Genomic DNA, 114,439 nt, shown 5'->3' on the forward strand with positions numbered 1-114,439 from the left:
CTTTGCCACGTCTCGTTCCCTCCGGACTCTCCGTCAATTCTACTTGGGGACGTGTCCGGAAAACTCGGGGCACCTCATACGCCGAGTTGGCCAAACTCGTACGCCCGGTTGGCCAAACTGGTACGCCAAGTTGGGCCAAGCGGGCCCGGATCGGCCAACGAGCCGTCCGGATCGGCCAACACGGCGTCCACAACGGCCAACACGGCGTGAGTGTTCAGGGGCCTAGCAGGGCCTCCACGCCGCGTGGGAACACCGCGTCGCGCACGTACTCCAGGACCGTGTCCCGGAAGGCCGCGGCCGCGTTGGTCAGCGCCACATCGGTCCGGTGTGCCAGCGCGATGGTGCGCGGGATCCCCGGCGGCGCCAGTGGGGTGGCCCGCAGGCCGGGCCGGTTGACCAGCACCAGACTCGGCACCAGCGCCAGGCCGAGCCCGGTTTCCACGAACCGCAGCACCGCGTCCATCTCGCCGCCCTCCACCGCGAACCGCGGTTCGATCCCGGCCCGGCGGCAGGCGGCCAGGGTGGCCTCGCGCAGGTCGTAGCCGGGGCGGAACATCACCAGTTCCCGCGCGGCCAGCTCCTCGATCTTGAGGTGGGTCCACCGGGTCAGCGGCTTCGCGCTGGCCGGGCTGGCCACCACCAGGGGTTCGCGCAGGATCGGCGTGGTGGTCAGCGCGGGTTCGGCGCCGCTGCCGGGCACGATGATCAGCGCCAGGTCCAGTTCGCCGCGGGTCAGGTCCCGGACCAGGTCCTGCGAGCCGCTCTCCTGCACCACCAGGCGGATCCCGGGATACCGGTCGCGGAAGCGGCGCAGCACCTCGGCGACCAGGCTCACGCACATGCTCGGCGTCGCGCCCAGCCGGACCCGGCCGCGGCGCAGGCCGACGAGTTCCTGGACCTCCAGCCGCGCGGTGTCCACATCGGCCAGGATGCGCCGGGCCAGTGGCAGCAGCGCCTCGCCCGCCGGGGTGAGCGCGATGTTGCCGCGGGCGCGGCTGAACAGCGGGGCGCCCAGCTCCTCCTCCAGGACCTTGATCTGCTTGGAGAGTGAGGGCTGCGCCACATTCTGCAGGTCGGCGGCCTGGGTGAAGTGCCGGGTCTGCGCGACCGCCAGGAAGTACCCGAGCTGCTGCAAGTTCATTTCGATAGCGTAGGGCTATCGAGTCCAGCCATTCCATATATTGGACGACTCGTCGCAGCGCTCCTACCGTCGCTCCATGGCTGTTCCCAGCTTGACCACCGCCGTCCCACCACGGACGCCGACCGGCCGTGTCCGCCGGTCGCCCCGGATCTCCTCGGTGATCCTCAAGGCCGTCATGGCCGTGACCGGACTGGCCCTGTTCGGCTTCGTCGTGGCGCACATGGTCGGCAACCTCAAGATCTTCTTCGGCGCCGAGTCCTTCGACAGCTACGCGCGCTTCCTGCGCACCGTCGGCGAACCGCTCATCCCGGAGCGCGGACTGCTCTGGATCATGCGGATCGGGCTGCTGGTCGCGGTCTTCGCGCACATCATCGCCGCCACCATGCTGGCCCGCCGCGCCCGCAGGGCCCGGCCGGTGCGCTACCACCACCGGAGCAAGGTGCAGGGCAGCTACGCGGCCCGGACCATGCGCTGGGGCGGGGTGATCATCGCGCTGTTCGTGCTCTACCACCTGATGGACCTGACCCTGCTGTGGCTCAACCCGCACGGGGTGCACGGCGAGGCGTACAACAACGTCACCTCGGATTTCCAGCGCTGGCCGGTGGTGCTGGTCTACACCCTGGCGGTGCTGACCCTGGGCTTCCACCTGCGGCACGGGGTGTGGAGCGCGCTGCGCAGCCTCGGCCGCGGCCGGGCCCGCACCGAGGCGCGGCTGCGGCTGATCGCGCTGACCGTGGCGGTGCTGATCTGCGCCGGTTACCTGTCCGTCCCCTTCGCTGTGCTGACCGGGTTGGTGAGCTGACATGAGCTATTTCGTCGAGGGCGACCCGATCGCCGACACCCGGGCGCCGGACGGCCCGATCGAGAGCCGCTGGGAACGCCGCCGCTTCGGCGCGCGGCTGGTCAACCCGGCCAACAAGCGCAAGCTGAGCGTGATCGTGGTCGGCACCGGCCTGGCCGGCGGTTCGGCCGCGGCCACCCTGGCCGAACTGGGCTACCAGGTCAGCTCCTTCTGCTACCAGGACAGCCCGCGCCGGGCGCACAGCATCGCCGCGCAAGGCGGGATCAACGCGGCCAAGAACTACCGCAACGACGGCGACAGCGTGCACCGCCTGTTCTACGACACGGTCAAGGGCGGCGACTTCCGGGCGCGGGAGTCCAACGTGCACCGGCTGGCCGAGATCAGCACCCAGATCATCGACCAGTGCGTGGCCCAGGGCGTGCCCTTCGCCCGCGAGTACGGCGGCCTGCTGGACACCCGCTCCTTCGGCGGCGCGCAGGTGGCCCGCACCTTCTACGCCCGCGGCCAGACCGGACAGCAGCTGCTGCTCGGCGCGTACCAGGCGCTGTCCCGGCAGATCCACGCCGGCCGGGTCACCATGCACCCGCGCACCGAGATGCTGGACCTGATCGTGGCCGACGGCCGGGCCCGCGGCATCGTGGTCCGCGACCTGGTCTCCGGCGAGGTCTCCACCCACTTCGCCGACGCGGTGGTGCTGGCCACCGGCGGCTACGGCAACGCCTTCTACCTCTCCACCAACGCCAAGGGCTGCAACACCACCGCGATCTGGCGGGCGCACCGGCGCGGCGCGCTGTTCGCCAACCCCTGCTACACCCAGATCCACCCGACCTGCATCCCGGTCAGCGGCGACCACCAGTCCAAGCTGACCCTGATGAGCGAGTCGCTGCGCAACGACGGCCGGGTGTGGGTGCCACAGCAGGCCGGGGACACCAGGCCGCCCAATGAGATCCCCGAGGACGAGCGCGACTACTACCTGGAGCGGATCTACCCCAGCTTCGGCAACCTGGTGCCGCGCGACATCGCCTCCAGGGCGGCGAAGAACGTCTGCGACGCCGGCCGCGGGGTCGGGCCGGGCGGGCTGGGCGTGTACCTGGACTTCGCCGACGCGATCCGCCGCCTCGGCCGGGACGCGGTCTCGGCCAGCTACGGCAACCTGTTCGAGATGTACCAGCGCATCACCGGCGAGGACCCGTACTCGGTGCCGATGCGCATCTACCCCGCGGTGCACTACACCATGGGCGGGCTGTGGGTGGACTACGACCTGCGCAGCACCATTCCAGGGCTGTTCGTCATCGGCGAGGCCAACTTCTCCGACCACGGCGCCAACCGGCTCGGCGCGAGCGCGCTGATGCAGGGCCTGGCCGACGGGTACTTCGTGCTGCCCAACACCATCGGCGACTACCTCGCCGACGGCCCGTTCGAGGCGGTGGGCGCGGAGCACCCGGCCGCGGTGGACGCGGTCGCCGGGGTGAAGTCCACTGTGGACAAGCTGCTGTCGGTGAACGGAACGAGAACAGTGGATGACTTCCACCGCGAACTCGGTCGCCTGATGTGGGACCACTGCGGCATGGAACGCAGCGAGGAGGGCCTGCGCAAGGCCCTGGAACGCATTCCCGAGCTGCGCGCGGAGTTCTGGCGCGAGGTCAAGGTGCCCGGCACCGGCGAGGGCCTCAACCAGGCACTGGAGAAGGCGGGCCGGGTGGCCGACTTCTTCGAGCTGGCCGAGCTGATGTGCGTGGACGCCCTGCACCGCACCGAATCCTGCGGCGGCCACTTCCGCGCCGAGAGCCAGACCCCCGACGGCGAGGCCCGCCGCGACGACGAGCAGTTCAGCTACGTCGCCGCCTGGGAGTTCGCCGGCGCGGGCCAGTCACCGGTGCTGCACAAGGAAAACCTCGCCTTCGACCACGTCACCCCCAGCCAGCGGAGCTACAAGTGAGACTGACCCTCAACATCTGGCGCCAGACCGGGCCCGAGGACAAGGGCAGGATGGTGCGCTACCAGCTCGAAGAGGTCTCCGAGGACATGTCCTTCCTGGAGATGCTCGACGTGCTCAACGAGAAGCTCACCCTGGCCGGCGACGAGCCGGTGGCCTTCGACCACGACTGCCGCGAGGGCATCTGCGGCATGTGCGGCATGATGATCAACGGCATCGCGCACGGCCCGGAAAAGGCCACCACCGCCTGCCAGCTGCACATGCGCCACTTCGACGACGGCGACTCCATCACCATCGAGCCGTGGCGGGCCGCGCCGTTCCCGGTGGTCAAGGACCTGGTCGTGGACCGCAGCGCCTTCGACGAGATCATCCAGGCCGGCGGCTACGTCAGCGCCCCCACCGGCAGCGCCCCCGACGCGCACGCCACCCCCGTGCCCAAACCCGACGCCGACACCGCCTTCGAGGCCGCCGCCTGCATCGGCTGCGGCGCCTGCGTGGCGGCCTGCCCCAACGGCTCCGGCCTGCTGTTCACCGCCGCCAAGGTCACCCACCTCGGCCTGCTGCCGCAAGGCCAGCCGGAACGCGACACCCGGGTGATCAACATGCTCACCACCCATGACGCCCTGGGCTTCGGCGGCTGCACCAACGCGGGCGAATGCACCACGGTCTGCCCCAAGGGAATCCCCCTGGAATCGATTGCCCGCCTCAACGCCGACTACCTCAACGCCAAACTCCGCTAACCCCTCCCAGCGTGTTGGCCGTTCTCGTACGCCGAGTTGGCCCAAGTGGTACGGGTCGTTGGCCCAACTGGGACGCCGAGTTGGCCCAACTCGGCGGGTGCCCGTCCACAACGGCCAACGTGGCGTACGAGTTCGGCCAACACGCTGGATCAGTTAATTCGAAGCTTGGAACAAGGTGACCGGTCGGTTGGTTTTCCTGGTTATGCTGCGTTGTGGAGGACGGCCGGATGCCTGGCTGGGGGCTCCAGGAGCGCCAGAAGAACGAGGAAAGACCGATGATGGTTGCGTGTCCGGGGGGTAAGGGCTTTCCGATCAAGGCTGGGTCGCCGGACCTGCCGCCGCCGTGGTTCCAGGGGGCCACGCGGTGACCGAGGTGCTGGCGGCCACGTCCCACGGTCGGGTCCGGGGACAGAGTGCCGACGGAATCGTCCGTTTTCTGGGTATTCCCTACGCTTCCGCCCCGCGGGGGATCGGACGGTTCGCCGCGCCGGAGCCGGTGCGGCCGTGGGACGGGGTGCGGGCGGCCACCGAGTTCGGTGCCACCGCGCCCGCGGCGAGCCTGCACGGGCCGGGACTGGAGTTTCTGGTCGAACCGGCCATTCCGGGCGCGGAATACCTCAACCTCAACGTGTGGACGCCGGGCGTGGACGACGCGCGGCGGCCGGTGCTGGTGTGGATCCACGGTGGCGCGCACGTCACCGGGTCCGCCGCCCAGCCGATCTTCGACGGGCGGGCGTTCGCGGCCAACGGGATCGTGTTCGTCTCGGTCAGCTACCGGCTCGGCGCGGAAGGCTACGCCTATCTGCCCGACGCCCCGGCCAACCGGGCGCTGCTGGACCAGCGGGCCGCCCTGGAGTGGGTCCAGCGCGAGATCGGTGCCTTCGGCGGTGATCCGGACCGGGTCACGGTGAGCGGCAGCTCGGCAGGCGCCAGCGCGGTGCTGTCCTTGCTGTCACTGGACACCGGGCTGCTGCACCGCGCCGTGCTGCAGAGCGCGGCCGCCCGCTCCGCACTGTCCACTGTGGACGCGGAGCGGATCGCCAAGGAACTCGCGGACCAGGCCGGGGTGCCGGCCACCGCGGCCGGACTGGCCACGGTGGCGCCGGAGCGGCTGGCCGAGCTGTCCAGCGGACTGGCCCTGGCCGTCATGGCGGATCCGGATCCGGTGCGCTGGGGCGAATCCGTGGCCAACTCCTCGATGGCTTTCGGCCCGGTGCTCGACGGGCAGGTCCTGCCGCACCACCCCTACCAGGCAGTCCTGGACGGTGCGGGCCGGGACACCGAACTGCTGATCGGTACCAACTCCGACGAACTCCTGTTGCTGGCCAAGGACGAGGCGGCCGCGGCCGCGCTGACCGAGCTGGTCTTCCGGGAACCGGTGTACGCGCTGGCGGAGTCCAGGGCCGGCGCCGCGGCCACCTACGTCTACGAGTTCGGCTGGCGTTCGCCGGTGCCCGGCGCGGGGGCCGCGCACGGACTGGAACTCGGCTTCGTCTTCGACAACCTGGGTCACTCGACCCTGGAAGGCGAAGCGCCGCCGCGGGACCTGGCTCGCGCGGTCAACCTGAGCTGGACCTCCTTCGCGGCCAACGGGGATCCGGGCTGGCCGCCGTTCACCGACGACACCCCGTTCGTCCGCTGGCTGGGCGGCTGAACCCGCGGCGCGGGGTCAGCCCTTGGCGAAGACCCTGAGCCGGTCCAGGGTGCCGTTGAACTCGTTCTGGTCGCCGGGGAACGTGCCCTTGTCGTTGAACTGCCAGAAGGTGTGGAAGTTCCACCCCGCGGGCCGTTCCCCCGGCGCCTCGGCGTACCTGGCCAGCCACAGCGGATGGTCCTGGCCGAAGGACGGATCGTTGCCGGTGCACTGCTTCCACCAGTTGGTGGTGGTGTAGATGGTGGGATGCCGCTTGGCGCGCTTGACGTACTGGTCGCTGAACTCCCGGATCCAGGCCACCATCGCGGCCGGGCTCTTGCCGTAACACGTTGGGCCGTAAGGGTTGTACTCGATGTCCAGCGCGCCGGGCAGGGTGCGTCCGTCGCCGGACCAGCCGCCGCCGTTGTCCACGAAGTAGTCCGCCTGGGCCGCGCCGCCGGAGCGGTCGGGCAGCGCGAAGTGGTAGGAGCCGCGGATCAGCCCGACCCCGGAGGAACCGTTGTACTGGCCTTTGAACTGCGGGTTCTTGAACCCGGTGCCCTCGGTCGCCTTGACGTAGGCGAAGGTGGCGCCCTTGCTCTTGACCTCGGCCCAGTTCACCGCGCCCTGATGGCCGCTGACGTCGAGCCCAAGCGGCTTGCCGCTGGGCTGGTACACCGTGCCGTCCCTGGTCTCGGCCGCGCCCGCGCCGGCGAAGGCGCGTTCGGCGCCGGATTCCGCGGCCTGGGCAGGGGCAGCCGCGGCGAACAGCAGCAGTGCGATGGTCGCCAGCTTGCACGACCTTGCACCCGGGGTAGAGAAGGTCATGTCGCGGACGGTAAGCGGTGCTGTCCGATTCCGCCGGGCGGCACCACGGCGAATCACCCGATCTTGGTGCCGCCTTGTCCCCCCTTCCGGGGACCCGGTGTCAGAACGTCGACCGAATCGAGACTCGCAGCGCCGGGGTGGAGTAGCGACTGGTCCTCGTCTGCTCCAACAGCTGCACGATCTGTGCCGCTACGCTCCGGTGATGGCTGTCGTGCAGCACGTCGTGCCTGCTCTCGGCCACGGTGACGAAGCGTGACTGGCGCAGCCGCAGGGCCAGCGTCCGGGCGGTGAGCGGCGGGCACAGCACATCCGCGTCGCCGTGCAGCACCAGCACCGGCAGGTCCGGCCCACCGGCCAGGGCCGCCTCGGCCAGCGCGGGCGGCACCGGGGTGCGCAGCAGCTCGCCGCGCCGCAGCCGCTCGTCGGCGGCCAGTTCGGTCCGCGCCTCGGTGTTGTGCAGCCGCAGCTTCAGCTCGTCGTCGAAGTCCAGGGTCTCGCCGTCGGCGGGCAGCGCGCCGCCGGGCACCCCCGCGGCGATCACCGCGCGCACCGCCGGCTCGAACCGCGCCACGTGCAGCGCGAGCAGCGCGCCGGTGTCCGCGCCGAGCAGGTACAGCGGGCCTTCGGCCGTCTTGGCCAGCGTGTGCACGCGGGCCAGCGCGAGTGCTGGTTCTGGCTCGGGCAGGTCCGCGACCCGCACCTGGTAGCCGTCGACCGCCAACCGCGCGGTCAACCTCGAATAGCGGTCGGCGTGCTCGCCACGGCCGGGCAGGACGACCAGGGTTCCCCGGTTCATGATTCGCACGCTAGGAATTGGCCGGGGGCCGGTCAATCACGTCCCAGGGAACGGGAACCGCCGGGACGCGCCGTTGACAGTGCCACCCGGACCTGTTGCCATCAATGGCGTGTCCCCTTCGACGCCTCTCGTCCGGCGCCGGCACGTCGACCTCGTCCGTGTCGCCGCCCAAGGCTGTCCGAATTCTCTCAGCTAGTCCAGGAAACTCGCCGTGCTCGCGGAGGGCAACGGTTTCGAGTACGCGCTGAGCCAGGTGCGCTGCATCGTCGGCTGGGGCGCGGCCTACCGGCACGAACTCAGCTAGGGAGCAGCGTATGCCGACGATTCTGGTGATCTCCGGAAGTCCTTCCGCCAGCTCGAAAACCGCGGCCCTGGCCGAACAGCTCGCGGACCGGCTGGGCGAACAGGACCATCGGGTGCGCGCCGTCGCGGTGCGCACCCTGCCCGCCGAGGCACTGCTCGCCGCCGACCCGCACCATCCGCGGATCGCCGAGGTGGTGCGGGCCATCGCCGAGGCCGACGGCCTGGTGGTCGCCTCCCCGGTGTACAAGGCCGCCTACACCGGGGTGCTCAAGGCACTGCTGGACCTGTTGCCGCAGTTCGCCTTTGCCGGCAAGGTGGTGCTGCCGCTGCTCACCGGCGGCAGCCCGGCACACGTGCTGGCACTGGACTACGCGCTGCGGCCGGTGCTCAACTCCCTGGGCGCGCACCACATCGTGCAAGGCTATTTCGTGCTGGACAAGCACATCGAGCGCACCGACACCGGGATCGCGCTCGCCGAGGACGCCGAACGCACTCTTCTGTCCATTGTGGACACCTTCTCCGCCGCGGTGCACCGGCGCCGCGGCGAACTGCTCGCGGCCAGCTGATCGGACTCCGATGACCCTCACCTGCCACTGGTTCCTGCCCACCTACGGCGACAGCCGCTACCTGGTCGGCGGTGGTCACGGCGTGCACACCAGCACCGCGGGCGGCGCCCGCCCGGCCACCCTGGCCTACCTCGGCCAGATCGCCCGCAGCGCCGAGCAACTCGGCTTCGCCGGCGCGCTCACCCCGACCGGGGCCTGGTGCGAGGACGCCTGGCTGTCCACCGCGATGCTCACCGAGGTCACCGAACGCCTCAAGTTCCTGGTCGCCTTCCGGCCAGGGCTGCTCTCACCCACACTCGCCGCGCAGATGGCGGCCACCTACCAGCGGCATTCCGGCGGACGGTTGCTGCTCAACGTGGTCACCGGCGGGGAAAGCCAGGAACAGCGCGCGCACGGCGACTTCCTGAGCAAGGACGAGCGCTACGCCCGCACCGGGGAGTTCCTGGACATCGTCGGCCGGCTGTGGCGCGGCGAACGGGTCAACCACACCGGCGCGCACCTGGCCGTGGAGGGCGCCGAGCTGACCAGGGTGCCGGATCCGGTGCCGCCCATCTACTTCGGCGGCTCCAGCCCGGCCGCCGGCGCGGTTGCCGCCCGGCACGCCGACGTCTACCTCACCTGGGGCGAACCACCCGCGCAGGTCGCGGAGAAGGTCGCCTGGATCCGGAAACTGGCCGCCGAAGCGGGCCGGGTGGTGCGGTTCGGCATCCGGCTGCACGTGATCGCCAGGGACACCGCGCAACACGCCTGGGCCGAGGCGCAGCGGCTCCTGGACGCCCTGGATCCGGCCACAATCGAGGCAGTGCAACAGGGTCTGGCCCGCAGCGAGTCCGAGGGACAGCGGCGGATGATCGCGTTGCACGGCGGATCAACGGACGGCCTGGAGATCTCGCCGAACCTGTGGGCCGGGGTCGGCCTGGTGCGTGGGGGAGCGGGCACCGCGCTGGTCGGCAGCCACGAGGAGGTCGCGGACCGGATCGCGGAGTATCACGCCCTGGGCATCGAGGAGTTCGTGCTGTCCGGGCATCCGCACCTGGAGGAGGCCTACTGGTTCGGCGAGGGCGTGCTCCCGGTGCTCGCCCGCAGAGGCTTGTGGCGCAACCCGTTCGACCAAACGGCGCAACCCGCCGCCGCCATCCCGTTCGCTCAACCCGCAGCCCACCGGTAGGCCGGTTCTGTTCACACTCTTGACACAGCAGAGTGGTCTAGTCCATTTTGGGTTCACGCCAGTCTCGGTGTGAGCCGCACTACAACACGGCTCCACGCCGAGAGCAACACACCGCCGCCAAACGGTTGTCCGTTGCTCGCGAGGTGTGGAGGTTGTCGTGACGCGCAGACGTCAGCAACTGCTGGTGGGACTTCTGGCCGTGGCCACGGCCGCGTTGGGACTGGGGGTCCCGGCGATCGCGGCCGAACCGAACCTGGCGGCCAATCCCGGGTTCGAGCAGAGCACCGCGGGCTGGACCTGCACCGCGGGCGGCAGCACGGTGGCCAGCCCGGTGCGCTCCGGCTCGGCGGCGCTGACCACCACCCCGGCCGGGCAGGACAACGCGCGCTGCTCCCAGTCGGTGCCGGTGAAGGCGAGTTCCAGCTACACGCTGACCGCGTGGGTGCAGGGCAGTTACACCTACCTGGGCGCCAGCGGCACCGGCGGCACCGACGTGAGCACCTGGAGTCCGGGCAGCAGTGCCTGGACCCAGCTGTCCACCAGCTTCACCACCGGCGCGAACACCAGCCGGGTCACCATCTACACGCACGGCTGGTACGGCCAGGGCGCCTACTTCGTCGACGACGTCGCGCTGACCGGCCCGCCCGGCACCGGCGACCCCGACCCGCAGGCCCCCGCCACCCCCGGCGGGCTGAGCGCGGGTTCGCCCACCAGCTCCTCGATCTCGCTGTCCTGGTCGGCGGTCTCCGGCGCGGCCGGCTACCACGTCTACCGCGGCGGCAGCCGGGTCGCCAGCGTCACCGGGACCTCCCACACCGACACCGGCCTGAGCCCGTCGACCAGCTACTCCTACCAGGTCAGCGCGTACAACACGGTCGGTGAGTCCACCCGCTCGGGCGCGGTGTCGGCCAGCACCACCGGCGGCACCGGCAACCCGGGTGGGCCGCTGCCCAAGCGGATCCTGACCGGGTACTGGCAGAACTTCGTCAACGGCGCGGCGAACCTGCGCATCCGGGACATCGACCCGCAGTACGACCTGATCGCGATCGCCTTCGCCGACGCGCTCACCACCCGGCCCGGCGCGGTCGGCTTCAGCGTCGACTCCGGACTGTCCAGCGCGCTGGGCGGGTACAGCGACGCGGACATGATCGCCGACATCGCGGCGAAAAAGGCCCAGGGCAAGCGATTCGTCTTCTCCATCGGCGGCGAGAAGGGCAACGTGGACTTCAGCAACGCGGCCAACATCGGCGCGTTCGTGGAGACGATGACCGCGCTGATCCGCAAGTTCGGCGTGGACGGGGTCGACATCGACCTGGAGCACGGGCTGCACGCCGCGAACGTGGCCAACGCGGTCCGCCAGCTGCGCAACACCTTCGGCGCGAACTTCATCTACACCATGGCCCCGCAGACCCTGGACGTGCAGCCCAGCGGCCGGTACATGCCGCTGATCGAGGCCACCAAGGACATCCTGACCGTGGTGCACACCCAGTACTACAACTCCGGGTCGATGAACGACTGCAACGGCGGCGTGGTGCACCAGGGCAACATCGACTTCATCACCGGCCAGGCCTGCATCCTGCTCAAGACGTTGCGGCCGGACCAGGTGGCGCTCGGCGTGCCCGCCTCCACCAGCGGCGCGGGCAGCGGGTACGTCTCGCCCTCGGTGGTGAACAACGCGGCCAGCTGCCTGGTCAAGCTGCAGAGCTGCGGCGCCTTCAAGCCCGGCGCGGCGGCGGCCGATCTGCGTGGCGTGATGACCTGGTCGATCAACTGGGATCACAGCAACGGCAAGCAGTTCGCCAACACGGTCAAGCCGCACCTGAACTCGCTCGGCTGAGCCGTTCCCGACCGGCGGTCCGCGCAGCCGCACTCCCATCCGGGTGCGCGGGCCGCCCCATCACCCACGCCACCTGGGGGATTCCATGCGACTTCGTGCGCTGCTACTCGTGTTCGCCTTGCTGCTCAACGTGTTGCTCGCCGTCCCGGCCACCGCGGCGGAGAGCGGGGCGCGGATCGTCCGCTCCACCACCCTGTCCGAGCGGCTGGTCGAACTGGCGGTGCGCTCGGATGCGTTGGGCGGCAAGGAGGTCGGCGTCCGGGTGCTGCTGCCGGCCGGGTACCGGGAGCAGCCGGGGTGGCGCTGGCCGACGTTGTTCCTGCTGCACGGGTGCTGCGAGGGCGAGACCGGGTACCGATCCTGGACGGTCAACATGGACGGCGCGGCGGCCACCGCGGGCGCGCAGGCGCTGATCGTGATGCCCGAGGGCGGCGCGGCCGGGTTCTACTCGAACTGGCTGGGCGACGGCCCGGCCTGGGAGAGGTTCCATCTGGGTGAGCTGAAACGGTTGCTGGAGAAGGAGTTCCGGGCGAACCAGCGGCGTGCGGTGGCCGGACTGTCGATGGGCGGGTTCGGCGCACTGTCTTACGCTGCAAGGCATCCGGGCTTGTTCAGCTACGCGGCCGCGTACAGCGGGGTGGTGCACACCCGGTACCAGGGTTCCCGCGGCACCGACCTGGTGCAGCGGATCCTGACCGAACGCGGCTTCGACAAGAACGCGCTGTGGGGCGATCCCGTTGCCCAGGAACGGATCTGGCGCGCGCACAACCCGTTCGACCTGGCCGCCCGGCTGCGCCACACCCCGGTGTACCTGGCCAGTGGCGACGGACGGCCCGGACCGCTCGACCCGCCGGGGTCGACCCACGACTGGGTGGAGGAACTGCTCGGCGAGCAGACCGGGTCGCTGGCAAAGGAGTTGCGGCGCAACGGGGTTGCGCTGAGCACTGATCTGTACGGGGCCGGTCGCCACAACTGGCCCTACTGGGAGCGCGCCCTGAAGCACTCCCTGCCGATGCTGCTCCGCTCCATCGGCGCATGACGCTGATCCCTGTGCAGAGCACTGAAGGAGCCACCATGAAACGCTTCATCGGACTGGCGCTGGCGGCACTCGTCGCGGGCGCACTCGCCCTGTTCGTCCCCACTCCGCAGGCCGAGGCCGCCGCCTGCGCGGCGGGCTGGAACGCGAGTCAGCAGTACACCGGCGGGGCCCAGGTCTCGCACAACGGCCGCAACTACTCGGCGAAGTGGTGGACCCAGAACGAAACCCCCGGCGGCGCGGCGGTGTGGGCCGACCAGGGCGCCTGCGGCGGCGGGGGCGGCACGCCGACCTGCAGCCACCCGAACTGGGTGGCCGGACAGCTGTACCCGGCAGGTTCGATCGTGCGCTACACCGACGGCAAGTACTACCGCGCCAAGCACGAGAACCCGGGCTACGACCCGGTGATCAGCACCTGGTATTGGGAGCCGTACTCCTGTGACGGCGGCGGCGACCCTGGCGACCCGGGCGCGTTCGTGGTGAGCGAGGCCCAGTTCAACCAGATGTTCCCCAGCCGGAACCCCTTCTACACCTACCAGGGTCTACTCAACGCGGTCGCGGCGTTCCCGGCCTTCGCCAAGACCGGCACCGATGTGGTGCGCAAGCAGGAGGCGGCCGCGTTCCTGGCCAACGCCAACCACGAGACCGGCGGCCTGGTGCACATCGTGGAGCAGAACACCGCCAACTACCCGCACTACTGCGACCGCAGCCAGCCCTACGGCTGCCCCGCCGGTCAGGCCGCCTACTACGGCCGCGGCCCGATCCAGCTGAGCTGGAACTTCAACTACAAGGCCGCCGGTGACGCGCTGGGCATCGACCTGCTGGGCAACCCCTGGCTGGTGCAGAACGACCCGGCGATCGCCTGGAAGACGGCGCTCTGGTACTGGAACACGCAGAACGGGCCGGGCTCGATGACCCCGCACAACGCGATGGTCGGCGGCCACGGGTTCGGGCAGACGATCCGGAGCATCAACGGGTCGCTGGAGTGCGATGGCAAGAACCCGGCGCAGGTGCAGAGCCGGGTCACCGCCTACCAGAACTTCAGCAACATCATCGGTGTCACCCCGGGCGGGGGCCTGTACTGCTGACCCCCCCCGGCGACACACGCCGAGTTGGCCCAACTCGTACTCCAGGTTTGCCCAACTGGACGTACGAGTTGGGCCAACTCGTACGTCAGGCGGTTCTCGTGCGCAGGGCGACCGCCTTGCGCGCCAACGGTTCCACCACGCGGGCCGCGACCGGGCCGAAGACCGCCATCAGCAGCACGTAGGCGGTGGCGAGCGGGGCGAGTTGGGAGTCCACCGCGCCGGAGGCGACCGCCAGGCCCGCGATCACGATGGAGAACTCGCCTCTGGCCACCAGAGCCGCGCCGGTTCTCAGCCTGCCGAGCCGGGCGATGCCCTGCTGGCCCGCGGCGAACCAGCCGGTGAGCATCTTGGTCGCGGTGGTCACGATGACCAGGGCCACCGCGACGCCGAGCACCGGCGGCACGTCGCGCGGGTCGGTGTTGAGGCCGAAGACCACGAAGAAGACCGCGGCGAACAGGTCCCGCAACGGTTCGAGGAGCTTGGTGGCGTTCTCCGCGGTGGAGCCGGAGATCGCGATGCCCAGCAGGAAGGCGCCGACCGCGGCGGAGACCTGGAGCTGGGAGGCCAGTCCGGCCACCAGCAGTGCCAGACCCAGGACCCGGAGCAGGAAGACCTCGGGATCGGGGCTGTCGACCAGGGTGGAGACGTAGCGGCCGAACTTGATCGCGATGATCAACACGACCGAGACGGCGAGCAGGGCGATGCCCACAGTGGACAGTCCGCCCCAGAAGCTCACGCCGGCCAGCAGGGCGGTGAGCACCGGGAGGTAGACCGCCATCGCCAGGTCCTCGAAGACCAGGATGGACAGCACCACTGGGGTTTCCCGGTTGCCCAGGCGGCCCAGATCGCCCAGCACCTTGGCCACGATGCCGGAGCTGGAGATGTAGGTGACCCCGCCCATGGCCAGCGCGCCGATCGGGCCCCAGCCCAGGATGAGCGCGGCGGCCACGCCAGGGGTGGCGTTGAGGACCAGGTCGACGACCCCGGCCACCCAGGACCGCTTGAGCCCGGTGACCAGTTCGTTCGCCGAGTACTCCAGCCCGAGCAGTAACAGCAGCAGCACCACGCCGATCTCGGCGGCGATGCCGGTGAACTCCTCGATGCCGGTCAGCGGGACGATGCCGCCCTTGCCGAAGGCGACGCCGCCGATCAGGTACAGCGGGATCGGCGAGACGCCGATCTTCCAGGCCAGCCGGCCCAGCAGACCGAGGCCGAAGAACACCGCGCCGAGTTCGATCAGAGCCAAAGCCGTGTGGTGCACCAGGATCAGCCCTTGTCGAGGATGTCCGCCGCGGCCTTGAGGCCCGGACCGGTGCCCACGACCACCAGCAGGTCGCCGCCGCCGAGGATGTAGTCCGGCTTGGGGGAGGGGTGCACGCTGCCCGCGCGCACCACCGCGACGATGGACGCGCCGGTGCGCGAGCGCAGCTCGGTGTCACCCATCGGCCGCCCGTCGAACGGCGAGCCGGGGGAGAGCGGCAGCTGCTTGGTGGTGACCCCGGCGAGTTCGTTCTGCTCGGCCCGGAGCTGAGCCACCAGCTGCGGCGCGCCCAGCAGACTGGCCAGCGCGCCTGCCTCCTCGGTGGAGAGCGGGATCGAGGCCACGCACGCGTCCGGATCGTCCGATTTGGACGCGATCAGCTCGAAGTGGCCGTCCCGATGGGTGATCACCCCGATCCGGCGGCCGGTCTTGGTCAGGAAGTCCTGACGGGTGCCGATTCCAGGCAGTGGCGTGACCTCGACATGCACGTTTCCACCCTAACTCGTCCTGCGGCTTGCGGAATCCATAGCCGACTATGTAACCTTACCATCGTCAGGGTGAGCCTCCGACGGCACGATTCCTACCAACTGCTCGCCGCCTTCAAGCGGTGGCGACGGCCACTGGACTCGGCGCTGGGCGAGGCCGGTCTGTCCGCCGGGCAGGACTTCCTGCTCGACGAGCTGTGGCGGGAGGACGGTCTGTGTCAGGCCGAACTCGTGCAGCGGCTGGGGGTCGAGCAGCCCACGGTGGCCAAGGCGGTCAAACGCCTGGAAGCCGCGGGGTTCCTGCGCCGGGGCGCGCATGAGCGGGACGCGCGCAAGGTGCGGATCTGGTTGACGGAGCGGGGACGGGCGGCTCGGCCGGCGGTGGAGGAGGCTTGGCGGGAGGCGGAAGTCCGGCTGGGCGCTGGGCTCGCCGAGGGGGAGCGGGCGGAGCTGGTGCGACTGTTGCGCCGTAGCTTCGGCGGCGAATCGCCGGCTTGATCCGCGCCCACGTGCCACTTGGGCCAACTCGTACGCCCGCTTTGGCCAACTCGGCGTACCGGTTGGGCCAACTCGACGGGATGTGGCTGGGCTTGCAGGTTTTTGACCAAATACATAGCCGACTATCTATCTGGGGAGATCATCATGTCTGAACATGGGGCAACCGCGCTGGTCACCGGGGGTTCTGGGCTGCTGGGCACGGCGATCAGCCGGGTGCTGGCGGCGGCGGGGCATCCGGTGGTGCTGACCTATCAGCGGGCCGCCGAGCGGGCGGAAACCCTGGCCGCGGAGCTGCGCGAGGCCGGGACGCCCGCGCTGGCGCTGCCGTTCGAGTTGGGTGATCCGGACGGGGCGGCGGCTCTGCTCGGGGCGATCGAGGCGGCCGGGTTCGGGCCGGTGGGCGTGCTGGTGAACAACGCGTTGCCGCAGCCGGACACCCGGCGGCCGGACTTCTCCCCCTTCGTCGAGGCGGCGGACGCGAGTTGGCGGAATCTGGTGCGGCACAACGTGGAGGGCACGCTCTCGCTGATCCGTGCGGTGCTGCCGGGCATGCTCGCGGCGGGGCACGGGCGGATCGTGTCGATCTCCTCCACGCTGGTGCACTCGGGGCTGCCGGGGGCGGTCGCGTACGGGGCGGCCAAGGCCGCGTTGCACGGGGCCTCGCGCAGCCTGGCCTGGGAGGTGGGGCGGGCCGGGATCACGGTCAACCTGGTCACGCCGGGGCTGATCGCCTCCAAGCGGGCCGAACTGGAGATCGGGGACGCCATCGCCGGGGTGACGGCGGGCACGCCGATCGGCAGACTGGTGACCGCGGACGAGGTCGCCGCGGCGGTCGGGTTCCTGGCCTCGGCGGGGGCCGCGGGCATCACCGGGAGTGAGATCGTGGTGGACGGCGGCAAGGACTAGGCCCGCTGCCAGGCCGATTTGATGTGACCGCTGCCACCTTGGTCCCGGCCGGACATCAGTGCTGGTGAGCTGATTTCCGTGCCGGGGCAACGGCATCCGGGACTGCCGGATCGGCAGTTGTGTTCCGGCTGGTGCGGGCGGGTCCCGGCCGAGGCGGCACAATATCCGGCGGACGCTTGTTGGGGTAGGCGAGGAGGCTCACGGTGACACAGGGCGTGCGTGGTGTGGTGGCGGTGGACGGTCCGGCTGGTACCGGCAAGTCCACGGTCACCCGGCGGCTCGCGACCGCACTCGGCGCCCGGTACCTGGACACCGGCGCGATGTACCGCGCCGCCACCCTCGCCGTGCTGCGGGCCGGAGTCGACCCGAACGACGCGGGCAAGGTGCTCGCCGTGGTCGAGGGCACCCGGATGCTGGTCGGCACCGACCCGCTGGGCCCGACCATCGAGCTGGCCGATCCGGACCCGGCCGACCTGGAGCGCACCGAGGACGTGGCCGCCGAGATCCGCGGGCCCGAGGTCACCCTCGCGGTGTCCCCGGTCTCCGCGGTGCCCGCGGTGCGCGAGCTGATCGTGGCCCAGCAGCAGCAGATCATCGCCGACGTGGTGGCCGCGGGCGGGCGGATCGTGGCCGAGGGCCGCGATATCGGCACCACGGTCGCCCCGGCCGCCGATCTCAAGATCTACCTCACCGCCTCGGCCGAGGCCCGCGCCCAGCGCCGGGTCGACCAGGACGTGCGCGCCGGGCGGGCCGCCTCGGTCGAGGCGGTGCTGGCCGACGTGCAGCGCCGGGACACCTACGACTCGACCCGCAAGACCTCGCCGCTGCGCAAGGCCGAGGACGCGATCGAGGTCGACACCACCGAACTGGACATCGACGGCGTGGTCGCCCGCCTGGTCGAACTGGCGGAGCAGGCTGGCCTGAGCGCGGTGCCGGAGCGGACCGGGCCGTGACCGAACGCCCCAGCGGCCTGCCCGAAGGCGCCTGGCCCTGGTTCAACGACTTCTGCCGCGGCCTCGGCACCGTGGTCGCGCGCACCCCGTACCGCCTGCACCTGCACCGCAAGGAGCGGATCCCGCGCACCGGAGCGGTGGTCATGGTGGCCAACCACACCGCCTTCCTGGACGGTCCCGTACTCTTCTGTGTGCTCGGTCGCCGATCGGTGTTCCTGGTCAAGCACGAACAGTTCCAGGGCCCGCTCGGCAAGTTCCTGCGGCGGCTCGGCCAGCTCCCGGTGCGCCGCGGCGCCCCGGACCGGACGCCGCTGCTGACCGCGGTGCGGCTGCTGCGCGACGGCGGGCTGGTCGGGGTGTTCCCGGAAGGCACCAGGGGCACCGGCGAGGTGGTCAAGGCCGCCAACGGCGCGGCCTGGCTCGCCCGATCGGGTGGCGCTCTGGTGTTGCCCGTGGCGTGCCGTGGCTTCCGCCGTCCGGAAGGATCAGGGCGCCGGTTCCGGCCGCGCGTGGACGTGCTCTTCGGCACGCCGTTCGCGCTGCCTGCCGGCAAGGGCAAGGCCGCCCTGACCGAGGCGACCGAGGTGATCCGCGGGCACCTGGCCGAACTGGTCGCGGAGTTGGACGTGATGCGTGCCGGGTACCCGGGCAACGCCGAGCAGCAAGAAGGAGACAGCGCGTGAGCCTGGACGGCACATGGACTGATGAGGCCGACTGGGCCGCGGTGGAGAACGCGATCGAGGACGGCGGTATCGAGGACGGCGCCAAGCCGTTGCCGGTGCTGGCCGTGGTCGGCCGCCCCAACGTGGGCAAGTCGACCCTGGTCAACCGCATTCTGGGCCGCCGTGAGGCGGTCGTGCAGGACGTGCCAGGGGTGACCCGCGACCGGGTGACCTACGAGGCGATGTGGAACGGCCGCCGCTTCAACGTGGTCGACACCGGCGGCTGGGAGCCCGACGCCAGCGGTCTGCAGGCCGCGGTGGCCGCGCAGGCCGAGTACGCCATGCGCACCGCGGACGCGATCATGGTCGTGGTGGACGCCACCGTCGGCGCCACCACCACCGAGGAGACCGTGGCCCGGCTGCTCCGCCGCGCCGACCGCCCGGTGATCCTGGTGGCCACCAAGGTCGACGACGACCGGCTCAACGCCGACGTGGCCAGCCTGTGGTCGCTCGGTCTCGGCGAGCCCTTCCCGGTCAGCGGTCTGCACGGCCGGGGCAGCGGCGACCTGCTGGACAAGGTCCTGGAGGTGCTGCCGGAGAGCCCGCGGGACGACTTCCGCGCGCCGGTGGGCGGCCCGCGGCGGGTGGCCCTGGTCGGTCGGCCGAACGTGGGCAAGTCGAGCCTGCTGAACAAGCTGGCCGGCGAACAGCGCTCGGTCGTGCACGATGTCGCGGGCACCACGGTCGACCCGGTCGACTCGCTGATCGAGCTGGACGACGAGGTCTGGCGCTTCGTGGACACCGCGGGCCTGCGCAAACGAGTGAACTTCGCCCAGGGCGCCGAGTACTACGCGTCGCTGCGCACCCACTCCGCGATCGAGACCGCCGAGGTCGCCATCGTGCTGCTGGACGCCAGCACCCCGATCAGCGAGCAGGACCAGCGGGTGATCACCATGGTGGTCGAGGCAGGCCGCGGCCTGGTGCTGGCCTTCAACAAGTGGGACCTGGTCGACGAGGACCGCCGGCTGGCCATGACCAGGGAACTGGAGCGGGACCTCAAGCGGGTGCCGTGGGCCGAGCGGGTCAACATCTCCGCGCTCACCGGCCGCGCCGTGGCCAAGCTCGCCCCGGCGCTGCGCACCTCGCTGAACTCCTGGGAACGCCGCGTCCCGACCGGCCAGCTCAACTCCTGGCTGTCCGACCTGATCGCGGCCACCCCGCCGCCGGTCCGCAGCGGCAAGCAGCCGAAGGTCCTGTTCGCGACTCAGGCCGCGGTGCGCCCGCCGACCCTGGTGCTGTTCGCCTCCGGGTTCCTGGAGGCGAGCTACCGGCGGTTCATCGAGCGCAAGTTCCGCGAGGAGTTCGGGTTCGCGGGCACGCCGGTGCAGGTGTCGGTGCGGGTGCGGGAGAAGCGGAAGAAGTAGGTCTTGGCGGGTCTCCGGCGGCGGTCAGTCGCCGGAGATCACGGCCAGTTCCTGCTCGATGGTGTCGATGGCGCTGGGCAGGACGCGGACCAGCTCGCCGACTGCGTTGTCCAGGTTGTGCAGCTGGATCGCCCGCGCGATCAGTCGCACTGCGCGCTCGGGTGTGTGAGCGGCGATCTCGATCAGCATCCCGGCCTGGAAGTCGCGGCTGCCGACTCTGATGGCCATTTCCGCCTCGTCGAGCAGTTCCGCGCGCCGGGCGGGGTCGGCCTGTGCCACTGCCAGCAGCGCCCGCATCCGGGAATCAGACCTGACGATCGTCCTGGCGAGCCGCCTGGCGCGGTCGAGGTCACCGCGGGCCGCCAGGTGCCGGACGCATTCGCGCAGCGACTCGCCGCGTTGGAGCCTGGGGAGAGCGCTGATCAGCTCCTCCGCGCGGTCGAAGTCGCCAATCCGGGCCAGACCGGCGACGATCCCGGGCATCACCTCGGGTTTCTCCTCGAGGTCCAGTTGTGCCAGCGAGGCCATGCGTTCCACCTCGGCCAGCAGTGCCGCCGATTCCTGGTCCTGGCCGAGCCTGGCGTGTCCCAACGCGGCCGCGCCCAGCGCCGCGAACCGGAGGTCGACCAAGGTCAGCGATCGTGCGGTGGCGACCGCCCGGTCCACCAGTTCGGCCGCTCGCGGTCCGTCATGGCTGGCCATGCTCTCGGCCATGCGCGCGAGCAGTTCCTCCCGCAAGCGCGGGTCGTCTTCTTCGTCAGCGTGCGCCTCGACCTCGTCGATCAGCTCGGCCTTACCGGCGTCCGCGACCGACAGCAAGGCCCAGTATTTGGCCCGGTGGGCGGGGATCGTCCGGGCGATCGCCTCCGCACGCGGGAGGTCGCCGCTGGTGGCCAGGCGCTCGGTGAGGTAGGTGGCGGCCACCGCCCGCCAGTCTTCGGGAACCGTGTCGGCCAGGGTCTTGGCCTGGTCGAACGCGCCCGCGTCAAGCAGGGCCTCGGCCAGCAGGCACAGCAGATTCCCCCGCCCGGCGCCGTTGTCACTGCCCCGGGCCCACGGCTCGGCCTTGCCGAGCAGGCGGACGGCCCGTGGGTGGTCCCCGGCTCGGTTGCACGCCTGCGCGGTGGAGAGCAGCGTCTTCGCCAGGCGAACCCGGTCACCGTGTGCTCTGACGTAGGCGTAGGCGTCACTGACCAGGGCGAAGGCTTGATCCACTGCTCCCGCTCGCGCGTGTGCCGTGGCCACGGCGATCAACGAGGTCGCGTGTGTGCTGGGAGCCCCGATGGCCCGCGAGTTGGCCTCGGCGCGGTCCAGGTCACCGAGCCGTACCAGCGCCGTGGTGATGTCGGCCTGGGCTAGGGCCCGGTCGTAGGTGTCCTCGATGGCCTCGGCGAGCCAGACCAGGGCCTGCTGCCGGTCGAGGTCCGCGGCGACCAGCGCCATCGCCTCGACCTTCGAGGTCTCGTATTCCATGCTCAGGATGATCGCCGCGCTCCGGCTCAGGTCGCCGCCGCGGGCGAAGGCGATCGCGACCTCCCGCAGCGCGTTGTCCCGGGCGTTGGCGGGGATGCCGCGGGTGACCGTCTCGGCGCGGTCGGCGTCTCCGCATCGCGCCAGCACCCTGGCCAGATTGTCCAGCAGCCAGGGCTCATCGTGGTCCGAAACCGAGGGCAGCAGCCGCTCAGCCTCAGCGGCCAGCCTGCACGCGCTTGTCACCTCGCCCAGGTGAGCGCGGGCCATGGCGATCTCGGTCAGTTGCGCGACCCGGTCCACCGGGTCGGGGTGGGCGGGCGCCGACTCGACCGCGGTGATGATCTCGATGGCTGATTCGGTCTCGCCGCAATCGAAACACGTCAGCGCGAGGTCGAGCAGGATCCCGGATCGGTCCTCGGGGGCAGCGGCGGCGGCCTGGTCTTCGACCTGGCGCACCAGTGCGGCCGCTCGGTCATGGTCGCCGATGCGGGCGTGCGCCGCTGCGAGCCGGAGTAGGTCCTTGTGGCCCCTGGCCAGCGGCGTGGCCTCCACGAGCAAGGTGGTCGCCCGGACGGGATCGGCGAGTGTCTCCGCGAGTGCCAGCAGCCCGTCAAAGCGGGTGGGGGCCGAGGTGAGGAACTGGAGCAGGGCCTCGGCGCGGCTGACCTGGCCCACCATCGCCCAGGCCGCGGGAAGCCCGGCGGGGATGTCGCTGTGTCGGTCGTTGAGGTGGTCGCGGTGGATGGCCAGGCGGGTGATCGCGGTCAGGTCCGGCTGCTCCCGCTCGACATGTCCCGCCAGCACCGACACGATCTCGGCGAGGGCGTTGCTGTCGCTGCCCGAGTACTCGTGCATCCGCTCCTGCCACCGCGGATCGGTCACCAGCGCGGTCAACCGCTCCAGATCCCCCAGCGCCGTCAGCATCGTGTGATAGCCACGAACCAGGTACTCCGGCGTGCCAGCGGGCCACCCGCGATCGCGGTAGCCGTCCGCCCAGGCGTGCAGCCGGTCGCGATAGGCGTCCAGGCGAGCTGGGCCGAGCATGTCCTGGGCGGTGAGCTGGATGTCTTCGTGGCCCAGCAGGAAGACCTCGGGGGAGTTTTCGGGGAAGTAGTGGCTGTCGCGGCGGGCGAAGCTGCGGCCGGTCACCGTGTTGAGGTGGCTGGCGACCTCCCACGGTGAGCAGGTGGTCAGTTCGGCCAGATCGAATTTGGTCAGGCCGCCGCCTGCCGCGGTGAGCAGGCCCAGGAGGTCCTGTTCGAGCGGGGTGCCGCCGAGCAGGCCGTGCAGGTCCCGTTCCATCTCCCGGCGGATGGCTTTGGCGGCGGGGGAGGGGGCCAGGGGGCGGACGATGTCCTTGGCGTGCAACGGGTGGTGCGGGGGGACGTCGGCGGGGACGGGTGGGTTGGGGCGGCCTGCGACCAGGACGCGCATGCCCGCCGGTGGCGTGTCCGGGAGTAGGGCGGCGATGCTGTGGGCGTCGGGGCCGGTGGTGACGCCTCGATCCTCGTCCAGGCCGTCTACCAGCAGGATCAGGTGTTCGCCGCGGTCCTGGCAGAGCTGGGCGGCGTGGTCCAGGCGGGCCAGCAGGTGGGGTTCGCGGGTGGACTCGGTGAGGAACGGGGGGACGGTTTCGCCGAGTAGGGCGAGGAGTTGTTCCAGGAGGTTGTCCAGGAAGGCTGATCGGTTGTTCTGGCCGGCCAGGCGGGCGGTGATGAAGAAGGAGATCACCCGCACCCCGGGCGGCGGGTTCAGCACGAACCAGGACAGCAGGGCGGTTTTGCCGGACCAGGCGCTGGCCTGCCACCAGCGGTAGTGGCCCGCGGTGTCGGGGGAGGTGCAGAACTCGGCCAGCTCGGCGAGTTCGCGCTCGCGGTCCAGGAGTTGTGGGGGTGCGATCCGTCTTACCTGGTGGCGGTAGTTGGTGCGGACGGGGACGCCGGTGAGCAGGTTGACGTCACCGATGTGCACGCCGGTGTTGGCGTAGCCGCCGGAGCTGGTGGTGGCTGGGCCGGTGTCCCGCACCTTGATGTGGCGAGGTTGGTCAGTCAAGCCGGATCCCGGTGTTGGCGTCACCGCCGCCGGAGTTGGCATCGCCGGTGTTCTTCGCCTCGGCGGTGCCGTTGGGCTTGCCGCGGATGCCGGTGTTCGCGCTGCCGGAGCCGGTCGCGGTGGCCTTGCCGGTGCCAGAGACCCGGATCGTGCCGCCGGGTTTGGTTGTACGCAGGGCCGCCCAGACCGCGATGCCGACCGAGGCCACCGCGCCCAGGGCGGAGGCGGTGGTGGCGATCTTGTTGGCGTCGTCCCAGCGGCTCAGCGCGAGCCAGATCAGCAGGCCCGCGACCACGAGCAGGGTGAGGATCAGGACGAGTCGACCGGGCTTCATCCGCCTACCCTCGCACGTCCGACCCGGGGCGTGACACTCGGTGACGAGCGTTCCGCCTCCGGGGGGCGCTGGCCGGCCAGGGGGGATGGGCAGACCAGCGCCCGGTGTGGGCCCGCCAAAGGGGGGAGGGACAGGCCCACGATGCGACAGCGTATCGGGAGTTGGGCTCGACTTCTGGCGAGTTCGAACAGCTCGCTCGAACGAGTTTTGCCGACCGGGTTCGCGTAGCGCGGTTACGGCAGCGGTTCGAAGGCGATGCCGCGGCTGGCCGCCCGGTCCACACCCCAGGCGTGCAGGGCGGTCAGGGCCGGGCCGAGTGCGGCGCCCTCGGCGGTGAGCCGGTACTCCACGTGCGGCACCTTGCCGTCCAGGCTTTCCCGTCGTACCAGGCCAGCGGCCTCCAGCTCGCGGAGTTGCTGGGTCAGCATCTTCTCGCTGACCCCCGGCATCCGGCGGCGCAGTTCGCCGTAGCGGTGCACCCCTTCCTTGAGGTGGGCCAGGATCACCGGTTTCCACCGGCCGCCGATGATCTCCACCGCCAACTCGACCGCGCAGTGATAGCGCCTCGGGCGTGTCGCCATGCTCGTTCTCCCCAGGTACGTACCGAAAAGTGCGTGGTTGCCCGGTCCGGCCACCGCTGGTTGCCTGACCGGGTGATCGTCGAATACCTGCGTTACACGATTCCACCCGCCGCCGCCGCGGACTTCGAGGCGGCCTACGCACGGGCCGCCACCGCACTGGCCGGTGCGCCGGAATGCGTGGACTACGACCTCAGCCGCTGCGTGGAGGATCCGTCGAAGTATGTGCTGCGGATCCGCTGGACCTCGGCTCAGGCGCACCTGGGCGGGTTCCGGCAGGGGCCGTACTTCCCGCCGTTTTTCGCCGAGATCCGCGGCTACGTCGGCGACATCGAGGAGATGCGGCACTACGAGCCGACGCCGGTGGCCGGCCAGGGTGGGGCGCGGCCGCCGACGCTGTACGACTGGGCGGGCGGGCACTCGGCCCTGCTGCGGCTGACCGAGGTCTTCTACCGCCAGGTGGCGCAGGACCCGGTGCTGGCGCCGGTGTTCCGGGAGATGGATCCGCGGCACGCCCAGCACGTGGCGACCTGGCTCGGCGAGGTGCTCGGCGGCCCCGCCGACTACAGCGCCGGGCACGGCGGGCACCCGCACATGATCGCCGGAGACCTGCTTGGTCAGGGTCGACCATGTTTCCGTCACCTCGGCCGCGGCATCACCGAGGCGCAGCGCCGCCGCTGGGTCACACTGCTGCAGGACGCCGCCGACGAGGCCGGACTGCCCGCCGACCCGGAGTTCCGCGCCGCCTTCGCCGGGTATCTGGAATGGGGCAGCCGCCTGGCCGTGCTGTTCTCCGCACCCGGCGCCACCCCCAACGCGCACGAGCCGGTGCCACACTGGGACTGGATCAAGCCGCCCTGGCAACCCAGCGCTTGACCTTCACATCAGTGTGAAGGTTCGAGCATGGCGGCATGGACAACCCGCCCTTCGCGTACAGCCCGATCGTCGACCGCCCGCCGCTGCACTGGCCCGGCGGCGCCCGGGTCGCCTTCTACCTCGGCGTCAACGTCGAGCACTACCTGGTGGACCAGCCCTCCACCAGCATCTTCGCCGGCACCACGCACCTGTCGCCGGACCCGCTCAACTACGGCTGGCGCGACTACGGCCCCCGGGTCGGCATCTGGCGGCTGATCAAGACCCTGGACCGCCTCGGCCTGCGGGCCAGCGTGCTGCTCAATTCCGATGTGGCGCAACGGTATCCGCAGATCATCGAGGCAGGGCGGGAGCGGGACTGGACCTGGCTGGCGCACGGCAAGAACAACTCCACCCTGCAGGCCGACATGACCGTGGAGGAGGAACGCGCCTACCTCACCGAGGTGGTGGACACCATCGAGGCGCACACCGGCCGCCGGCCGCGCGGCTGGATGGGGCCCGCGCTCACCGAGACCTTCCAGACGCCGCGGCTGCTGGCCGAGCTGGGGCTGGGGTACCTGCTGGACTGGACCAACGACGACCAGCCGTACCCGCTGACCGTGCCCGGCCTGCTGAGCGTGCCGTACTCGGTGGAACTCAACGACATCGGCCTGTTCCTCGGCAAGAGCCTGAGCGGGCCCGAGTTCGTCCGGGTGGTCAAGGACCAGTTCGACCAGCTCTACGCCGATTCCGCGGACAGCGGCCGGGTGATGGCCCTGGCCCTGCACCCGTTCGTGATCAACCAGCCGTTCCGGCACCGGTATCTGGAAGAGGCACTGGAGTACGTGGTCAACCACCCCGGGGTCTGGCTGACCACGAGCGACGAGATCGCCGAGCACTACCGCTCCGTGTCGTGAGCCCGCGCCCCGGCGGCTACGGTGGGCGCGATCCGCTGACGGCGAGAAAATGAAGGGATCCGACGCATGACGAAGCCGGAAATCGACTTCCAGGGTGGCCCGCCGCCTACCGAACTCGTGGTGGCCGACCTGACGGTGGGGGAGGGCGCGGAAGCGACCCCTGGCGGCACGGTCGAGGTGCACTACGTCGGCGTGGAGTTCGAGACGGGCGAGGAGTTCGACTCCTCCTGGAACCGCGGCCAGACCATCGAGTTCCCGCTGGGCAATCTGATCGCGGGCTGGCAGCGCGGGATCCCCGGCATGAAGGTCGGCGGACGGCGGCAGCTCACCGTCCCGCCGGAACTCGCCTACGGCCCCGCGGGCGCCGGGCACCGGCTCTCCGGCAAGACCCTGGTGTTCGTGATCGACCTGGTCGGCACGCGCTGACCCTGGCGTGACCACGCCCGCACCCCGCGATCACTCGCGGGTGCGGGCGTTCTGCTGTCCGCCGCCGCCCCGCTGGGCAATACGGCCGGGACGTGAGACTGTGGGGGCAGGCTCGCGAGTATCGATCGGCCCGTCACCGGAAGCCGACTCGCCAGGGCCGGATTCGTCGTCACCCGTACGGCCCAAGTCGCGTTACGCCCGTGCCGGGGCGTCGCCGTCGCCACCCCGCTACCTCATGAGGTTCCCCATCAGTCTGACCACCGTCCTGTCGCCGTCGCTCGGCGCCCCCCGTGCTCTCATCGATGTCTATGGTCCCGGCGTCGCCGTCTGCGCTCGTCCCGCGGTGGAGGCCACCGGGGCGGTCAGCGGCTCCCGGCACACCCGCGATGTGCTTTCCGCCCGGCCGATCGGCATCGCCGGGGACACCGCGGTGATCTGCAGCGCGGGTGGCACCGACCCGATACTGCTGGCGATGCTGCGCGACGGCGGGCTACCGGTCGGCGCGGACCTGCGGGCCTTCCGCGGTGAGGTGGAGTTCGCGGCCAGGGTGCGGGAGGCGGTCGGGGACGGGCTGCGGATCTCGATGGAATACCCGCAGCCGGCCGCGTTGTGCGCGGAGGAGCACTCGGTCAAGAGCGCGGCGCTGGTCGGGCACCTGAACAACAAGGCGAGCATCAACACCTTCGTCGACCCGCGGTTCCGGGCCCGGCGCACCGTGGTCTCCCGCGCGGAACTGGCCGAAGCCACCCCGGTGCAGAAGTCCTGGGTGCTCAAGGCCGCCACCGACGACGCGCACGGCGGCAGCCTGGACGTGTGCCTGCACCTGGCCGACGAGCCGGTCACGCTGCCCGCCTTCACCGAGGTGCTCGGCGAGTTCGTGGTCGAGGAGTACCTGGACATCCGGCGCAACTGGGGCATCCAGCTCTACGTCGCCGCCGATGCCACCGCCCGCCTGCTCGCCGTCACCGAACAGCACGTCGACGCGGCCGGGATCTACACCGGCGGCCGCTTCGGCCTGGTCACCCCGCTGCCCGCGGAGCTGCGCGCGGAATGCGTTGCCATCGCCCAGCGTGCCGCCGACGCCGGCTACCGCGGCCTGTGCAGCCTGGACTGCGCGCAGACCGCCGACGGCAGACTGATCATGCTGGACCTGAACTTCCGCATCACCAGCGGCTCGATCCCGTTGCTGGCACTGCAATCCGTCCGGCCCGAGGCCCTCGATCGCCCGGCCGAGTCGGTGAAGCTGACGGTGGCCGCGCCACTGGCCGAGCTGCTCACCGGGTTGCGCCCGGCACTGGCCGCGGGCGGCCTGCTGGTGCTGGCCGGGCACGACACCGCGCGCACCGACAACCCGATCCGCCAGGCCACCCTGCAACTGCTCGTCTTCGGCGACGACCCGGCCGAGGTGACCGCCCGGCGCATCGCCCTGGAAGCCGCGTACTGAGTCCGGCTCGCGTCACCGGTGCCGCTCACGTCACGGCACCGGTGACCGCGTCCCGGCACACCCGCACCGGATCCCACACCCCGTCCAGATCGGCCGCCCGCAACGCCGCGGCCGCGAACCCCGGCTCGCCCAGCACCCGGGAAACCGCCGCCCGCAACGCTTCTGCCCGCGGCGGCCGCACGATCACCGCACTGCCCTGCCGTGCGGCCCGGTTGGCCAGCTCCCACTGATCCCCGCCACCCGGCACCACCACCATCGGCACTCCCGCCAGCAGCGCCTTGGCCAGCACCCCGTGCCCGCCGCCACCGACCAGCACGGAAGCCTGCCGCAGCAACACATCCTGCCGCCCCAGCCCCGCCCGCGCCCAGTCCGGCAGCCCGGCGGGTGGCGCCCCGAACGTGCACACCACCGCCCGAACCCCCATACCCGCCAACGCTTCCACGGTCGCCTCGGCCACCCCCGCCGCCCCGGCCACCGCGGTCGAAGCCGAGATCAGCACCAGCGGCGCGTCCCCCGGCGGCGGTTCCAGCACGGCACCGGTCGGCTCCCACAGTAACGGCCCCACCACCCGCGCGTTCCCCGGCCAGTCCGGCCGCGCCACCTCCAACGCCGGCAACGTCGCGATCAACCGCGCCGCTGGTCCGGGTTCCCGCGCTGCCAACCCGAGTCCCAGCCGAGCCCGCGCCCGCTGCCGCTCACCCAACCGGATCGCCCGCCCGGTGGCCGCCCGCAACACCGAATCCCGCACCCGCCCGGCGATCCCGGTCCCCACCGCGAGCCCACTGCCCAGCGGCGGCAACCCCCGCGAGGGCTCGTACAGCGGATGCGGCGACAACTTCACCCACGGCACCCCCAGCAGTTCCGCGGCCAACCCACCTCCCGGCGCGAGCACATCGCACACCACCAGCTCCGGCCGCACCGCCGCGATCCACGGCGCCAGCGCGGTGGCCATCGCCGCCGCCCGCTCGTGCTGCCACCGCCCCAGATCCTCCCGCCCACCCGCATCGTCCAGGGGCAGCCCGGTCAGCCGCGGCACCGGAATCCCCGCCTCGATCGCGGCGTCCACCCACGGCCCCACGGTGAACAGCGTCGGCTCGTCCCCGGCCTCGATCAGCCGCAGGCACAACGCGATCGCCGGGAAAACATGCCCCGGCTCACCCCCGGACACCACCGCCACCCGCATACCGGCACCCTGCCACACCCGTTACCACGCCCGCCCGCCCGCGGTCCAGACCGGACCTCTACCATTCCGCTGGTGACCGCCTACGACGATCTTGACGTGTTCGAGCACCTGGACGCCGCGTCCCTGCCGCCGCGGCAGCAGCAGATCCTGGTCACGATCCGGGACTGGGTCCAGCGGCACGGCTACTCGCCGAGCACCCGGCAGATCGGCGACGCCCTCGGCCTGCGTTCGTCCTCCACGGTGTCCAAGCACCTGACGAGCCTGGAGGACAAGGGATTCCTGCGCCGCAGCGCGTCCATGTCCCGGCCGATCGACGTCCGGCTGTTCCTGCGGGACAACGCCGCGCACAAGGCGAATGAGGACTCGGTCACCGTCCCCGTCGTCGGCGACATCGCCGCGGGCAGCCCGATCACCGCCGAAGAGCACCTGGACGATCAGCTGACTTTGCCCCGCGAACTCACCGGGCGCGGCACCGTGTTCGCGCTGCGCGTCCGCGGTGACTCCATGATCGACGCCGCCATCTGCGACGGCGACATGGTTGTGGTCCGGCAGACCACCGAGGCGCACTCCGGTCAGATCGTGGCCGCCATGATCGACGACGAGGCCACCGTCAAGGTCTACCGCCGCCGCAACGGCCACGTCTACCTGGAGCCCCGCAACCCGGCCTACGAGGTCATCGACGGGGACAAGGCCGTGGTGCTGGGCACCGTGGTCTCGGTGCTGCGCAGCGTCTGACCAGCCGCTACCTGCTGAGTTGGTCGAGCAGTTCCAGGGCGATGAGCTGGCGCTGGATGTCGGAGGTGCCGGAGAACAGGGTGCCGCCGATCGCGTCGCCCAGCGCCGCCGACACCTCGTGCCCGGCCAGGTAGCCGCGCCAGCCGAACAACCGCACCGCGTCGGTCGCGGTGGCCAGCATGCCCTCCGAAGTGGCCAGTTTGGACAGTGCGGTGAACAGCGCGGACGGGCGTCCGGCGTCGATCGACCAGCAGGCCCGGTAGAGCAGCAGCCGGGCGGACTCGACCCGGAGTTTCGCCTCGGCCAGGCGGTGCGAGACGGCCTGGAAATCGGTGAGGCGGCGGCCGAACTGGCGGCGGTCCCTGGCGTGTTCGGCGCTGCGTTCGATCAGGCGGTCCTGCACGCCCAGGAACAGCGCGAACAGGCAGGCGCGTTCCCAGGACATGGAGTGCTGGAAGATCTCGGTGCCCTGGCCGGGAGCGCCCAGCACCGTTGACTCCGCGACGAAACAGTCCTCGAAGCCGACGGTGCTCGCGGCGGCGCCGGTCATGCCGAGCTTGTCGAGAGGCTCGCCGACGCGCACGCCCTCGCTGGTCGCGGGGACCAGGAAGGCGGTGATGCCCCACTGGCCTGCCTGAGGGTCGGTGGTGGCGTAGACCAGGTGCAGGTCGGCGACCGGACCGTTGGTGACAAAGGCTTTCGCGCCGTTGAGCCGGTAGCCGCCGGGCACCGCGGTGGCGGTGGTGCTCAGCCGGGAGATGTCGGAACCGGCGCCGTCCTCGGTCATGCAGTTGCCCGCGATCAGCTCGCCCGTGCACATCCCGGGCAGCACCCTGGCGCGCAGGTCCGCGGCGCCGAAGCGGGCGATCGGCATGGCGCAGGCGAACAGGTGCGCGCCCGCGGCGAAGAGCAGGCCGACATCGGGACAGGCATATCCCGCGGCCTCGAACTGGAGTGCCGTGTCCAGGGCGCCAAGTCCTTGGCCGCCTTGGTCTGCCGGCACGCAGGCACCCAGCAGCCCGAGTGCGCCGAGCCGCTGCCAGCGGTCGCGGTCGAACTCCGTACCGGCGGGCAGTTCCCGCAGCGCCGCCACGGTGTCGGCGTACCGCGCGCGCTGGGCGGGGGACTGGTCGAAGTCCATCAGGCCGCGTCGCGCAGTTCGGTGACGACCTGCCACAGCGCGGCCGGGCTGCGGAAGGTCGCCGCGACCACCCGGGCATCCGGCACGGCCACGCCGGCCGCGGCGAGTTCGGCCACGATGCGCCGGATGGTCAGCGAGTCCAGCAAACCCAGGGCCAGCAACTCGGTGTCCGGGGTGACCGCCACCGGAACATCGTCCTCGGTCCAGGCCACGCAGTCGCGGATCAGCGCGCACAGCTCGTCGACGGTGGTCAGGGTCGGCACGTCAGGCACTCCGTTCGGACAGGGCGGCTCGGTCGAGCTTCCCGCGTTGGTTCACCGGTAATCCGGCCACCGGCAGTACCCGGTCAGGCAGCATCCGGCGGGGCAGTGCGGCCGCGAGTGCGGCGGATATCCGTTGCGGGGTCAGGGAATCCGCGCCGACCACATACGCCCAGATCTCACCGGCGTGTGGTGCGCCGGACTTGAGCACCACCGCGGCGGCGTCCACATCGGACACTTCGAGCAGTGCGCTTTCGATGTCCTCCAGGTCGATGCGGTGCCCGTGCCGCTTCACCTGGTGGTCCCGCCGGCCGCGCAGGTGCAGCCTGCCGTCCGCTTCGAAGTGGCCGAGGTCGCCGGTCGGGTAGGTGCGCCGGGTCACCCCGTCCCGGAAACGGACCTCGCGGGCCGGGTCGAGCAACTCGCCGTCGACCAGGTAGCCGAGGAACACGGTCGCGCCCGCCACGTGGATCTCGCCGTCGCCGTCGGTCGGAAGTCCTTGCTCGTCAAGGACTTCCACGAAGTCGCCGGGAATGGCCCGGCCGATCGACAGGCCGTCCAGGGCCGACCAGGACGGCGGAACGGGTTCGTGCGTGCACACATTCGTCTCGGTCGGGCCGTAGAGGTTGTGGAACCGCACCTGCGGCACGGCACGCAGACAGCGCTCCAGGTACTGGGGCGGGAAAGGCTCCCCGGCGAACACGGCCAGCCGGAGAGCGCCCGGCGGCCGCTGTTCCCACTCGCCGTGCAGCAGCATGCCCTGGTACAGCGAGGGCACCGCGTAGAACACCGAGATCCGGCGCTGATCCAGCCAGTCGAGAAGCTCGCCAGGGAACAGCCGCAGGTGGTCGGGCATCAGGTCGACGCAGGCCCCGGCCAGCGCGGTGGCGAACAGGTCGAAGGTGCTCAGGTCGAAGCCCAGCGCGGACTGCGAGCCGATCCGGTCCGCAGGCCCCAGCCCCAGTTCGCCGACCGCCCAGTGGGCGAAGTGCAGCACGTTGCGGTGCGACAGCAGCACGCCCTTGGGCCACCCGGTGCTGCCCGAGGTGAACAGGATGTACCCGCCGTCCTCGGCGACTCCGAGCGCGGGCGGGTCCGCCGCGGCGACCGGAACCAGGGTGCTCGTGCCGCCGAGGTCCAGCGCCGGTCCCTCGCCCACCCGGGTCGCCTTGGCCAGGGTCTGCTCGCCGCACAACAGGAATCGGATGCCCGCGCCACGCACCATCCGCGCGATCCGGGCCGCTGGGTCGGCCGGGTCCAGCGGCGCCACCACCAGGCCCAGCCGCAGCCCGGCGTAGATCGCGATCACCGCGCCGATTCCCTTGGGTAGCAACACCCCAAGCCGCTCACCCGGTTTGCGGCCCGCGTCGGAGAGCCGTCCGGCCAGCTCGGTGACGGCCCGGTCCAACTCGGCGTAGCTGAGCACCTCGTCCCCGGCGGCCAGCGCGGGCCGGTCCGGGAACCGGGCCGCCGCGGCCGACAACGCGGCGTCCAGGCGTTCGACGGCGGGCTCCGGATCGACCGCGCCCAGGAAGTCCAGCACCGCCGCCCTGGTCTCCGCCGGATGACTGAAGTGGATCATGTGCATGCCGTCGGGCACCACAACCCTGGACACCGGCCCGGCGACCCCGGCGCACACCGCGTCACCCTGGGCCGCGGTGGCGTACTTGTCCTTGGTGCCGTCCACCACCAGCACCGGCTGCCCGATCCGGCCCAGCCGGTCGAGCACACTCCAGTCGCGGAACTCCGGCGACAGCCAGGTGTCGTGCCAGCCGAGGAAAGCGCCATCCGGATCGGCGTGGATGGTGGCCACCTCGGCCCGCAGGTCGCCCTCGGTGAACTTCCGCCCGGTCGAGCGGATCCCGCGCACGGTGCGTTCCTCCACGAACACCAGCGGCGCCAGCAACGCCAGCCCGCGCACCGGCCGCGACGGCTCGGCCGCGTACAGCACCGCGATCGCCGCCCCGTCACTGTGTCCAATGAGGATCGGACGCTCAATGCCCAAGCGGGCCAGCACTTCCGGCAGCACCACGGTCGCCTCGTGGTCGAGGTAGTCCGGCCGACGCGGCAACCGCGCGGGCGCCGAACCGCCGTAGCCGTGCCGGGTGTAGGCCAGCACCCGCCGCCCGGTGGCGGCCGCGATCCGCGCGTGGAACCGGAACCAGCCCGCGACCGAGCCGACCCCGTGATGCAGGAACACCAACGGCGCCAGGTCCGCGCGCCCGTCGATGACCACGTACTCCAGCGGCCCGCCCGCGACGTCGAGCAACGGCATCACAGCACCCCCGAGCCCGGCCGGCTCAACCCTGACCGGGCAGCCGGACCGAAGCCACCTGCCGCCCCTGCGCGACCAGCCTGCCCTTGCTGTCCCAGGCGGAGACCGACTCGTCCACATGCCCGCCGCCGACCTCGCCCGCGGCCGCGCGCACCCGGATCGGCCCCGGCGCGCACAGTCCGCGGACATAGGCGCTGAACTGCACCGTCGGCGACCAGCCGGGCACGCCGAGGTCGTAACCCACCGGCGGCAACGCGTCCAGGGCGACCAGCAGGCTCAACGGATCCCAGTCGCTGCCGTCGGCCAGCCGCAGCCACCCGGCGAACACACCCCGCCCGGTCGGCTTGCCCCGCATGAACCCGAGCATCGCCGGATCGAGGTACTGCTCCACCACTTCCAGCAGGTGGATCCGGAACGCCCCACCGGGCGCCTCCACCGGCGAGCGCGGGCAGTCCGCCAACGGCGGCAACTCCACCGGCTCCGCCCCGGACCACCACGGCTCCGCGTCAGCAAGCAGACCCTGGGTGATCAACGCTTCTACCCGCGGCACCCCGTCCTGGCTCAACCGCGCCCGCACCTGGGTCGACCCGCGCCCGGCCCGCAGGACCTCCGCGGTGACCACGGCCGGTCCGGGGGCGGGGGACTGGATGAAGGAGCCGCTGATCGCGGTGAGATGCGGATGCTCCGCCCCGGAGACCGCGGCGGCGGCCCGGCCGAGCACCGCGAGCAGATAGCCGCCGTTGGGCTTGTCCGCGAGCGCCCACTGACCGTCCAGGTCAACCCCGAACTCGTGCGCACCGGCCGTCGCGCCCCGCGCCACCAGCGCGGTCGCCGTCAAGAAATCCCCCACCCGCGGTTCCTTCCCCACCCAGAAGCCAGACGAGTCCGACCCTACCTGGGTAAGTCGCGGACCGGTGGTTTTGTGCCCGTAGGGGCATCCAGCGGGGTAACACCCGATGCACAACAGGTTGACCCACTCGCAGAAGGCGGTGTCCGGGACAATCCGGACACCGCCCTTCAAGTATTCCTGAACACCCCTTCAATCCTGCCTGAATACCCGCCTGTGAAGATCAAAGAATCTGCATACCGCCAGCGTCGGACCGGCATCCATTGGTAATCTTCGGACGGCCGCAATGACACGATGGCCGAATCACGTGCTGGACTGGTGCAGGGGGTTGTGCGTGCGGTCTGCCCGCGAATGCGATTCGACCGAATGGGACACCATCACAATGGTGCCGATCGACTCGATCATCCCGGCGGACTCACCTCGCCGTGACGGTGAGGATCCTGAGCACATCCGTGCGCTCGCCGAGTTCGAGGGCGCCCTCCCGCCAATACTCGTACGCCGGGACAACAGTCAAGTCATCGACGGGATGCACCGGCTCAAAGCGGCCATCCTGAATGGGCGATACGAGATCGAAGTCCGTTTCTTCGACGGGGACGAAAACGCCGCTTTTGTGCTCGCCGTGGAAGCCAACATCGCGCACGGTCTGCCGTTGTCACTCGGCGATCGCGAATCCGCGGCCCAGCGCATCCTGGAGGTCTATCCGCAGTGGTCCGACCGGGCCATCGCCGGCGCCGCCGGACTGTCCCCGAAAACGGTCGCGGCACTGCGCCGCCGGGCAGGCGAGGACACCGCGGCGCCGGATGCGCGGGTCGGCCGGGACGGCCGGGTCCGTCCGCTGAGCACCGCCGAAGGCAGGCGGATCGCCGGCGAGACCTTCGCGCACAGCCCCGGCGCCTCGCTGCGCGCGGTCGCGCGGACCGCGGGGATCTCGGTCAGCACCGCCAAGGACGTCCGGGACCGGGTGTCCCGCGGCGAGGACCCGGTGCCGCCCAAGCTCCGCGCCCTCGAACAGGGCGCGAACCAGCCGCGGACCAGGGACATCCCCCGCGGCGACCACCACCCCGCCCGCGACGGCGGGCACCGGGGCAAGGACGCGATCCTGCGGATCCTCCAGCAGGACCCGTCCCTGCGGTTCACCGAGACCGGTCGGCTGCTGCTGCGCTGGCTCGCCACGCACGCCATCGGCCCGGAGGACTGGGCCGACCGCCTGGACACGATGCCGCCGCACTCCCGCGCGGTGGTCGCCGATCTGGCCATCGGGTGCGCGGAGGCCTGGCGCGAGTTCGCCGAGGAACTGCGCACCGGCACTCGGGTGACGGCCTGACTACGCCCTTTCCGCGTGCCGCGGTGTGCGACTGAGGTCATTCCACAGTTGCACGACAGTGGGCGGCCTGCGGTCGCCGAGTGGGGAAAGAACTGTTCGTCCGAGTGAAGTGGGTGGCGAGATGGGATTGACCTTCCGTGAGCACGTTTCGGTCGCGGAAACCGAATACGGTGTCGTGCTGCTGGACACCCGGACCGGGAACTACTGGCAACTCAACCCGACCGCGGCGGTGGCCGCCAAGGTGCTCGTCGACGGCGGCGACCCGGCAGGCGCGGCCCAGCGGCTGGTCGAGGAGTTCGAGGTGGATGATGACGTCGCCGCCGCCGACGTGACCGCGCTGGTAGACGCCCTGCGCGCGGCCGGGGTGGTCACCGGATGAGTGTGCTCGGGGCGCTGCACCGCGACCAGTTCCCGCCCCGGACCCGCGCGATGCGGCTGCGCGCCCAGGTGGCGGTCCTGCTGGCCAGGGTGCTGGCGCGGCTGAAACCGCACCACCTGCAGCGGGTGCTCGCGCGACTGAGCCGGGGCGCCCGGCCAGCCACCTTCGCCCAGGCCATGGCCGCCCGCCGGGTCGTGCTGGCCGGCCGGATCAGCCTGCACGGGGTGAAGGCGTGCCTGCCGAGGTCGCTGTCCGCGGTGCTGCTGTGCCGGGCCTACGGAGTCTGGCCCACCTGGTGCGTCGGCGTGGGAGCCCGGCCGCCTTTCGGCGCCCATGCCTGGATCGAAGTGGGTGAAAAACTCGTCGGCGAACCGGGCGAACACCGGGATTGGGTTCGACTGATCACCGTGCCGCCATTGTCGGAACCAGCGTGAATGCGTACGGTTCGAAACAGCCAACACGGGCCACCGATGTTGTGCGACACCAATCAGGCACATACCAGTTGGAGGGTTCGGCATGTCGAAGAAGTCCCTGTACGAAACGCCGGTAATTCTTTTTGTCGGTTCCTTCGCAGCGGTGACCGGTTTCCGTCCGTCCGGGTTCTTCGACGGGATCGTCGTGGGCGGCAAGTTCTGACCCACCCGGACCGTCTCGTGCCGGGCCGAGGACACCCTCGGCCCGGCATGTCTTCCTCCCGGCACCAGAGACCCCAGGAAGCGGTGACCACGATGGAGAGCCAGGAACTGCCGTTCTTCTTCGTCTTCCCCGACCGCGAGGACGCGCGCGAGCCCGCCGAGCGAGCGCAGCGGCAGGCCACCGGCGCCCGCGTGCTCCGGCACCCGTCCGGCCGCCCCTGGATCGTCGGCCGCTGGGACGACCACGAGTTCCTGCTCGCCCGCGCCGGCAGCACGATGCTCGCCCTGGCCGGCACCTTCGACCTCGACCAGGCCGAACTGACCCGGCGCGCGGCACTCACCCGCTCCGCCGCCGACCTGTGCACGACCACCAGATCCTGGCCGGGCAGCTTCCACCTGGTGGCCTCCGTCGACGGCGAGACGCTGGTGCGCGGCACCGCCTACGGCTCCCGCCGGGTCTTCACCACCCGCGTCGGCGACGCCGTGCTGGCCGGCGACCGCGCCGCGGCCCTGGCCGCCCTGGTCAACGCCCCGGTCGACCGGGGCGCGGTCGCGCTCCGCCTGGTCCAGCCCCTGCCCGTGGAACTGGCCGAACGCGCGATGTGGCAAGGAATCGAGGCGGTCCGCCCCGGCGAGTACCTGCTCGCCCACTCCACCGGCGGCGCCACCCGCAACCGCTGGCACCACCCGCCCACCCCCGACCTGCCCCTCGAAGCCGGAGCTGCCCGCACCCGGACGGCCCTGGCCACCGCGGTCAGCGTGCGCACCGCCGGCGGCGGCACCGTCAGCCTGGACCTCTCCGGCGGCCTCGACTCCACCTCCCTGTGCTTCCTGGCCAGCCGGCATGCCAACGGCGCCAACCTCCTGGCCTGCACCCTGCTGCTGGACGAACGAGTCAACGACGACGGCGTGTGGACCCGCCGCGCGCTGGAGCAGCTCCCCGACCTCGGCCACCTCATGGTGCCCACCGCCGACGTCCCCCTGTTCTACGAGGGCGCCTTCGACCCGCGCGACCGCTGGGACTTCCCCTCCCGGATCACCCTGTCCCGCCGCCGCGCCGTGGTCGCCCAGACCCTGATGGCCGCCAAGGGCAGCCGCCTGCACCTCACCGGCAACGGCGGCGACCACCTCTTCTTCGGCGCCCCCAACCACTTCCACGCCACCGCCCTCCGCCACCCCCTGCTGACCCTGTCCCGCCTCCGCGGCTACCGGGCCCTGGATTCCTGGCGCTGGCGCGCGGTCCTGGCCCAACTCACCGACCGCCGCGGCTACCGCGCCTGGCTGGCCGGCCTGACCGTGCGCGACTCCACCCCCATGGCCCCCGACACGCCAAGACTCCGCTGGACCGCACCACTACAGGTGCCCAGCTGGCTTACCCCCGACTGCCTGGACCTGATCGACACCGAACTACAAGCCGCCGCCCGCACCGCCCACCCCCTGGCCAGCACCCCCGGCACCCACGCCGAACTCGCCGACATCCGCTCCAGCACCGAGGACATGCGAGCCCTGGACGACATCTCCCGCCTGGCCGGCGTCCCCACCACCCACCCCTACTTCGACGACCACGTGGTCGACGCCGCCCTGTCCGTCCGGATCGAGGACCGCGTCACCCCCTGGCGCTACCGCCCACTGCAGGTAGCGGCCCTCCGCGGCATCGTCCCGCCCCGCTCCCTGTCCCGCGCCACCAAGGCAGAGGCCACCCAGGACGCCGAACTGGGCCTCATCCGCCACCGCGAAGAACTCGTCGCCCTCTGGACCAACGCCGCCCTGGGCCACCAGGGCCTGGTCGACGCCAACGCCGTCCGCCGCATCGTCACCTCCCCAACCTCCCCCGAACTCCGCGACCAGGGCCTGATGACCACCCTGATGACCGAAACCTGGCTCCGCTCGGCCACCACCTCGGCCTGGTGACGACAACGGCGATGCCCCAGGCTGACCGCTAGCTGTCACCCAGAACACGGCCGCCACGACCCACCGCACACTGGCGCGGTGGCACCTGCGAGAGAAAACAACAGGCTGACCGCGCTGCTGTTCGTCGCAGCGCTGGCCGGTGGCTGCGCAGCGGAGGGCCCGGCCGCGACCTCAGCGCCCACCTCGAACAGCCCCACCACGACAGTGCCGGTCTCACCCACGACGAGCCCGCCGCCGACGTCCGAATGGACCCCACCGCCGCCGCCTCCACCATCGCCCCTACCGTCGGTCGAGCTGCCGACGAACGACCCGCGTGCCTGCACGGACGGCGATTGCGTGCTCCGGATCAAGCGGAACATGACCATCAACGTGGGCGCGGGCCGACCCGTCTTCAAGGTGACGAAGATCGGCAAGGGCGGGGTCGACTTCTCCCTGTCCTACCCCACCGGCACCCGGGCCACCCTCACCCTGGACAAGGTCGGCGCCTTCGCCCTGTTCGGCGAGTTCAAGATCACCCAGTCCGAGTGGGACGGCAACGGGCTGGCGGAGGTCGAAGTCGCCACCAAATGAGGCGGCACTTCCCCGTGTCCGCCGCACATGTCACGGACAAACGACCGAGGGCCTGACCATCACAAGGATGATCAGGCCCTCGACATGTACAAAACCGTCGGGACGACAGGATTTGAACCTGCGACCCCTTGACCCCCAGTCGTGGAACGACTGAGCGACATGCTCCGGCCTGTTCTTCGAGGTCAGCCTCCAGTGTAACTGGCCGAGTAAAGGAGTCTATGGTTTGCAAGGCTGGCCGTGACGACCAGACAACCCCGGCCCATCAACGCAATGATTGTGTAATGCGCCTTCCCTTGGTCCGGGTCGGGATGTGCAGGTGCAGTGGACTGCCCTCCGCGGCGAAGGCCAGCGCGGCCAGCTACCCAGGTCCGTGGCCACCAGGATCCAGCATGCGCAGCCGTTCGTGAAGGTCTGCGGCCCGGTAGTCCTCGAAGTCCTCGTAGATGGCTAATGCCTCCCGCCAGCAGGCAATCGCCCGCGTGGTGTCACCGGTATGGCCCAACGAGACTCCCAACGTGTCAAGCACTCCGGCTCTGCCCAACAGGAAGAATCTCTCGGTGTTGCTCAGGGCCTGCTCGCATACAGCGATCGCTTGCTGGTGTCTGCCTAGACCCTGGCAAGCGCGTGCCAACTGTTCCAGTGACCAAGCTTCGCCTATGTTGTCACCTGCGTGTCGCCGGAGCATTACGCCGCGTTCCGCGTGAGGTAGTGCCTGCTCGAAGTCGCCCAGCCCTGCCAGCGCCGCGCTGATCTGACACTCGATCACCCCCTCCAATCGGCCATGCTGGGCTCCGGGGCACAGCGGCAGAGCCTCCCACAAGTGGCCGAGAGCATCGGCGTGTCGCCCCTGCTTGTTGCACCACGATCCAAGGTCGAGCAGGGAGCACGCTTCCCGCCATGGATCGCCCAGCTCCCGTGCCAGCGCCAGCGCATCCCAGTACACGTCGAGGGCCTCATCCCAACGGCCCAGGTGTGCCAGGTGCTCGCCTGTCATCTGGAGCACGGTGCATTCGGTGATTCGGTCACCGATACGCCGCGCCAGCATCCCACACAGCTGGAGAAGCTCCCGCGCCTCGCCAAAGCGTGCTCTGTAAAGCGAAAACCAGGAGACAGCGGTCCAGAGGAGGAGGGCGAGTTCGACCGGATTGCGTTCAGTCGCGCGCCGAGCTGCGGCGACCAGGTTGTCCCACTCTGCCCGCACCCAGTTCCAAGCCTCAGCCGGGTCCGTGAACACGACCTCTGGGTAAGCCGAGGTCGGTATTTCCAAAGGTGGATACCAAGAGGAGTGCGCCGGAGAGGCGACCTGGAGGGCGGCCTTGGCGTGGTGGGCGTACCACTCCAGCACGACCTGGTGCAGCCGGGTTTGGTCGTCGGGGTGATCTTCGGTGTCGGCGAGTTCACTGGCGTAGGCGCGCAGCAGGTCGTGGAAGCGGTAACGGTCTCGGGCGGTCTGCTGCACCAGGTGGGCCTGGGTGAGTGAGGTCAGCAGCCGCCGGGCTCGGTCGAGCTCGGTCCCGGCAATGGCGGCCGACGCGGCCAGGCTGAACTCCGGCCCAGGGTGTAGCCCGAGGCGGCGGAACAGGCGGGCGTGATTGTCGGTGAGGCGCTGGTAGGACCAGGCGAACACGGCGCGGACGGCCAGGGTGGGGTCGTCGGTGTCGGTCAGCAGGTCCAGGCGGTGCCGGGCGTCGGCCATCTCAGCGGCCAGCTCACTGAGAGTGGTGTGCGAGTAGGCCAAGGCGTGCCCGGCGGCCAGGCGCAGTGCCAGAGGCAGGCGGGCGCAGTAATGGATCAGTGTGGCGGTGGCCTCGGGCTCGGCGGCCAGGCGGGCTGGGCCGAGGAGTGTGTGCAGGAGTTGGTGGGCTTCGGCGGGGGTGAGTAGGTCCAGGGTGAGGCGGGTGGCGGAGTGGCCGATGACCAGGCCCGTGAGGCTGGCCCGGCTGGTGATGAGAACGAGGCAGCCGGCGGTGCCGGGGAGCAGTTGGCGGACCTGGTCGGTGGAGCTGGCGTTGTCCAGCACGATCAGCACCCGGCGTCCGGCCAGGATTGAGCGGTAGAGGCCGGTCTGGGCGTGGAGGCTGGGCGGCAGGTTCTCAGGGGGTACGCCGAGGGCGTGCAGGAAGGCGGGCAGGACCTCGTCGGTGGTGGCGGGGGTAGTGGGGTCGTAGCCGCGGAGGTTGACGAAGAGGGTGCCGTCGGGGAAATGGTGCTGGACGCGGTGGGCCCAGTGCACGGCCAGCGTGGTCTTGCCGACCCCGGCGGTGCCATCCACGGCCGAGATCACCACCGTGCCTTCGGCGTAGCCACCACTGGTGGGGAGAAGGGCGTCGAGCGTGGCCAGGTGCTCGGCACGGCCGGTGAACCCGGCCGCGGCCAGGGGCAGTTGCCGGGGAACGACAGGGGGTTGCCCAGGCTGGTAGAAGGTGAGGTGGTGGATGGCGCCAGCCTGGACCACGGCACCGAGATCGCCGCCGTGCACCTGATTGTGGGTGTCCGGGCCCCGGCCGTCCATGCCATCGAGTTTGTCCGCACGGCACCCGCGGTTGGGCGGTGCTGAGCCGGGACCACTCACATGGACGACAGACCGCCCGGTAGGTGTGGGCGGTTCTCCAGACGGATGGGAACGGCGTTGGTGACATCACGTCGTGACATTGGCCCCAGGAAGATTGATTCGTGATTCGCGAATCACTATGGTCGTGACATGTCTCTCGCCGAGTGCCCACCGGGTAGGAGGGCGTCATTGCTGCTGTTCGGGAACCGTCACAAGCTGGAGCTGCTCGCGGCGTTGGCCAGGGCCGGGGACAACGGCGTCAACCTCTCGGATCTGGCGGTGCAGCAGGGCGTGGCGGCAAGCGTGTACTACCCGCCGATCAACGATTTGCTCCGCGCGGGTCTTGTCGACAAGCTTCCACAGCGGTTGCCTGACCGTCGGCGTTGGTACCGCCGCGCGGAGGGCTCCGTGTGGGAGCCCATGGGGGTGCTCGCCGAAGGGCTCGCGACGATCGAGGTGAAGGCATCATGACGACCGCCATGGCTGCTGCGGTTCGCGCTGCCTCGACCACGGTGGCGGGCTCGGTGCCGCTGGCGGATGCATCCCGCGTGGAGACCGCGGTTGTCCGGATGTTCGGCTTCACCGTCGGCTTGGTGTACGAGCCGGATGCCGTTGAGGTGCCGAGGCGAGCCGGGTACGCCGACCAACCGGACGCGCCGTCGATGGCGTTCCTGGACACGCTCATGAACTTGCCGGTCGACCAACCTGTTGCGTTGCGAGACCTCACCGAGAGGCAGCGGCAGCACCTCCGCGCGGCGCCTCCGTTGACCGTTGAGGTCGACCGCCACCACGTGACACGGCTGGCCGTGGCGCCGGTCAGGACTCGGTTCGCGCTGGTTGCGGCGAAGGACTGGGCAACTGGCCTCAAGCGGGCTGGCCGCTTCACGCCGTTCTGTGCCAAGGCTTTGGTGCTTCGTGCGTTGCCGGCGGACAGCTCGGATTTGCTGATGAGGGCGTCGTTCTACGGGACTGGGGTGTGCGTGTTCGACGGTCACGAGCTGGACATGGTCGTTGAACCGTGCCGGTACGTCCGCAAGCGTCACACCCCGGCGCATTGGTGGTTCGAGGAAGAGGTCTACGCCCGGATCAGGGCGTAGACGGCCAGATCGGCAATCCCGCCCATGCCTTAAGCGGACCGGGGGCGTCGAATGCGTCTTCCCGCCCGATCTCGATGTTCACCGTGTCGCAGTGGTCGATTGCCTTCTGGCAGCGCTTCTGCCACCACTCCGCACGCTCGCCAAGGACGCGCTGAGCACGCATCTCGGCGCCCCACTCGTTCCAGATGTGCACGCCGTGTGCGTGCGCGGCCAAGGAGTCGGGCTTGTCCAGGAAGGTGTCCAGCTTGCGTCCATGGCAGCTGCCGCACCAGCACGCTGGCGGAGTTTCCAAGTTGGCGAACCTCTCGGCAAGCAGGTTGCCCTTGTGGAAGGACATCAGCTCCGGGAACAACACGCTGGGGGACCGGTCTTTCTCCTTCCCCTTCCCCGCGAGCGGGATCTGTCCGAACGGGACGACGTGGCGCAGGCTGCCCCCGGTGCCGATCGAGGCGGCGAACGCGCCGTGGCTCATGGCGTCGAACGCGGTGAGGTCGGTGCGAAAAACCGCGACATGCCCCGCCTCTGCGACAAGGCGGCGCAGGTTGGCGACCACGCCCTTCTTTCTGTCCATCGGGTCGTACTGCCCACCCAGCATGATCGCCTTCGGCACCGTGAGGCGCTTGAGGATCGCGAGGAGCTGAGGGAAGTGGTCGTGGGAGAGCCAGGCGACGGCGATGGGCACGCTGAAGAGGAAATCGTCGCGGTCCAGTCGCTCGACGAGCCTCGCCGCGGCCTTGAGCGGGGCTGGTTGGCCGGCAGGGAGGTAGCCCGTCGGGGTCATGGCCGCGGTCGCGCCAGCATCCAGCTGTGCTTGGAGAACATCGTTGAGCGATACCGGGAACAGACCGCCCTCGGTGGGAAGGGCGAACGGCTCGTCCTCGGTTGCGGCGGCCCGTGTGTAGCCTTCCGGGTCCGGCACCAGCGCGCCCTGGTACCGGTTGTGCCGCAGCTTCGTGATGCCCGAGTTCGCCTTCGCGCCGCGCAGGACCAGGCCGCTGACATCGGACGGCAGCAGGTCGAGCAGCTGGTAGCCGGTGTCGAAGCAGGCGTGGACAAGCACCCTGTCGGTCAGCTCGCCGACCGGTCCTGCCGGTGCGGCGGGCTTGGGGGCAAGGCTCAGCGCCTGCAGTGCCGCAGCCCGTGCATCGGGCGCGAGCTGCATCGCACCTTGATGTGGCTGTCCGGGGAGTGATTTCTCGATCATGTGCGTACCTCGGCAGTGATCGTCGAGATGGGAAGTCTGGTGGTGCTGCCGAGATAGAGGCAGGTAAATTCCTCTGGTCGCAGCAGGGCGGCGCGGGCGAGGGAGTCGACGTCGCTGCCATGGTCGAGCCGCCAGTCAACCGCGGCGCGAACGGCGACGGGTTGTTCGGGATCAAGACTGCTCGGTTCCGTGGTCCGGTAGCCAAGACTCGCCATCTGGACCGCGAGCGTGCGGTACTGCCAGTCGCTGATTTCGTCCAACGTGTGCGCACGGCGCAGCAAGGCCCACATCGAGACGTGCCACTGCTCCTTGAGCGACAGCAACAGCCTGAGATCGACGGCGCCCTGGAAGTTCGCACGGATGTCCTTCGCCGGCATCAGGAGCTGGGCGGCGAACCTGTTGGCCTGCTTCTCCTGGTCCGGGTGCGGGATGGTGTGCATCACCATGTGCCCCAGCTCGTGGGCCAGGGTGAACCTCTGCCGGTCTCCCGGCGTCCCCGCGTTGAGCAAGACGATCGGGTCCTCGCCCGGAGTGCAACTGCTGACCGCGTCCACCGGCACCGAGTCGTTCCCGGAGTTCAACGGGGCCGGTGCGACAAGAGATCGAGCCAGCACGAGTCCGCCAGCTGCCTCCAGGATCGCGATGATCGAGTCGATCGGTCCGCCCGGCAAGCCCCACTCGGCCCTGAGTTCGTCCGCTGCTTCTTCCGGCGACAGGTAGTCGTCCACGGCGATCTGAGGGATCTTCGCCTCGATCGAGCGGGGGACACCGTCGAGTAGCCCGGCCAGCTGCACGCGCGTCAGGTTCAGGATCGCGTGGATGCGCCGCAGCTCCGGTGCGGCCACCGCCTGCTGCTTGCGGTGGTGGATCAAACCGGCGCCAGCCCCGATCTCACCGCGTTCGAGCGTCAAGAGTTCGGCCGGGTAACCGAGCGCGTTCGCGTACAGGTCCAGGCGGTCGCCGCTGACCGGCAGCTTGCCGGACTCCGCTCGGCTGACATATGCCTGGCTCACCTTCGAGTCGTCACCGTCGAGAGCCTTCATCGCCTTCGCGACGTCACCCTGCTTCCAGCCACGTGACTCGCGCGCAAGCACGAGCATCCGCGGTTGCGCGATTGCGACGACATCTGCGGGCACAGGCTCCTCCAGGGTTGCCTCAAAATTGTACCACGAGATATACCGAGCATGATGCGGAGGTGCTGCCGTCGCTGCGAGGGCGCGCGGCTGGCACCTTCATGGCGCCTCGCTCTTCAGTGAGTCAGAGGCAGTCGTCCACGCGCAGGGTGGTGGTTCCAGCGATGTGGATTGGCGCATCACCGCGACGTTCGACCACTCGCCGCCGCGGCCCTCCAGCTGGCGGAGGATGCGGCGGGGCTCAGCGTTCATGTGGGTCAGGCCGCCGCCGTAGAGCGGTGCTTCGACGATGTCGCGGTCGGTGCACCGCCGATCAGGCGGACGATCGCCTTGTTCCGGACCAGCGTCGGCTCGACTCGGTTTCAGCGGTCCGTCGGTGTGTCCGTCCGGCTCAGCGGGTTGCAGAAGACCGGCTCAGCCCTTGCCGTCGTCGCCCGGGGAAGCGTACCGGCGCCTGTGCCGCCGCCGGGCCTCAGTCGAGCGTCGAGCCAGCATCAGCATGTGCGCCGTCCTGGCGTGCCTGGCCATCTGCTGTCGAGTCTCCGTTGGAAGGCGGTGGTCGGGATCCACCTGCTGTTCGAAGCGGTCAAGGAATGCCTGGATGCCCCGCGATGTCCGAGCGGTTCGGTCGCTCGTCCTTGCCCATGAGGCGTGGGCGGCCTGCCGGGCGCGAAGGCTCCGCTGCTCAGACGTCATGCCGCGACGGGGTCCGGCTGGCTGCTGACGTTCTCCGTTTGCCGCCCGGTCAGACATTCTCGCCGATCCCCATACGCAACTGGGTTTCTTGGGCTCGTTCGGCAGCGGCGCTAGCGCCGTAGTGCCGCGGCATGTCCTCCGAGTTCCACCCGAGCAGGAGCATCAGATCGCCGGTGTCGCCGCCGGCGAGTTTCCACTCGTGGGCGAAGTTGTGACGCCACCGGTGGGCATGTACTCGTTGGAGCCCGGCAGCAGCGCCGCGCCGCCTCAGCATGATCTTGATGCCGTTCGGGGCGAGTGCGCGACGACCGCGTTCGGCCAGCCAAAGGTTCGGGAGGTTCGCGCCGACATGGTTGTCCCGCAGGCGCAGGTAGCGGCTGATGGCTCGCGCGGTCTTCGGGCCGAACCGCACGCGGCGCTCCTTGTCGCCTTTGCCGTGGTACCGCACGGAGTCGAGTTTGAGATCGATGTCCTCGGTGAGCAGTCGACCGACTTCGGACAGCCGCGCTCCGGTGTTGTAGTAAAGCCTGATGATCGCCTCGTCGCGAACGTGGATGAACGCCTTGGGCTTGCAGGTCGCGAGGACCAACTTGGTGTCGTCGTCCCGGATGACCGGCACGAGCCTCTTCGTGGTTTTGGGCTGCCGCACCCGCTCCATCGGCGAGCGGTCGATCTCCTCCTCATCGAACAGCAACCACTTGAAGAACTGCTTCAGTCCCTTGTGCTTGTTCAAGGCGGTGGCCGGCGAGCGGGTCTTGATCATCCAAGCCTGGAACGCCTCCACGTGCTCCTTGCGCACTGCGGTCGGGTCCTCGGCGGCATCGTGTGCTTCAACTTCGGCAGCGTATTCGGCCAGGTATCGAGCCAGCTGAACCGCAGCCAGCAGGTAGTTGTAGCGCGTGGTCGCCGGGTAGTTCCCGGCCCGCAGTGTGCGGTCCCAGTCCCGCAGGAAGCTGGCCCACATCTTCGGCAGCGAGGCAGCCAGTCGTTCAAGCTCAGTGCCCATGGGCTACTCGCAGGATGCGACCAGGTTGGCAAGAAGCCGTCCGGAGGCCACCTGCCGCGGCCCCCGGAATGCCTGGGCGGAAGTCCAGGGGAGAGGTACTGCACCGGTGCCGACGCGCAGCGCGCACTGCTGCGTTCCATCGGCGGTAAGTGGTGCGCCAGCTGCACTCACGGCAGCGCTGCTGGATGATCATGTCGCCCATTTCCGATCCGGGTCCGGTTCGGAGGTGAGCAGTCGTCCCGACAGCGCGGTGGCTGGCGCGGGCTGCCACCCGGTGATCGCGTTGTTGGCGAGGCTGTCCGGGAAGACAGGTGCCTGGAAGATCACCACGTCGTAGTGGGCGGTGAGGGCGACCGGCACTCCGCCTGCGCATGCTCGGGCAGCAGCTTGGCGTTCGGCGAATCCGGCACGGGTGATCACTCGGTGTCCGCGGACCCTCGCGGTGAGGGCAATGCCGCGCTGCATTGGCACGAACCCGACGGCGCTTCCCGCCTCCAGCACTCTGGCAGGCAGGTCGAGCAGGGCGCCCCCGTATCGAACTGGACGGATGATGACCACGATGCGTCCGCCGGCGCGAAGGAGCGGGCGGCAGAACGACAGTCCCTCGGCGAGCCGTTCGCAGTCGGTGTCCGGCACTGACTCGGTCGGCGTGCGGTCGGTCATTCGGAAGCCGGTCAACACGAGGTCGACCTGGCCGGCGAGGCCGGTTGCCTCAGCGTCGCGGAGGAGGCTGGCGTCTCCGGTGATCACGGTTCCGGGCCGTTGAGCACCGTTGCGGCGGGCTGCGGTGATGTTCCTACGCGCCACTCGTCGCCATCGCGGGTTAGAGGTGAGGCCGATGGCACGGCGGTCGGCGTAGAGGGCTTCGGTTGGCACGGTGCCTGCACCGCAGTCGGGGTCCAGGACCAGGTCGCCGGGGCGGCTGAGGGCGGCGATGGCGTGTGCGGCGATCTTGGGCGGGACCTGTTCGTGATCGAACTGGGTGGCTGGGGTGTAGCCGCCGCAGCGGAGTTGGTCGGCCAGGGTGCGTTCGCCGGTCATCCACACCGACGAGGGACCCGAGTTCGGCGAGTGGCCGGTCATCGGAGGTCTCCGCGATTCGCCGGAGCAACCTCACCGGATGGGGCGGCGGTGAAGACGAGGAGATCGGCGAAGGACTGCTCACCAGCGAGGCCGTCCTCGCCGCCATCAGAGCGGGGCTGGCAGACAGGCTCTCGGAGCAGGGCCAGGTGATCGAGGTAGCAGAGTCCGGACTCCCGAACGGTCCGGACTACGGTGCCGGTCGGATCGCGGAATCCACTGGCAGTCCGGTCGCTGTGTGTGATGACCGCGAGGGTGCCGCGGCGCGTGAGGCGGGAGGGCCAGTAGCGCAGTTCGGGATGGTCCGAGGCGGAGGACTCGACCGCGATGATGATCAGGTCGAAGGAGTCCAGACCCGGACTGGTAATTGCATCGGCTGGCTGGTCCGGACTCACCTCGCCGTCGCCAAGGCGACTCGGGGCGGCCGGCAGGAGTCCGGGTCCGGACTCGGACTCGGCGTGCGGTGGCGAGCTGTCGCCCGGATGCGCCGCGGCTTGCCCCTCGGCCCGGACCTGGACAGTCCGGCCGAGCCGGAAGACGGCCCAGCGTGCTTCGAGGAAGCAGTCGTACTCGCGGTGCCTGGACGGCGTCCGGACCTCCGGGCCGATGCTCGCCAGCGGTAGTCCGGAGCACGATGGCGCGAGCAGCAGCACCCGCTGGCCGGGCCGGGTGTATACGGTGACGATCTTGATGATTGCGGTCAGGAGCCAGGCCGTCGAGGGCGGGCCGCTGGAGTGTCGGGCACAGGGCAACACCGTGGCCAACCGGGTCGGCCCCTCAGCGGGCTGGCAGGGTCGTGATCGGGTACGGCACCCTGATCGCCGACCGAGTTCTCCGCGCCGCGGGATAGCGGCGCTGGGGGTGTTGATTGGATTGCCGGGCGAACCGGAACCGCTCTGTGAAGTCATGGGGGCCTCTGCTGGGCGAGTGGCGAACTACTGGACGCCCCTTAAGTCCGATTCTGTCGCACCTATTGGACAAAAGCCCATCAACTTTGCAGTCCATCGCGGGAAGGCGACGCGCTGTGGATCCACCACTACGCACTCTCGCCGACGTCCACCGTCGCAGCCCGATTCGACGAGTGAAGCTCTTCCAAGATTTTTTCGACAGGTTGAACCAGGCGTGCAGCTCGTGGCCGGACAAGCAAGCAGTCGACTACTAGTCCACAACTAGATCAACGATAAAACCGCAGCTCATCGACTACTAGTTCCATCTTGTGGGTTTCCCTGTATGCCGCCGGTGCCCGGCCCTCATTGTGTCGCGAATTCAGCAGGATCTAGTAGTTCCATAGCGGCACCGGGAGATCAACATAGTATCGTCCTAGCATTTCGCTAGTAATCGTCGTGGCGTACTGGCGTCGTTGTTGAACACCTCGACGCCGCAGGAGATACGTCATGCCTACACGTTCGACCTCGCGCCGCAGCGACGGCGAATCGTATTCGGAGAATGCGCTCGATGTGGCACGTGGCGCCTTCGAGTGGCTGGTCACCGGACCGTATCCGGTGGCGCTGAACGGGCGCCGGTTTCCCGGGCTTCCGGATCGCCAGGTCCCTCTGGATGAACTCCGCGATCTGGTGCTGGAGCGCCGCTGCCGCCAGTCGACCCGGGATGCGGTGTGGGCGCACCTGGTGCTGCGCTCGCGCACCGAGGGCGCGACCTGGACGGTGGCTGCGGTCGGTATGGCCCTGCCCGCGCTCACCTCGGTCACCGCGCGCCTGACCGACCGCTTCGCCGCCGACCCGGCCGATGTCGCCGGCGAGGTCCTGCGCGGGTTCCTCGCCGCGGTCACCACGATCGATCTGCGCCGCCCGAAGATCATGCTGCGCTTGCGGTGGGCGGCCTTCCGTGCCGGGCACGCCGCGGTCGCCGAGGCCCTGGCCGCGCCGACCCCGCTGCCTTCGGGGTTCTTCTCCCGAGCGCCGCACCCGCCCTGGGGGCACCCGGATCTGGTGCTGGCCCGCGCGGTGGATGAGGGGGTCCTGACCCGGATCGAGGCCGCGGTCATCGGGGCGACCCGGCTGGAAGAACTGCCCATGACCGACTGGGCGGCCCGGAGCCGGATGAAGCTGTGGGCGGCCTACAAGATGCGCCAGCGCGCCGAGGCCCGGCTGCGCTCCTACCTGTGCGAGGACACCGCCGAGCCCACCGCACCCCGCCGCCAGCCCCGTCCTCCTCGACCACGTTCGGTGACCGAATCCCGAGGTCGGTCCAGGCGGAAAGTCCGGCGCGGGATGTCCAAGACCGGCTCGGATTCCGGAGTTCAGGAGCGTGAGACCACTCCGTCCTCCCCGCGCCGTTCGGAGGTGCCCCCATGTGCCTGACCCCGCCCCCACTCACCACCGAACGGCCCCCGACCCAACCTGCCAACCCCCAGCACCCTGACGACCACTTCGTGTCCACCGCCGCGGGTAACGCCCGCGGTCATCGGAGGACTGGGTGCGATTGGGGACCGTGGCACACGGTGCGCCGAGCGGTGCCGGTCGTGTCGTTGCTCGCGGTGGGATGGCTGGGGGCGGCGTCCTCGGCGCAGGCCGAACCGGTCGCGGTGCTGGCGCTGGCGAAGTCGTTGGAGGAAGTGCTCAGCAATCTCCAGCTGTGGCTGGCGGGCATCCTCGGCGGGCTGGCCACCCTGTTCCTCAGCTTCGGCGGCGCCCGCTACCTCGCGGCCGGCGGGGATCCCGGTGAGGTCAGCAAGGCCAAGTTGGCGCTCAAGTGCGCGGGCGTGGGGTACGCGGTGGCGCTGCTGGCCCCGCTGATCGTGGAGATCCTCAAGCGGATCGTCGGGGCCGGACCATGACCGCCACCAGCCCGCCCACAACAGGAAGGCCACGCCGCCGCGGCGTGTCCCGGACCTGGGCCGGGTGGGCCTTGGCGGTGAGTCTGGGCCTGTTGCTGGCCGTGGCCGTGGCGGTCACCGCGAGCGCCCAGCCCACCCCTGCGCCAACTCCGCCCGCGCCGCCCACTTCGGCGAACCCCACCACCACGGTGCCGAGCACGTCACCGGGACCGTGTACCGGGCCGGGCTGCATCCCGCAGCCGACCACCCCCGGCCGGCCGCCGGGGCAACCCGGCGGGTCGGGGAAGCTGGTCTGCTCCCTGTGGGACACCTCGACCTGGTCGGTCTGCCTGGACACCATGCTGACCGAGTTGTTCCGGGACATCGCCGCCTCCGCGCTCAACCCGTTGCTGGAGCTGCTCGGCAACACCCTGCTCACCACCCCGACCCCGGCATCGGTGCCCCGGATCGGGCAGTTGTGGCAGTCCTCCTGGGAGATCGTGCTGGCCTGCTACGGGCTGCTCGTGGTCTTCGCCGGGATCCAGCTGATGGCCTACCAGACCGTGCAGACCCGCGCCTCGGCGCAGGAGATCCTGCCGCGGCTGCTCACCGGGTTCCTGGCCAGCGCGCTGTCGCTGTTCGTGGCGGTCAAGGCCATCGAGTTGGCCAACGCGCTCTCGGCCGCGGTGATGGGGCCCGGGGTGAACCCGACCGAGGCCGCCGACGCGCTCAAGCTCCTCCTGCTCAACCCGGCCTTCGGGATGAGCATCATCCAGGCCCTGTTGATGATCGCGGTGGCCATCGGCGTGATCGCGGTGCTGCTGACCTACATCGTGCGGGTCGCCCTGACCGTGATCCTCATCGTGGCCGCCCCGCTGCTGCTCATGGGCCACGCCCTGTCGGTCTCCGACGGGGTCGCTAGGTGGTGGTGGAAAGCCTTCGGCGGCTGTCTGGCGGTGCAGCTTGCCCAGTCGTTGACCTTGATCACCGCGTTGCGGGTGATCCTGGCCCCGGGGTTCACGGTGTTCGGGCCGACCACCGGGGGCCTGGTCAACCTGCTGGTGGGGCTCGCGCTGCTCTACATCCTGGTCAAGATCCCCTTCTGGATCTTCAAGCCGCTCAAGATCAGCCAGGGCCGCTCCCTGATGGGCGGGCTGCTGCGCGCCTACGTCATCGGCAAGACCTTCGGCCTGGTCAGCGGACACCGCAGAAACACCGCCTCCTCCCACACCCGCGCCGCCGCCGTGCGGCCGCAGCCGGGTGCGGTCAGCGAGCCGCCGTGGCCGATGGCGATCCGCCAGTGGGGCGGCCTGGCCGGCATCGGCGGCCCGGAGGCCATCGCCCGCCGTCTGCGCGAGCACCGCGCCGCCGCCCTCACCCACCAGCAGCCGGGCAGCCGGGTCGGCGCGGTCCGCTTCCAGCAACCCGCCCCGCAGACCCCGACCCATGACCTGGCTCCGCGTCACGCCCCGGAGGCCCCCGCCATGACCCAGTTCCAGCCCCCGGTTCCCGACCGGCCCACCGCCGCGCAGCCCATTGCCCGCCCCGCGGCCGCGCCCAGTCCGCTGCGGTTCCAGCCCGCCGCGGTCCCAGCGAACACCCCAGTTCTCGTGCCCGCCGCGCCGGTGCCCACGCACTTGCGGTTCCAGCCCGCCACCCCGGAGCAACTGGTCCAGCCCCGCATCGCCGACTCCGCGCCCGCGGCCCCGGTGTTCGGGCATCCGGCGGTGGCACCCGTCGGACGCCGCGCTCGCTCCCACACTCCTGCCCCCACGCAGTTCCAGTCCCCACCTGCTCCGGGTGCCACGTCGGCGAGCGGTCCGGACTTCACCGTGACGACGTTGATGTTCCAGCCGCCGCAGCCTGCCCCACCGACTCGATCTGGAGGTGAGTCATGACCTCGCCCATTCGCATCCCGACGGTCGTTTCAAACTGCACCTCCTGCGGTTGTTGGGGTAGTCCGTTTGCCGCGCGATGTGGGCTTGGCGGCCTGTTGCCGGTAGATGGCCTGGCTGTGGTCGTCCCAGGGGATGCACCAGCGTCTGCTGGCCTCGACGCGCCGGACAGGCACCAGGTCGTGGCGGATCCAGTAGTAGATCGCTTTGTTAGTCACGCCCAGCAACTCGGCGGCTTGGGTGACACTGACCTCGCCGTCCTGGACCGCGGCGGTGCGTGGGCCGGGAATGCCGTAGGTGTCCCGGATGCGGGCGACGGCCGCAGCATCGAATGGGCGACCCTTGCCGGTGGTCAGGCCAGCGGCGTGGAGCTGGTCGGCGAGTTGCTGGCTGGTCTTGACCGCACCGTACCGGCGGATGATCTCCAGTGCTGTGGCGGGGGTGCGGCCGGGGCCTTTGCGGTTGGCGGTGATCTCGTCGGTGGCGCCGGTGTGCCAGCGCACACCGATCCGCACCTGCCCCTCGTGGTCGGTGGGCAGCAGGGTGACGTCGGCGATGAGGGTCCGCAACAGGCGTTTGCGGTCCCGCGGACTGGTGTCCGGGTCATCCCACAACCGCGGCAGATCCGCGGCCAACGCCTCCAGCCTCGAGCGGGGCGGCAGCGGCGGTTTCGCCGCTCGCGCGGTCTCCAACGCGGCCTCGGCCTCGGCCAGCGCGGCAAGTTTGGTCTCCCAGCGAGACTCCAAACTCCTTGCCACCAAACGATTCTCCGGTTCCACCTGGGAGAAGGCTCGTTCGGCACGGTCGGCCTCGTAACGGGCGCGCTCCACGGCGAGTTCGGCGGCCCGATGCGACCGGACGTGGCGTTGGGTGACCTCGTCAGCGACCACCAGCGCCGAGGTGATCTGCTCGGGCGTGACCGCATCGAGCAGCAACCGGCCGACCACCTCGTCCACGGTGGACACCGCGACCGACCGGCAGTCCACGGTTGTGGCCTGGTCACGCTCGGCGGCGCACACGTAGAACACATAGTGCCGCTTGCCATAGCGGCTGCCCATCCGCGCGCCACAGGCGCCGCAGTAGATGATGCCCTGACACAACGCGGTGCCCTCCCGAGGTGGTCGGGCCCCGCGGGCGGTGTGGTTGGCGGCGAGTTTGGCCTCATTGTCCAGAAACTGCTGCCAGCTGAGGTAGCCCTCGTGGTGCTCGGGGATGAGCACCGTCCACTCCTCGCGGGCGCGATTGCGCCGCGACGAGCGCACCGTGCCGTCCGGTTGGACGCGGCGCTTGTCATAGGTGCGGCCATAGGCGTAGGCGCCGGCGTAGACGGGATTCTTCAACGCTTGCAGCACCCGGTAGTGGCCGAGCTTGCCCCACTTCAAGCGGCCGGACCACACCCCGCCCCAAGCGCGTTGCGGGAACAACCGTCCGGTGTCGGCGAACGCCTTGACCACACCGTAGGCCGAGCCGGTGCGCGCGAACTCGGAGAACAGGTCCTCCACCGCCGTGCGGACCTGCTCATCCGGGTCGATCACCACCTGGTTGTCGAGGTCGTAGACGAACCCCACTGGCAGCGGCGCGCGCAGCTCGCCGCGATGCGCGGCCGCGAGTTTCGCGCCGTGCAGCCGGCCGGCGAGCAGATGCAGCTCGGCCTCCGACATCGAGCCCTTGAGCCCGAGCAGCAGCCGGTCGTTGACATCGCCCAGGTCGTAGACCCCATCGCCGTCGATCAGCAGTGTGTCGGTCAACCGGGCGAGTTCCAGCAGGCGGGCGAACTCGGCCGAGGAACGCGCCAGCCGCGACACTTCCAGCCCGAAGATCGCGCCGACCTCGCCCAGACACACCCGCGAGATCAGCTCGCGGAACCCGTCGCGCTCGGAGCCGAATCGGCCCGAGACCCCGAGATCGGCGTCCACGACGATGACCTGCTCGGCGGTCCACCCGAGCTCGACTGCCACGCTCGACAGACCGTATTGGCGGGCGGTCGACTCGCCGTGCTCGCGGACCTGCATCAGAGTCGACTGCCGCACATACACCACCGCGCTGCGGGCCCGATGCTCCGTGGTGATCTTCGAGGTCCCGTTCACCGCGACCACCGCCGCGATTGTTCTTGCGCAGCAACGATTCCAGCATGTTCGCCACGGCCATCACCGCTTCCCCGCACCACGCCGCGGCCACCGCGCCTCACTCCCGGCCCGCCAAGGCCGCCACTGTCACATCTGAGCACCACCAAGATCATCATTCACCCACCTCAGGGTCGCTCGAACAGCGGGTCGCCATCGCGTCGATCACGGCACGCAACACTGTCAGGCCCTCGGCAGCGAGCCGCTGCTCGGCGGCCGGGACACCGCGATCGGTCCACTCCTGCCGCAACGTCACCCGCGCCCGGCCGTCGACCTCGCACACGAACCACAAGCCCCGCCGCGTGCGGCGCTCGAACAACACCGGCAACTCCCGGCCGCGCAACGGATGGAAGGGATGAGTGATCACCAGTGAGCTACCACGAGACCCGAACGAGCGGGTCCTATGCAGTGCGTATCCCCGCCGATGTCGACCGGCCCGATCGCATCCTCGGCCCGCTCACCGGGCGGCAGGTGCTCATCCTCGCCGCTGCCGCCGGCCTGCTCTACGGCGCCTACCACCTCACCCGTGACCTGGTCCCGTTGCTGGTCTTCGCGTTGGCCGCGCTGCCGATCGCGGCGATCACCGCGGTCGTGGCGATGGGTCAGCGGGACGGGATCAGCCTGGACCGCCTCGCCCTCGCCGCACTGCGGCAGGCGCTGAGCCCGCGGCACCGCGTCGCCGCCCCCGAAGGCATCCCCGCCGTCCCGCAGTGGCTGGCCCAGCACGCCACCACCGCGGGCGGGTCCGGGGCGGTGTCCCCGGTCCCGCTGGAGTTGCCCGCCGAAGCCGTCACCGACGCCGGGGTCATCGACCTCGGCCCGGACGGCCTGGCCGTGCTGGCGGTGTGCTCCACAGTCAACTTCGGGCTGCGCACCGCCGCCGAGCAACAAGCCCTCGTCGCCGTCTTCGCCCGCTTCCTCAACGGCCTGACCGCCCCGGCGCAACTGCTGGTGCGCGCCCAGCGCCTGGACCTGTCCACCCAGATCGCCGAACTGCACGAGAGCGCGCCCCGACTACCCCACCCCGCGCTGGAACACGCTGCCCGCGAACACGCCGACTACCTCACCCAACTGGCCGCCACCACCGACCTGCTGCGCCGCCAAGTCCTCCTGGTCCTGCGCGAACCCCTCCACACCACCGGATCCGGCGGACTCGGCTCGCCGCTGGCACTGCTGCGCCGAAACCGCAGCCGCCAACCGGTGCGGCCGGATGAGGGGGCGCGCCGCGCCGCGGAGACGCGGCTTGCCCAGCGGGTGCAGGAAGCCACCGCGCTGCTGGCACCGGCCGGGATCACCGTCACCGCGCTGGATCCCGGCACGGCGACCAGCGTGCTGGCCGCGGCCTGCAACCCCGACTCGCTCATCCCGCCCGGCACCGCGATGGCCACCGCCGACGAGGTGATCACCACCGCGCCCACCGGCGGCTGGAACCCGGCCGCCTTCGGCACCACCGCCAGCACCTACCAGGACGGGGGTGAACAGCGATGAGGCGCACCAGCACCGCGGGCAGCGGGGTGTTCACCCCGGACGCGATCACCGTCGGCGCCCGGCACCTGGAGGTCGGCGGCGAGCAAGTGGCCTCCTTCGCCGTCACCGGCTACCCCCGCGAGGTCCACCCCGGCTGGCTCCAGCCGCTGCTGACCTACCCCGGGCGCCTGGACGTCAGCCTGCACATCGAGCCCGTCGACCCGGTCACCGCCGCCGAGCGCCTCAAGAAACAGGTCGCCCGGCTCGGCTCCGGCACGGGCCTGGACCCGCACGCCGCGGTCGCCCTGCGCGATGCCGAAGACCTGGCCGACCGGCTGGCCCGCAGCCAGGACAAACTGTTCCGCTTCGGCCTCTACCTCACCGTGCACGCCCACACCGCACCAGAGCTGGCCACCGAGGTCGCCGCGGTCCGCTCCCTGGCCGCCTCCCTGCTCCTGGATGCCAAACCCGCCAGCTACCGCAGCCTGCAAGCCTGGATCACCACTCTGCCACTGGGCCTGGACCAGCTCGGACTGAGGCGCACCTTCGACACCACCGCGCTCGCGGCCAGCTTCCCGTTCACCAGCCCGGACCTCCCGGCCCCGGACCCGGCCTCGGCCGCAGCACCGACCGGGGTGCTCTACGGGTTCAACCTCGGCTCCCAAGGACTTGTCCACCACGACCGCTTCGCCTGCGCCAACCACAACTCCGTCATCCTGGGCAGCTCCGGCGCCGGCAAGTCCTACCTGGTCAAACTCGAAGCCCTGCGCTCGCTCTACCGCGGGATCCAGGTGCTCATCGTCGACCCCGAAGACGAATACGCCCGCCTGGCCAACGCGATCGGCGGCACCCACCTGCAACTGGGCGCCACCGGAGTCCACCTCAACCCCCTCGACCTGCCGGTGCACACCCGCCCGGACGGACGGCGCACCGCACCCCGGGACGCCCTGGTGCGCCGCTCCCTGTTCCTGCACACCGTGATCGCCGTTCTACTCGGCACCGAACTCGACGCCGCCCAACGCCTCGCCCTGGACCGCGCGATCACCGCGACCTACGCCGCGGCCGGGATCACCGCCGACCCCCGCACCTGGCTACGCCCGGCCCCGCTGCTGGCCGACCTGGCCACCGCCCTGACCCAGGTGCGCGACCCGGCCGCGGTGACGCTGGCCGCGCGGTTGCAGCCCTACACCACCGGCGCGTTCTCCGGGCTGTTCGCCAAGCCCACCACCCTGCGCCAGGACGGACACTTCGTCGTGTTCTCCCTGCGGGAGCTGGCCGAGGAACTCAAACCCCTCGGCACCCTGCTCGCGTTGGACGCGGTGTGGCGGCAGGTTTCCAACGCCGCGATCCGCCGCCCCCGGCTGGTCGTGGTCGACGAAGCCTGGATGCTGATGCGCCAGCCCGCCGGCGCGGAGTTCCTCTTCCGCATGGCCAAAGCCGGCCGCAAGCACTGGGCCGGACTCACCGTGGCCACCCAGGACGCCGCCGACGTCCTGGGCTCCGAGATCGGCAAGGCCGTGATCGCCAACGCCGCCACCCAGATCTTGCTGCGCCAGGCCGCGCAGGCCATCGAGGAGATCGGCCACGCCTTCACCCTCTCCGCCGGGGAACGCCAGTTCCTGCTCTCCGCCGCCCAGGGCCAGGGCCTGCTGGCCACCGGACCCCACCGGGTCGCCTTCCAAGCCCTCGCCTCCCCGGCTGAGCACGCCCTGATCACCACCTCACCCGCGGAGCTGGCCGCCCTGACCGAGACCACACCGGAGACCACGCCAGAGGCGTTCGTAGACCTGGAGTCCCTGACCCCCGGGGCCGTCAGTGAGCTGTCTGAGGAGGTCGATCTTGATGCTGCCTAACGTCACCCCTCACTTGCCGCCCGCCGGGAACCTGTTGGAAGGCAACGGGAATCCGTACGCCTCGCCGATCGCGGACTACCTGCTCAACCCATGGGACGCGCTCGCCAACCTGGCGACCGCGGCCAGGGACCTGCTCCTGAACTGGGGACCGACGGCCGCCGGTGTCCTCCTGGTGCTGGCCACCTCGGTGACGCTCCTCCGCCGGGCCTGGCGCCGCCGCAACCACACCCGGCTGGCCACCGACGCCCGGCTGATCACCGTGCTGGCCCCGCCCACCGTCGAGCCCACCGGCGCGATCACCTTGTGGGCCAACCTCATCGGCCTGCTCCACCCCGCCTGGAAACGACTGCTGCACGGCCAGCCCCACCTCAGCTTCGAGTACGACTTCACCGCCAACGGCCTGCAGATCCAGCTGTGGGTCCCCGGCCTCATACCCCCAGGGCTGGTCGAGCGCGCGATCGAAGCCGCCTGGCCCGGCGCACGCACCCACACCACCCCGGCACCGCCGCCGGCGCACCGCGGTCATGTCGAGGCGGTCGGCGGTGAACTCCGCCTGGCCCGCACCGAAGCGCTGCCCATCCGCAGCACCTTCGCCACCGACCCCCTCCGCGCCCTGCTCGGCGTCCCAGCCACCCTCGGCCCGCACGAACACATCCGCGTGCAGATCCTGGCCCGCCCGGTCACCGGGCGCCGCCTCGCACGAGCCCGCCGCGCCGCCCAACGCCTGCACACCGGCCGACCGATCAACCCGATCAGCAGCCTGCTCGACCTGCTCACCCCCGGCACCCACACCACCCGCACCAACACCGCGGCACCGCGGCTGGACCGGCAGACCAGCATGGACTACACCGCCCAGGACCGGGCCATCGTGGCCAAACAGCGGGAACCGCAATACGACACCCGCATCCGCTACCTCGCCACCACCACCCTGACCGCCGAACCCACCCCGCAGGAACGCGCCGCGATCCGGGCCGTGCTCCGCGGCCGAGGCCACGCCCTGGCCTCCGCCTTCGCCCCCTACGCCGAACACAACCACTACCGCCGCACCCGCCTACCCCACCCAGCGGCCACGATCGCCTCCCGGCGCCTGGACACCGGTGATCTGCTCTCGGTGCCCGAACTCGCCGCCCTGGCCCACCTGCCCATGGACGAAGCCGTTCCCGGCCTACACCGCGCCGGCGCCCGCTCCCTCACCCCACCACCCGGCATCGCCACCACCGGACCGCAGGTCAAACCGCTCGGGATCAGCGACACCGGACACCCTCGCCCGATCGGCCTGCACGTCGCCGACGCCCGCCACCACCTCCACATCCTGGGCAAGACCGGCTCCGGCAAGTCCGAGCTGATCGCCAACCTCGTGCTCGCCGACGCCCAAGCAGGCCGCGGCGCAGTAGTCATCGACCCCAAAGGCGACCTGGTCCAGGACCTCCTGCAGCGCCTACCCGAGGAGGTAGGCGAGAAGGTGGTGCTCTTCGACGCCGACAGCCCCACCCACCCCCCGGTGCTTAACCCGTTGGAGGGCAACGACACCGCCCGCACCGTGGACAATCTGGTCTCGATCTTCGCCCGGATCTACGCCTCCTCCTGGGGCCCCCGCACCGAAGACATCCTCCGCGCGAGCCTGCTCACCCTCACCACCCAACCCGGCACCCCCACCCTGCTGGACGTGCCCAAGCTGCTCACGGTGCCCGCCTTCCGCGCCCGCGCCACCCAACACCTCCACGACGAAGTCCTGCTCGGCTTCTGGGCCGGCTACAACACACTCTCCGACCCCGCCCGCGCCCACATCATCGCCCCGCTGATGAACAAACTCCGCGGCCTGCTCCTGCGCCCGTTCGTCCGCAACGCCCTCGCCGCAGGACCCTCCACAGTGGACATGACCACAGTCCTCGACGGCGGAATCTGCCTGGTGCGCATCGCCAAAGACGCCCTCGGCATCGACACCACCAGCCTGGTCGGCTCCATCATCCTGGCCGCCACCTGGCAAGCCGCCACCCGCCGCGCCCGCCTCCCCCAACGCCGACGCCGCGACTGCGCCCTCTACGTCGACGAATGCCACAACTTCCTCAACCTGCCCTACCCCCTGGAAGACCTCCTCGCCGAAGCCCGCGGCTACCGCCTGTCCATGGTCCTGGCCCACCAGCACCTCGACCAGCTCACCAAGGACCTGCACGCCGGCATCTCAGCCAACACCCGCTCCAAGGTCTTCTTCACCGCCAGCCCCGAAGACGCCCGCCACCTGGCCCGCCACACCCACCCCCGCCTCACCGAACACGACCTGTCCCACCTGGGCGCCTTCCACATCGCCACCCGCCTGCTCACCGACGGCGAAGAAACCCGCCCCTTCACCGCCCGCACCCGCAAACTCCCACCCCCCATCCCCGGCCGCGCACGGGCCATCCGTACCGCTGCCGCGGCCAACACCCGCCCACCAGCCCTGGCACCCGGACCGGCGCCCCGTACCACCTGGGATCCACGCCGGGCCGCCTGACCTGATGCTGAACGGTCGGTGATCCAAGTAGTCACCTGTCCGAAGCAGTGACCTACCGTCGTGCGACGGCAGGTGTTAGTAGCGATATCGGGCTGAGCTATAACGATCTGTCAGCCGTTGTTGGCGGGCTCTGCTCGTCGTCGGAAAGTCCCAGCAGCGCGCGATGACGCCAAGCCAGGTTCAAGCACGCCTTGGCGGCGCCCCGGGTGTTGCTATCACGGACGTAGTTGCTGATGTTCGTGAAGTCGAACGGGATACCGTGTCCATGGGGGCCGACGATGATCGTGCCCTCTCTGCCGGAGCTGGTCATCGTGGCGAAAATCGCATCGAACGCCGGTCCGTCGATCAGACACACAAGAAGCAACTCCGGCTTCCAAGTCAACGCGTCGAGGCCGATTCCGAGAACGTATGGCCGTATTTGGCCGGTTGCGCGGGCACGTGTGAGTTTGTCGAAGGGCCAATCGTGCTCGTAGTCCAGGGGGCGTCCGCCGCGGCCGTATGCTTCCTCGACATCCAGGAACTCCTCGGCGAACTCGCGCATTACTGTGCGCCACAGATCGAAGTCCGCACGCATTGCATCCAACCCGATGTCAGAGGGAGTGAACTCGCCAGCCGGGATAGTGTGAACAACGCCGGGGCCGACGACTACCCTGGCCGCATCCCGCTTGTGCATGTAGAAGCCCGCCCGGCCTGCATCGACCCTGATCGTTAACGTGACCGTTCCCAGGCCAGTTGATCGGCGAGTCAGGTCGAAAGGGTCACTCAGCCAGCGCCGATAGGAGCCTTCGAGCGAGCCCCGTCCCGCGAGATCTCTGGATGCCGCCTCAAAGGCCAGGACCTCCGTGGTGTCGAGGTGATCGAAGTAGCGGCCCTGGGTGAACCGGATTCGAAGGGTGTCCGCCGTAGTGTTGATCGAGATGGGGCGGTAAAGATACCCATCATAGAGGTGCGATCGGCCTGTCAATTGGACCAAGGCGTCACTGTAGGTGGGATACCTGTCTCCGTCATTACGCTGCGGCATGAGCTTGCGCGCTCGGATACGCGCCACATTGGATTGATCGGTGATAGGCGGGTTGTCATCCCAGTCCAATCGAATCGCCTCTACGGAAATTGGAGCAGGCAGAATCCAGCCCTTGCAGGTCAGCATCGGAACCTCGTCGTTCGCCCACTCGGGTCGCACGCCTGACCACGCCCGCGCATGGAGATGGGCTTGCTGGCCATGCACGTGCTCAGAAATCCGGACGAAGCGTCCCGACGTCCGGTCGCTCCGGCCGCGCTTCCAGTTTGCCCATGTCAGGGGGAGTCCCACCAGGCCGATCGCTACACCCACCGCTGCTACCAGCAAAGCGAGATTCATCCGACCTCCCAACGCCACCGCAGACCCTCTCCAGCGCTGACGGTACGCCACTCTCGCTGACCGAAATTCTACAGAGAACTGGCGCATCTCCTTGGTCAGCTGCAGGGCAGCACAGACTCAATCACGCTGCGATGCCGAGGTTTGACTAATATCGAACGTCCGCCGCAGCGCTGCTCCCCGAGTTGATCAGAACCTCACAGGTCCGCGCGATCGACGCCAGGATAGGCAAATCACCGCGACGCAGAAGATCGACGAACTTCTCACCCTGAGCCTGTGTCCAATGCCAGGGCTGATTGCTGCCGTCGCCAACCCTCCAAAATCGCCTCGAACACCATATGCGCCGGGTCCAGAGCTACTGCGTACGTGCAACCTGCCACAAGTAGCCTCGTGCTCCTTTCCTTGTACGCCTACATCGCTCATGCCGACGACCAGGTCGGACAGCGATCACACCGATCTGCTCAATATCGCACCCAATGCAATCCCGCCCATTTCGCCGACTAGGAGAACCAGATGATCACCAACGTCACGCCCCAACGGAAACTCCGCGGCCACCTGCCTCAACGCCCTACCCCGCGCGCCGCGGCCACCGGCGCCCACCACACCCGCCTGGCCGCCCGCCTCACCCCACGCGACCGGTGGCTGGCCCGCATGCTCTTCGAGCACCGCGTGCTCACCACCCACCAGATCGAGCAGCTGACCTTCCCCTCCACCCGTGCGGCCAACCACCGCCTCCGCCAGCTCTACCTCTGGCGCGTCCTGGACCGCTTCCAACCCTTCATCACCACCGGCACGATGCCCATGCACTACATCCTCGACACCGCCGGCGCGACCACGCTGGCCCACGAGGACGACCTGGCCCCAGAAGCCCTCGGCTACCGCCACACCACCGCCATCGGCATCGCCCACTCCCTGCGCCTGGCCCACACCATCGGCGTCAACGGCTTGTTCACCACCCTCATTGCCCACGCCCGCCGCCCCGCCACCCGGAGTTGCCTGACCGCCTGGTGGCCGGAAACCCGCTGTGCGGCCCACTTCGGCGACATCGTCCGCCCTGATGCCTACGGCCGCTGGCAGGAGGACGGACGTGAGTTCGAGTTCTTCCTGGAGTACGACTTCGGCACAGAATCCCTCACCCGCCTCACCACCAAGCTCACCGACTACGCCCGCCTGGCCGCGGCCACCGCGATCCGGACCCCCGTGCTCTTCCACTTCCCCAGCCACCGCCGCGAGGCCACCGCCCGCCGAGCCCTGGCCGAAGCCACGGCCAGCCTGGTCCACCCCGCGCTGGTCCCCATCGCCACCACCACCGCAGGCAGCAACGCGACCACAGGATGGCTGCCGCTGGCTGGACCGGCCGCCGACCAACGTCGCCTTGAACTGATCGCACTCGCCGACCTTTGGCCAATCACCAACTCGGCCACCACCACCGAGCCGGAGCGCAAGCCGACTGCGGTCCAGACCAGGTTGACGCCCCCAACGCCGATGCCCCCTTCACCCGCAGCCCCCGGGGCTCAGCCGTGAAGTTCGTACTCGCCGCGATGGCGGTCATCGTGGCGATCCCGGTGGTCCTCGCCGCCTTCCTCATCCACCTCGCCACCAGCGTGACCGGCACAACTGGCAGCCACCCCGGCGCCGAGGCCCTGGCCGACACCCCCGGCAACTACCTCGTCCTCTACCGCACCGCGGCCACCCAGTGCCCCGGACTGGACTGGAGCATCCTGGCTGCCATCGGCAAGGTCGAGACCGATCACGGCCGCTCGCCCCTCCCCGGAGTCCACGGTGGACAGAATCCTGCTGGGGCGGGCGGGCCGATGCAGTTCCTCCAGCCCACCTTCGACGAAGTCGTCCGACGCCACCGGTTCCCATCGGGCGGAGCGACCCCACCTTCGCGCTACGACCCGCATGATGCGATCCACGCTGCGGCGCACTACCTGTGCGACTCCGGCGCCCGCCATAGACAAGACCTCTACCGCGCGATCTTCACCTACAACCGGGCCGACTGGTACGTCCGCAAGGTCCTCGCCCAAGCCGAGCGCTACGCCAACGCCGCCGCGGCAGGAACCGGGAACTGCGACGACATCCAGGCACTCAGCCCGGCCGCGCACGCCGCAATTCGCTTTGCTTGCCAACAACTCGGCCAGCCCTACGTGTGGGGCGGCGACGGCGGGGCCGAAGGTGGGTTCGACTGCTCCGGGCTGACCAAGGCCGCCTATGCCCACGCCGGGATCCACCTACCGCGCACAGCGCATACCCAGTTCCACGCCGGACCCCGTGTGCCAGCCGGACAGCCACTGCTGCCGGGAGACCTCGTGTTCTACGGCAACCCGCACATCAAGATCCGCCACGTTGGCCTCTACCTAGGCAACAGCAAGATGATCAACGCGCCGACCTTCGGTCAGCCTGTCCAGATCGACGACCACCGCTACAAGGGTGACGACTTCGCCGGTGCGACCCGGCCTGCCAGCAAGGATTGACTTGCAGGTTCCGCAAACTTGACCACGTGTCCGCGTGTAGATGAGCACTATGTGATCACCTGATCAGGTACTGCGGAAGACCACCGTCGCGAGACAACAGCTGTGCTCTGCCCCGGGGCTGCCCGGCACTGCGGCAGGCACGCAAGGAGCTACCGTGCAACCCACGTGTAGTGAGCGCTCATGCTGATGAGCGGAAATCTGGCACCCAGTGTGGCGCACGCGAGTCCCCGTAGATCCCGAACCGGATCTCACCACCGACGGACTAGTCAGGAAAAGCGCTCGCGTAGCTATCCTCGGCGATGTGGTGAATGAGTTCCATGGTTTGGCCGGGAACGTTGTGCAGGCACGTAACCTCCACGGCGACGTGTACGTGCACCAGTCTCCGCGTTCCGTCACACCACATCAGCTTCCCGCCGACGTGCCGCGATTCGTCGGCCGCGAGTCCGAGTTCGCGGCACTCGATGCCTTCCTCAACCAGGGCACGGCCGTTGTCGTGATCGCGGGCACCGCCGGCGTCGGCAAGACCGCACTGGCTGTGCACTGGGCGCACCGCGTGCGTCAGCATTTTCCCGACGGCCAGCTCTACATTGACTTGTCCGGCTACGCGCCAGACGCACCAGTGAGGCCGGAGCAGGCACTGGAAGGATTCCTGCACGCGCTCGGCGTCCCGACCGGGTCTGTGCCCGCCCGGTTCGATGCTCAAGCCGCGCATTACCGGTCGATGCTCGACGGACGCCGGATGCTGGTCTTGCTGGACAACGCGGGCTCAGCCGACCAGGTCCGCCCGCTATTGCCGGGATCGGGAGGATGCCTGGTGGTAACCACCAGCCGAAGCAGCCTCGCGGGTCTGGTGTCCCGCGACGGAGCCAGCCGACTGACCCTTGAGACGCTATCCGCGACTGAGGCCGGCGCCCTGCTCCGGCAGGTCGCCGGAGTGGACCGGTTCGACGCCGAGCCGGATGCCGCCGAGGCTCTCGCCCGGCACTGTGCCCGCCTGCCACTCGCGCTGCGCATCGCGGCGGAACGCGCCGTCGCTGGCGAACACATTCCGCTAGCCGACCTGGTCAACGAGTTGGCCGATGAACGCCACCGTCTCGACTTCCTCAGTGGCGACGACATCGCCACCGCCGCACGCGCTGTGTTCTCATGGTCCTATCGCAGCCTGGCACCTGGGTCCGCACGCCTGTTCCGGCTGCTCGGTCTGCACCCCGGCCCCGACTTCGGTGTGGACATCGTCGCCGCGCTCGCCGACATGCCACCTCTCCCGACGAGAGGCCTGCTCCAGTCGCTGAAGGACGCTCACCTGATCCAGGCGAGCGGACGCGGCCGTTACCGGCTTCACGATCTGCTGCGCGTCTACGCAGCAGAACAGGCGGAAACCGAGGAGCCGCAACGAGAAGCGGCCACCCGCCGGATGCTCATCTGGTACCTCCGCACCGCGGATGCCGCTGACCGCCTGTTGCTGCCTCATCACCCGGTCATGCCGCTCGGCCTGGCGGATCTCGTGACCACGCCGGCCTCGTTCTCCTCGCGCGACGAGGCGTTGTCGTGGTGCGAACAAGAGTCCGCGAACCTGGTCGCCGCGATCCGATACGCGGCGCAGATAGGTGAACATTGGATCGCGGCCCGCTTTACCCGTGCCTTGTGGAGCTACTTCGACCTCCGCAAACCATGGTCGGATTGGATCACCGCCTACGAGATCGGGTTGTCTTCGGCGGAGCAGATCGGAGATCGTGCCCTCGAAGCGTGGATCACCAGCGCACTCGGGACTCCCCACATGGACCTCGAACGCTTCGGCGAAGCCGCCGCGTATTTCGCCAAGGCGGCGTCCATCCGCCGCGAGATCGGCGACCACCAAGGCCTGGCGGGCAGCCTCACGAACCTGGGCAACGCCTACCGCCACCTGACCCGGTTCGACGATGCCCTGGCGTGCTACCACGAAGCGCTTTCCCTGAGTAGGGCCGCGAAAGATCTCCGGAGCGAGGCCGTGACACTCAGCCGTATGGGCGGCGTCTATCGAGACCTCGGCCGGTTCGACGAGTCCCTCGATTGCCTGCAGCGTTCGCTTGCCCTCCGCCAGGAGATCGGCGACCGGCACGGCGAGGGCTTCGCGTTACATAGCCTTGGTGCGACGCTGGAACAGGTGGGTCGCTTCGCTGACGCGATCGATGCGTATCACCGTTCACTCGCCGCGTGCCGCGATGTCGGAGCCAGGCGCGCTGAAGCCGTGAGCCTGCAGTGTCTCGGCAAAATCATGGCGCGTGTCGGCGCAGTCGACGAGGCCCGCGACCTGCTCCAGCAGGCACTGGCGATCTACACTGAGCTGGACTCACCACAGACCGTAGACGTCACGGCACGCCTGGCGTACCTCGGCACCGCTACCTGACTGCTCTGCGCCTGTTGGACAGGCGCGGTCGGCCAACAACCGATCCGCCACAGCCGAGCCCTGCTGCGAGCGCTCGACAGCCCGAATGTCTGCAGGCACCTATAACTCACTTTGCCGGACAGCGCAAAGGAATTCGGTCAGCAGCCACACAAGAGTGCGGCATAATAAGTGGTCAATCACTGCGAAACGAGCAGCAGCCCGACGTACAAGTGGTCAGGTGCTTGCGGAACCTACGTCAATGGCACTCTCCATGTTAACGAGGCAGTCGCATGCGCAGATGAGTGCTACGTGATCATTTGCTCAAGCATCTCGGAAGTCACGACCCCAGCGAAACAGGGGCGACGAGCACCTTGGTGATTTCTGCCGTTGAGGATAGCCATAGACGCCCGCGTGAGACACACAGCGGGATCCACCAGATAGCCGCCCCGATGGACCTAGAAGAAGAGGGATCGAATCGCCATAGTGAGCATTCATAATCACTCAATTAGTTGCATCGCCCTAGAATTGCGGAAAGCTGTGCAATGATTTGTGCCGATCTATGTCTTTAGTTGTCACAGCAAAGGAGTCCACGGGTGTCCACAAGTGTTGTGATTGCTGTAGCCGCTGGAGCGAGCGCTCTCGCAGCAGTCATCAATCTGGTGATCGCAGTCGTCCTGGCTCGGATAGCTCGCCGGAACGCAATCGGCAGCGTTTTCATCTGGGCGGCCGATTTGTTATCGAATGATGAGTCCGTCAAGGCAAGACGGGAGCTGTTTCGCGATCTAAGAATCCATCGTGAGACCAGTGGCACACATAAGGAAATGGAGCCTTCACTTAGGGAGAACTTCGAGAAGGTATGTCGCACGTACGATCTTGTTGGAATTGCTACTCATAACAAGATGCTCCCGCATGGAATCATAGCAACCGAATGGGGAAATTCGATCATAGAGCTACATGAGCTATGTGAGCCATATCTAAATAGCATCCGAAAGGAACGCGGGTCCGATTTTTGGAACAACTTCAGTCAGCTCTATATCGAATCTGTGCGGATTTGGAAGCCTGGCGCGGAGCGGTCGTCGTTAGATCGATGATCTAGATCGGTCGAGCCATCGGCTTATCCACGCCGGTTGACACGGTGGTCGCGAATCTGATCGTAGCGAACTGTAGAGGTGAAACACACGCCAGACTGCATCGGCATGAAGTTGATCGTGACCGACTTCTTGTTTACTCGGACTACCTCGGCCCAGCCGATCTTGTCCTGTACGAAGTCGCCTTTCTTGATCTTGTCTGGGCCATAGTCGTTTGCCGTGCCGTCGGCCAGATGCTGCTGGCGCATGGCGCGCCAGTGGTCGAACTGGTTCTCGATCTCGATGTGGGCCATCTCCTCCCGCGCCCGGGTGACCCACTCGGGTGTGGGATGGCGACCTTCTCGACCGTCATGGACGGCGGTGTCCGCAGGCTGGTCATGGTCTCCGTTGAGTGCGTGTTGCCACCTGCGCAACTCCGCTTCCAGGGTGCGGATTCGGCGGGTGACGCGGAGCGGGTCTTGACGGTGCTGCATGTGTTTTCGCGCGGTGTTCGCGCGGCGGCTGGTGTGTTCGGCAGTGACGGCGAGTTCGGCGCTCTGGCCGAGTTTGGTCCAGCCCCGTTCCCTGCGGCGCAGATCGCGCTTGTAGCTGTGGTGGCCGACCAGCAGGGGCTGGCCGTTGTCCGGGAAACAGCATTCGGCCTGCTCGGCCAGGCTGGCCGCGGTGTTGTTCTGGCCGGCGGCCTTGGCCTGCAGCGCCTCGGCGCGCTTGTGCATCCGATCTGCGCGCTCGGCCTCGGAGACGTGCATGTCCCGCGGGGTGGTGTCCAGGTGTACCGCGACTCGGTAGCCGGCCTGGCGGAGATGCTCGGCCGCGTGCTCGATCTGTCCGCGGCGGGCCGGTTTGTCGCGGCTCCTGCGGATGTACCAGGCGCCGTCGTCTCCGTCGGGTGTCACGATGTGCCGGGACCACTTCCAGCCGAGTCCGGCGCGCCCGAGCAACTCGCCGGCGCGATCTCCCTTGGAGGTTCCGCCGAGGATGGTCCCCTGTTCGTAGGAGTGCCAGATGGTCAGCTCCCGTGTCCCGGATTCCCCCGCCGGTGCCGAAAAGTTCTCGGTGTTCATGTCGCTGTCCGTCCATTGTGGATCCGGGTGGTGCCGGTTCGAGGCAGCCCAAGGCAACGCGGGCACAGCCGGTCCTGTCGGGGCATCGGCTGTTCCGGGGCCGCGCGAGCGACTTGGCGCGCGAGGTTGGGACGCGCCCTAGACTGAGCACCTGGCGCCCCTGGGCGCCGGGGTCGGTGCTCCTTGTGGGCGTCGATGTTTGGAGAGGCCCGGCGGGTGAGTTGCCGCATCCCTTGGGATGTTTCACCCGCCGGGTTCCACCACCGACCCGCTCACCACAGCTGGGTTCCGGGAACCGCCTGCCGGTCAGGCAACCGCCATCTCCGCGACCGGCCGCTGCTGGTCACCGTCGGGCGCCTCAGTGGCGGCCAGGTCGGATGGCTCGGGGCTCGCCGAGGTTGCCTCCAGTCGCCCAAGGATGAGATCGGCGACGGCAAGCACCCGGTGCGCACTGGCATGGGCGGTGTCGCGGTCGGTGGCCCAGTGCGCCACGTAGGGCACGGAGTAGGCCAGGCTGTCCAGGCCGCAGACCGCGGTCACGATGCAGGCCACGGACTCTGCTTCGACCTCGCACAGCGCGCGGAGAGCTGCGGGGCGGGTGTCGTGTTCGCAGAGGATGTGGGCGAGTTCGTGGGTGAGGGTCTTCGCCGCCTGCGCACTGGCCAGATCCTCCCGGATGCTCACCCGTCGGCGGGTGAAGTTGGTCCGGCCGTTGGCGGGGCCGCAGTCACCCCGGTCGATCGTGTAGCCCAGGGCGCGGATCTGGGTGGCGATGCCGTCCCACAGGCCGGCCGGAGCGTCACCGGAGAGCGCGCGCGGCTGCGCGACGGGCGCCGGGGCGGGCGGGGTGTCCTGGAGCTGGGAGACGTCGACGACGGGCACGAGCATGAACCCGGACAGGGTCTTGCGCTGTTCGGGCTTGTCCTCGGTGGTAGCCGCCGTGGGTGTGGTGGTCTCGTCGGGGTTGGGCTTGCGGAACACCGGCTTCCAGATTTTGATCTTGTGGGTTCCTTTGCGCATGTAGCCGTAGCCGAGCTGTTTCCACTCCGAGTGGGGGCGGACGTCCCTGGCCTCGGGGCACTGCTCCAGGATCATGATCAGGTTGTTGAGGCTGTAACGGCGCAGCCACGCGCGGGCGGCGATGAGCTGCTGCCAGCCCTCGGCGCTCATCAGCTTGTCGACGCCGTCAAGCAGCTGTTGCCGGGCGACGGAGAGCCGTTCTTCCCGTTCTTCGGGGGTGAGGCTGCGACGGCTGGTGCGGCGGGTCTTCGTGGCGGTGGACATGGCGAACTCCAAAAGGGGTTGGGTCGGGGTGTGGAGAGGGTGCGTGGTGGGGGTTGCCGTCCCCGGTCCGCGCACAGATGTCCTGTGTGGACAGAGCAAAGGTGTTGCCGGGCACAAGGTTCAGGACCCGCGCGGATCTGCGTAGCTCCGGGTGTGGTCAGGAGATGCAGAATCCGACCTGACCGGCCTTGCAGTGCGGGCACGGGACGGTGCCGTTGTCGCTGACCTCGCCGAGGGTGTCGAAGTCCCAGCCGCGGGCAGTGGTGTCGCCTTCGGGCCGGAACCACCACGAACCGGACTCGGCGCCCCACCGGCTGCCACAAGCTGCGCACTCGGCCCTGCAGTGGGAGGCGGCGAAGCCTTCGGTGTCCAGGGCGCGCAGCGCCAGGCGTTCGGCGACGACATCGGGGTGTTCGTCGGGGTCGAAGTCCATGGCGGCCGCGCCGACCAGGGTGAAGAAGAGATCGCCGACCAGACCGACGAGGTACCAGCCGGCCGGGACGATGTGGCTGCGCTCGGTCAGCTCCCACTGGTCGGAGTAGGCGTGCCCGGTCCGGGCCAGGCGGTCGAGTGCCTCGCGGGAATGCCAGTACCGCACGCCCAGGACTACGAAGGGCCGGAGCACGTGCACGGCGAGAAGTCGGCGGCCGGTGTTCAGGTAGGCATCGGTGTACGGCTCGGACCAGACCGTGCGCACCTCGGCCAACCCGGTTCGGGCCAGCGCGTGCAGGACGCCGGCAGCGTCGCAGGCGGCGATGTCCGGCCGGTCCACGCGCGGTGGAACGTCCGGGCGGAGGTCGGCCATGGGGACCGGGGTGTACGGCGTGACGGCGTAGGCCGTTGCCTCGGACGCGGCCAGCAGCAGCGCGTCGTTCAGGCGCCGGCCCCACGGACGGTCTGCCGCGGCGAGCACGGCGCGAATCGTCTCTTCGGCATCAACGTTCAGAGAGTAGTCGGAGACATGAGTGTCAATGCAGGTCATTGCAGTCATCCCCTTTGCGGGATCAGGCGGACATTTGGAGAGTGAACCGTCAGCTTCCGGGGTTGCCGTCCCTTTGTCCGACACCTTCGACGCTACCCTGAATTTCGGAAAACACAAGGTGGAATTCGGGTGATTCTCATGATTCTTTTCAGTCTGAATAGGTGCGACATACGTATTATCAATGGTTCGATTCACTCAATTTGACCCGAGAGCAAGAATGCTTGACGGCAGCGAAAGGTGAGGTAATAAGAGAGTGAAAATGTCGAATATATACTTGCTGGGAGTTGGGCGGGCGACAGAGGCTGGTCGTCGATCATCACCGAGCACACCGCCGCCGCGCCCAACCTGTTCAGATGCCTACCAGCAGGCGAGTCGGCCCCAACATCGGTAGCCCCGCAGGTGGCAGCTACCAGTGACTTCGATGGTCGGCATCCCTGCCTGCCTAGCTGGACGGGTGCGAGGAAGCCCGGCTGGCGCCCTATCGGGACCGTAGGACCGGCTTCAGTGAGATCGCACCGCCACGGGCCATAGGCCCTACGAGTGGTCAGCTCGGATCGGAATTCGACTCCGGCTTTTCCCTAACCTGGCCTGCCGGAAGGCACGTTCCGGCCGAGGCGTTCCATATCCTCGACGAGCTTCTCGGTGTCACGACTCGGGTGTTGTTCGATGTCGTGCAGGCTGGCGATCAGCAGTGCGTGCGTGCGCCTGATGGCATCGAATTGTCCTAGCCGCGCCTGCGTGCGGATGATACTTCGGTAGATGTCCTCATTATAGGGGTCGAGTAGCCGTGCGCGCTCCAGCAATCGCAGCCGGATGTCGGGATTGTCTTCAGCGCGAAGGAGAAACCCGAGGGCGTCCAGGGCATCGCGGCGGGCGGCTTCCCTCGGCGCGTCCAGCCAGGTTCTGCTGAGGTCCTCGGCCAGGTCGCCGCGGTAGAGGTCGAGAGCCTCGGCCAGACCGCGGTGGCGGGTCTCGGTGGATCGGTCTCGGCTGGTGATGGTGCTCTGGAAGCGGTGGTAGTCGGTGCTGACCAGGGTGTGGTCGAGGTGGTAGCGGCCGTCGTGGTTGCGGATCAGGTTGGTGATCTGGCTGCCGGTTGCCGTGCGCATGGCGTGGCGGAGCCGGGAGAGCGTGTAGTGCATGGCGTTGTAGGGGCGGGAGGTGGGGCTGTCCGGCCAGATGGCCTCGTTGAGGGCCTCGCGGCGGACACCGCGCGGGTGCAGGGCCAGGAAGACCAGGATTTCCCACTGCTTGCCGGTCAGCGCGCCGGTGAGGTCGTGCAGTTCGCCGCTGTCGACCCTGCTCAGCCGGAGTTGGCCGAACACCTGGAGCCGGAGCGGAGCAGCCTGTTGCTCGGGTTCGCCGGGGCTGGCTGGAGTCGACGCGATGGTGGGTGCGGTGTCGGCCGGGGTGGTCGGCGTGGAGCGGGTCGCCGGCACCTCGGCGGTGGTTTCGAGGACGGTGACTTCGGCTCTCGCCGGTTCGGGCGGGATGGCCGGGCGCTCCTCCGGGGTGGCGGCCTGGTGCAGCACCGCGAGCACGTCGGCGGTGTCGGTGGCGGGCAGAGTGAACAGGCGGATGCCCGTGAGCTGATCTCCCTGGTTGGACTCGGTGGCTGAGGTGGTGCCGTCCGGCGCGACGTGGACGGTGGCCCCGTGAGGCCAGGGGCCGAGCAGGATGGCGGCCAGGTTGAGGGCGGTGCCGTGGTCGAGGATCGCCTGGAGTCGATGCTGGTCGGCGGTGGGCCGGGCGAGCAGGACGAGCTGCTCGCGCTCTGGTGGGAGTTGGCGGGTTTCGGTGGTCAGGCGCGTGTGGGTGAGCAGGGCCGCCTCCATCTCCTCCAAGGCGGCCTGCAAGATCGGCGTCACGGTGATCGCCGCGGGCAGGCGCGTGGTGTCGACGCCGTCGAAGACGGTGTCCACGTCGTTGCGTGGCAGCAGGATTCGCGTCCGGCGCTGGTGCTGGGTGGCGGTGGTGAGCAGGTGGAGCAGCAGGGCTCGGGCTGCATCTGCGGCGCCGGGGCCCTGCAGGCCGAGGCCGTGGGTGGCGGCCAGGTTGAGGGCGAGTTCGTGGCCGTCGCGGACGCCGAGGATGGCCTGCCCCAGTGGAAGGGCCGGCGTGGATGGTGCGGCGGGGAGGGCGTGGTCGTGGGCGATGCGCAAGGCGCGGACGACCGGGGCGAGGGGCTGGTGCAGGTCGGCGCGCTCGCCGCTGCCTATTCGATAGCGGCGGCGTTTCCGGAGGGCGAGGGTGGCCAGCGCGGTGGTGACCGCGGTGGCCAGGCCGAGGCTGACGAAGGCACCGGTGGACAGCTCGAACCCTGCTTCGGCCGGGGCCGGATCACCACGGTCCGCGGGCTCGTTCGGGGCCGGAGTTGGCGGTGCTGAAGGGGGTGGAGAAGGTGGTGTTGGAGGTGGTGTTGGAGGTGAGGGCGGTGGTGGCGCAGTGATCCAGAGTTGCCAGCCGGGGCGGAGATGGTCCGGGTTGGTCCAGGCGCGGCCGTCGGGTTGGGGGCGGTGGTGGTTGTCCTCCCACAGCCGCCACCAGCCGCCGTGGTGGCCGTACTCCCGTTGCGCGATCGTGGAAGCGGTCTCCCCGGCGGCGACCGTCACCGCGACCATCCCCGCGGGCGTGGTGCGGGCCGGTGGCGGGAGCAACAGCACGTCGCCGGGGTAGAGCAGGTCGGGGTTGGGGATGCGGTCGGCGTTGAGACGGTGGATCTCGTGGTAGCGGCGGGGATCGCCCAGGTGGGTGTGGGCCAGGCTGGTCATGGTGTCACCGGGCCGCACGGTGATCCGGGGGCATTCCGGGCGCACCGCCGGGTCCACCGTGCGACGACCCGCCAACCCGCCGTCGACAGTGAACGGCTTGCTGTCGCTGGCTTTCGGGGGCCCGATGACGCGGTCGGGGTCGTGCACGGCGGTGGCCACTGTTCTCGACCCGGTGGCGGGCAGGGCCAGCGCGGACTGGGGCAACAGCGCGATGAGGACCGTGGCGATCAGCCCGGCGATCCACCGCCGCGGACCGACCCCGCCGCGCAGGGTGCGGATGCCGTGGCGCAGTTGGTGGATGGTCTCGGCCAGGACCAGGCCGAGCATGGCCAGCCAGGTCACCCAGAGCACCACCAGCAGCAGACCGGGGATCAGCGTGCCGGCGCCATAGGCGAAGCGCAGCCGGTGCCAGGCCGATTCCAGCCACGGGAGGATCTCCTCTCGCCGCGGCAGGTCGTCCAGTCCCGGTAGTTCGTCGGGCAGCAACTGCCGCGGGTCGCTGCCCACAGCCAGCAGTCCGATCGGCAGGCCCACCACCAGCGTCAGCACAAGCAGCACCGCGCCCAGGCCGCGGGCGATGTCGGCCCAGCCGCGAGGTCCTGCCCGGCCGTCCATCACCGGTCCCGACGAAGCGAGGTTGGTCCGGTGCCGATGTCGAGCCCGGCGGTGGCGGTGCCGGTGACGGTGTAGTGGGAACCGAGCAGACCGATCCGGGCCTGCTCGGTGCAGCGCACCTGAACGAGCACTGTGCGGGCGGAGGTGATCTCCACCGTGCCGGGGCAGCCGGAGCGGGCCAGGTGGCCGCGGGCCGCGGTGTGGGCGGCGGGGACGTCGAGTTGGATCGGGTTGCTGCGAGTGTCCACGGCGGTCAAGGCCGCGCGGGCGGTTTCGGCGGCGAGGGCATCAGCACGGGAGTAGGCGCGGATCTTCCCGGTGCCGTCCACGACCAGGGCGAGCACCAGCACCAGGGCGAAGCCCAGGATGGCGGTCATGACGCTGACCGCACCGCTGTCGTCCACACGGTGCCGGGTCGCGGGGTTCATGTCCGGCCCCGGAAGGGATCCAGGGGGCTGATGAAGGTGTCCTGGAGGAACTTGCTGCCCGGAATGGGGAGGGCGAGGTCGGCCAGTTCGGCCACACAGGTCACCGTCGCGGACACCATGGCCGGTTGGCCGGGCGGGACGGTGAAGCCGGAGGTGTCCACACTCACGGTGAGGCTGCGGCAGTGCAGATCCTGCTCGGTGAGCACCCGGCGCGCGGTGGCGGTGGCGGTGTGCTGAGCCTGGGTGGCGGTGCGGGCCAAGGAAGCGGTGCGGGCCGCGGCGATGGCGGCGTCGGTGACCACGGTGTGGGCAAGCATGACCCGGCCGGCGGCGATCAGGACGGTGGTGAACAGCAACAGGACCGGAATAGCCGCGGCGGCGAACTCCACGCTGACCGACCCGTCCGCGCTCCCGCGCCGGGGGTGGCGGCGGGTCATCGCGGGTTCCCGGTGTCGTTGGGGGTGGTGAAGCGTTCCTTGGCGCCGGTGACGCTGCGGGTGATGCGCAGGTCCAGGCCGGGGATCGGGACCAGGCGGAGCACGGAGGCGGTGACCTCCACGCGCACGGTGGTGGGCGTGCTGCCGGTGGTGCTGACCGCGGAGTTGGTGACCAGGCCGTTGCCGGTGCGCTCCAGGAAAGCTCGGGCGGCGGCCTGTCCCTCGGCCGGGGTGCCGGTGAGCGTGCGTACTGTTTGCAAGCCGTGCTGGGCGGCGGCCTGGCACAGACTGCGGGCATACCAGTACACCCCGGCCTGCGTAGCGGCGGAGAACAGCAGGAAGAACAGGGGCAGCAGCACCGCCAGTTGCACGGTCGCCGCTCCACGATCCTTCCAGCGGTGCCGCAGCATCGGGCTATGTCCTGTGTGGACGGTGGTGTTGTTCATGGTGGACCTCGGTTTAGGGCAGTTGGTCGAGGTACTTCTGGGCGATTGCCTTGTAGGCGGCCCAGACGAGCAGGGCCAGCGCGACGCCCAGTGCGATGCCGATGGCGATCTCCACCGTTTCCACGCCGTCGTCCCCGCCCCGGCGCCTGCCGGTGCGGCGACGCACGGTGGTGGCCTTCTCGGCCAGGTCGGTGACGGTGAGGACGATTTGGAGTGCGAGCCGGTGCGGGAGGTTTCTCCAGCGGTCCGGGGCTCGGGGTGAGCGGAGCATGAGATGTCCACATCCCTTCTACAGTCGGGCGATCAGCGGGTAGACGATGACGATCAGGAAGCCGATCAGCAGGCACGCCAACGGTCCGACGAGGCGTTCGGAGCGGCGGTTGGCCTCTTCCCGGTCAGCGGCCAGGGTGGCTTGGCGCAGTGCGGCGGCTTTGGCGGTCAGGGTGGTGTAGACGGCGGCGCCCTCGGCGGCGGTGGCCAGGATGTCGGCCAGCTCGACCACCGCGGGCACCCGGAACCGTTGTCCCCACTGGGCAAGGGCGTCCCAGGCGGGAGTGCCGGTGAGGCGGGCGCGGTGCAGGATCGCGCGGATCTGGCCGAGGACCCAGCCACTGCCCAGGGAGGCGGCCTCACCGAGCGCTTGTGCCGCTGCGGCGCCGGCGGCGCGTTCCTGGGCGACCAGTTCGAGGTAGGAGGCAAGGGTGCGGGTGAACTCCGCCCGTGCCGCGGTCGCGGCCCGGGTGATCCGGACGCCCGGGATCAGCGAGGCCGTGACCATGCCGACCACGGCCAGCATGGTGACCGTCACGATGTCCAGCTCGACGACGACACCGAGAACGATGGCGGTGAGCCCACCGAGGGCAGCCCAGGTGAGCCTGGCCGCCACGTAGCCGGTGACCGTGCGCTCCAACAACTCCAGGTCCAGCACCGGCACGCCCCACCACCGGTTGGATGTTCGCGCCGAACGCTCCGCGAGCCCGGCCAGGACGCGCACCGGCCACGATGGCCGACGAGTCCCCTGTGTCGTACTGGCCTGGGGTGCGGCGTGGTGGTTCTGCACGCGGGCCATGGCCGCGGCGATGTTGAGCGGGGCCGGGGGTGCGATCGCGATCACCAGCAAGGTGACGGCGAGCCCGGCGCAGACTCCGAGGATCAGGGCGTTCACGGTGTCCACCGCCGTGGTGTTCGGCCGAGGAAACGCGGGCGGTGCAACAGGAATCCTGGTTCCGGGCGGGGCCGGGTCAAGGTGGCCAGCCATACGCAGGCCAGTGCGAGGAATCCCAGCGCCAGGGCCAGCCACAGCTGCCCGACGAGCGTGTCGAAGGGGGTGAGGTAGTCCTCGGTGAAGACCGACAAGGCGGCGGTCATGGCGGCGATGATGCCCAGCAGCGCCCGCACACTGGTGCGGATTTTGGCGCGATCGGCTTCGACTTCGCGGCGGGCGGCGACGTCTTGTCGTAGCGACTGTGCCAGTTCGGTGAGGATGGGCAGCAGGCCGCGGCCGCCGCTGCGCAGGCGCAGGAGCAGGCAGGCCACGACGCGGTGGGCGGCGGCGTGGTCGAGGTCGCGGGCGAAGGCCCACAGCGCCGGTTCCGTCCCGCCGGCGCGGGTGCGCGCGGCCAGGGCCTGGACGTGTTCGGCGATCGGGGCAGGTGCGGTGCGGGCGCTGGCGGTCAACGCCGACTCCAGCCCGCCCGCGCCGGAACCCAGCAGATCGGCCACGCGCCGGATCCACTCGGCCAGCGCCTCCAGAGTGGCGATCATGCCGCGGTTGCCGGGCTGGGCCACCGCGCGCGGCACCAGCACCACCCCGATCGCCGCCGCGACCGCGGCCACCGGCCAGCCGCTGACCCACCACACCAAACCACCCGCGACGACAGCAGACAGCGTGGCTCGCGGCCGAGCCCACCGCCGGCCCCACACCCAGGCGTTCCACCCGCGTCGACCCGAACCGCCGCGCTCGGCGGGTGGGGCCGGGGCGCGCAAGCTGGTGGCGGCCAGCAAGACCGCGGTCGCCAAGGCCACACCCAGTACTGCGGGCAGGGCGGTCATGACAGATCCCGGCGCAGGAACGCGGGTTGCCAGTCGCCCTCGGTCTGGTGCAGCAGGGCGGGGTCGAAGCCGTGCCGGATCAGATCGGCCATCAATCCGGGGCTGGGTGGGAAGGCAGGGATAGCGCGGCCGTCTACCGGGCGGGGGCTGAACAGGTGGGTGAGGTCGGGGCGGCCGGTGTCCCCGACGGGGCCGAGTTCGGCGATCTCGGTGACGTAGCGCTGGCGGCTGAACCGGCCGGAGTGCGGGTCGTGGTGGTCGACCTTGGCCAGATGCACGACGAGGTCGATCGCGGAGGCGGTCCAGCGGTAGGCGGCCTCCACCGGCAGCGGAGGTGCGGCGAGTTGGCCGAGGGCGGCGATGCGGTCGGTGACCGCGGCCGCGGAGGCCGCGTGCAGGGTGCACATGCCCCCGGCGGCGCCGTTGCCCAGCGCGCGCAGCAGGGAGGTGACCTCCCCGGCCCGGACCTCACCGACCAGGACCCGGCTCGGGGAATGCCGCAATGTCTGTTTGAGGAGGTCGTCCAGGGTGACCTCGCCGGCGCCTTCGGCGTTGCCCTGCCGGGCCTCCAGGGGTGTGACCAGGGTGTGGGTGCCGAGGAGGTCCAGGCCCAGTTCTGCGTCGTCTTCGACGGTGATGAGGTGTTCGTTGGCGGGGATTTCCCGGGCCAGGGCGCGCAGGGCGGTGGTCTTGCCGGTGTAGGGGCCGCCGGTGACGACGATGTTCTTGCCCGCCCGCACCGCCGCGCGCAGGAAGGCAACCAGGATCGAGTCCAGGGTGCCGGCCCGCACCAGGTCGTCCAGGCCGACGTCGTGGAGGCGGTGGCGGCGGATGGCGATCCGGGGGCGGTCGGTCAGCGACATCACCGCGGACAACCGCGCCCCGAGCAGCCCGCCCGCGGGGATGCGGAAGGAGACCATGGGGTTGGCGGGGCTGAACTCGCGGGCGGTCTGGCCCATCCGGGCAGCCAGATCGGCCACCATCGTAATCAGGGTGGCATCGGAATCGGCCACCACATACTGCCAGCGTTCCAGCGATCCGTCGGCCAGCTCCAGCCAGACGCGGTCGTAGCCGTGGATGTGGATGTTCTCCACGTCTTCGCGTTCCAGCAAGGGAAGCAGCGCGCCCAGCCCGGCCATCGAGGCCACCACTGCCTGGGCGAGTTCCCGCTCGAAGGACAGCGGCACCGGTGGGCGGCCGGCTTGGGCGTTGCGCACGACCCAGTCGGTGATCTCTTCATGAGCCAGCGCAAGCATCCGCGCATGCTCCGCCGCCGGATTGCGGGTCTCCTGGGCAGGAACGTCGTCCTGACCGAGTTCGTCCAGGCGGACCGCGACGGCGAGCCGGATCTGGTCCACCAGGTCCCTGGACGGCCGCGCCGACGGCTGTTCCTTCACCGGCGGGGCGCCGGGATGGTCGGTGGTGACGGCACGCAGGCCGCCGCGCCAGTGCGTGTGGTGCCCGGTCGGGAGGTGGGTCTGTCCGGGTTGGTCCGAGGTCATCGCGCCACCCCCGTGTTCGTCGGCATCCAGTGGGAGCGCCGGATCGTGGCTCCCGCCTCGTGCAGGCGGCTTGCGGCGCGGGCGGCGGTACGGGCCAGCTTGGTTCGATGCACCTTCGCCTCGGCGGGCAGGCCGTCGCTGAAGACCTGCGCGGTGTCCGGGTCTTCGGGCAAGCCCAGGCGGGCGGGTATCCCCAGCACGGTGTGGGCTTCCCGCACGCCGAGCTGGCCGGTGCCACACACCGCCAGGCCCAGTCGTTCCGTTGGGATCCGTTGGCGCAGCAGGGTGAGTGCTGGTTGTGCGGAGTGCAGGTGGCGTGGCACCGGGCGTACCGCGAGCAGGACCAGATCGGCGGCCTCCAGCACCGGCCACGGCACCTCCGCCTCCGCGGTGAGCCGACCGCCGTCGACCAGAACATCCACCGGACCGTTGGGCATTGTGCCCAGCGCGGTGAGTGCCTGGGCCAGGCGCGTCCAGCCGCCCTCCTGCAGCGAGATCGCCTGCGCCGGATCGGCGAGCCCGGCCAGCAGCCGGGCCCGCGGCGCGGGAGGAACGGGTTGCAGGTGCGGGGCCAGCAGGTCGGCGGTGATGGTGGTGGTGTGGCGGGTCGCGGTGGAGAAGGACAGCAGTCCCTGGTCGGGGTGCAGCTTTCCGGTCAGCCACCACGGGGATAGCCATCCGGTGGCCAGGTCGCCGCCGGCGGGGTCGCAGTCGGCGAGCACCAGCGGCGCCGGCCAGCCGTAGGTCAGAGCGGCCACCGTAGTGGTTGTGCCGGGCGAGGACTTGCCGGAGGTGATCACGATCAGGGCCATCACGTTGCACACCTCCTTAGTTCCCGGGGCCGAGCACGGTGATGATCACCGGGCCGGCCGCGGCCGCGGTGGCCTTGTCGAGGTGCTCGGTGGCGATCACGACGTCGACGGTGACCGTGCCCTGCGCGGGCTCCCCGCCGATTCCGAACACCCGCGCCGGGAACCCGGCCCCGCGAAGGGCGGTCTCGACGGCCCCGGTCTGGCCAGAGACGACCGGGGTCACCAGGACCCGCTCGCCGGGGCGCAGACCACGGGCAGGTAGGCCGGGTTTGCTGCCCAGGCCGAGAAGGTGCTGTCCCGCACCGGGAACCGGTGTGTCAGAGATCTGCTTCGGGGCGAGCACGCTGCCGGTGGTCAGCGTGGTCACCGCAGTCTTGCCGATGACCGCGGCCTGCTCTTCGGCCCGGATCATCTGTGCGGCCGGGTCTTGCACGATGTGGGCCACGGCCAGGTCGGCCTCGACGATGCGATGGCCCCACTCCACCGTGCGGGCCAGCACCAGCACGGCGACCCGGGCGTCGTAGGAGGCGATGAGCAGGTGGTTGCCGAAGCCCGCGGCGGTGGCCAGCACCACCGCGGTTCCCACCAACCACAACCGGCGGCGCCGTGGCAGACGCGCGGGGTTGCTCGGGCGGGGTGAGGGTGACTCCGGGGCGGTGGGCGCCGGGCCTGGGGTGGCAGTGGGCGGGAGTGGAGGTCTCATGGTGTTCACCCCTTTCCTGATAACGCGGAACTCGCCGCTTGGTCGCGCCGGAGGGCCTGGGCCTCCACAACAGCCAGGGTCAGCTCGGCCCGGGAGACCAGATCGGGCAGCCGGCCCCCGGCGGGCGCAGTGCCGGTCGAACCGGCCCAGCTCACCGACCAGCTGATGGCGAACACCGCGCGGACCTGCTCGCCGGGTCGGCCGTGGGAGGAGCGCAGGTAGACGAAGTCGCAGGTAGGCGACGGGGCGTGCAGCCCGGCTGTGCGGGTGTACGGGGTGCCGGGACCTGTGCAGGTGCGGCCCTGGCCCATGCCGGAGTCGAAGGTCAGCGTCGTCGGGGTCGCGGTGACCTGGGCCCACACCGGCCCGGCCTGCACCCGCTCCACCTGCGGCCGCCACACCACCGGCTCAGTCCACAACCAGGTGTGCTCGCCCACCACGGTCGCGCGGCGTCCGTCGGCCAGCTGCACGTCCGGGGACAACCGCGGCACCGGCAACGGCAACACCAACTGCTCAAACGCCTGGGCGGCCAGCTCGGCGGGGCTGGGCAGGATCGACACGGCCGTGACACCCGGGGCCGGGGTCGGGCCGGTCACCCAACTGCTGGCCATGCCGGGGCAGGTGCGGGTGTAGGCGGCCTTGCCGTCCCCGCCCAGCGACCCCGCGTGCCATTGGCCGAATTTGGCGAACATTTCCGACGGGCTGTGCGCGGCAGGAGAGTAGGTGCAGGCCGGTGCCGAACCGGCGTGACCGCCGGAAGCACTCGCGCCACGACCGGCACGTCCCGGTTGGCCGGGTGCGGCGGCGCCGAGGTCCACGGTCGGGGCGCCGATGTAGCCGCGGTGATCGCCGGGGACCACGACGATCCGGCCATCCCGGTTCGGATCGGCCACCGCGGGCCTGTTGGCGGTGGCCGCGAGCAGCGCGGCGAGCACGGCCGCCGTGAGGAACGTACGCCGGGCAGTCATCGGCAGGCGCCCCCACCGAAAACAACATCGGCGACACGCCACTGCCTGTCGGTGCCGCGTAGCAGCGTGGCGGTGACCGGATTGCGAGGCACCCCAACGGTTTTCGGCTTTCCCGACTTGGCGTCGGCCTGCCCGCTGGTGCTGGCGTCCTGGCAGTCCTGCACCGTGGCCCGGTCTCCGGCGACCTGCACGCCGGTGATCCTGGCGGTGGTCGTTCCGTAGAGCACGACCGACTGTTCGCGCAGCAGTCCAAGCCCCTGAACCATCCTGCGTAGCTGTGGATCCACCGCCACCTTGCTCAGGCTGGGCTGCCACTCCGGTTCCGGGCGCTTGTCGATGGTGCCGGCCAGCTGCCAGAAGTCGTGGTACACCGCAGTCACCGCCGCGGAGGCGTCCGGCAGGGCGCTCGTGGGCGACGCCTGCTGGGTCACCGGCGACGACTTCGCCGGTGGTGGGCTGGAACGCTCTTTGGGTGTGCAGGCACCGGAGAGCAGCAGGCCGGGCAACAGCACTCCGATGGCCGCCCGGCCCCTTCCGGTTGCGCTGGTCATGGCTGACTCCGCTCCGGTCGGCGCGGCGACTGCACCGCGGTCAATGGAAGATCACGACGAACAGTGCCCCGGCGATCAACGGCGGCCCGGCCGGAAACCCGGCTCCCTGGCCCCACCGGGCCCGCCCCGTGGCCAGCAGGGCGGCCGCGACCACCCCGGTCAGCAGGAACGACACCAGCAGTCCGCAGAACAGGTGCTCCCAGCCCAAGTAGCCCAGGAACAGCGCCAAGACCGGCAGCAGCACCGCGTCGCCGCCGCCGAACCCGTCCGGGCGGACCAGATGCAGCCCAACTGTCACCAGGCCGACCACGGCCGCGGCGACCACACCGCGCCACACCCCGTCGAACCGGCCCACCTGCGCCGAGGCCACCGTGAGCAACACCAGTCCACCCAGCCCGAGCACAGCGGTAAGCGGGTGCGGCAGGCGCCGGTATAGCCAGTCGATCACGGCCAGCACCACGCCGAAGACCACCAGCCAGCACCACGCGAGAAGGTCCGGGGAACCAGGAAAACGCGCCCCACGCACCACCAAGGCCGACACCGCGGCCACACCCGCCCACACGCACAGGCGATGCACCGACCGCGGATCGCGGTCCGGGTCGAGCTGGTGGAGGCAGGCCAGCAGCACCGGGCCGGCGAGAAGACCAGCGGCCCCGCAGAGAACGGCCAGGAACATCCTGCGCTCCTCCGTTCAGGTACCTCGCCATCAAGTCCTCCGTCCTGAGATCGGCAGCGATGAGTTTCAGCTGCGGAACCAGGTAACACGGGATCGGGATCGTGGTTGGCCCGACCAGCAGGCCAGAGTCAGGCGACGGCGACAGGAACATGCTCGGGGCACTCCCGCTGTGGCGACTGAGCATGGTTTCACCTCCAGAAATGGCAAATTTCAAGATCCAAACTTGCTTACCTCACTTTGGTACACCGCCGCCCCCGTACTAGCGCCAACGCAACCATGGGATTCCGGGCCTCAATTCACCCGATCGGGCGGGTCGGCCACCCAGGGGGTGGGGGTGGCCGACCCGGGCACGAGCGTCTGCTCGTGCGGTGGGGAGTGCCTACGGATCACGCCAGGTGTACAAATTCCTGGCACTTGTCAGGTCGCTCGCATCCCGACCGGGGTCGGCGGGCGAGAATCTGGTTCCTCCTGTTCTGATCCAGCCGAAGCGGTCATCGGCCTAACGAGTATCTGTCTACCGCAGACCCTCCCGCTAGTTTCAAGGCTAGTACGTGCACCTTTCTTGAGGTGTACGCCAGGTTCCTGTCGATCCAGGATTGCGACAGGAGAAACATCCCGCACTAGCCAAAAAGCTAGTGCGGACTCGCCTTGAAGCTAGTGGGGCACCGTGGGTAATGCTGAGGCAGTCGCGAGGACAAGCAGCGGAGGGGCTATGTCATTCACTCATCACAATGTTCGCGTCGGGGTCGTCGTCGCAGGCGTGGCCATGGTTGTTGTCTCATGCGGTCACGCCCCGAAAAATTTCACTGAGACCGCAGAACCGGCGACCATCACTCCCAGCTCGGTCGCGACTACCTCGGCGCAAGCGAGGCCCGAACCGGGCCGGGTAGCCGGCGCCGATGGCGCGGCCGCACGCCAAGTGAAAGAGACGTATCTGGCCATGTGGCACCAGTTCACGATCGCCGCGGCCAGCGCGAACCAGCACGCGAGCGGCCTCTCCGCGCACGCCACCGGGGCAGCGCTGGTCGAGCTGCGTCAGATGCTCTACGCCGATTCCATGGCCGGAAGAGTCACTCTGGGCAAGCCGGATCCCAATCCGCAGATCACAGCGGTACGAATCCCGGAGGTGCCACTGGAAGTCGACCTACTCGATTGCGTCAACACCTCGAACTGGCGCAAGTACAAAGCCAGGGACGGGCAAGTAGATGCAGTTCGACCCGACCGGATCCTGGCAAGCGCGACCGCGCGCAACAGCGAAGGAACGTGGAAGATCGCCACGCTCTCCCTTCGAGAGGTGGACTCCTGCTGATCTCGACCCCGGAGCGGCGGCCGCAAAATTAGCGGACCGCTTGCCCTGGAGGGTGCACCACTGCCGAGTTCAGGCGCTGAACCAGGTTATCAGCCTTCTTTGTCAGGCCATAGCAAACTATGGACTGCGCGCCGATCGACATGTCCTCGCGCCAGATCAGCTGGTCATCCAACAGAATCTGCAAGGTCTTGTTGAGTACGCTGTCGTGCAGAATCTTACCTTGCGCGAGATCACCGTTCTGGATAGTCCTACGTAGCACCATGTAACGCAGGGGGCCGCCGTGCAGCGCGGCGAGCACGGCCGTCGACCACTCGGGGTGAAGTTGTCGAGTAGTGCGATAGATGCCTTGCCAGTCGATACGATTGCCCACCACAATCCCCTCCCTTGTTCGAGCGGCATCGTTCAACGGATCCCCAACCCGAATCGCCGCCGTTCCGCCGGAGGCCCGACGCCTCCGAGACTCAGTTCTGTCAGTTACCTTCGTGGTCGCATTTCTTAGGTGCGATTCCAGTGGTTCGCGTCTGGAAGTCGATCACCCACCCCCGAGTTCACCGTGGCGTCAGAGCCGAGAAATACGAGACACGTGCGATCTTCACTCATGCTCTTGGCCTCCAAGAGCGCCGCGTCTGCGTGCCGAAGCGCTTCGGTCAGGCCAATGGCGCATCCGTGGATCGCCGGGAAGAACGCCGCGCCGATCGACACGGTCACCTCCGAGATCATCACGGCGGTGCCCCGCCGAGCGTCAGGTGCGCGGACATCCAGTTCCCGCACCGCCTGACACATCTGGCGCGCCACGTCGATCGCGTCGTGCTCGTCGGTCACGGTGCACAGGGCGAGGAATTCATCTCCGCCGTAGCGGCTGAGCACGTCCCCTCGCCGAACGGCGGCCCGGAGGGCGGTCGCCACGGCGCGGAGCACCTCGTCGCCGGCGAGGTGACCGCAGGTGTCGTTGATCTTCTTGAAGTTGTCGATGTCGAGGACCAGCAGCACCAGCGACGTTCCGCGGTCCGCGGCCACCCGCAATGCTTGCGGTGCCTCGACTTCCCATGCCCAACGGTCCGGAAGTCGGGTCAGGTGGTCGCGCCGAGCAGAGTCGAGCGCCTGGCCGCAGGCGTCACAGCGTGGTCCCGCGCCAACGCTCGTCGGCACCCCGTCCTCGGCCATGCGTGGGATGGGAGCTGGCGCCCCGCCAAGCTCGGCGTCAGGCTCAGGTCCCGCATGGCCGTCGTGGCCGAAAGATGCCGCCTGCGTACGCACCGCCGTGCCTCCCTGGGACTGCTGATCCGTGCTTGACGCCTTCCGCTGCGCAGGACCAGCCAGAACTGCCCTGCACCGTTTTGAGTCACTTGATCTTCATGTGGTCAGAAACGTGGATACTGGCAGCATGGTAGGCACACCCGGGCGCATCTGAACAGGAATGAACCCGATCGGGGGATCGTCTGCAAAACCGTACAGGCGTTTGATGGTGTTGGGGAACGGGGCGGAGGCTTCGGAGGTGACGGCGTGGTCAACAGCAGTCGACCACGGTTTTCCGCGGTGCTGAATGAGCTGTGCACCGCGGCTGATTCAGCGCGCCTGGGGCAGTTCTCGAACACCTGGCTGGCCGAGACCATCGGCGTCAGCCAGAGCTTCATCACCCAACTTCGCCGAGGACAGCGGGATCCGGGACTGGACACCGTCGAAGCGCTGGCAACCGCGTTCGATGTGCACCCGGCCCACTTCGTCGGTGGTCGGCGCGACCGCACGCCGACCAGCCTGCCTCGGCGGCCGTTCCGAGAGAAGTTGAACGTCCTCTTCGCCCTGGTCCACCCAGCAGGCAAGGGCGAGTTGAGCCACGACGCCGTGGTCGCCAAGGTGCGCAAGCGCGGCGAGGAACCGGGAGGTGAGGGGTGGACGATCTCGCCGAACACGATCGCCGATCTGCGCACCGGCAAGAACCTGAATCCCCGCCTGCGCCACATGATCATGCTGGCCGAGGCGTTCGGCGCCGACCCGGCCTACTTCTTCGACGAGGAGCTGGCCGAACGGATGGAGTCCCAGCTCAGGAACCTCTGGCTGATGAAGGACCTCGGCGTGGAGTCGCTCATCCTGCGCGCCACCGGACAACCGGCGAACATTCGGGACGAGGTCTATCTCGCGCTGGCCAAGGCCCTCAAGCCCAGCGCCGAGGCCCAGCACGCGGCCAGGCAGGCCATCGATGACCCCGGCGCCGCAGCCGACAGTGGCGGTGTGGCGGAAACAGACCGGCAGCCGCCGGGGTGAGGGCATGAGGGGGCGGCAGCTACGCGAACTCCGCGACGGACTGATCCAGGAACTGGCCCTGGATCGGTCGGCTACCACGGAGACCGTGTGCATCCGGCTGTGCGAGGTGGTGGCGAACAGGCTGCAGCGACCGATCTACCTGCGCTTCCAGCCGCTCGGCGACGTGCTCAGCGGCGTGTCGGCGATGGGGCAGGACGGCGCGTACGCCGTGCTCGTCACCACGGCTCGAAGCTGGACGCACCGCGTACTCATCCTGCTGCACGAACTCGCGCACATGCTCTGCGGCCACCAGCACATCGTCCTGAACACTCAGGAAGCTGATCAGCTCCTCCACCCGGACCTGTCCGAGGAGACGCTCACCGTGATCGCCCAGCGGACCGTCTGGTCCAACGCCGACGAGCACGAGGCCGAGCACGTGGCCGGCGTTCTCATGCAGGGCCTGCTCGACTGGGCACACCAGCAGGACATCGAGCCGTTTCGGCCCGCGGACGATGACCGAGTTGCTGGGGTCTGGCACATGCTGATCTTCAACCCGAAGCGCGACAGCCATGAGTAACGCCCTGTACTTGCTGTGCGGGCTCGGTCCGCTATTGCTGGTGGCCTACAAGTACCGGGCCGCGATCCTGGCTCCGACTCGGTACAAGCCCATGATTCAGGCCATCTGCATCGGCTCGCTGTGCGCCGCCATCTCGTTCGCGCTCTCCTCGCCGGCCGCGGGCGCCTACATCAACACCCTGACCGGTGTACCCAGCATCGCCGTTCTGTTCGTCTTCGTGCCCGGCCTGCTCTGGGCCTGCTTTGCCCAGGTCTCGATCGCCTACTGGCGCCACTCGCCGGACAGGGACAAGGCGTGGCGGGCGGCACGCCTTGTGCTCCTCGCCCACGCCGCTGTGATCGTCGGCGAGATAACCCTGTTCGCGCTGGGAGCGCCCAACTCATCCCACCACGTCGACTTCACCAGCGCGTTTGCCGCGACCCCGTACCTCGGCGAACTGATCCTGCTGCACTTCACCGCGTATACCATCGCGGTCACCATCGCGATCTACAACTGCTGGCAATGGGCCAATGGCACCACGGATTCGCAACGGTGGTTGCGGCGCGGGCTCAAGCTGATCGCGATCGGCTCCGTGTTCCCAGCCGTCCACGGCCTGGTCTACCTGTTCGCGGTGATCGGCATTCGGTTCGGTGCCGACCTCAGCTACTGGGGTGTGATCGTGGCACCGCGGATCGCCGGCCTCGGCGTGCCCGTGGGGTTGGTGGGTATGACGATCGCCGTATGGGGACCGAGGATTCCCTTGCTGCGTCAGCGAATCTCCCGCTACCTCGGTGACCGGCGCGACTATCGCGAGCTACGCGTGCTGTGGCAGGTGCTTCGGCCGGTCGAGCCCAAGATGGTCCACCGCCCCCAGACGCTACGGGATCGGCTGAGCCTGCGAACACGGCTGTTGTGGCGTCTCATGGAGATCCACGACTGGCTGCACCAACTCAGCCCGTACCGCGATCCGCGGCTTGCACCTGTTGTCGCGCAACGCGGCCAGGCAGCTGATCTGTCCACCGAGGACAGCATGGCGCGCGCGGAGGCGGCGGAGATCCGGGCCGCGATCGAGGCCAAGCACACCGGAACCAGGGCCGACGCCGTGCTCGAACAGGTCGATGCTCCCACCAACACCAAGCGTGCCTTCGCGAGTGAACGAGCGCGACTGGTCCTCATCTCGCGCGCCATCGCCGAACTGTCGAGTAGCCCGAAACCCGCCTGACGGAGAGGGTGTTCGCATGCCTGGGAAACCGATCCACGCCGTAGTCCTGGGCGGCGGGCTGGCGGGGATGCTCGCCGCGTCCGTGCTCACCGAGTTCGTCGACAAGGTCACGATCATCGAGCGCGACCGGTTCCCCGACGGTCCCCTTGAACGCAAAGGCACTCCGCAGGGGGGCCATACCCACGTGCTGATCGCCGGCGGTGCGCACACCATCGAGCAGCTGCTGCCCGGCACCCTCGATACCCTTGCCGCCCACGGCGCCCAGCGCATCGGTCTGCCGAGCAGGTTCCTGGCCCTGGCCTCCCGCGGCTGGCTGCGGCGCTTCGACGAGGCCCAGTTCCTGATCAGCTGTTCCCGTGCCCTGCTCGACTGGGTTGTCCGCGGCAAAGTCCTGCGGGACAAGAAGATCACCGTCCGCGAGGGCACCGAGGCAGTCGGCCTGCTCGGCGACGCGCAGCGGATCACCGGAGCACAGCTACGCGACCGCGATACCCAAGCCGTCGAGCACCTCGATGCCGACTTCGTCATCGACGCGACCGGGAACACCTCCCGCGCTCCGCGCTGGCTCGTCGACCTCGGCCTGCCCGAGGTCACCGAGGAGAAGATCGACCCGGACATCTTCTACTCCACCCGCTTCTATCGCGCCCCCGAAGGCGCTCGGGACAACTTCCCCGAGATCAATATCGCCTCCGACCCGATCACCAGCCCGGTGCTGCAGGCCGGCGTCCTGCTGCCCATCGAGGGCCACCGGTGGATCGTCACGCTGGTCGGCCCACGTTCAGCCAAGCCACCGGTTGACGACGAGGGCTTCGCCCGCTTCGCCAGGGACCTCCGCCACCCGGTCATCGCCGACCTCATCGCCCGCGCCGAACCGCTGACAGAACCGCGGCAGTACCGCATCCCCGGCAACCGCCGCCGGCACTACGAACAGATCAAGCCGTGGCCGACCAGCTTGGTCGTGCTCGGCGACGCGGCCTGCACCTTCAACCCCGTCTACGGCCACGGCATGGCCATCGCCGCCCGCTGCGCTCTCGCTCTCCAAGACGGCCTCCGGCGGCACGGGCTCGACCGCGGCGGCCCAATCGTCCAGCGGGCCGTTGCCCGCCAGACGGATCTGGCCTGGACGATGGCCACCAGCCAGGATCTCCGCTACCCCAGCACCATCGGTCCCCGCCCCAGCCGCTTCTCCGGCATTGGCCAGGCATTTCTGAACCGACTTGCCTGGGCCGCCACCGGCCGCGCCGCGGTGGCCGCCGCGCAATTCGACGTCTACACCCTCTCGGCGTCCCCACTCCGGCTTCTGACACCGCAAGTCCTGCTCGGCGCTCTGCTCGGTCCAGGCCGTCCGCCCTTGACCGAGCCGCCCCTGACTGCGGAGGAGTGGCAGGTCGTCGGATCACCCCGGGGATGAGGCAGTCGATCACCGCTCTCCACCTGGGGCGCCAGGAGAAGTTCGATTGGCCGCGATGTTGAAGACGGGAGCTTGCCGTGCAACACCTGGAGTTCGCGTGGTTCGAGGTCACCGGAAAATGCCAGCTGGAGTGCGAGCACTGCTACGCCGACTCCGGCCCGAAGAGCACCAACGGCACCATGCGCCCCGAGGACTGGACTCGGGTGATCGACGAAGTCGCGCAACTCGGCGGGAGAATGGTCCAGTTCATCGGCGGCGAGCCAGCGCTTCACCCCGGGCTGCCCGAGATGGTGAACCAGGCCCGCGGCCGTGGGCTGGAGGTCGAGGTCTTCTCTAACCTGGTGCACGTGCCGCCGCAGCTCTGGAAGGTCCTCGCCCAACCCGGCGTGCGCCTGGCCACCAGCTACTACTCCGACCGCCCCGGCGAACACGCCGCGATCACCCGCCGACGCGGCAGCCACCCGCGAACCAAGACCAACATCATCGAGGCCCTGCGCCGCTCGATCCCGCTGCGCGTCGGGTTGATCGACGTGCGGGACGGCCAGCGAGTCGAGCAGGCCCGCGCCGAACTCGCCGAGCTGGGCGTCACCGACATCGGCGTGGACCACCTGCGCCAGGTCGGCCGCGGCGTGCGGGACCGCACCCCGAGCATGGACCAGCTCTGCGGCCACTGCGCCCGCGGACAAGTCGCCATCTCCCCGGACGGCTCGGTGTGGCCATGCGTGTTCTCCCGGTGGATGCCGGTCGGCAACGTCAGGATGAACAGCCTCGCCGACATCCTCACCAGCCCGGCCATGGCCGAGGCCACCCAGACCTTGGAGGCCCACTTCGCCACCCGGGGCACCTCGGGGTTGTGCGACCCGAAGTGCGGCCCAAGCTGCGGACCCGCTTGCCGACCCCACTGCTGGCCCACCGGCAACGGGCCGTGCACGCCCAAGGGTGGCTGCCAACCCAACTACGACGCCTAGGAGAACGGTGTTCGTCCGCCGCGCCTACATCCCCGACGGCCTGCAACCCGACGACCACGAGGACTGGCCGTTCACCGTGCCGTGCGTGTCCCAGCTGGCCAAGGAGGGCCTGACCTTCACCCACCCGGTCACCTTCCTCGTCGGCGGCAACGGCACCGGCAAGTCCACCCTGGCCGAGGCCATCGCCGAAGGCTTCCGGCTGGACTCGCAGGGCGGACGGGCCGCGGCCAAGACCGGCCGGCCGAACCCGGTGAAGACCCCGCTCGGCGAGGTCCTCCGCCTGGAGACCACCGCCCAGGGCGCGCGCATGCTCAGCGGCCCCCGGGTGAAGAAGAAGGGCTTCTTCCTGCGCGCGGAGACCGCCTTCAGCATGACCGAGAACCTCGGCGGCGTCCCCGGCTACTGGGATGAGGACACCGCGGCGCTGAGCCACGGCGAGGGCTTCCTGGCCGTCTTCGCCGCCATGTTCCGCGACCCGGGCTTCTACGTCCTGGACGAACCCGAGGCCGCGCTGTCCTTCGACTCCACCCTGCAACTGGTCGCGCTCCTGCACCAGCTCGGCCAGACCGGAGCCCAGGTCGTGTGCGCCACCCACTCACCGATCCTGGCCTCCGTGCCCGGGGCGGACATCGTCGAAGTCGGCGAGCACGGCTTCCACCGGGTGCGATGGGATCAGCTGGAGCTGGTCGACCACTGGCGCCGCTACATGAACAACCCCGACAGCTACCTGCGTCACCTCACCGAGTCATGAACCATCCCGGCCTGACCCCCGAGCCGGAGACCGACCCGGACGCGAAGTTCCGCAACTGGATGCGGCTCAACCTCGCCCGTGCCGCCGAGGAGTTCGACCTGACTGTCACCGGCAACCCGGTCTTCGGGTGGCGGCTGCGCTCCGTCGGCGCCCGTGCCGAGGGACCGGCTGGACCGCGGTGGCTGCGCGTGGCCAGCTCCGAGGTGGAGTGGGCCCGCGGACCGGCCTGGACCGGCAACGTCGATGCGAACAGCTTCGACGGCATTCCCAAGCCCACCGTGCTGGCCAGCACTGAATGGACCGAGTGGGACTGGCGCACCCAGCGCGCCGAGGTCATGCCGCTGCTGAACGGACTTCCTTGCTCGCCGACCGACGTCCTCCACCGAGATGTCAACCTCGCCAACGCCTGGTGGGCAAACCTCCATCGATCCGTTGACCGGCTGGCCGCGACCCCCACCGAACGAGTGCATGCCGACCAGGACAAGATCGACGCCAGACTACGCAAGGCGTTCGGCGACCATGTCGTCATCCAGGTTGAGCAGTGGGAAACCGTCCACGGTGACCTGCACTGGGCCAACCTGCTCAGCCCCGAACTGGTCATCCTGGACTGGGAGTCCTGGGGCCGCGGCCCGGTCGGCACGGACGCGGCAACGTTGTACTGCTACAGCCTGCTCATACCCAGCGCGGCCCGCACCGTGCACGAGGTCTTCGCGGACGTGCTCGACACTCCCGCCGGACGGGTCGCGCAGCTCTGCGTCGGCGCACGCCTGCTCAACCGCGCCGCCCAAGGCGATCACCCGGAACTCGTCAAACCACTCACTCACCATCTGGACGAGCTGTTGTCGCGGTAGCGGCGGTTCTCCTCTGCGCTGAAGTCAGCTACTCCGGTGAGTCGATCGAGCGCGGAGCACGGAAGTCCCACAGCCGCAACAGCGACCGGCGGGCAACGAAGGTCGCGACCAGTGAGGCGTCAGGTGCAAGCCAGCCGACAACCGTGGCCGCCAGCGCCCAACCCCACTGCCAGCCGGAGGCGGTCAGCTCGACGGTCGCCAGCAACGGCAGCGGCAGCGTGACAAGGCGGAACGCCCACGCACCGACGTTGGTGAGTTCGTCCAGGTTGACATTCCTCGGCTTGGGCTCCGGCCGACGGTCGGCCTTCAACAGCGGGCCGGTACGCCGGGACAGCAATATGAGGAGCGTGAAAGCCATTGCACACCAGGACACAACAGCAAGCACCAAGCCCCAGCCGGTGAGGATGCTGAGTGCGTTCACGGCCAGCCACAGCACGACGAGGAAGGCGAGCACCGCCACCACCGTCGGCACCACGGTGGCCAGCGCCAACTTGAAGGTGAGCGCGGCGAACACGCGGTTTGCCGTACCTTCAGCCGCATCCTCGGCGGAGTCCCGCCACCGGCCGGATGGGTCATGGTAGTAGTTCATCGTGTAGCTTCCTTAGCAGTCACTTCGGGCAGACATCATTGGCGTGTAAAGGTTTTGTTCTCTCATGGCTGCGGACCAGCTTCGCTGAGACCGAGCACAGTGCGTACTGGAGGCGCCTGGGAACGGGGACTTCATGCCGGATTCCATTGCAGTGCCTCACTGGCGATGATCGTGGCGAACTCGCGAACCTGGTCCTCGGTCACCTTGGCGGGCAGGCTGATCGCCAACATGGTGTCCACCACTGCCCGAGCGCGAAGGCATGGTTGCTCGACGTAGGCACTGAAGGCGGGTACCTGGTCTGCTGAGGTCAGCCCGTAGGTGCCCACGCTGTTGGGTACTCCGCGGACCGCCAGGTGGGCGCAGAACTCCCGTGGGGCTGGCATGTCCAGGTGTGCCAGCAGGCTGTGCCCGTTCCAGCTCTCCGGTCCCGCGGCGTACGGGATGACCAACCCGGATGCGCCAAGAAGGTGCTTGGTCAGCAACAGGGTCCGCCGTGCCTGATCGCGAAGCGTCTCGTCCAAGTCGGCCAGCTTGGCTCGGGCGATGGCGGCCAGCGGGTTGGCGAGGCGGTAGCTGTTGCCCGGCACCGCGGGCGTGGTTGTTGCAGTGGCCGGATCCTGGCCGTGCTGGCGGAGCGTGCGGCAGGCCCCGGCGAACTCGATGTCGTGGGTCAGCAGGAATCCACCCTCACCGGAGTCCAGGAGGTTGCCCGCACGAGTGGAGAAGCACCCGATGTCCCCCAAGGTCCCCGCAGGCGCGCCGTCGATGTTGGTGCCGATGGCCTGGCTGGCGTCCTCGATCACCCGTAGGCCGTGGGCACCGGCGAACTCGACTGTGCGCTGGGCGTCTCCGGTACGGCCCCACTGGTGCACCAACATCACGGCCTTGGACAGCACGGTGATCTTGGCTTCCATGTCCGCCAGGTCCAGCCCGGCGCCGCTGGGTCCGCAGTCGACGAAGACCGGCCGCGCGCCGACATCGAGCACCGGTGCCACCGAACTCGCCGGAGCCAGCGCGGGCACCAGGACTTCGTCACCGGTGCCGATTCCCAACGCGGCCAGGGCGAGGTGGATCGCCACGGTGCCACTGGAGACCGCAACCGCGTGCGGCACTTGGAATCGAATAGCCAGCTCCCGCTCGTACCGGTCCATCTCGGACCGGCAACTCGCATCCGGCATCGCACCCACAACCTCTTGGTATAGAAGGAAAATCGACTGATCTGATTCAGATCAGGGCTATCGGCAGGGTCAGCTACGGCCTACGCGCCGATTCCGTAGACACGCAGACAATGACTCCGCCGCTACTCCGATCGGGCCGCCACGGCCGCACCTGTCGTGGACGGTCACCTGCCCGCGTTGGCGACTTCGCGAACACCACCAGGTCCAACTCGACATCGCCCGCCGCGCGGCCTACCCGTCTCACCGCGCACGTCCAGCTGCACGCCGAGCCCGGACCTGGTCCTTCATGTACTCGACCAGTTCGTCCAGCACCGCGGCATGACGCTGCACGAGCGCGGCGAAGTCGGGATCGTCGATCGCTGGGGAGAGCGGTCCTCGCCTGGTCGTGCGATTCTGCTGAGCAAAGCGGGCTTCTAAAATCTCCAGGTGGGTCTGGCCGCGCAGGTAGCCGCACACCACGTTCTCGTAGGCAGAGCCCACCTCCTGGGTCGCCTCGGCGAGCGCGATGTACAGCGGGTCGTAGTCCACCTGTCCTTGGAAGGCCCACTCCACTCCCGCGCAGATCTTCACCAAGTCGGTCAGCACCAGTTGCAGTGGTGCGAACATAGGCGGCAGGCCGTCGACGATCGCGGTCGCGCGTCTGCGGTCGGCACGGCTGGGGTTGCGGATCACGGGGTCTCCCGGGGCAGGATGCACAGGCTGGCCAGAAGCGCTTCCTGGGCTCGGATTTCCTCCGGCACAGGGAGGTTCCGTGTCCGGCGGCGCAGATTCAGTCGTTCGTTCAATAGTTGCTCCAGCTGCGGGATACTGCGGCGCTCCAGCAGCATGTCCCACGGGGTCCGTGGCGGCTTGGCCGGTCTGGATGGCGGCTTGGCGCCGACCGCTGGTGACTCGGTGCTGTGCGTACGGCACTCCCATGTGGACGGTGGGTCCGCCTCGTCGGCGAAGGGCACCACGAACTCGTGACCACGCGGACAGAGGTAGCTGACCGCTTGCCGCGCAGCAGCCTCGTTCCAGCGCCCGGGGACGGGAGGGCGGGACTTGTTGCCGCGGTGGACCTTCGTTGATGTCACGGCTTGTCGGTCCCGTCCGGGTTCTGGACGTAGAAGTCGCCGATCGCCATAAGAGCCTTGTGCGCCAACGAGATTCCGTACGCGGCACGACCGACCTGGATTCGGATGTCCGGCGGGAGGCTGGGCAAGACCGCCACCAGCCGAATCTGGACATCCTCGGGAAAGCTGTCCGGGCCGAACAGCTCGCTGAGGTCGATGACCTCGCCGCGCTCGTCAGGGTGGTTCGGCTGCGGATGCAGTGGGTGCACCGCGGCCAGTCTGGACTGTGGGCGGTTGGGGTTGCCGGGTTTCACGTGTGCTCCTGAAAGATGATCAATTGCTCAATGGCTGCCGCTGTTGCCGGTGTCCATCGGTTTCTCGCGGGCCCGCTGGCACTGCGGGCAGGGCCCGACCGCGGGAGTGCCGCCCGGGGAGAACGCCTGGCCGCACCAGGCGATGACCTGGCCCGAGTCGAGCCTGGTGCGGATCTGGTGTTCGTAGCCCCCGCCGACCGGGACCGCGGTCCCGTTCATGCCGCCCACCCCGCACTTCTTGCAGGTCGTCTCGGCGCGTTGGTCATCGCTGTGGAGGCAGGGGTGGCGGCAGTGCAGGGCGCGGTCGCCGTCCTGACAACTCGGATGCGTCGCGTGTGGCTGGGTCGATCCGCGGGTGCGGGCGGCGGGACGGCCGCCGCTCCGACTGGTTCCCACCCTGCGGGGACGGCCGCCGCGCGGCGGCCGTCCCCCTTCTCTCCAGATCCCGTCGGCGCCATCCGCGGTCGGGAACATGCCGTTCTCGTGAGAGGCCTCGGCGCGGTGATAGCGGAGGGACTCGCCGTCACCGCCACTGCAGGCCGGTCGCGCTGAACGACTTGCTGCGGAAGGCAGCTCGGCCGGGCACCGGGAAGCAGCCTGGCCCATTGTGGACAGTCCGCGCAGACGTGCCTGATCCGGCGCACCTGAGCGCGGCATTGGTTGCCACGCCAGTGCGCGAGGCGAACCTTGAGCCACGCAACCGTCCGCTCCGCCGGTCGATCCCACAACCACCGTGCCAAGGCCGGTCCAGCGAACAGGATCAGGTTGGCGGTCACGGCCAGCACCAGGGTCAGCTCGTCACCGAGCGAGTACCAGCGGTCCAGCCAGGGCTCTCCCACACGGCTTGCCCCAGGAAGTCCTGGGGCACCACCAAGAATTGACTCCCGGTGGTTGGTGCCCGGAGTGCTGGTCATGGCAATTCCGATCAGGTTGGTTGAGACCGGTCGGCGCTTCCGTGCGGTTGGGTTCACGGCTGAAGGGCCGTGCTGGTCCGTTGGCCCGATGGCCTCGATCAAGGCGAAGCAACCGGACCGAGGTCAGGTGACAGGCGCCCGTAGGGCATGGCGGCCGTGGTCCTCGGTCAGGCCGGATTCCAGGGTGTCCTTGACCTTCCGATAGGCGCGGCACAGGACACGGCGGCGCAGGATCCTGCCGAAGATCGAACCGGCCAGGCTGCACTGGTCGCAGGCGCCATACCGGTCCAACTCGTGCTGATCAAGCACGTCAAATAGCGCATCAGCGACGAGCTGTCCATCGGCAACTTCGCCTTTGGCAGCGGAGGCACGGAAATCCGCCACCATCCCACGAACCTTGCCTTCAAGGTCGGAGAACATCAGGCATCGCCGCAACGGCGGCGCTCGCGCTCACCTGCCGGACAGTCCGGGCAGGGGAACTCGGTCGCGTCGCGGTCGACGCGGTCTACCTCGGTGCGTTCGTCGTCCTGCCTGTGCACGGTTGTAACGGTCCGGCTGGTGAGCAGGCCCCGGTCACCGCACTTCGCGCATGCCACCGGTTTTCCCTTCCTTCTTCAGTGAGAACGGCGGGATCGGTACACCACTTTGGGGAGGACGTACCTGTCCCGAGTCCCCGGCGTATGGGCGTACAGCGAGGTGCCGGGGGCCGGACGACCTCGGCGCAGCGTTCGTCCGGCGCAGATGAGCGTTCAATCTCTCGCGGTGCTCTCCTTCCCGTTGGGTGGTCGGCGGGGCGTCTGCCCGCCGCGGCTTGATGGGGGCTGTCAGCCCGGCGGGGCGGTGCCGGCGGGGCGGGCTACTTGGATCCCTTCGGCGGTCGAGAGGGCAAACACCAGGTCTCGTGCCGTGCACATGCAGCACCCCAGACCGCGGCCAAGGGCGGAGACCGCGCGGTGCAGTTCGACGAACGCCTTACCTGCCTGCTCCGCAGTAACATCCGTGGGGCGGCGCTCACCGTCGAAGAACCATTCCAACGGCTCCGCAGCACGGGCGACCGCGTTCCACTGATCCCTGAGCATCTGAACGCTGCTTGTGGATTGCAGGTGCCCCATTGCCACGCCCATCAGCTTGTTGTCCGTGCCGAACGGGTCGTGGTGATGGTCTGCCCCGGGGGTCATGAGTTCGTTCCTTCCTGGCCGGGCGAGCGGGTGGGCCACACGATGTGCCCGCGCCAGAGCCGGTCCGGCAGCAGGTGTGTTTGTCCGCAGTAGAGGCAACTCCCGGTCCCGTCGCGCCACGGGATGAGGTTGTGCGGGCGCCCTTCGTTCACTTCCGAACGGCACAGGGACCGGTCCGGGCTGTGGTTGTTGGCGTCGGCGGCGTCGACGGTCATCCGGCATCACTGGCCACCGGGGCGTGCTTCGCACGCTCCAACTCCTCCAGCAGCGAGGCGACGAAGTTGGTACTAGCGCCGATTGTTGCTGCGATCTCGCTGATGGACACGGGGAATTCGCGATCGACAAGTTCGCGAACAACAAGGGCAAGTCGGTGGCGTTCATCGGAATTGAGCGCGCGAAACTTCGGCCGCCCCATCCCATTGAAGATCGACTTCACCAGGTCGATCGGTACGTCGAGCACGCGAGCTGCGTTCCACAGGTTCATGTTGTGCTCGTCAAGCAGGTGCCAAAGCGCAACCTGTATCGCCCGTTGCTCACTGTCTGAAATGGACAGACGTGCAGTCTTCCAGCTCGTCATGACCTCACCGCCCGGCTAGGACGTCGCGAATCGCGAAGAACTCGACTGTGGGCGGATCGAGTTGCTGGGTGCGATCCTGGCCGCGTTCGGCGCTGTGGTGGTTGCGCGTGTGCGTCGGGCTATCGCCTTGGCGTGCAACGGGAATCCTAGGCGGAGCGAGCACGTGGCCCCCCGGATTCGGGACGGGAACACCGGCGGATGGCAGCGCGGTGCGCCGCTGGGTTGCCGACAGCAGCACCGGATAGTTGTCCCGGCAGGCATTCCAAGCGGCGATCCTCTCCGCAGAGGCGCGCCGCGGGTCCGGATCGTCGGCGAGGTGTCGCGCGGTGAATTCTTCAGCGTCCAGAACGCACACGCGCCAGTACCGCACGGTCGCGATCAGCAGCACTAGGACAAGGACACCGCCGCCCCCGTGGATCACGCCGTTCAGGTAGTCATCGGTTCGCATGGTCAGCCTCCCGGTCCTGCGTTTCTTCAGCCATTTCCCTTGCAAGGGAAGGCATTTCGATGCGCGGAGCGCGGCCAGGAACGTGGTGAGCTGCGATCTGGACGGTACCCGCGGGCCCGGACTGGTTGGCGTTGCTGTCAGCCACGGCGGCGACCTCGCCACATGTTGAGCAGCATTGTCGTGCCGATGGTGATGAGGGTGATCAAGGCGCCCTCCAGCGCGCCGAGTATGCATTCGTCCATGCCAACCCCTGTCCACAGGTGAGACGTCCACAGGTGAGACCGGTGGAGCACGGTCCGCGTCTACTCCCGTGCTCCACCGTGCTTCGGGGGGTGGACGGGGCCGCCGGGCCAACTTCAAAACCCGCAGCCCCGTCCACCCGAGTGAGCACGGCCGCACCAGCGACCTGGCGCCACCTGGCGGATGACGCCGGGCGACACGGCCGTGCTCTGGGCGGGTCGCTCGCGGAAAAGGTGACGCGGGACCCGCCCGTCGGCACTCGCGCCTCTGCAACGCGGGTGCCCGCCTGAGAGCGGGCAGGGCCGACCCCAAAGAGGGGAGGGTGGCCCCGCCCGCCCAAGCACCACCGCGGCGACGCATCGGAGAATGCGGTCACCGGGGGACACAGGCGCCGAATGGCGCATGCGAATGGTGGTGCTCGCCTGCGGGGTGGACAGGGCCGCGACGCCCTGCTGCAGCCCTGCCCACCTGCCTCCGCCTGCTACGCGTGTCGTGCAGCACCTCTAGATCTGTGATCCGCAGGGCCGCCGCGTGAGCTGCGGTGACGCTGACAACCGTAGCAAAGGAGAAGCTTCTCCGCATACCCCCGATAGGGGAAGCTTCTCTTCTTGGCTGTTCCGACTAGGCTCCTTGCATGCCCACGCCACCGACTCGCAAGCGCCGCGACTTCGGCCGACTGCTCCGCGACCTGCGCAAGCGCGCTCGCCTGAGCGTCGTAGAACTGGCTGAGCTGTTGCGGGTCGGCAAGAGCACCCTGCAAAAGTGGGAGAGCGGCCACTCGAACCCAGCCTGGGCACAGGTTGAGGTATGGCTCAGCCACTGCAACGCAACGCAGCAGGAAGCCGAGGAAGTCTCCAACCTGTGGGAGATGATCCCGAGGTCATCACCGAGGACCAGCCTCAAGCTCCCGGACGACACTCCGCGCGACTTCAAGGAACACGCGCGCAGAGAGCAGTGGGCGCCCGTGATCCTGACCGTCTCGTCGATTCACATTCCGGGCCTGCTCCAGACGGAACTGTTGGCCCAGGGGCAGCACCGCGGGGTCAACTCGGAATCAGCCGTGGCGGCACGGATGGCACGGCAGGCGTGCCTGACCAGAGACCAGCCAGCGAACTATCGCGCGATCATCGACGAGTCCGTGTTCATGCGGCTGCTTGGCGACTTGAATGGTGATGTAGACGCAGCAGTTGAACAGCTCCGCAAGATCGAACGGCTTGCGGAGCGGCCTAACGTCGGCATCTACGTCCACAAGGTCCGCGACGGCGCCATCAAGGGCAGCCTTGCCACAGGGTGCACGATCATCGGTGATCCCGACGATGACACGAGCTGGTCGGCCTACCTTGAGACGTCCACGGGCGGCTCGTTGATGGACAATCAAGACGTCGTGCAGCACCTTCGGACCGCGTTCAACACCGCCGCCAAGGCGGCGTTGGAGCCAGCCGAATCGGTGGCCTGGATCCGCAAATGCCGTGAGGACCTATCTAGCCATGAGAACACTGAGGTGGATCACCGCCAGCTTTAGCGGTACCACGGTTGACAACAAGACCAATGACTGCGTGGAAGTCGCGCCCTCCCCGGGAGGGACCTACGTTCGAGACAGCAAGGCCCGCGACGATGGTGTCCTGTCGTTCTCCAACGCCGCCTGGGCCGCGTTCCTCGCCATGATCACCGACCCAGCCGAGCGCGCTACGTGGCCGGTGAGCATTTACACCCCCGGCCGCCACAGAGACAAGGCCGCCGTCCGCCCTCTCCTGGACTTCGCCCACGCCGAGTGGCGCGGTGCCGCCCCAGCCGGCGGCACGCGGGTCGAGTACGCGTTCCTCCCGCACGTAGGCGCGGTGTACGTCGCGATGCGCAACAGCGCCTCGCCGGACAACGTGCTCTTGTTCGACTCGGGCGAATGGGCTGCGTTCACGCTCGGCGTACTCAACGCCGAGTTCAACCCGGCGCTCACACCCGCGTAACTGTTGCCGCACAACGAAAACGGGGCACCCGGTCATCCGGGTGCCCCGTTGCGACTATCCGCCTAGCTTCTGAACTTTCTGTCCTGACGACCTTCTTGATGTAACCAGCGTGATTGCCTATCCGAGCAGTCAGAGCAGGTCCTGGTGAGGTCGGGCGCTAGTCGGTGAGGACCCGCGCTACGTTGCCCAGCCGGTCGGCCAGGACATCCTCCAGCAGTTCGGGCAGGGTAGCGGGCAGCAGTTTGTCCGTGCAGCGACGCAGGTCCGCTGCTGACCACCACCGGCGCTCGATCACACCGGCCTTCTCATTCGGGCTCAGGGCCAGCTGGACCTGCTTCTCGGTGCCGGTGAGACGGGCGAGGAACACATGATCCACACGGTGATGGTTCCGCCCCCGGTACACAAATCGGGACTCCCGCACGAACACCTTGCGCCCCAGTTCCTCCAGCGCGATGCCGGCTTCTTCGCCGAGTTCGCGCCGGGCCGCGGACTCCAGGCTCTCTCCCTCGTCCACTCTGCCGCTGGGCAGTTCCCACCAGTGGTGGGCGGGTTCGTCGGGGTCGCGGGCGTGGACGAGCAGTACCCGACCTTCGGGATCGAGCAGAAGCACGCGGGCGCCGATCCGCTGCGCTGCGCTGGTGGTGGGCATCCGGCGACGGGTCCTCGCACTCGGCTGACAGGCGGGTCGCAGCTGCCGGAGCCGGGCGGGGTCAGAACAGGGTCATCTCCGCATCGGCCTGCCCAGCGGCCGTGACGGGGTCCGACGGTAGCAGCGGTGCGGTAGCGGTCAGCTCCAGGTGCACGCTAAGCCCAGAGTGGTCGGTCAGCGCGGGCCGCTCCACTATTTCTTGCCGGGTCGAGTGGTCGTAGACGCACTTCAGGAGTCGCTGCGCGAGGGTGGGGCTGCCGTAGGCGTGGTCGTAGCGGTAGCCGTAGTGTGTTTGCCGGGCCCAGCTGTGCTCGACGCGGTCGGGGTGCTTGTGCCGGAACAGGTCGACCAGGCCGTGCCGGGCGGTCAGGCCAGCGTAGAAGTCGTACTCAAAGGGGGCGAACTGGCTGCGGTGTGCGGGTTCGTGGCCGGGTTCGATCACGTTGAGATCGCCCAGCAGCAGCGGCGCCTCGGAGGCGGTGCGGGTCAACGCGTCGTCGAACGCGGCAATCCAGCGCTGTTTCTGCTCGGTCTTGACCGCGGTGGCATCCCGGGAGGGCACGTAGGCTCCGGCGATGCGCAGCGGACCGTTGGTGGTCTCCACCACCACCGCGGCCGCCCGCGTGGGAAGGTAGTCCAGCGCCGCGCCCAGCGCATCGATGGTGGTGGCCAGCTTGCTGACGAGCATCACCCCGCGCTCGCCGGGGGCATGTTCGGGGAAGGTGACCGTGTAGCCGGCGGAGGAGAAGCGCTCGGCCAGGTACGCGCTGCCCTCCCCCGCGCTGGGTTCGGTCAGCACCAGCACGTCTTCCTCCCGAGCGGCCAGCCAGGGCAGCTGCAGGCGGGCGCGGGCGAGTGCGGGGGCGCCGAGGTTGAGGGTCAGCAGGCTCAACATGCCGCGCGGGTCTCCTTCGCGAGGGGTCGGATGAGCGAGACGATCCTGGCAGCCGCGTCCTCCGGGGGCGCGGTCGCGGTCTCCACTGTCGTGGTGGGCCAACCCGCGGTGTGCAGCTCGGCCTGGGCGGTGAGGTAGAGCTGGGACTCCCGGAGGCTGCTGTCGGCGGCGCGCTCGAACCTGCTGTGGGTGCCCCGCTGCCGCAACCGGGCGGCCAGTACCGCGGGGTCGGCGGTGAGGATCAGCGTCAGGTCGGGGCGGTAGACCCCGCGGTTGAGCGCCCACACCGTCTCGGTGGGGATACCGTCGAGGCCCTGGAGTACCAGCGAGGAGGGCAGGTACCGGTCACAGAGCACGATCTGGCCTTCCTGCAGCGCGGGCAGGATCTCCACCGCGAGCTGGTGGTGGCGATCGGCCGCGCACAAGCACGCCAGCGCCATGCCGTGGTAGGTGTCGGTGCCGTGGCGGGCGAGTTCACCGAGAGGAGCCCAGGAAGGCCCGGCGGTGGCGTGTACCGGCCACCCGGCCGCCCTCAGCCGCTGGGTGAGCAGGCGCGTGAGAGTGGACTTGCCGGCCCCGCCGGGCCCGTCGAGGGTGATCAGCGTGCCAGGTAGGCGAGGCTGCTCCAGGGTTTCGGTGCTCACGCCGGCATCAGCGGCAGCAGCCGCCTCCCCGCCTGGCTGGGCAGAATCGACTCGCGCGGGCACTGCTCGGCGTCAAGTTCGCCGATGCGGCCGCCGGCGGCGATGACCGCTGCGGGACAGCCCTTCCCGTAGTCGGAGTTCACCGCGCACGACCCGCAAGTCGGGTTGGCGCCGAGCTGGTAGCGGTCGTGGAAGCGGTAGTTCTCCAGCCGTCCAGCCAGGTCGGCGTCGGTGAAGATGTTGCCCACGATGAACTCGGTGTCGGGGTGCTGGGAGCCCGGAGTGCGGGCGGCGAAGACCAGGTACGGGCAGACGGTGACCTCGCCGAGGGTGAAGACATAGAGGATCGTTCCGGCCTCGCACCCGGCCAGCGGCTTGCCATCGGGGTTGGGGAAACGGATGTGGGCGATGTCCAGCTCCGGGCCGTCGAAGGCCGCGGTCAGCGCGTGGATTTGCTGCATGTGGGCCATCGACTTGGCCAGCCCGCGCTGGGCCTGGACTCCGCGGCCCATGCTGCCCAGCGGGTTGAGCAGCACGTAGCGGGCCCCGACCTCGCGGGCGAAGGCGCACAGCTGCGCGTACTCCTGGTTGCCGGCCAGGTTGTTCGGCGTGCACAGCAGCCCTTGCAGGATCCCGGCCGCCGCGAGCGCGCGGACGGTGGCCACTGTCTCGACGAAGGCGCCCGGCCGGGCCCGGAACCTGCTGTGGGAGTGCTCGGCGAAGCCGTCCAGGGAGACGTTGCAGCGCACCTGAAGCCGGGCCAACTCGCCGATCGTGCCCGAGTCGAGGGTGGTGGCGTTGGTGCAGATCCCCACCTCCATCCCGGCTGAGCGGAAGGCGGCCACGATGCCCAGGAAGTCCGGGTGGTTGGTGGGTTCGCCCCCGGTGCCGGGCACCCTGCTCGCCTAGTTGTGGACCGAACAGGGGGCTTGACCGACGTCGGCGCGGCGGCATGCCTGCTGCCGGTGAGCGGAGGTTCCGCGATGGCCGAGTTCTGGTGGCTCGGATCTACGCCGCCAGCCGGTTCCTCGCCCTAGCCCTTAAACCATAAAGAGCCCCAAGGTTCAGGTAACCGGCCCCAGAAATGTCATGGGTGCAGGGTAGAACTGAACTGACGGTTGGAGGGCAGATGACAGCGGGGACCGAACAGTCGGACGGCCAGCTCCCTACACCGAACGGGTGCCGGTGGTGCGGGCTCCCTTTGGCCGGACACTATCGGCAGTGGAAACCACCGGTCGGCTGGCACGGCTGGACGCCACCGACGGACCAGCAGCGCAAGCAACGCATGCGTGCCCGCCGCGAACAGACCGACCGCACCGTTGACGACACCTTCCTCTTACGCTGCGGCTAGCTCGCGCAACTCCTCGAAGAGCTTGCGAAGCGCTTCCGGCACGTCCTCGGGCTTGCGCAGGCTCAGCGCAAGCGAGCACATCATGTCGGGTTTGCCTTGCGGCCCGGCCTCGCTCCCCTGTCTGAGCATCTCCAGCACGTCGGAGCTGAACTTTCCGGAGCGCAGGACCGCGAAGTCGTGCGCGGTCCAATCTCTGGCCCTGCGTGGCCACCGTTCGTTGGCGACGCGAGCCCAGAGCGCGTCGTCGAAGACGGCCTCGAACTCCGCGTGCCCCTCCGCCTCGCCGAGGAAGGTGGCGAAGTCGTTCGGCTGCGCGCCGAAGTGACGGGTGAGGTTGCTGTGGCTGAACATCCTGTTCCGTCGGCTGTCCGCGTCAGCCACCAGCCGGACGCGACGACCGCGGGCGGCCAGGTACGCCGCCAGGTGCAACGCGCCCTCGTTGTTGTCACAGGCCCACAGCGCGATACCGGCCGCCTGTAGCGTCAATCCTTCGCTCAGCCGGAATAACAGCGGGAACGCCTGCTGCTCGCTCGGCCCCTCAACCGCGACGAACAGCCGCTCGTGCAACAGCACGGAGTTGCGGATGCCCAGGCTCTCCGCGACCTTCCCCAGGAAGCGGTCGATCTCCTCATGCGTCTCATGACCGAGGCGCTCAACGACGGTGTGGCCATCCACGAGCTTGAGGTTGACCACGTCGGCGATGTCGACGCCGTCGATGAGGTTCATCGAGTGCGTCGCGACCACGACATTGACGTTCGGGATGGCGCTCTGTTCCCTGATCAGGTCCATCACGGCGCGCTGGAACCGGTAGTCGAGGTGCGTGTCCGGCTCGTCGTAGACGACGATCGTCTGTACCGGCGGTGGCGTCGGTTCGTCGTCGTCACCAACGGTCGCCTCGTTCGGGTTCTTCTCGGCCAGCAGTTGGCTGGCCCACTCCCAGATCGCCAGCGAGATCCGCCGGGTGCTGCCCTGGCCGGCCCGGTCGAGCTCGACCGGGCCACGGTTGCCGCGGACAAGGCGCAGGTTGGCGTTCCGGAACCCCTTCTTGAACGAGACCTCGGGTTCGACGACGAGGTCGGTGATGTCGGGGCAGCGGAGCTTGATGTGGTCGCACAACGACTTCGAGTCCGTGCGGAGCCGTTGCTTGATCTCCTCTTCGATCTCCCCGACCCGGCCGAGCAGGTCCGGGGCGTTCGTGTGCTCGTCGAAGCGGGTCGTCAGCGCCGCGACCACGGCCTGCTCCGGTGTCTGTGCCCTGCCATCGAAGGCAAGCAGCCGGGGCAGGCGCGCCGACAGACCGGCCGGCGCCGTCACCCAGTCCTCGTCGTCGCTGATCTCGCGGGCGTACTCCCGCAAGACCTTCAGGTAGTCGGCCTTGCGGCTAGCCTCGGGACTGAGGTTGTACTTCTTGACCAGCCCGCGCAGTTCTGTCGCGCCCAGACTCTCCAAGTTACGCAGCTCCTCGTCCGCGGGCACCGCGATCAGGCATTCCCATCCGTTCCGCTCGGTGCCGAACACTCGTCGCATCAGCATCCACTCCGGAAGCAGGAACTGGCTTTGCTCCCAGGGGTCAAGCATGAACAGGCCGGTTACCTCGACCGAACCGCAGCGGCCCTCCGAGCTGTCGGGCAGGTACGACAGATCCGCGGGTGCCATCTGGTGCTCGCCGAGCAGAAAGCCCAGTGCTACCAGCGCTGCGGTCTTGCCGCCGTCGTTGTGTCCGGCCACGATCGTCGGCGAGCCGATGGGCACTTCCCTGATCTCGGTGAGCGACCGGAATCCGGTCACTGAGTAATTCTCCAGGCGCACGACCGTTCGACACTCCCACTCTGTCTAGCCGCGAAGGCGACAAGGATACGCAGCGTGCATCGACGGAGGGACCCAGCTCGCCAACGATGGTCGATCTCTCTAGATTCCAGATTCCTTGGTACACAACATTTCCCGTAAACGAGGGATTCAGAATTGCCATGTTGGAGTAACTTGCGCTCTTCGACGGGACGTGTCCCCGTCCGTACCGGGACACGATGAGCCAAGGCTGCTGCTGATCATGGGGGGAGGACAAACGTCGGTGCGACGTGGAACAGGTGACCGGCAGCAGCTCCTGGCGTACGCGACGGGTGAGCACGCCCCGGAGTACCGAGCGATCATGGACGTGTTCCTGGACGCGGCCGCCAGTTACGAGCTGCCACTACGGGTCGAGCAGATCGACACCGCGTTACGCTCGGCGGAACCCCCGCTGGAGCTGGCGCGGCACATCCTCAACGACAGGCTGGAGAAACTGGCCGGATGGGGCAACCTCCTACCAGACGAGGACAACTCCTACGCCACCAGCCTCGATGCCTACCGCCAGCGCGAACGGGTCTATGACCTCAGCCAGGAAGGCGAGTCCGCGCATGACGCGTTGGCCGGGTTCGAGGACGGGCTCCGCCGGCAGGTCGGCCTGCAACGCGTCGCGCTGGCCCGAGTGCTCGAACTGCTCACCACGCTGGTGTCGTTGCTGAAGGTGCGGGCCATCGCCGGCACCGCCGTCTACCACGCCGTCGAGGAGCTGCACCGCACCTTCAAGTCGCTGACCAGCAACGCCAGTGCCTTCGTGCACCAGGTCAACCGGATGCTCAACGCCGTCACTGTCAACGTCGACGAGTACCAGGTGTTCAAGGTCGAGACCATCGTCTACATCTCCGAGTTCAGCGACGACCTGGCCGACGTCTCCGCCGATATCCGCCGCGCACTCGCCGACTTGCACCAGATCGGTCCTGATCGACTGGCACAGGGCCTGGACGTCGCCGGTGAGAGCGCCGGTGAGCTCGAAGCCGGCCCCGGGCACGACCGAGACTCCTGGGCCGATGTGGCGTGGCGGCACGTCTCGGGTGTCCGGGAATGGTTCGAGCCCAGCACCGAGACCGTGTCGGGCGTCGACAAGCTTCGGAAGGTCCTCCTACGGGCCGTCGGGGGCATCGGCAAGGTCCTCGATCGTCTCGACATCGCCCGCAGGGCCCCTTCCGCCTGGTCCGAGGATGTCATCGGCATGGCCAGGAGGTTTCACCAGACCGAAGACGACCACGAGTCGCACCGCCTGTGGTACTCGGCCACGGGTCTGGGCGGCGCGCGGCACTTCACCGAGGAGGACCCCGGCCAGCTCTACGCGCCGACGCGAACCTGGCACCAGGTCCCGGTGCCACCGATGATGATCCGGCTACGCTCGATCAGCACTTCGGATCAGCCACGGCGCGCGCCGCACGTGTCCGATCACCGCGCCGACAAGCACTGGCTGGCCGTCAAGGCGCTCAACGACAAACAGATCAACGAGGAGGCTCGGGCCACGCTGGTCGCGCTCGGACGCGTCCGGCTGTCCGAGGTCACTCAGCGGTTGGAGTACACCTGCCTGTTGCTCCTGATCGGTCTCATTCAGAAGGCCCATCACGCCCGACTCGATGGCACCGGAGTCCGCCGGACGCGGAGCACCGACGGCCGCCTGCAGATCGCACTCGGGGCCGACCGGTCGTCGGAGGCCGCAGTACTGCACACGGTTGGCGGATACGTGACCTTGGCCGACTTCGAGGTCGAGATCACCTGGACCCGAGGGACGATCGGCACTGGTCCCGAGGACACACCTGCCGAGCAGTGGGACGAGGAGGACGAGTCATGGTGACCTCGGGGGTGTCCGACGAGCACAGCAGGGCCGAGTTCGCCCGGTGTATTCGCGCTCTGCTCCGCGAACCGATGCTTGACTGGTCCGTCGGCGAGGTGTTCGGCCTTGTCGTCAGGCGGCAGCGTGCGCTCCACGCTTGGTTCTCCTCGAACGTCGGCTGGGAACTGAAGGTCGAAGCGGAGAAGGGGTTCGCGCGGTTACGCAAACTCACGACCGATGTCGCGGTCCTACGGCCGATGATGACCACCGGACGCTGGCAGCCGTTCCCGTTCGACCGTTCCCGCTACTCACTTCTCTGTGTCGTGGCCGCGGTCCTGCGCGAGTTCCCCCGCGGCCAGGTATCGCTGCAGGAGATCGTCAAACGGGTCGCCATCCGAACCACTGCCGACGACGCGTTGCCCGGCTACACGGCAACCGGCGACCAGCGCTCCGCGATGGTGGACGTGCTGAAGGAGATGACCAGGATCGGCGTGATCACCCTCGTGGACAACGAGGGTGACTACGAGCTGCAGGACGGCGCGGACGCCCTGTACGACATCGACGAGCACCGCTTGGTGGACATCTTCGTCTCCTTCGCCCCGGCGCCGCAGTCCACAGTCCAGGACAGCTCTCCCGCCATCCTCGGCGAGGAACGCCTTACCTCCGCGCAGCAGCAGTCCGCGCGGAGGATGGTGATGCGACGACTGCTCGATGAACCCGTCGTGTACGTCGACAGTCTCTCGGCGGTCGAACGTCGGTGGCTCGACACCGGCACGCGCCAGCTGAGCCGCCTGCTGTCGGATACCGGGTTCGAGCTGGAGGTCCGCCGGGACGGCTGGTGCGCGATCGACCCGACTACCGAAAGCACCGACACCGAGTTCCCCCGCCTGAACGCGATCGTCGACCAAGCTGCGCTGATGGTGTGCATGCGGCTCAACACGGAAGAGGCCGAGCTGCCCCGCTGGATTCCGTCCGGACGGCTGCTCGTCGAAATCGGACGGCTGCTCGCGGAGCGACCAACCTGGGCGAAGACCTACCGCAAGGCGGGCGGTGGCGAACACCTCACGAGTCAGGTCAGCGACCGCCTGTGCGCCTTCGGGCTGGCCCGGCCAGATCGCAATGGATTGGTGCTTCAGTCCGCGCTGGGCCGGTTCCGCCAGGTCATCATCAGCGGCCGGGAGGACCGATGAACAGCATCGCGCCCGCCGAGATCCTGCACGGTTTGCCGATGCCGAACCGACGACGCTGGCAGCCGTTGCGGGCAGGCATCCTGGGTCTTTTCCGCTACGACGAGCAGATCTTCACCTTCTACCGTGGGCGTCTGCTGCTCCGTGGCAACAACGGCACCGGCAAGTCGATGGCGCTCGAAGTCCTGCTGCCGTTCTTGCTGGACGCCGATCTGCGGCCGGAGAAACTGTCCACCTTCGGCAGCCGGACCCGCACCATGCACACCTGGCTCATCGGCCATGACAGCAACCCAGACCGGACGAGTGCCCGCGGCTATGTCTGGGTGGAGTACGGCCGGATCACCGACCAGGGCGCGCAGTTTTTCACCACCGGGGCGGGCCTCCAGGCCACCAGGTCGAGCAAGAACACGAACGCGTGGTACTTCACCACCTCGGCGCGGATCGGCCGGGAACAGGGACAACTCCACCTCGGTTCCGCCGGTACCGAGGCAGTGGGCCAGAACCAGCTCACGGCCGACCTGGAGAGCCTGAGTGTCCTCGGCCTCAGCGGTCGGATCCACTCGACATCCGGGGCGTACCGGGATGAGGTCAACCGAGTGCTGTACCGGCTGGAGGAGCGGCAGTTCGACGCTCTTCGCAAGGCAATGCTCAACCTCCGCAAGCCGAAGCTGTCCGACAAGCTGTCGGAGGACAAGCTCGCGGAGGTGCTCAGGGAGTCGCTGCCACCGGTCGACGAGGTGGTCACCGAGGAGCTGGCCGATGGGTTCGAGCGGTTGGACCGGCACCGGGAGAAGGCACGCCAGCTGCTTGAGGCGGAGGCCGCACTCACCAAGGTGTTCAATGCCTACCTCGGCTACCTGCACGCACTCATCGGCCTGCGCTCGACGGCGCTGGCCGCCAGTGCGAACCTGCTGGACGAGACGATGGTCCGGCACAAGGCACTCTCCGCCGCACTCACCACGGCGAAGACGGACTTCAACTCCGTGCAAGAGGCGAAAAAAACAGTCACTGACAAGGTCCGAACAGCCACCGCCGAGCTTCAGGCGATCGAGAAGCTGCCGCTGTTCGCCCAAGGCGCCCAGATCGAACCGCTCCGGGAGAAGGCGGACGGCCTGCGATCGGCGGCCAACAGCCTGGACGGCCGCGCCCAGCTCACGCGGTATACCGCCGCGGCCCTACATCACAAGGCCGAGCTGGCCAACGTCGCCGCGCAGGAAGCGCAGGCCGGTCGCGGTGCGGCCGGAGAGGCCGCCGAACGTGCCGCGCTCGACCTGTCCAGGCGCTCGTTGTGGGAGCTGGCGGTCCGGCTCGCCGCCGAGTTCGCCGAACACGAGGACCCGCGCCGGCACTCGCCGATCGCGGCCCAGAGATTGCACTCGGCCTGTGAGGAGGCGGACAAGGAGCTCGAACACCTGCTGATGTTGACCCGACGGTCCACGGACGCGGCAGACCGGCTGGCCACTGCGGTAGAGCGAACCCGAAGCGCCAAGGACGCTGTCACCTCCGCCCAGGAAGCCGTCGTCACCGCCAATCATGCCTGCGCGGAACAGATCGATCTCTACCTGGAGGCCGTGGCGGACTGGGTCGGCACCAGCCCGCAACTGACCGTCGGTGCACCCGCGCCCGCTGAATGGCCACGGGCCACGTGCGAGCAGGCGGTCGCCGATTGGACCACCGACGCCCGCCAAACGCGCCAGCGGCAACTGAGCGTCATGGCCGGTGAGCTCGCCAAGGCACGGCCCGTCGTGGCCGGGCTCCCTGAACACCTCGGCGAATTCGGTGACTACCTCGACACGCTTCGCGGCTCGCTGCGCCAGTTGTGGGAGGACGCGTGGCGACTGCGTGGCGAACGGGTCGCGTTCGCGGACACTGTGGCGCGGTGGGTGCTCGGCCTACGTGAACTGCCACTCGGGCTGGCGGTTCCGGACCACCTCTCGGCGCCCGCTCCGCTCCAGCTCACCCGGGACCAGGTCCGCACCTGGACCGATCTGGCGTTCGGCAGGCGCTCACAGCAGCTTGCCGAGGCGGCGGTACCACTGCGAATGGAGATCGACGAGAACGACCGTGCCCACGACGAAGCCCGATCCGAGCTCGACCAGCTCATCGAGGGTGCGGTCCAGGCACCCGAGCCGCCTGGCACGCGCCTTGCCAGCCGCGCCGAACGGCCGGGCGCACCGTTTTACCTGCTTGTCGACTTCCTCGACGCTGACGACACCGAGGCCTGTGCGCTGCTTGAGGCAGCGCTGGAAGGCGCCGGACTGCTCGACGCCTGGGTACTGCCCGACGGCTCCGTGCTCGCCGATCAGGACGGCAGGCCGGTGGCCGACCTCGTGCTGACCACCATGAGCGCACCGGTGCCAGGCTCGCTGGCCGGGGCACTGCGACCGGACCCCTCGCTTGCTGACGGCAACTGTCCCATGCCGGAGTCCGTGGTGACCGCCCTGCTGGAGCGAGTGCGGCTGGTACCCACGGTCCAGCAGGACTTCGGCGATCATCTGACTGTCGGCCTCGATGGGAGCTGGGCGATCGGTCCGCTTCGTGGTGCGTACCACAAGGACACGTCCGAGTATGTCGGCGCGGCCAGCCGGGAAGCACGCCGCCGCCGCCGTATACACGAGCTGGCGGAGATCCTGCAGGAGCTGGCGGTTGAGCGGCGCCGTCTGAATGAGGTGCTCACCGCGAACGAAGAGTCCGGCCGGCGGCTCACCGACGAACGGGCCGGCGTCCCCGATGACGAGGCTTGGCGGCAGACGGACAACGTGGTCGTCCGTACCCGGACACGGTTCACCCACCAGCTTGCCGTGGTGGCCACCGGGGTGCGGAAGGTGGCGGACGCGGTGGCCAAGGCGGCCGAGCAGGGCAACACCGCCCTCTCCCCGGTTGGCAGCACCCCGATCGAGATCGATGCGCACCCGCTGACCGCCTGGGCCGATGGCGGGCTCGCGGGTCTCGGGGAGCTGGCCGATTCGGTTACGACCCTGGTGTGGGAGCAGGATGTGCGGGTGTTGGACGCGGTCCGCTGGCCCGATGAGGCAGTGTCGCGGATGAGGACGCAGTGCGGACAGGCCATCGCGGTCTTCGACACCGCGACCGAGATTGTCGATCAACGGCAGCGCGATTTGGACGAGCAGGTCCGTGCGCTGCCAAGTCCTGCGGCATTGGCCGAGTGCAGATCCGACCTCGTTGCCAAGGAGACGATGGTCGCCGTCGAGACACGTCAGCTCAAGACCTTTCAACAGGAGGAGACAACCCGGCGAAACGAGGCGGAATCAGCACAAATGGTTGCCGATACCGCGCTCCGGCTAGCCGACCTGACCGGCAAGCAGGAGTGGCTGCCTGAACTGCGCAAGAACCTCGGCCAGTTCCGGGTCGACGGCCAGTCCTGGCTGGGTGCGGCGGCGCTGGCGGAGGAACGGAGCATCGAGGCGGGTCAGCGGACGGCGGACGCCGTCGAGGCAGCCGGGGTGGCGGAGGCCGCACGCCAAGAGGCCGACACCGCCATTGCCACGGCGAAGGACGCGGAGCGCCAGTACGAGCGGCTCAACGCCGACATGGGCAAGCCCTACCAGGAGTTGATGGCCAATCATGCCGAGCTGGCGGCTGGGCTGGTCCATAACGAGGAGGAACTGGCGAAGGCCAGTGCCAAGGAGCTGGAGACGCACGGCGAGGTCCAGCGGCTCGCCGCCGAATCGGCGGCTGCCGGGGAAACCGCCAACCGGGCTCGTCGGGCCCTGGCCGGCGACGCGAACCAGTTCGCCGACCTGCACCGGCTCGGGCTGATCGCCGCCGTGAGCGAGGAGCTGGCAGAGGCCGCCCCGGCGCTGCCGCTCACGTTCGAGGACAGTCCGGACCGACTGCCCGACCTGTGCGCGTGGGCCGCGAGAATCGCGGACGTCGTTCCGCGACAGAGCCGTGACGGCAGGCAGCTGGACGCCGCGCACACCAGGGTCGGCGCCGTTCGCCAAGAGATCGAGGCCCAGCTCGCTGGACGAGTCGTACTCCGGGAGCGCTTCGACCGGGGCAGTGTGCTGGTCGTCACCGGTGCCCGCAATGGCCTCGAACGTCCGCTGCGGGCCACGCTGCGTCAGCTGCTCGACGAACGGAAGGAGATCGACGATCTGCTGCGGGCCAGTGAATCGGAGGTGTTCGAGCGGTTCCTGTCCGACGAGGTGCGGCTTACGGTCAGCAACCACCTCCGTGCCGCGAAGACGCTGCTGTCCCAGGCGAACCAGCTCATGGGCGCACACCCGACGGGATCCGGATTGCGCTTCCAACTGGGGTGGGAGCCAGACCCGAAAGGCGACATGCCCGACCGGGTGCTCGAACACCTGAAGAAGCCGGCGGGCACGCTCTGGCCGAGTCAACGGGCGGAGCTGATCGAGTTCTACCAGAAGCGGATCCAGCGAGAACGAGGCAAGAATCTCGGGATGACCTGGCGAGAGCAGATGGCGCGGCTGCTCGATTACCGGCTGTGGTTCCGGTTTGTGCTGATGGTCAGCCGCGATGACGGACCGCCAGCTCGATTGAGCAGTAGGCTGCACGCCCAGATGTCTGGCGGTGAGAAGGCGATCGCCTTGCACATGCCACTGTTCGCGGCGGCGGCTACGCACTGCCAGGCCAGCCGCATCCGCGTGACGGAGAACAACGACAACGGCCCGGGTTGCCCTCGGCTGATCTTGCTCGACGAGGTCTTCGCCGGGGTCGACGCCGAGAACCGCGGCGCGTTGTTCGCGCTCGTCAAACACCTGGACCTCGACCTCGTGGCCACCAGCGAGTCCGAGCAGGGCCTGCATCCGCAGCTGGACGGTTTGGCGATCTACCATCTTGTCGTCGACCAGGCCTTGGACGGTGTACTCGCGGTACACACCGTCTGGGACGGCCGGGAGGAACACCACATGCTGGAGCACGAGATGAGCGGCCTCGGATGAGTGAGGAGCTGACGGAGATCCTTCCGGCATTGCAGGACAATGGGG

General features: G+C 69.2%; 105 protein-coding genes and 1 pseudogene (1 of these 106 cut by a window edge). 50 read left to right on the top strand and 56 right to left on the bottom strand.

The window, feature by feature from the left end; all coding sequences use genetic code 11:
- Nucleotides 1-214 precede the first annotated feature (214 nt).
- On the bottom strand, nt 215-1,141 hold the full coding sequence (locus MZC64_RS28520) for a LysR family transcriptional regulator (RefSeq protein ID WP_247762165.1): 927 nt from the start codon (nt 1,139-1,141) through the stop codon (nt 215-217).
- 76 nt (nt 1,142-1,217) lie between these two features.
- On the opposite strand from MZC64_RS28520, the gene MZC64_RS28525 reads away from it, so the two are divergent.
- The 4 genes from MZC64_RS28525 to MZC64_RS28540 all read left to right on the top strand — a co-directional run bounded on the left by MZC64_RS28525 (nt 1,218) and on the right by MZC64_RS28540 (nt 6,273).
- The gene (locus tag MZC64_RS28525) at nt 1,218-1,943 is read left to right on the top strand and encodes a succinate dehydrogenase cytochrome b subunit (RefSeq protein ID WP_247762167.1); all 726 of its coding nucleotides are present in this window, start codon (nt 1,218-1,220) and stop codon (nt 1,941-1,943) included.
- Nucleotide 1,944: 1 nt separating this feature from the next.
- Entirely contained in the window at nt 1,945-3,882 is a 1,938-nt protein-coding gene (locus tag MZC64_RS28530) for a fumarate reductase/succinate dehydrogenase flavoprotein subunit (protein WP_247762169.1), read from the top strand.
- Nucleotides 3,879-4,619 (top strand): succinate dehydrogenase/fumarate reductase iron-sulfur subunit, encoded by a 741-nt coding sequence (locus tag MZC64_RS28535; RefSeq protein WP_247762171.1) that lies wholly within the window; start codon nt 3,879-3,881, stop codon nt 4,617-4,619. Before MZC64_RS28530 ends, MZC64_RS28535 begins: the two co-directional genes overlap by 4 nt.
- Before the next feature lie 364 nt (nt 4,620-4,983).
- Nucleotides 4,984-6,273 (top strand): carboxylesterase/lipase family protein, encoded by a 1,290-nt coding sequence (locus tag MZC64_RS28540; RefSeq protein ID WP_247762172.1) that lies wholly within the window; start codon nt 4,984-4,986, stop codon nt 6,271-6,273.
- 15 nt (nt 6,274-6,288) lie between these two features.
- On the opposite strand, the gene MZC64_RS28545 is transcribed toward MZC64_RS28540, so the two are convergent.
- Together MZC64_RS28545 and MZC64_RS28550 are read right to left on the bottom strand one after the other, a co-directional pair.
- On the bottom strand, nt 6,289-7,080 hold the full coding sequence (locus MZC64_RS28545) for a lysozyme (RefSeq protein ID WP_247762174.1): 792 nt from the start codon (nt 7,078-7,080) through the stop codon (nt 6,289-6,291).
- Nucleotides 7,081-7,180: 100 nt separating this feature from the next.
- Nucleotides 7,181-7,876, bottom strand: a complete 696-nt coding sequence (locus tag MZC64_RS28550; RefSeq protein ID WP_247762176.1) for an alpha/beta hydrolase — start codon at nt 7,874-7,876, stop codon at nt 7,181-7,183.
- Nucleotides 7,877-8,190: 314 nt separating this feature from the next.
- Here MZC64_RS28550 and ssuE point away from each other — a divergent pair, with 314 nt between their 5' ends.
- From ssuE to MZC64_RS28575, 5 genes are all read left to right on the top strand, one after another.
- Entirely contained in the window at nt 8,191-8,745 is a 555-nt protein-coding gene (ssuE, locus tag MZC64_RS28555; RefSeq protein ID WP_247762181.1) for an NADPH-dependent FMN reductase, read from the top strand.
- A 10-nt stretch (nt 8,746-8,755) separates the two neighbouring features.
- A complete protein-coding gene (locus MZC64_RS28560) occupies nt 8,756-9,913 on the top strand; it encodes an LLM class flavin-dependent oxidoreductase (RefSeq protein ID WP_247762183.1) in 1,158 nt (385 codons plus the stop codon).
- A gap of 157 nt (nt 9,914-10,070) precedes the next feature.
- Nucleotides 10,071-11,750, top strand: coding sequence for a glycoside hydrolase family 18 protein (locus MZC64_RS28565; protein WP_247762185.1), 1,680 nt, complete (start codon nt 10,071-10,073; stop codon nt 11,748-11,750).
- Nucleotides 11,751-11,835: 85 nt separating this feature from the next.
- The gene (locus tag MZC64_RS28570) at nt 11,836-12,789 is read left to right on the top strand and encodes an alpha/beta hydrolase family protein (protein WP_247762187.1); all 954 of its coding nucleotides are present in this window, start codon (nt 11,836-11,838) and stop codon (nt 12,787-12,789) included.
- Nucleotides 12,790-12,824: 35 nt separating this feature from the next.
- On the top strand, nt 12,825-13,874 hold the full coding sequence (locus tag MZC64_RS28575) for a glycoside hydrolase family 19 protein (RefSeq protein ID WP_247762188.1): 1,050 nt from the start codon (nt 12,825-12,827) through the stop codon (nt 13,872-13,874).
- 85 nt (nt 13,875-13,959) lie between these two features.
- On the opposite strand, the gene MZC64_RS28580 is transcribed toward MZC64_RS28575, so the two are convergent.
- Nucleotides 13,960-15,135 carry a cation:proton antiporter gene (locus MZC64_RS28580; protein WP_247762190.1) on the bottom strand — a complete coding sequence of 392 codons (1,176 nt, stop codon included), beginning with the start codon at nt 15,133-15,135 and terminating at the stop codon, nt 13,960-13,962.
- 5 nt (nt 15,136-15,140) lie between these two features.
- Nucleotides 15,141-15,623, bottom strand: coding sequence for a cation:proton antiporter regulatory subunit (locus tag MZC64_RS28585; RefSeq protein ID WP_247762192.1), 483 nt, complete (start codon nt 15,621-15,623; stop codon nt 15,141-15,143).
- 69 nt (nt 15,624-15,692) lie between these two features.
- On the opposite strand from MZC64_RS28585, the gene MZC64_RS28590 reads away from it, so the two are divergent.
- The 5 genes from MZC64_RS28590 (at nt 15,693) to der (ending at nt 20,063) form a co-directional block, all read left to right on the top strand.
- On the top strand, nt 15,693-16,118 hold the full coding sequence (locus tag MZC64_RS28590; RefSeq protein ID WP_247762194.1) for a MarR family transcriptional regulator: 426 nt from the start codon (nt 15,693-15,695) through the stop codon (nt 16,116-16,118).
- Nucleotides 16,119-16,262: 144 nt separating this feature from the next.
- Nucleotides 16,263-17,024, top strand: a complete 762-nt coding sequence (locus MZC64_RS28595) for an SDR family NAD(P)-dependent oxidoreductase (protein WP_247762196.1) — start codon at nt 16,263-16,265, stop codon at nt 17,022-17,024.
- Nucleotides 17,025-17,227: 203 nt separating this feature from the next.
- On the top strand, nt 17,228-17,977 hold the full coding sequence (gene cmk / locus MZC64_RS28600; protein WP_247762198.1) for a (d)CMP kinase: 750 nt from the start codon (nt 17,228-17,230) through the stop codon (nt 17,975-17,977).
- Entirely contained in the window at nt 17,974-18,660 is a 687-nt protein-coding gene (locus MZC64_RS28605) for a lysophospholipid acyltransferase family protein (RefSeq protein WP_247762200.1), read from the top strand. Before cmk ends, MZC64_RS28605 begins: the two co-directional genes overlap by 4 nt.
- Nucleotides 18,657-20,063 (top strand): ribosome biogenesis GTPase Der, encoded by a 1,407-nt coding sequence (gene der / locus MZC64_RS28610; protein WP_247762202.1) that lies wholly within the window; start codon nt 18,657-18,659, stop codon nt 20,061-20,063. The genes MZC64_RS28605 and der overlap by 4 nt, the downstream gene beginning before the upstream one ends.
- A gap of 24 nt (nt 20,064-20,087) precedes the next feature.
- Here the strand turns inward: der and MZC64_RS28615 are convergent, their stop codons facing one another.
- The 3 genes from MZC64_RS28615 to MZC64_RS28625 all read right to left on the bottom strand — a co-directional run bounded on the left by MZC64_RS28615 (nt 20,088) and on the right by MZC64_RS28625 (nt 24,503).
- Nucleotides 20,088-23,588 (bottom strand): hypothetical protein, encoded by a 3,501-nt coding sequence (locus MZC64_RS28615; RefSeq protein WP_247762204.1) that lies wholly within the window; start codon nt 23,586-23,588, stop codon nt 20,088-20,090.
- Nucleotides 23,581-23,922 (bottom strand): hypothetical protein, encoded by a 342-nt coding sequence (locus MZC64_RS28620; protein ID WP_247762206.1) that lies wholly within the window; start codon nt 23,920-23,922, stop codon nt 23,581-23,583. The genes MZC64_RS28615 and MZC64_RS28620 overlap by 8 nt, the downstream gene beginning before the upstream one ends.
- A gap of 233 nt (nt 23,923-24,155) precedes the next feature.
- Nucleotides 24,156-24,503, bottom strand: coding sequence for a helix-turn-helix domain-containing protein (locus MZC64_RS28625; protein ID WP_247762208.1), 348 nt, complete (start codon nt 24,501-24,503; stop codon nt 24,156-24,158).
- Between the two features lie 72 nt (nt 24,504-24,575).
- Between MZC64_RS28625 and MZC64_RS28630 the strand changes: the two genes are divergently transcribed.
- The 4 genes from MZC64_RS28630 (at nt 24,576) to MZC64_RS28645 (ending at nt 28,139) form a co-directional block, all read left to right on the top strand.
- A complete protein-coding gene (locus MZC64_RS28630; protein ID WP_247762210.1) occupies nt 24,576-25,376 on the top strand; it encodes a group II truncated hemoglobin in 801 nt (266 codons plus the stop codon).
- Nucleotides 25,377-25,411: 35 nt separating this feature from the next.
- Complete coding sequence (locus tag MZC64_RS28635; RefSeq protein WP_247762212.1) at nt 25,412-26,269, top strand: polysaccharide deacetylase family protein; 858 nt, start codon at nt 25,412-25,414, stop codon at nt 26,267-26,269.
- A gap of 66 nt (nt 26,270-26,335) precedes the next feature.
- The gene (locus tag MZC64_RS28640) at nt 26,336-26,695 is read left to right on the top strand and encodes an FKBP-type peptidyl-prolyl cis-trans isomerase (RefSeq protein WP_247762214.1); all 360 of its coding nucleotides are present in this window, start codon (nt 26,336-26,338) and stop codon (nt 26,693-26,695) included.
- Nucleotides 26,696-26,930: 235 nt separating this feature from the next.
- Complete coding sequence (locus MZC64_RS28645) at nt 26,931-28,139, top strand: hypothetical protein (protein ID WP_247762216.1); 1,209 nt, start codon at nt 26,931-26,933, stop codon at nt 28,137-28,139.
- A 25-nt stretch (nt 28,140-28,164) separates the two neighbouring features.
- Here MZC64_RS28645 and MZC64_RS28650 read toward each other — a convergent pair whose 3' ends face one another.
- Entirely contained in the window at nt 28,165-29,322 is a 1,158-nt protein-coding gene (locus tag MZC64_RS28650) for a glycosyltransferase (RefSeq protein WP_247762218.1), read from the bottom strand.
- A 72-nt stretch (nt 29,323-29,394) separates the two neighbouring features.
- Here MZC64_RS28650 and lexA point away from each other — a divergent pair, with 72 nt between their 5' ends.
- Nucleotides 29,395-30,057 carry a transcriptional repressor LexA gene (gene lexA / locus MZC64_RS28655; protein WP_247762220.1) on the top strand — a complete coding sequence of 221 codons (663 nt, stop codon included), beginning with the start codon at nt 29,395-29,397 and terminating at the stop codon, nt 30,055-30,057.
- Nucleotides 30,058-30,064: 7 nt separating this feature from the next.
- On the opposite strand, the gene MZC64_RS28660 is transcribed toward lexA, so the two are convergent.
- Genes MZC64_RS28660 through MZC64_RS28675 form a run of 4 tightly spaced genes read right to left on the bottom strand, consistent with a single transcriptional unit; the run spans nt 30,065 to nt 34,583 of the window.
- Nucleotides 30,065-31,198 (bottom strand): acyl-CoA dehydrogenase family protein, encoded by a 1,134-nt coding sequence (locus tag MZC64_RS28660; protein WP_247762221.1) that lies wholly within the window; start codon nt 31,196-31,198, stop codon nt 30,065-30,067.
- Nucleotides 31,198-31,461: a phosphopantetheine-binding protein gene (locus MZC64_RS28665; protein ID WP_247762222.1), complete on the bottom strand. Its 264-nt coding sequence runs from the start codon at nt 31,459-31,461 to the stop codon at nt 31,198-31,200. Before MZC64_RS28665 ends, MZC64_RS28660 begins: the two co-directional genes overlap by 1 nt.
- Before the next feature lies 1 nt (nt 31,462).
- Nucleotides 31,463-33,733, bottom strand: coding sequence for an alpha/beta fold hydrolase (locus tag MZC64_RS28670; RefSeq protein WP_247762224.1), 2,271 nt, complete (start codon nt 33,731-33,733; stop codon nt 31,463-31,465).
- Between the two features lie 25 nt (nt 33,734-33,758).
- A complete protein-coding gene (locus tag MZC64_RS28675) occupies nt 33,759-34,583 on the bottom strand; it encodes a thioesterase family protein (protein ID WP_247762226.1) in 825 nt (274 codons plus the stop codon).
- A gap of 379 nt (nt 34,584-34,962) precedes the next feature.
- Here MZC64_RS28675 and MZC64_RS28680 point away from each other — a divergent pair, with 379 nt between their 5' ends.
- The 5 genes from MZC64_RS28680 (at nt 34,963) to MZC64_RS28700 (ending at nt 39,399) form a co-directional block, all read left to right on the top strand.
- On the top strand, nt 34,963-35,904 hold the full coding sequence (locus MZC64_RS28680; RefSeq protein WP_247797762.1) for a ParB N-terminal domain-containing protein: 942 nt from the start codon (nt 34,963-34,965) through the stop codon (nt 35,902-35,904).
- Nucleotides 35,905-36,025: 121 nt separating this feature from the next.
- On the top strand, nt 36,026-36,283 hold the full coding sequence (locus MZC64_RS28685; protein ID WP_247762233.1) for a lasso peptide biosynthesis PqqD family chaperone: 258 nt from the start codon (nt 36,026-36,028) through the stop codon (nt 36,281-36,283).
- A complete protein-coding gene (locus MZC64_RS28690) occupies nt 36,280-36,717 on the top strand; it encodes a lasso peptide biosynthesis B2 protein (RefSeq protein ID WP_247762235.1) in 438 nt (145 codons plus the stop codon). The genes MZC64_RS28685 and MZC64_RS28690 overlap by 4 nt, the downstream gene beginning before the upstream one ends.
- Before the next feature lie 294 nt (nt 36,718-37,011).
- A complete protein-coding gene (locus tag MZC64_RS28695; protein ID WP_247762812.1) occupies nt 37,012-38,829 on the top strand; it encodes an asparagine synthase-related protein in 1,818 nt (605 codons plus the stop codon).
- 357 nt (nt 38,830-39,186) lie between these two features.
- Nucleotides 39,187-39,399: a hypothetical protein gene (locus MZC64_RS28700; protein ID WP_247762236.1), complete on the top strand. Its 213-nt coding sequence runs from the start codon at nt 39,187-39,189 to the stop codon at nt 39,397-39,399.
- 358 nt (nt 39,400-39,757) lie between these two features.
- Here MZC64_RS28700 and MZC64_RS28705 read toward each other — a convergent pair whose 3' ends face one another.
- A complete protein-coding gene (locus MZC64_RS28705) occupies nt 39,758-41,671 on the bottom strand; it encodes a tetratricopeptide repeat protein (RefSeq protein WP_247797758.1) in 1,914 nt (637 codons plus the stop codon).
- 69 nt (nt 41,672-41,740) lie between these two features.
- On the opposite strand from MZC64_RS28705, the gene MZC64_RS48855 reads away from it, so the two are divergent.
- The 3 genes from MZC64_RS48855 (at nt 41,741) to MZC64_RS28720 (ending at nt 43,047) form a co-directional block, all read left to right on the top strand.
- Nucleotides 41,741-41,956 carry a hypothetical protein gene (locus tag MZC64_RS48855; protein WP_247762239.1) on the top strand — a complete coding sequence of 72 codons (216 nt, stop codon included), beginning with the start codon at nt 41,741-41,743 and terminating at the stop codon, nt 41,954-41,956.
- Nucleotides 41,957-42,139: 183 nt separating this feature from the next.
- Entirely contained in the window at nt 42,140-42,421 is a 282-nt protein-coding gene (locus MZC64_RS28715; RefSeq protein ID WP_247762241.1) for a hypothetical protein, read from the top strand.
- Entirely contained in the window at nt 42,418-43,047 is a 630-nt protein-coding gene (locus MZC64_RS28720) for a hypothetical protein (RefSeq protein WP_247762243.1), read from the top strand. Before MZC64_RS28715 ends, MZC64_RS28720 begins: the two co-directional genes overlap by 4 nt.
- On the opposite strand, the gene MZC64_RS28725 is transcribed toward MZC64_RS28720, so the two are convergent.
- From MZC64_RS28725 to MZC64_RS28745, 5 genes are all read right to left on the bottom strand, one after another.
- Nucleotides 43,037-44,251 (bottom strand): hypothetical protein, encoded by a 1,215-nt coding sequence (locus tag MZC64_RS28725; RefSeq protein ID WP_247762245.1) that lies wholly within the window; start codon nt 44,249-44,251, stop codon nt 43,037-43,039. The genes MZC64_RS28720 and MZC64_RS28725 overlap by 11 nt on opposite strands.
- Entirely contained in the window at nt 44,248-45,387 is a 1,140-nt protein-coding gene (locus MZC64_RS28730; protein ID WP_247762247.1) for an XRE family transcriptional regulator, read from the bottom strand. The genes MZC64_RS28725 and MZC64_RS28730 overlap by 4 nt, the downstream gene beginning before the upstream one ends.
- 742 nt (nt 45,388-46,129) lie before the next feature.
- Nucleotides 46,130-47,086, bottom strand: a complete 957-nt coding sequence (locus MZC64_RS28735; protein WP_247762248.1) for a tyrosine-type recombinase/integrase — start codon at nt 47,084-47,086, stop codon at nt 46,130-46,132.
- Nucleotides 47,087-47,275: 189 nt separating this feature from the next.
- Nucleotides 47,276-48,169 (bottom strand): TRM11 family methyltransferase, encoded by an 894-nt coding sequence (locus tag MZC64_RS28740; RefSeq protein ID WP_247762250.1) that lies wholly within the window; start codon nt 48,167-48,169, stop codon nt 47,276-47,278.
- The gene (locus MZC64_RS28745) at nt 48,166-48,930 is read right to left on the bottom strand and encodes a hypothetical protein (protein WP_247762252.1); all 765 of its coding nucleotides are present in this window, start codon (nt 48,928-48,930) and stop codon (nt 48,166-48,168) included. Before MZC64_RS28745 ends, MZC64_RS28740 begins: the two co-directional genes overlap by 4 nt.
- A 630-nt stretch (nt 48,931-49,560) precedes the next feature.
- On the opposite strand from MZC64_RS28745, the gene MZC64_RS28750 reads away from it, so the two are divergent.
- The 3 genes from MZC64_RS28750 to MZC64_RS28760 all read left to right on the top strand — a co-directional run bounded on the left by MZC64_RS28750 (nt 49,561) and on the right by MZC64_RS28760 (nt 52,840).
- On the top strand, nt 49,561-50,487 hold the full coding sequence (locus MZC64_RS28750; protein ID WP_247762253.1) for a hypothetical protein: 927 nt from the start codon (nt 49,561-49,563) through the stop codon (nt 50,485-50,487).
- A 161-nt stretch (nt 50,488-50,648) separates the two neighbouring features.
- Nucleotides 50,649-50,963: a pilin gene (locus MZC64_RS28755; protein ID WP_308301084.1), complete on the top strand. Its 315-nt coding sequence runs from the start codon at nt 50,649-50,651 to the stop codon at nt 50,961-50,963.
- Nucleotides 50,960-52,840, top strand: a complete 1,881-nt coding sequence (locus MZC64_RS28760) for a hypothetical protein (RefSeq protein ID WP_247762254.1) — start codon at nt 50,960-50,962, stop codon at nt 52,838-52,840. The genes MZC64_RS28755 and MZC64_RS28760 overlap by 4 nt, the downstream gene beginning before the upstream one ends.
- A gap of 29 nt (nt 52,841-52,869) precedes the next feature.
- Here the strand turns inward: MZC64_RS28760 and MZC64_RS48860 are convergent, their stop codons facing one another.
- Both MZC64_RS48860 and MZC64_RS28770 read right to left on the bottom strand, forming a co-directional pair.
- Nucleotides 52,870-54,924 carry a recombinase family protein gene (locus MZC64_RS48860; protein WP_247762255.1) on the bottom strand — a complete coding sequence of 685 codons (2,055 nt, stop codon included), beginning with the start codon at nt 54,922-54,924 and terminating at the stop codon, nt 52,870-52,872.
- Nucleotides 54,925-55,075: 151 nt separating this feature from the next.
- Nucleotides 55,076-55,327 carry a DUF5372 family protein gene (locus MZC64_RS28770; protein ID WP_308301085.1) on the bottom strand — a complete coding sequence of 84 codons (252 nt, stop codon included), beginning with the start codon at nt 55,325-55,327 and terminating at the stop codon, nt 55,076-55,078.
- Nucleotides 55,328-55,368: 41 nt separating this feature from the next.
- Between MZC64_RS28770 and MZC64_RS28775 the strand changes: the two genes are divergently transcribed.
- From MZC64_RS28775 to MZC64_RS28785, 3 genes are read left to right on the top strand one after another with little or no spacing between them, the layout of a single operon-like run.
- Nucleotides 55,369-56,448 carry a PrgI family mobile element protein gene (locus tag MZC64_RS28775; RefSeq protein ID WP_247762257.1) on the top strand — a complete coding sequence of 360 codons (1,080 nt, stop codon included), beginning with the start codon at nt 55,369-55,371 and terminating at the stop codon, nt 56,446-56,448.
- The gene (locus tag MZC64_RS28780; protein WP_247762258.1) at nt 56,445-58,280 is read left to right on the top strand and encodes a VirB4 family type IV secretion system protein; all 1,836 of its coding nucleotides are present in this window, start codon (nt 56,445-56,447) and stop codon (nt 58,278-58,280) included. The genes MZC64_RS28775 and MZC64_RS28780 overlap by 4 nt, the downstream gene beginning before the upstream one ends.
- Nucleotides 58,270-60,771, top strand: coding sequence for a type IV secretory system conjugative DNA transfer family protein (locus MZC64_RS28785; RefSeq protein ID WP_247762260.1), 2,502 nt, complete (start codon nt 58,270-58,272; stop codon nt 60,769-60,771). The genes MZC64_RS28780 and MZC64_RS28785 overlap by 11 nt, the downstream gene beginning before the upstream one ends.
- A gap of 97 nt (nt 60,772-60,868) precedes the next feature.
- Here MZC64_RS28785 and MZC64_RS28790 read toward each other — a convergent pair whose 3' ends face one another.
- Nucleotides 60,869-62,128, bottom strand: a complete 1,260-nt coding sequence (locus MZC64_RS28790; RefSeq protein ID WP_247762262.1) for a hypothetical protein — start codon at nt 62,126-62,128, stop codon at nt 60,869-60,871.
- Between the two features lie 510 nt (nt 62,129-62,638).
- Here MZC64_RS28790 and MZC64_RS28795 point away from each other — a divergent pair.
- The 3 genes from MZC64_RS28795 to MZC64_RS28805 all read left to right on the top strand — a co-directional run bounded on the left by MZC64_RS28795 (nt 62,639) and on the right by MZC64_RS28805 (nt 66,988).
- Complete coding sequence (locus tag MZC64_RS28795; protein ID WP_247762264.1) at nt 62,639-63,649, top strand: replication-relaxation family protein; 1,011 nt, start codon at nt 62,639-62,641, stop codon at nt 63,647-63,649.
- Entirely contained in the window at nt 63,646-64,602 is a 957-nt protein-coding gene (locus MZC64_RS28800) for a bifunctional lytic transglycosylase/C40 family peptidase (RefSeq protein ID WP_247762266.1), read from the top strand. Before MZC64_RS28795 ends, MZC64_RS28800 begins: the two co-directional genes overlap by 4 nt.
- Nucleotides 64,603-64,903: 301 nt before the next feature.
- Nucleotides 64,904-66,988: a tetratricopeptide repeat protein gene (locus MZC64_RS28805; protein ID WP_247762268.1), complete on the top strand. Its 2,085-nt coding sequence runs from the start codon at nt 64,904-64,906 to the stop codon at nt 66,986-66,988.
- Between the two features lie 1,093 nt (nt 66,989-68,081).
- On the opposite strand, the gene MZC64_RS28810 is transcribed toward MZC64_RS28805, so the two are convergent.
- From MZC64_RS28810 to MZC64_RS28885, 16 genes are all read right to left on the bottom strand, one after another.
- Nucleotides 68,082-69,119, bottom strand: a complete 1,038-nt coding sequence (locus tag MZC64_RS28810) for a DUF3560 domain-containing protein (protein ID WP_247762270.1) — start codon at nt 69,117-69,119, stop codon at nt 68,082-68,084.
- A 306-nt stretch (nt 69,120-69,425) separates the two neighbouring features.
- Nucleotides 69,426-70,403, bottom strand: a complete 978-nt coding sequence (locus tag MZC64_RS28815) for a hypothetical protein (RefSeq protein WP_247762271.1) — start codon at nt 70,401-70,403, stop codon at nt 69,426-69,428.
- A 157-nt stretch (nt 70,404-70,560) separates the two neighbouring features.
- Nucleotides 70,561-71,316: a hypothetical protein gene (locus MZC64_RS28820; protein ID WP_247762273.1), complete on the bottom strand. Its 756-nt coding sequence runs from the start codon at nt 71,314-71,316 to the stop codon at nt 70,561-70,563.
- Between the two features lie 647 nt (nt 71,317-71,963).
- A complete protein-coding gene (locus tag MZC64_RS28825; protein WP_247762275.1) occupies nt 71,964-74,771 on the bottom strand; it encodes a LysM peptidoglycan-binding domain-containing protein in 2,808 nt (935 codons plus the stop codon).
- A complete protein-coding gene (locus tag MZC64_RS28830) occupies nt 74,771-75,199 on the bottom strand; it encodes a hypothetical protein (RefSeq protein ID WP_247797759.1) in 429 nt (142 codons plus the stop codon). Before MZC64_RS28830 ends, MZC64_RS28825 begins: the two co-directional genes overlap by 1 nt.
- Nucleotides 75,196-75,636, bottom strand: coding sequence for a TadE/TadG family type IV pilus assembly protein (locus MZC64_RS28835; RefSeq protein WP_247762816.1), 441 nt, complete (start codon nt 75,634-75,636; stop codon nt 75,196-75,198). The genes MZC64_RS28830 and MZC64_RS28835 overlap by 4 nt, the downstream gene beginning before the upstream one ends.
- Entirely contained in the window at nt 75,633-76,082 is a 450-nt protein-coding gene (locus MZC64_RS28840) for a TadE/TadG family type IV pilus assembly protein (RefSeq protein WP_247762856.1), read from the bottom strand. Before MZC64_RS28840 ends, MZC64_RS28835 begins: the two co-directional genes overlap by 4 nt.
- A gap of 13 nt (nt 76,083-76,095) precedes the next feature.
- Nucleotides 76,096-76,353: a hypothetical protein gene (locus tag MZC64_RS28845; protein WP_247762279.1), complete on the bottom strand. Its 258-nt coding sequence runs from the start codon at nt 76,351-76,353 to the stop codon at nt 76,096-76,098.
- An 18-nt stretch (nt 76,354-76,371) separates the two neighbouring features.
- Entirely contained in the window at nt 76,372-77,247 is an 876-nt protein-coding gene (locus MZC64_RS28850; RefSeq protein ID WP_247762281.1) for a type II secretion system F family protein, read from the bottom strand.
- Entirely contained in the window at nt 77,244-78,134 is an 891-nt protein-coding gene (locus MZC64_RS28855; RefSeq protein WP_247762282.1) for a type II secretion system F family protein, read from the bottom strand. Before MZC64_RS28855 ends, MZC64_RS28850 begins: the two co-directional genes overlap by 4 nt.
- Complete coding sequence (locus MZC64_RS28860; protein ID WP_247762283.1) at nt 78,131-79,636, bottom strand: CpaF family protein; 1,506 nt, start codon at nt 79,634-79,636, stop codon at nt 78,131-78,133. Before MZC64_RS28860 ends, MZC64_RS28855 begins: the two co-directional genes overlap by 4 nt.
- A complete protein-coding gene (locus MZC64_RS28865) occupies nt 79,633-80,451 on the bottom strand; it encodes a hypothetical protein (RefSeq protein WP_247762285.1) in 819 nt (272 codons plus the stop codon). The genes MZC64_RS28860 and MZC64_RS28865 overlap by 4 nt, the downstream gene beginning before the upstream one ends.
- A gap of 13 nt (nt 80,452-80,464) precedes the next feature.
- The gene (locus MZC64_RS28870; RefSeq protein WP_247762287.1) at nt 80,465-81,034 is read right to left on the bottom strand and encodes an SAF domain-containing protein; all 570 of its coding nucleotides are present in this window, start codon (nt 81,032-81,034) and stop codon (nt 80,465-80,467) included.
- Between the two features lie 122 nt (nt 81,035-81,156).
- A complete protein-coding gene (locus MZC64_RS28875; RefSeq protein ID WP_247762289.1) occupies nt 81,157-82,119 on the bottom strand; it encodes a hypothetical protein in 963 nt (320 codons plus the stop codon).
- Entirely contained in the window at nt 82,116-82,625 is a 510-nt protein-coding gene (locus tag MZC64_RS28880) for a hypothetical protein (protein ID WP_247762290.1), read from the bottom strand. The genes MZC64_RS28875 and MZC64_RS28880 overlap by 4 nt, the downstream gene beginning before the upstream one ends.
- 85 nt (nt 82,626-82,710) lie before the next feature.
- The gene (locus MZC64_RS28885) at nt 82,711-83,346 is read right to left on the bottom strand and encodes a prepilin peptidase (protein ID WP_247762291.1); all 636 of its coding nucleotides are present in this window, start codon (nt 83,344-83,346) and stop codon (nt 82,711-82,713) included.
- Between the two features lie 712 nt (nt 83,347-84,058).
- On the opposite strand from MZC64_RS28885, the gene MZC64_RS28890 reads away from it, so the two are divergent.
- Nucleotides 84,059-84,655, top strand: coding sequence for a hypothetical protein (locus MZC64_RS28890; protein ID WP_247762295.1), 597 nt, complete (start codon nt 84,059-84,061; stop codon nt 84,653-84,655).
- 28 nt (nt 84,656-84,683) lie between these two features.
- Here the strand turns inward: MZC64_RS28890 and MZC64_RS28895 are convergent, their stop codons facing one another.
- Both MZC64_RS28895 and MZC64_RS28900 read right to left on the bottom strand, forming a co-directional pair.
- Complete coding sequence (locus MZC64_RS28895) at nt 84,684-85,025, bottom strand: hypothetical protein (RefSeq protein WP_247762297.1); 342 nt, start codon at nt 85,023-85,025, stop codon at nt 84,684-84,686.
- Between the two features lie 125 nt (nt 85,026-85,150).
- Nucleotides 85,151-85,819, bottom strand: coding sequence for a GGDEF domain-containing protein (locus MZC64_RS28900; protein ID WP_247762299.1), 669 nt, complete (start codon nt 85,817-85,819; stop codon nt 85,151-85,153).
- A gap of 339 nt (nt 85,820-86,158) precedes the next feature.
- Here MZC64_RS28900 and MZC64_RS28905 point away from each other — a divergent pair, with 339 nt between their 5' ends.
- From MZC64_RS28905 to MZC64_RS28935, 7 genes are all read left to right on the top strand, one after another.
- Entirely contained in the window at nt 86,159-86,917 is a 759-nt protein-coding gene (locus MZC64_RS28905) for a helix-turn-helix transcriptional regulator (RefSeq protein ID WP_247762301.1), read from the top strand.
- 4 nt (nt 86,918-86,921) lie between these two features.
- On the top strand, nt 86,922-87,473 hold the full coding sequence (locus tag MZC64_RS28910; protein ID WP_247762302.1) for a hypothetical protein: 552 nt from the start codon (nt 86,922-86,924) through the stop codon (nt 87,471-87,473).
- Nucleotides 87,466-88,674 carry an MAB_1171c family putative transporter gene (locus MZC64_RS28915; RefSeq protein WP_247762303.1) on the top strand — a complete coding sequence of 403 codons (1,209 nt, stop codon included), beginning with the start codon at nt 87,466-87,468 and terminating at the stop codon, nt 88,672-88,674. The genes MZC64_RS28910 and MZC64_RS28915 overlap by 8 nt, the downstream gene beginning before the upstream one ends.
- Nucleotides 88,675-88,690: 16 nt before the next feature.
- Complete coding sequence (locus MZC64_RS28920) at nt 88,691-90,085, top strand: NAD(P)/FAD-dependent oxidoreductase (RefSeq protein WP_247762304.1); 1,395 nt, start codon at nt 88,691-88,693, stop codon at nt 90,083-90,085.
- Between the two features lie 77 nt (nt 90,086-90,162).
- Nucleotides 90,163-91,053 (top strand): radical SAM/SPASM domain-containing protein, encoded by an 891-nt coding sequence (locus tag MZC64_RS28925; protein ID WP_247762305.1) that lies wholly within the window; start codon nt 90,163-90,165, stop codon nt 91,051-91,053.
- Nucleotides 91,054-91,060: 7 nt separating this feature from the next.
- Nucleotides 91,061-91,804 carry an AAA family ATPase gene (locus MZC64_RS28930; protein ID WP_247762306.1) on the top strand — a complete coding sequence of 248 codons (744 nt, stop codon included), beginning with the start codon at nt 91,061-91,063 and terminating at the stop codon, nt 91,802-91,804.
- Nucleotides 91,801-92,655, top strand: a complete 855-nt coding sequence (locus MZC64_RS28935; RefSeq protein ID WP_247762307.1) for a phosphotransferase — start codon at nt 91,801-91,803, stop codon at nt 92,653-92,655. The genes MZC64_RS28930 and MZC64_RS28935 overlap by 4 nt, the downstream gene beginning before the upstream one ends.
- Before the next feature lie 28 nt (nt 92,656-92,683).
- Here MZC64_RS28935 and MZC64_RS28940 read toward each other — a convergent pair whose 3' ends face one another.
- The 11 genes and pseudogenes from MZC64_RS28940 to MZC64_RS28990 all read right to left on the bottom strand — a co-directional run bounded on the left by MZC64_RS28940 (nt 92,684) and on the right by MZC64_RS28990 (nt 98,905).
- Nucleotides 92,684-93,244 carry a hypothetical protein gene (locus tag MZC64_RS28940; protein WP_247762308.1) on the bottom strand — a complete coding sequence of 187 codons (561 nt, stop codon included), beginning with the start codon at nt 93,242-93,244 and terminating at the stop codon, nt 92,684-92,686.
- Nucleotides 93,245-93,375: 131 nt separating this feature from the next.
- Nucleotides 93,376-94,422, bottom strand: coding sequence for a DegT/DnrJ/EryC1/StrS aminotransferase family protein (locus tag MZC64_RS28945; RefSeq protein ID WP_247797760.1), 1,047 nt, complete (start codon nt 94,420-94,422; stop codon nt 93,376-93,378).
- 240 nt (nt 94,423-94,662) lie between these two features.
- The gene (locus MZC64_RS28950; RefSeq protein WP_247762310.1) at nt 94,663-95,094 is read right to left on the bottom strand and encodes a hypothetical protein; all 432 of its coding nucleotides are present in this window, start codon (nt 95,092-95,094) and stop codon (nt 94,663-94,665) included.
- An 80-nt stretch (nt 95,095-95,174) separates the two neighbouring features.
- Nucleotides 95,175-95,495 (bottom strand): annotated as a pseudogene (locus MZC64_RS28955) (RNA polymerase-binding protein RbpA); the annotation flags it as partial.
- Nucleotides 95,492-95,788, bottom strand: a complete 297-nt coding sequence (locus tag MZC64_RS28960) for a hypothetical protein (RefSeq protein ID WP_247762312.1) — start codon at nt 95,786-95,788, stop codon at nt 95,492-95,494. The pseudogene MZC64_RS28955 and the gene MZC64_RS28960, both read right to left, overlap by 4 nt.
- A gap of 27 nt (nt 95,789-95,815) precedes the next feature.
- Nucleotides 95,816-96,007, bottom strand: coding sequence for a hypothetical protein (locus MZC64_RS28965; protein ID WP_247762314.1), 192 nt, complete (start codon nt 96,005-96,007; stop codon nt 95,816-95,818).
- Nucleotides 96,008-96,825: 818 nt separating this feature from the next.
- Complete coding sequence (locus MZC64_RS28970) at nt 96,826-97,122, bottom strand: hypothetical protein (protein ID WP_247762316.1); 297 nt, start codon at nt 97,120-97,122, stop codon at nt 96,826-96,828.
- 404 nt (nt 97,123-97,526) lie between these two features.
- The gene (locus MZC64_RS28975; RefSeq protein WP_247762318.1) at nt 97,527-97,880 is read right to left on the bottom strand and encodes a hypothetical protein; all 354 of its coding nucleotides are present in this window, start codon (nt 97,878-97,880) and stop codon (nt 97,527-97,529) included.
- Complete coding sequence (locus tag MZC64_RS28980) at nt 97,877-98,095, bottom strand: hypothetical protein (protein WP_247762319.1); 219 nt, start codon at nt 98,093-98,095, stop codon at nt 97,877-97,879. Before MZC64_RS28980 ends, MZC64_RS28975 begins: the two co-directional genes overlap by 4 nt.
- The gene (locus tag MZC64_RS28985; RefSeq protein WP_247762321.1) at nt 98,092-98,457 is read right to left on the bottom strand and encodes a hypothetical protein; all 366 of its coding nucleotides are present in this window, start codon (nt 98,455-98,457) and stop codon (nt 98,092-98,094) included. The genes MZC64_RS28980 and MZC64_RS28985 overlap by 4 nt, the downstream gene beginning before the upstream one ends.
- 4 nt (nt 98,458-98,461) lie before the next feature.
- Nucleotides 98,462-98,905, bottom strand: coding sequence for a hypothetical protein (locus tag MZC64_RS28990; RefSeq protein WP_247762323.1), 444 nt, complete (start codon nt 98,903-98,905; stop codon nt 98,462-98,464).
- An 874-nt stretch (nt 98,906-99,779) separates the two neighbouring features.
- Here MZC64_RS28990 and MZC64_RS28995 point away from each other — a divergent pair.
- Nucleotides 99,780-100,667, top strand: a complete 888-nt coding sequence (locus MZC64_RS28995) for a helix-turn-helix transcriptional regulator (RefSeq protein ID WP_247762325.1) — start codon at nt 99,780-99,782, stop codon at nt 100,665-100,667.
- Complete coding sequence (locus tag MZC64_RS29000) at nt 100,633-101,109, top strand: DUF397 domain-containing protein (RefSeq protein WP_247762327.1); 477 nt, start codon at nt 100,633-100,635, stop codon at nt 101,107-101,109. The genes MZC64_RS28995 and MZC64_RS29000 overlap by 35 nt, the downstream gene beginning before the upstream one ends.
- A 157-nt stretch (nt 101,110-101,266) precedes the next feature.
- On the opposite strand, the gene MZC64_RS29005 is transcribed toward MZC64_RS29000, so the two are convergent.
- The 5 genes from MZC64_RS29005 to MZC64_RS29025 all read right to left on the bottom strand — a co-directional run bounded on the left by MZC64_RS29005 (nt 101,267) and on the right by MZC64_RS29025 (nt 106,436).
- The gene (locus tag MZC64_RS29005) at nt 101,267-101,758 is read right to left on the bottom strand and encodes an NUDIX hydrolase (protein WP_247762329.1); all 492 of its coding nucleotides are present in this window, start codon (nt 101,756-101,758) and stop codon (nt 101,267-101,269) included.
- Nucleotides 101,759-101,819: 61 nt separating this feature from the next.
- The gene (locus MZC64_RS29010; protein ID WP_247762331.1) at nt 101,820-102,653 is read right to left on the bottom strand and encodes an endonuclease/exonuclease/phosphatase family protein; all 834 of its coding nucleotides are present in this window, start codon (nt 102,651-102,653) and stop codon (nt 101,820-101,822) included.
- Entirely contained in the window at nt 102,647-103,297 is a 651-nt protein-coding gene (tmk, locus tag MZC64_RS29015; RefSeq protein ID WP_247762337.1) for a dTMP kinase, read from the bottom strand. The genes MZC64_RS29010 and tmk overlap by 7 nt, the downstream gene beginning before the upstream one ends.
- Nucleotides 103,294-104,193: a radical SAM protein gene (locus MZC64_RS29020; RefSeq protein WP_247762339.1), complete on the bottom strand. Its 900-nt coding sequence runs from the start codon at nt 104,191-104,193 to the stop codon at nt 103,294-103,296. Before MZC64_RS29020 ends, tmk begins: the two co-directional genes overlap by 4 nt.
- 440 nt (nt 104,194-104,633) lie before the next feature.
- Nucleotides 104,634-106,436 (bottom strand): AAA family ATPase, encoded by a 1,803-nt coding sequence (locus tag MZC64_RS29025; protein WP_247762340.1) that lies wholly within the window; start codon nt 106,434-106,436, stop codon nt 104,634-104,636.
- 280 nt (nt 106,437-106,716) lie between these two features.
- Here MZC64_RS29025 and MZC64_RS29030 point away from each other — a divergent pair, with 280 nt between their 5' ends.
- The 4 genes in view from MZC64_RS29030 to MZC64_RS29045 are tightly spaced (each overlapping or abutting the next) and all read left to right on the top strand, a layout consistent with a single transcriptional unit that may run on beyond the window.
- Nucleotides 106,717-108,300 carry a TIGR02677 family protein gene (locus tag MZC64_RS29030; RefSeq protein WP_247762342.1) on the top strand — a complete coding sequence of 528 codons (1,584 nt, stop codon included), beginning with the start codon at nt 106,717-106,719 and terminating at the stop codon, nt 108,298-108,300.
- Nucleotides 108,294-109,469, top strand: a complete 1,176-nt coding sequence (locus MZC64_RS29035) for a TIGR02678 family protein (RefSeq protein ID WP_247762344.1) — start codon at nt 108,294-108,296, stop codon at nt 109,467-109,469. Before MZC64_RS29030 ends, MZC64_RS29035 begins: the two co-directional genes overlap by 7 nt.
- Nucleotides 109,466-114,394: an SbcC/MukB-like Walker B domain-containing protein gene (locus MZC64_RS29040; protein WP_247762345.1), complete on the top strand. Its 4,929-nt coding sequence runs from the start codon at nt 109,466-109,468 to the stop codon at nt 114,392-114,394. Before MZC64_RS29035 ends, MZC64_RS29040 begins: the two co-directional genes overlap by 4 nt.
- On the top strand, nt 114,391-114,439 hold the 5' portion of the coding sequence (locus tag MZC64_RS29045) for a Wadjet anti-phage system protein JetD domain-containing protein (RefSeq protein ID WP_247762346.1). Its footprint extends 1,256 nt past the window's final position; the window shows 49 of its 1,305 coding nt (coding positions 1-49); its start codon is at nt 114,391-114,393; the stop codon falls past the right edge of the window. The genes MZC64_RS29040 and MZC64_RS29045 overlap by 4 nt, the downstream gene beginning before the upstream one ends.

The organism is Crossiella sp. S99.2, from assembly GCF_023094165.1.
GTDB lineage: Bacteria > Actinomycetota > Actinomycetes > Mycobacteriales > Pseudonocardiaceae > Crossiella.

Bases quoted from the DNA above. Each gene is read 5' to 3' on its own strand.
- MZC64_RS28640 (WP_247762214.1), top strand. From the start codon at position 26,336: ATGACGAAGCCGGAAATCGACTTCCAGGGTGGCCCGCCGCCTACCGAA.
- MZC64_RS28965 (WP_247762314.1), bottom strand. From the start codon at position 96,007: ATGAACGGGACCGCGGTCCCGGTCGGCGGGGGCTACGAACACCAGATC.
- MZC64_RS28785 (WP_247762260.1), top strand. From the start codon at position 58,270: ATGCTGCCTAACGTCACCCCTCACTTGCCGCCCGCCGGGAACCTGTTG.
- MZC64_RS28680 (WP_247797762.1), top strand. From the start codon at position 34,963: ATGGTGCCGATCGACTCGATCATCCCGGCGGACTCACCTCGCCGTGAC.
- MZC64_RS29010 (WP_247762331.1), bottom strand. From the start codon at position 102,653: ATGTTGAGCCTGCTGACCCTCAACCTCGGCGCCCCCGCACTCGCCCGC.
- MZC64_RS28810 (WP_247762270.1), bottom strand. From the start codon at position 69,119: ATGAACACCGAGAACTTTTCGGCACCGGCGGGGGAATCCGGGACACGG.
- MZC64_RS28970 (WP_247762316.1), bottom strand. From the start codon at position 97,122: ATGTTCTCCGACCTTGAAGGCAAGGTTCGTGGGATGGTGGCGGATTTC.
- MZC64_RS28910 (WP_247762302.1), top strand. From the start codon at position 86,922: ATGAGGGGGCGGCAGCTACGCGAACTCCGCGACGGACTGATCCAGGAA.
- MZC64_RS28760 (WP_247762254.1), top strand. From the start codon at position 50,960: ATGACCGCCACCAGCCCGCCCACAACAGGAAGGCCACGCCGCCGCGGC.
- MZC64_RS28780 (WP_247762258.1), top strand. From the start codon at position 56,445: ATGAGGCGCACCAGCACCGCGGGCAGCGGGGTGTTCACCCCGGACGCG.
- MZC64_RS28525 (WP_247762167.1), top strand. From the start codon at position 1,218: ATGGCTGTTCCCAGCTTGACCACCGCCGTCCCACCACGGACGCCGACC.
- MZC64_RS28685 (WP_247762233.1), top strand. From the start codon at position 36,026: ATGGGATTGACCTTCCGTGAGCACGTTTCGGTCGCGGAAACCGAATAC.
- MZC64_RS28995 (WP_247762325.1), top strand. From the start codon at position 99,780: ATGCCCACGCCACCGACTCGCAAGCGCCGCGACTTCGGCCGACTGCTC.
- MZC64_RS28620 (WP_247762206.1), bottom strand. From the start codon at position 23,922: ATGAAGCCCGGTCGACTCGTCCTGATCCTCACCCTGCTCGTGGTCGCG.
- MZC64_RS29000 (WP_247762327.1), top strand. From the start codon at position 100,633: ATGAGAACACTGAGGTGGATCACCGCCAGCTTTAGCGGTACCACGGTT.
- MZC64_RS28875 (WP_247762289.1), bottom strand. From the start codon at position 82,119: ATGACTGCCCGGCGTACGTTCCTCACGGCGGCCGTGCTCGCCGCGCTG.
- MZC64_RS28940 (WP_247762308.1), bottom strand. From the start codon at position 93,244: ATGAACTACTACCATGACCCATCCGGCCGGTGGCGGGACTCCGCCGAG.
- MZC64_RS28830 (WP_247797759.1), bottom strand. From the start codon at position 75,199: ATGAACCCCGCGACCCGGCACCGTGTGGACGACAGCGGTGCGGTCAGC.
- MZC64_RS28885 (WP_247762291.1), bottom strand. From the start codon at position 83,346: ATGTTCCTGGCCGTTCTCTGCGGGGCCGCTGGTCTTCTCGCCGGCCCG.
- MZC64_RS28545 (WP_247762174.1), bottom strand. From the start codon at position 7,080: ATGACCTTCTCTACCCCGGGTGCAAGGTCGTGCAAGCTGGCGACCATC.
- MZC64_RS29005 (WP_247762329.1), bottom strand. From the start codon at position 101,758: ATGCCCACCACCAGCGCAGCGCAGCGGATCGGCGCCCGCGTGCTTCTG.
- MZC64_RS28840 (WP_247762856.1), bottom strand. From the start codon at position 76,082: ATGAACAACACCACCGTCCACACAGGACATAGCCCGATGCTGCGGCAC.
- MZC64_RS28575 (WP_247762188.1), top strand. From the start codon at position 12,825: ATGAAACGCTTCATCGGACTGGCGCTGGCGGCACTCGTCGCGGGCGCA.
- MZC64_RS28795 (WP_247762264.1), top strand. From the start codon at position 62,639: ATGATCACCAACGTCACGCCCCAACGGAAACTCCGCGGCCACCTGCCT.
- MZC64_RS29040 (WP_247762345.1), top strand. From the start codon at position 109,466: ATGAACAGCATCGCGCCCGCCGAGATCCTGCACGGTTTGCCGATGCCG.
- MZC64_RS28935 (WP_247762307.1), top strand. From the start codon at position 91,801: ATGAACCATCCCGGCCTGACCCCCGAGCCGGAGACCGACCCGGACGCG.
- MZC64_RS28725 (WP_247762245.1), bottom strand. From the start codon at position 44,251: ATGATCGAGAAATCACTCCCCGGACAGCCACATCAAGGTGCGATGCAG.
- MZC64_RS28700 (WP_247762236.1), top strand. From the start codon at position 39,187: ATGACCATCAACGTGGGCGCGGGCCGACCCGTCTTCAAGGTGACGAAG.
- MZC64_RS28530 (WP_247762169.1), top strand. From the start codon at position 1,945: ATGAGCTATTTCGTCGAGGGCGACCCGATCGCCGACACCCGGGCGCCG.
- MZC64_RS28660 (WP_247762221.1), bottom strand. From the start codon at position 31,198: ATGGACTTCGACCAGTCCCCCGCCCAGCGCGCGCGGTACGCCGACACC.
- MZC64_RS28650 (WP_247762218.1), bottom strand. From the start codon at position 29,322: ATGCGGGTGGCGGTGGTGTCCGGGGGTGAGCCGGGGCATGTTTTCCCG.
- MZC64_RS28845 (WP_247762279.1), bottom strand. From the start codon at position 76,353: ATGCTCCGCTCACCCCGAGCCCCGGACCGCTGGAGAAACCTCCCGCAC.
- MZC64_RS28595 (WP_247762196.1), top strand. From the start codon at position 16,263: ATGTCTGAACATGGGGCAACCGCGCTGGTCACCGGGGGTTCTGGGCTG.
- MZC64_RS29035 (WP_247762344.1), top strand. From the start codon at position 108,294: ATGGTGACCTCGGGGGTGTCCGACGAGCACAGCAGGGCCGAGTTCGCC.
- MZC64_RS28735 (WP_247762248.1), bottom strand. From the start codon at position 47,086: ATGGGCACTGAGCTTGAACGACTGGCTGCCTCGCTGCCGAAGATGTGG.
- MZC64_RS28860 (WP_247762283.1), bottom strand. From the start codon at position 79,636: ATGACCTCGGACCAACCCGGACAGACCCACCTCCCGACCGGGCACCAC.
- MZC64_RS28890 (WP_247762295.1), top strand. From the start codon at position 84,059: ATGTCATTCACTCATCACAATGTTCGCGTCGGGGTCGTCGTCGCAGGC.
- MZC64_RS28790 (WP_247762262.1), bottom strand. From the start codon at position 62,128: ATGAATCTCGCTTTGCTGGTAGCAGCGGTGGGTGTAGCGATCGGCCTG.
- MZC64_RS28720 (WP_247762243.1), top strand. From the start codon at position 42,418: ATGACGACCGCCATGGCTGCTGCGGTTCGCGCTGCCTCGACCACGGTG.
- MZC64_RS28855 (WP_247762282.1), bottom strand. From the start codon at position 78,134: ATGACCGCCCTGCCCGCAGTACTGGGTGTGGCCTTGGCGACCGCGGTC.
- MZC64_RS28900 (WP_247762299.1), bottom strand. From the start codon at position 85,819: ATGGCCGAGGACGGGGTGCCGACGAGCGTTGGCGCGGGACCACGCTGT.
- MZC64_RS28945 (WP_247797760.1), bottom strand. From the start codon at position 94,422: ATGCCGGATGCGAGTTGCCGGTCCGAGATGGACCGGTACGAGCGGGAG.
- MZC64_RS28975 (WP_247762318.1), bottom strand. From the start codon at position 97,880: ATGACCCCCGGGGCAGACCATCACCACGACCCGTTCGGCACGGACAAC.
- MZC64_RS28985 (WP_247762321.1), bottom strand. From the start codon at position 98,457: ATGACGAGCTGGAAGACTGCACGTCTGTCCATTTCAGACAGTGAGCAA.
- MZC64_RS28690 (WP_247762235.1), top strand. From the start codon at position 36,280: ATGAGTGTGCTCGGGGCGCTGCACCGCGACCAGTTCCCGCCCCGGACC.
- MZC64_RS28560 (WP_247762183.1), top strand. From the start codon at position 8,756: ATGACCCTCACCTGCCACTGGTTCCTGCCCACCTACGGCGACAGCCGC.
- MZC64_RS28670 (WP_247762224.1), bottom strand. From the start codon at position 33,733: ATGCCGTTGCTCGACGTCGCGGGCGGGCCGCTGGAGTACGTGGTCATC.
- MZC64_RS28550 (WP_247762176.1), bottom strand. From the start codon at position 7,876: ATGAACCGGGGAACCCTGGTCGTCCTGCCCGGCCGTGGCGAGCACGCC.
- MZC64_RS28980 (WP_247762319.1), bottom strand. From the start codon at position 98,095: ATGACCGTCGACGCCGCCGACGCCAACAACCACAGCCCGGACCGGTCC.
- ssuE (WP_247762181.1), top strand. From the start codon at position 8,191: ATGCCGACGATTCTGGTGATCTCCGGAAGTCCTTCCGCCAGCTCGAAA.
- MZC64_RS28915 (WP_247762303.1), top strand. From the start codon at position 87,466: ATGAGTAACGCCCTGTACTTGCTGTGCGGGCTCGGTCCGCTATTGCTG.
- MZC64_RS28990 (WP_247762323.1), bottom strand. From the start codon at position 98,905: ATGCGAACCGATGACTACCTGAACGGCGTGATCCACGGGGGCGGCGGT.
- MZC64_RS28815 (WP_247762271.1), bottom strand. From the start codon at position 70,403: ATGTCCACCGCCACGAAGACCCGCCGCACCAGCCGTCGCAGCCTCACC.
- MZC64_RS28750 (WP_247762253.1), top strand. From the start codon at position 49,561: ATGCCTACACGTTCGACCTCGCGCCGCAGCGACGGCGAATCGTATTCG.
- MZC64_RS28825 (WP_247762275.1), bottom strand. From the start codon at position 74,771: ATGGACGGCCGGGCAGGACCTCGCGGCTGGGCCGACATCGCCCGCGGC.
- MZC64_RS28835 (WP_247762816.1), bottom strand. From the start codon at position 75,636: ATGACCCGCCGCCACCCCCGGCGCGGGAGCGCGGACGGGTCGGTCAGC.
- MZC64_RS28520 (WP_247762165.1), bottom strand. From the start codon at position 1,141: ATGAACTTGCAGCAGCTCGGGTACTTCCTGGCGGTCGCGCAGACCCGG.
- MZC64_RS28695 (WP_247762812.1), top strand. From the start codon at position 37,012: ATGGAGAGCCAGGAACTGCCGTTCTTCTTCGTCTTCCCCGACCGCGAG.
- MZC64_RS28920 (WP_247762304.1), top strand. From the start codon at position 88,691: ATGCCTGGGAAACCGATCCACGCCGTAGTCCTGGGCGGCGGGCTGGCG.
- MZC64_RS28740 (WP_247762250.1), bottom strand. From the start codon at position 48,169: ATGACCGGCCACTCGCCGAACTCGGGTCCCTCGTCGGTGTGGATGACC.
- MZC64_RS28645 (WP_247762216.1), top strand. From the start codon at position 26,931: ATGAGGTTCCCCATCAGTCTGACCACCGTCCTGTCGCCGTCGCTCGGC.
- MZC64_RS28625 (WP_247762208.1), bottom strand. From the start codon at position 24,503: ATGGCGACACGCCCGAGGCGCTATCACTGCGCGGTCGAGTTGGCGGTG.
- MZC64_RS28635 (WP_247762212.1), top strand. From the start codon at position 25,412: ATGGACAACCCGCCCTTCGCGTACAGCCCGATCGTCGACCGCCCGCCG.
- MZC64_RS28570 (WP_247762187.1), top strand. From the start codon at position 11,836: ATGCGACTTCGTGCGCTGCTACTCGTGTTCGCCTTGCTGCTCAACGTG.